110 protein-coding genes and 2 tRNA genes (2 of these 112 cut by a window edge) are annotated in these 109,204 nt (G+C 65.6%); 55 read left to right on the top strand and 57 right to left on the bottom strand.

Annotated features, from left to right (window positions below; genetic code table 11):
* The 8 genes from IB229_RS03395 to IB229_RS03360 form a co-directional block, all read right to left on the bottom strand.
* Nucleotides 1-199 carry the 5' portion of a CheR family methyltransferase gene (locus IB229_RS03395; RefSeq protein WP_192324956.1) on the bottom strand. It extends 611 nt beyond the left edge of the window, so 199 of the gene's 810 nt are visible here — the first part of the coding sequence; the start codon lies at nucleotides 197-199; the stop codon falls past the left edge of the window.
* On the bottom strand, nucleotides 199-708 hold the full coding sequence (locus IB229_RS03390; RefSeq protein WP_192324954.1) for a chemotaxis protein CheW: 510 nt from the start codon (nucleotides 706-708) through the stop codon (nucleotides 199-201). The genes IB229_RS03395 and IB229_RS03390 overlap by 1 nt, the downstream gene beginning before the upstream one ends.
* A 12-nt stretch (nucleotides 709-720) precedes the next feature.
* Nucleotides 721-2,367 (bottom strand): methyl-accepting chemotaxis protein, encoded by a 1,647-nt coding sequence (locus IB229_RS03385; RefSeq protein WP_192324952.1) that lies wholly within the window; start codon nucleotides 2,365-2,367, stop codon nucleotides 721-723.
* 11 nt (nucleotides 2,368-2,378) lie between these two features.
* On the bottom strand, nucleotides 2,379-4,586 hold the full coding sequence (locus IB229_RS03380; RefSeq protein ID WP_192324950.1) for a chemotaxis protein CheA: 2,208 nt from the start codon (nucleotides 4,584-4,586) through the stop codon (nucleotides 2,379-2,381).
* A 13-nt stretch (nucleotides 4,587-4,599) separates the two neighbouring features.
* The gene (locus IB229_RS03375) at nucleotides 4,600-4,926 is read right to left on the bottom strand and encodes a lipid asymmetry maintenance protein MlaB (RefSeq protein ID WP_192324948.1); all 327 of its coding nucleotides are present in this window, start codon (nucleotides 4,924-4,926) and stop codon (nucleotides 4,600-4,602) included.
* Nucleotide 4,927: 1 nt separating this feature from the next.
* Nucleotides 4,928-5,293 carry a response regulator gene (locus IB229_RS03370; protein ID WP_192324946.1) on the bottom strand — a complete coding sequence of 122 codons (366 nt, stop codon included), beginning with the start codon at nucleotides 5,291-5,293 and terminating at the stop codon, nucleotides 4,928-4,930.
* A 36-nt stretch (nucleotides 5,294-5,329) separates the two neighbouring features.
* A complete protein-coding gene (locus tag IB229_RS03365; protein ID WP_263864156.1) occupies nucleotides 5,330-6,067 on the bottom strand; it encodes a methyl-accepting chemotaxis protein in 738 nt (245 codons plus the stop codon).
* A 762-nt stretch (nucleotides 6,068-6,829) separates the two neighbouring features.
* Nucleotides 6,830-7,120: a hypothetical protein gene (locus IB229_RS03360; protein ID WP_192324944.1), complete on the bottom strand. Its 291-nt coding sequence runs from the start codon at nucleotides 7,118-7,120 to the stop codon at nucleotides 6,830-6,832.
* Between IB229_RS03360 and IB229_RS03355 the strand changes: the two genes are divergently transcribed.
* Nucleotides 7,119-7,535, top strand: coding sequence for a tetratricopeptide repeat protein (locus IB229_RS03355; RefSeq protein WP_192324941.1), 417 nt, complete (start codon nucleotides 7,119-7,121; stop codon nucleotides 7,533-7,535). The genes IB229_RS03360 and IB229_RS03355 overlap by 2 nt on opposite strands.
* A gap of 186 nt (nucleotides 7,536-7,721) precedes the next feature.
* The gene (gene rmuC / locus IB229_RS03350) at nucleotides 7,722-9,086 is read left to right on the top strand and encodes a DNA recombination protein RmuC (RefSeq protein ID WP_192329217.1); all 1,365 of its coding nucleotides are present in this window, start codon (nucleotides 7,722-7,724) and stop codon (nucleotides 9,084-9,086) included.
* Between the two features lie 158 nt (nucleotides 9,087-9,244).
* On the opposite strand, the gene IB229_RS03345 is transcribed toward rmuC, so the two are convergent.
* Together IB229_RS03345 and IB229_RS03340 are read right to left on the bottom strand one after the other, a co-directional pair.
* The gene (locus tag IB229_RS03345) at nucleotides 9,245-9,943 is read right to left on the bottom strand and encodes a pirin family protein (RefSeq protein ID WP_192324939.1); all 699 of its coding nucleotides are present in this window, start codon (nucleotides 9,941-9,943) and stop codon (nucleotides 9,245-9,247) included.
* Nucleotides 9,944-10,157: 214 nt separating this feature from the next.
* Nucleotides 10,158-13,628 (bottom strand): PAS domain-containing hybrid sensor histidine kinase/response regulator, encoded by a 3,471-nt coding sequence (locus IB229_RS03340; protein ID WP_192324937.1) that lies wholly within the window; start codon nucleotides 13,626-13,628, stop codon nucleotides 10,158-10,160.
* 237 nt (nucleotides 13,629-13,865) lie between these two features.
* Between IB229_RS03340 and IB229_RS03335 the strand changes: the two genes are divergently transcribed.
* The 5 genes from IB229_RS03335 (at nucleotide 13,866) to IB229_RS03315 (ending at nucleotide 18,391) form a co-directional block, all read left to right on the top strand.
* Nucleotides 13,866-14,435 (top strand): GNAT family N-acetyltransferase, encoded by a 570-nt coding sequence (locus tag IB229_RS03335; protein ID WP_192324935.1) that lies wholly within the window; start codon nucleotides 13,866-13,868, stop codon nucleotides 14,433-14,435.
* A 5-nt stretch (nucleotides 14,436-14,440) separates the two neighbouring features.
* The gene (locus IB229_RS03330) at nucleotides 14,441-15,268 is read left to right on the top strand and encodes an AraC family transcriptional regulator (RefSeq protein ID WP_192324933.1); all 828 of its coding nucleotides are present in this window, start codon (nucleotides 14,441-14,443) and stop codon (nucleotides 15,266-15,268) included.
* Nucleotides 15,269-15,341: 73 nt separating this feature from the next.
* Complete coding sequence (locus IB229_RS03325) at nucleotides 15,342-16,052, top strand: AzlC family ABC transporter permease (RefSeq protein WP_192324931.1); 711 nt, start codon at nucleotides 15,342-15,344, stop codon at nucleotides 16,050-16,052.
* Nucleotides 16,052-16,381, top strand: coding sequence for an AzlD domain-containing protein (locus IB229_RS03320; RefSeq protein WP_192324930.1), 330 nt, complete (start codon nucleotides 16,052-16,054; stop codon nucleotides 16,379-16,381). The genes IB229_RS03325 and IB229_RS03320 overlap by 1 nt, the downstream gene beginning before the upstream one ends.
* A gap of 135 nt (nucleotides 16,382-16,516) precedes the next feature.
* Nucleotides 16,517-18,391, top strand: a complete 1,875-nt coding sequence (locus IB229_RS03315) for an MFS transporter (protein WP_192324928.1) — start codon at nucleotides 16,517-16,519, stop codon at nucleotides 18,389-18,391.
* Nucleotides 18,392-18,459: 68 nt separating this feature from the next.
* Here the strand turns inward: IB229_RS03315 and sugE are convergent, their stop codons facing one another.
* Together sugE and rdgC are read right to left on the bottom strand one after the other, a co-directional pair.
* Nucleotides 18,460-18,774: a quaternary ammonium compound efflux SMR transporter SugE gene (sugE, locus tag IB229_RS03310; protein WP_192324925.1), complete on the bottom strand. Its 315-nt coding sequence runs from the start codon at nucleotides 18,772-18,774 to the stop codon at nucleotides 18,460-18,462.
* Between the two features lie 167 nt (nucleotides 18,775-18,941).
* Nucleotides 18,942-19,862 (bottom strand): recombination-associated protein RdgC, encoded by a 921-nt coding sequence (gene rdgC, locus IB229_RS03305; protein WP_192324923.1) that lies wholly within the window; start codon nucleotides 19,860-19,862, stop codon nucleotides 18,942-18,944.
* A gap of 204 nt (nucleotides 19,863-20,066) precedes the next feature.
* On the opposite strand from rdgC, the gene IB229_RS03300 reads away from it, so the two are divergent.
* The 7 genes from IB229_RS03300 (at nucleotide 20,067) to IB229_RS03270 (ending at nucleotide 23,248) form a co-directional block, all read left to right on the top strand.
* Nucleotides 20,067-20,142: transfer RNA gene (locus IB229_RS03300), tRNA-Val, on the top strand.
* Between the two features lie 20 nt (nucleotides 20,143-20,162).
* Nucleotides 20,163-20,239 (top strand) — tRNA-Asp (locus IB229_RS03295).
* Nucleotides 20,240-20,411: 172 nt separating this feature from the next.
* Nucleotides 20,412-21,122, top strand: a complete 711-nt coding sequence (locus IB229_RS03290; RefSeq protein ID WP_192324921.1) for an FKBP-type peptidyl-prolyl cis-trans isomerase — start codon at nucleotides 20,412-20,414, stop codon at nucleotides 21,120-21,122.
* Nucleotides 21,123-21,486: 364 nt separating this feature from the next.
* Nucleotides 21,487-21,930: a YkvA family protein gene (locus IB229_RS03285; RefSeq protein WP_192324919.1), complete on the top strand. Its 444-nt coding sequence runs from the start codon at nucleotides 21,487-21,489 to the stop codon at nucleotides 21,928-21,930.
* A gap of 162 nt (nucleotides 21,931-22,092) precedes the next feature.
* A complete protein-coding gene (locus IB229_RS03280; RefSeq protein ID WP_192324917.1) occupies nucleotides 22,093-22,416 on the top strand; it encodes a helix-turn-helix domain-containing protein in 324 nt (107 codons plus the stop codon).
* Nucleotides 22,413-22,778, top strand: coding sequence for a hypothetical protein (locus tag IB229_RS03275; protein ID WP_192324915.1), 366 nt, complete (start codon nucleotides 22,413-22,415; stop codon nucleotides 22,776-22,778). The genes IB229_RS03280 and IB229_RS03275 overlap by 4 nt, the downstream gene beginning before the upstream one ends.
* On the top strand, nucleotides 22,778-23,248 hold the full coding sequence (locus IB229_RS03270; RefSeq protein ID WP_192324913.1) for a tetratricopeptide repeat protein: 471 nt from the start codon (nucleotides 22,778-22,780) through the stop codon (nucleotides 23,246-23,248). Before IB229_RS03275 ends, IB229_RS03270 begins: the two co-directional genes overlap by 1 nt.
* On the opposite strand, the gene IB229_RS03265 is transcribed toward IB229_RS03270, so the two are convergent.
* Both IB229_RS03265 and IB229_RS03260 read right to left on the bottom strand, forming a co-directional pair.
* Nucleotides 23,240-24,988, bottom strand: coding sequence for a bifunctional diguanylate cyclase/phosphodiesterase (locus IB229_RS03265; protein ID WP_192324911.1), 1,749 nt, complete (start codon nucleotides 24,986-24,988; stop codon nucleotides 23,240-23,242). The genes IB229_RS03270 and IB229_RS03265 overlap by 9 nt on opposite strands.
* A gap of 96 nt (nucleotides 24,989-25,084) precedes the next feature.
* Nucleotides 25,085-27,160 (bottom strand): carboxy terminal-processing peptidase, encoded by a 2,076-nt coding sequence (locus IB229_RS03260; protein ID WP_192324909.1) that lies wholly within the window; start codon nucleotides 27,158-27,160, stop codon nucleotides 25,085-25,087.
* Nucleotides 27,161-27,292: 132 nt separating this feature from the next.
* Between IB229_RS03260 and IB229_RS03255 the strand changes: the two genes are divergently transcribed.
* Nucleotides 27,293-28,255: an NAD(P)H-quinone oxidoreductase gene (locus IB229_RS03255; RefSeq protein WP_192324907.1), complete on the top strand. Its 963-nt coding sequence runs from the start codon at nucleotides 27,293-27,295 to the stop codon at nucleotides 28,253-28,255.
* A gap of 31 nt (nucleotides 28,256-28,286) precedes the next feature.
* Here the strand turns inward: IB229_RS03255 and IB229_RS03250 are convergent, their stop codons facing one another.
* The 6 genes from IB229_RS03250 to minC all read right to left on the bottom strand — a co-directional run bounded on the left by IB229_RS03250 (nucleotide 28,287) and on the right by minC (nucleotide 33,019).
* Nucleotides 28,287-28,940 (bottom strand): HAD family hydrolase, encoded by a 654-nt coding sequence (locus IB229_RS03250; protein WP_192324905.1) that lies wholly within the window; start codon nucleotides 28,938-28,940, stop codon nucleotides 28,287-28,289.
* An 11-nt stretch (nucleotides 28,941-28,951) separates the two neighbouring features.
* A complete protein-coding gene (locus tag IB229_RS03245; protein ID WP_192324903.1) occupies nucleotides 28,952-30,241 on the bottom strand; it encodes a M18 family aminopeptidase in 1,290 nt (429 codons plus the stop codon).
* 152 nt (nucleotides 30,242-30,393) lie between these two features.
* Nucleotides 30,394-31,029 carry an RluA family pseudouridine synthase gene (locus IB229_RS03240; protein WP_192324901.1) on the bottom strand — a complete coding sequence of 212 codons (636 nt, stop codon included), beginning with the start codon at nucleotides 31,027-31,029 and terminating at the stop codon, nucleotides 30,394-30,396.
* 82 nt (nucleotides 31,030-31,111) lie between these two features.
* Nucleotides 31,112-31,366 carry a cell division topological specificity factor MinE gene (gene minE / locus IB229_RS03235; protein WP_021701941.1) on the bottom strand — a complete coding sequence of 85 codons (255 nt, stop codon included), beginning with the start codon at nucleotides 31,364-31,366 and terminating at the stop codon, nucleotides 31,112-31,114.
* Complete coding sequence (gene minD / locus IB229_RS03230) at nucleotides 31,363-32,178, bottom strand: septum site-determining protein MinD (protein WP_192324899.1); 816 nt, start codon at nucleotides 32,176-32,178, stop codon at nucleotides 31,363-31,365. The genes minE and minD overlap by 4 nt, the downstream gene beginning before the upstream one ends.
* A gap of 103 nt (nucleotides 32,179-32,281) precedes the next feature.
* Entirely contained in the window at nucleotides 32,282-33,019 is a 738-nt protein-coding gene (minC, locus tag IB229_RS03225; RefSeq protein ID WP_192324897.1) for a septum site-determining protein MinC, read from the bottom strand.
* Between the two features lie 111 nt (nucleotides 33,020-33,130).
* Between minC and IB229_RS03220 the strand changes: the two genes are divergently transcribed.
* Nucleotides 33,131-34,066, top strand: coding sequence for a lipid A biosynthesis lauroyl acyltransferase (locus IB229_RS03220; RefSeq protein WP_192324896.1), 936 nt, complete (start codon nucleotides 33,131-33,133; stop codon nucleotides 34,064-34,066).
* A 27-nt stretch (nucleotides 34,067-34,093) separates the two neighbouring features.
* Complete coding sequence (locus IB229_RS03215; RefSeq protein ID WP_192324894.1) at nucleotides 34,094-35,269, top strand: patatin-like phospholipase family protein; 1,176 nt, start codon at nucleotides 34,094-34,096, stop codon at nucleotides 35,267-35,269.
* Between the two features lies 1 nt (nucleotide 35,270).
* On the opposite strand, the gene IB229_RS03210 is transcribed toward IB229_RS03215, so the two are convergent.
* The 8 genes from IB229_RS03210 to IB229_RS03175 form a co-directional block, all read right to left on the bottom strand.
* The gene (locus tag IB229_RS03210; RefSeq protein WP_225578904.1) at nucleotides 35,271-35,597 is read right to left on the bottom strand and encodes a DUF3325 domain-containing protein; all 327 of its coding nucleotides are present in this window, start codon (nucleotides 35,595-35,597) and stop codon (nucleotides 35,271-35,273) included.
* Nucleotides 35,594-37,189: a PepSY-associated TM helix domain-containing protein gene (locus tag IB229_RS03205; RefSeq protein WP_192324892.1), complete on the bottom strand. Its 1,596-nt coding sequence runs from the start codon at nucleotides 37,187-37,189 to the stop codon at nucleotides 35,594-35,596. The genes IB229_RS03210 and IB229_RS03205 overlap by 4 nt, the downstream gene beginning before the upstream one ends.
* Nucleotides 37,186-37,485: a DUF3649 domain-containing protein gene (locus tag IB229_RS03200; protein WP_192324890.1), complete on the bottom strand. Its 300-nt coding sequence runs from the start codon at nucleotides 37,483-37,485 to the stop codon at nucleotides 37,186-37,188. Before IB229_RS03200 ends, IB229_RS03205 begins: the two co-directional genes overlap by 4 nt.
* Complete coding sequence (locus tag IB229_RS03195; protein ID WP_192324888.1) at nucleotides 37,482-38,102, bottom strand: DUF4198 domain-containing protein; 621 nt, start codon at nucleotides 38,100-38,102, stop codon at nucleotides 37,482-37,484. The genes IB229_RS03200 and IB229_RS03195 overlap by 4 nt, the downstream gene beginning before the upstream one ends.
* 146 nt (nucleotides 38,103-38,248) lie before the next feature.
* Nucleotides 38,249-39,097, bottom strand: a complete 849-nt coding sequence (locus tag IB229_RS03190; protein ID WP_192324886.1) for a pirin family protein — start codon at nucleotides 39,095-39,097, stop codon at nucleotides 38,249-38,251.
* Between the two features lie 171 nt (nucleotides 39,098-39,268).
* A complete protein-coding gene (locus IB229_RS03185) occupies nucleotides 39,269-40,021 on the bottom strand; it encodes a VacJ family lipoprotein (RefSeq protein ID WP_225579006.1) in 753 nt (250 codons plus the stop codon).
* A gap of 10 nt (nucleotides 40,022-40,031) precedes the next feature.
* Nucleotides 40,032-41,330: a serine/threonine protein kinase gene (locus tag IB229_RS03180; protein WP_192324882.1), complete on the bottom strand. Its 1,299-nt coding sequence runs from the start codon at nucleotides 41,328-41,330 to the stop codon at nucleotides 40,032-40,034.
* Nucleotides 41,331-41,411: 81 nt separating this feature from the next.
* A complete protein-coding gene (locus IB229_RS03175; protein ID WP_192324879.1) occupies nucleotides 41,412-41,987 on the bottom strand; it encodes a hypothetical protein in 576 nt (191 codons plus the stop codon).
* 84 nt (nucleotides 41,988-42,071) lie between these two features.
* Between IB229_RS03175 and IB229_RS03170 the strand changes: the two genes are divergently transcribed.
* Nucleotides 42,072-42,440: a hypothetical protein gene (locus IB229_RS03170; protein WP_192324877.1), complete on the top strand. Its 369-nt coding sequence runs from the start codon at nucleotides 42,072-42,074 to the stop codon at nucleotides 42,438-42,440.
* A 57-nt stretch (nucleotides 42,441-42,497) separates the two neighbouring features.
* On the opposite strand, the gene IB229_RS03165 is transcribed toward IB229_RS03170, so the two are convergent.
* Both IB229_RS03165 and IB229_RS03160 read right to left on the bottom strand, forming a co-directional pair.
* Nucleotides 42,498-44,051, bottom strand: a complete 1,554-nt coding sequence (locus IB229_RS03165; protein WP_192324875.1) for a beta (1-6) glucans synthase — start codon at nucleotides 44,049-44,051, stop codon at nucleotides 42,498-42,500.
* Between the two features lie 99 nt (nucleotides 44,052-44,150).
* Nucleotides 44,151-44,375 carry a DUF2061 domain-containing protein gene (locus IB229_RS03160; protein ID WP_192324873.1) on the bottom strand — a complete coding sequence of 75 codons (225 nt, stop codon included), beginning with the start codon at nucleotides 44,373-44,375 and terminating at the stop codon, nucleotides 44,151-44,153.
* A 309-nt stretch (nucleotides 44,376-44,684) separates the two neighbouring features.
* Here IB229_RS03160 and IB229_RS03155 point away from each other — a divergent pair, with 309 nt between their 5' ends.
* The 4 genes from IB229_RS03155 to IB229_RS03140 all read left to right on the top strand — a co-directional run bounded on the left by IB229_RS03155 (nucleotide 44,685) and on the right by IB229_RS03140 (nucleotide 47,643).
* Complete coding sequence (locus IB229_RS03155) at nucleotides 44,685-44,996, top strand: DUF485 domain-containing protein (RefSeq protein WP_192324871.1); 312 nt, start codon at nucleotides 44,685-44,687, stop codon at nucleotides 44,994-44,996.
* Nucleotides 44,993-46,648 (top strand): cation acetate symporter, encoded by a 1,656-nt coding sequence (locus IB229_RS03150; RefSeq protein WP_192324869.1) that lies wholly within the window; start codon nucleotides 44,993-44,995, stop codon nucleotides 46,646-46,648. The genes IB229_RS03155 and IB229_RS03150 overlap by 4 nt, the downstream gene beginning before the upstream one ends.
* 132 nt (nucleotides 46,649-46,780) lie before the next feature.
* A complete protein-coding gene (locus IB229_RS03145) occupies nucleotides 46,781-47,278 on the top strand; it encodes an STM3941 family protein (protein ID WP_192324867.1) in 498 nt (165 codons plus the stop codon).
* 11 nt (nucleotides 47,279-47,289) lie between these two features.
* Nucleotides 47,290-47,643, top strand: a complete 354-nt coding sequence (locus tag IB229_RS03140; RefSeq protein ID WP_192324865.1) for a VOC family protein — start codon at nucleotides 47,290-47,292, stop codon at nucleotides 47,641-47,643.
* A gap of 39 nt (nucleotides 47,644-47,682) precedes the next feature.
* On the opposite strand, the gene IB229_RS03135 is transcribed toward IB229_RS03140, so the two are convergent.
* The 4 genes from IB229_RS03135 to IB229_RS03120 all read right to left on the bottom strand — a co-directional run bounded on the left by IB229_RS03135 (nucleotide 47,683) and on the right by IB229_RS03120 (nucleotide 51,906).
* The gene (locus IB229_RS03135) at nucleotides 47,683-49,515 is read right to left on the bottom strand and encodes an ABC transporter ATP-binding protein (RefSeq protein WP_225578903.1); all 1,833 of its coding nucleotides are present in this window, start codon (nucleotides 49,513-49,515) and stop codon (nucleotides 47,683-47,685) included.
* A gap of 81 nt (nucleotides 49,516-49,596) precedes the next feature.
* A complete protein-coding gene (locus IB229_RS03130) occupies nucleotides 49,597-50,157 on the bottom strand; it encodes a peptidylprolyl isomerase (protein ID WP_192324863.1) in 561 nt (186 codons plus the stop codon).
* A complete protein-coding gene (locus IB229_RS03125) occupies nucleotides 50,151-50,966 on the bottom strand; it encodes an alpha/beta fold hydrolase (RefSeq protein ID WP_192324861.1) in 816 nt (271 codons plus the stop codon). Before IB229_RS03125 ends, IB229_RS03130 begins: the two co-directional genes overlap by 7 nt.
* A gap of 10 nt (nucleotides 50,967-50,976) precedes the next feature.
* Nucleotides 50,977-51,906, bottom strand: coding sequence for a LysR family transcriptional regulator (locus tag IB229_RS03120; RefSeq protein WP_192324859.1), 930 nt, complete (start codon nucleotides 51,904-51,906; stop codon nucleotides 50,977-50,979).
* Between the two features lie 50 nt (nucleotides 51,907-51,956).
* Between IB229_RS03120 and IB229_RS03115 the strand changes: the two genes are divergently transcribed.
* From IB229_RS03115 to rarD, 3 genes are all read left to right on the top strand, one after another.
* A complete protein-coding gene (locus IB229_RS03115) occupies nucleotides 51,957-52,271 on the top strand; it encodes a 3-phosphoglycerate kinase (protein ID WP_192324857.1) in 315 nt (104 codons plus the stop codon).
* 144 nt (nucleotides 52,272-52,415) lie between these two features.
* Entirely contained in the window at nucleotides 52,416-53,015 is a 600-nt protein-coding gene (locus IB229_RS03110) for an FMN-dependent NADH-azoreductase (RefSeq protein ID WP_192324855.1), read from the top strand.
* Nucleotides 53,016-53,463: 448 nt separating this feature from the next.
* On the top strand, nucleotides 53,464-54,369 hold the full coding sequence (rarD, locus tag IB229_RS03105; RefSeq protein ID WP_192324853.1) for an EamA family transporter RarD: 906 nt from the start codon (nucleotides 53,464-53,466) through the stop codon (nucleotides 54,367-54,369).
* On the opposite strand, the gene IB229_RS03100 is transcribed toward rarD, so the two are convergent.
* The 4 genes from IB229_RS03100 to IB229_RS03085 all read right to left on the bottom strand — a co-directional run bounded on the left by IB229_RS03100 (nucleotide 54,357) and on the right by IB229_RS03085 (nucleotide 59,568).
* Nucleotides 54,357-54,917, bottom strand: coding sequence for a dihydrofolate reductase family protein (locus tag IB229_RS03100; protein ID WP_192324851.1), 561 nt, complete (start codon nucleotides 54,915-54,917; stop codon nucleotides 54,357-54,359). The two genes, rarD and IB229_RS03100, sit on opposite strands and share 13 nt — an antisense overlap.
* Before the next feature lie 107 nt (nucleotides 54,918-55,024).
* Nucleotides 55,025-56,419: an efflux transporter outer membrane subunit gene (locus IB229_RS03095; RefSeq protein ID WP_318652074.1), complete on the bottom strand. Its 1,395-nt coding sequence runs from the start codon at nucleotides 56,417-56,419 to the stop codon at nucleotides 55,025-55,027.
* A gap of 4 nt (nucleotides 56,420-56,423) precedes the next feature.
* Nucleotides 56,424-58,370 carry a MacB family efflux pump subunit gene (locus IB229_RS03090; protein WP_192324849.1) on the bottom strand — a complete coding sequence of 649 codons (1,947 nt, stop codon included), beginning with the start codon at nucleotides 58,368-58,370 and terminating at the stop codon, nucleotides 56,424-56,426.
* Between the two features lies 1 nt (nucleotide 58,371).
* Nucleotides 58,372-59,568 (bottom strand): efflux RND transporter periplasmic adaptor subunit, encoded by a 1,197-nt coding sequence (locus tag IB229_RS03085; RefSeq protein ID WP_192324847.1) that lies wholly within the window; start codon nucleotides 59,566-59,568, stop codon nucleotides 58,372-58,374.
* A 206-nt stretch (nucleotides 59,569-59,774) separates the two neighbouring features.
* Here IB229_RS03085 and IB229_RS03080 point away from each other — a divergent pair, with 206 nt between their 5' ends.
* Nucleotides 59,775-60,395: a hypothetical protein gene (locus IB229_RS03080; protein ID WP_192324845.1), complete on the top strand. Its 621-nt coding sequence runs from the start codon at nucleotides 59,775-59,777 to the stop codon at nucleotides 60,393-60,395.
* A 252-nt stretch (nucleotides 60,396-60,647) separates the two neighbouring features.
* Here IB229_RS03080 and IB229_RS03075 read toward each other — a convergent pair whose 3' ends face one another.
* The gene (locus tag IB229_RS03075) at nucleotides 60,648-61,304 is read right to left on the bottom strand and encodes a 7-cyano-7-deazaguanine/7-aminomethyl-7-deazaguanine transporter (protein ID WP_192324843.1); all 657 of its coding nucleotides are present in this window, start codon (nucleotides 61,302-61,304) and stop codon (nucleotides 60,648-60,650) included.
* Between the two features lie 311 nt (nucleotides 61,305-61,615).
* On the opposite strand from IB229_RS03075, the gene IB229_RS03070 reads away from it, so the two are divergent.
* Nucleotides 61,616-62,989 (top strand): DEAD/DEAH box helicase, encoded by a 1,374-nt coding sequence (locus IB229_RS03070; protein WP_225578902.1) that lies wholly within the window; start codon nucleotides 61,616-61,618, stop codon nucleotides 62,987-62,989.
* Nucleotides 62,990-63,070: 81 nt separating this feature from the next.
* Here the strand turns inward: IB229_RS03070 and IB229_RS03065 are convergent, their stop codons facing one another.
* Nucleotides 63,071-64,048: a zinc-dependent alcohol dehydrogenase family protein gene (locus IB229_RS03065; RefSeq protein ID WP_192324839.1), complete on the bottom strand. Its 978-nt coding sequence runs from the start codon at nucleotides 64,046-64,048 to the stop codon at nucleotides 63,071-63,073.
* Nucleotides 64,049-64,195: 147 nt separating this feature from the next.
* Here IB229_RS03065 and IB229_RS03060 point away from each other — a divergent pair, with 147 nt between their 5' ends.
* Nucleotides 64,196-64,924 (top strand): substrate-binding periplasmic protein, encoded by a 729-nt coding sequence (locus IB229_RS03060; RefSeq protein ID WP_192324837.1) that lies wholly within the window; start codon nucleotides 64,196-64,198, stop codon nucleotides 64,922-64,924.
* 121 nt (nucleotides 64,925-65,045) lie between these two features.
* On the opposite strand, the gene IB229_RS03055 is transcribed toward IB229_RS03060, so the two are convergent.
* On the bottom strand, nucleotides 65,046-65,768 hold the full coding sequence (locus tag IB229_RS03055; protein ID WP_192324835.1) for an rRNA pseudouridine synthase: 723 nt from the start codon (nucleotides 65,766-65,768) through the stop codon (nucleotides 65,046-65,048).
* Between the two features lie 101 nt (nucleotides 65,769-65,869).
* Between IB229_RS03055 and IB229_RS03050 the strand changes: the two genes are divergently transcribed.
* Complete coding sequence (locus IB229_RS03050; RefSeq protein WP_192324833.1) at nucleotides 65,870-67,021, top strand: PQQ-dependent sugar dehydrogenase; 1,152 nt, start codon at nucleotides 65,870-65,872, stop codon at nucleotides 67,019-67,021.
* Between the two features lie 17 nt (nucleotides 67,022-67,038).
* Here IB229_RS03050 and IB229_RS03045 read toward each other — a convergent pair whose 3' ends face one another.
* On the bottom strand, nucleotides 67,039-69,240 hold the full coding sequence (locus IB229_RS03045; protein ID WP_318652073.1) for an LTA synthase family protein: 2,202 nt from the start codon (nucleotides 69,238-69,240) through the stop codon (nucleotides 67,039-67,041).
* Between the two features lie 248 nt (nucleotides 69,241-69,488).
* Here IB229_RS03045 and IB229_RS03040 point away from each other — a divergent pair, with 248 nt between their 5' ends.
* A complete protein-coding gene (locus IB229_RS03040; protein ID WP_192324829.1) occupies nucleotides 69,489-70,325 on the top strand; it encodes a S1 RNA-binding domain-containing protein in 837 nt (278 codons plus the stop codon).
* A gap of 176 nt (nucleotides 70,326-70,501) precedes the next feature.
* Here IB229_RS03040 and cmoB read toward each other — a convergent pair whose 3' ends face one another.
* Nucleotides 70,502-71,470, bottom strand: a complete 969-nt coding sequence (gene cmoB / locus IB229_RS03035) for a tRNA 5-methoxyuridine(34)/uridine 5-oxyacetic acid(34) synthase CmoB (protein ID WP_192324827.1) — start codon at nucleotides 71,468-71,470, stop codon at nucleotides 70,502-70,504.
* A complete protein-coding gene (gene cmoA / locus IB229_RS03030) occupies nucleotides 71,467-72,210 on the bottom strand; it encodes a carboxy-S-adenosyl-L-methionine synthase CmoA (protein WP_192324825.1) in 744 nt (247 codons plus the stop codon). Before cmoA ends, cmoB begins: the two co-directional genes overlap by 4 nt.
* A 174-nt stretch (nucleotides 72,211-72,384) precedes the next feature.
* Here cmoA and IB229_RS03025 point away from each other — a divergent pair, with 174 nt between their 5' ends.
* Entirely contained in the window at nucleotides 72,385-74,085 is a 1,701-nt protein-coding gene (locus IB229_RS03025; protein ID WP_192324823.1) for a diguanylate cyclase, read from the top strand.
* Here the strand turns inward: IB229_RS03025 and IB229_RS03020 are convergent.
* From IB229_RS03020 to lon, 3 genes are all read right to left on the bottom strand, one after another.
* On the bottom strand, nucleotides 74,040-74,738 hold the full coding sequence (locus IB229_RS03020; RefSeq protein WP_192324821.1) for a lysoplasmalogenase: 699 nt from the start codon (nucleotides 74,736-74,738) through the stop codon (nucleotides 74,040-74,042). The genes IB229_RS03025 and IB229_RS03020 overlap by 46 nt on opposite strands.
* Nucleotides 74,739-74,836: 98 nt before the next feature.
* Nucleotides 74,837-75,232 (bottom strand): protease inhibitor I42 family protein, encoded by a 396-nt coding sequence (locus IB229_RS03015; protein WP_192329209.1) that lies wholly within the window; start codon nucleotides 75,230-75,232, stop codon nucleotides 74,837-74,839.
* 126 nt (nucleotides 75,233-75,358) lie between these two features.
* Nucleotides 75,359-77,743, bottom strand: coding sequence for an endopeptidase La (gene lon, locus IB229_RS03010; protein WP_192324819.1), 2,385 nt, complete (start codon nucleotides 77,741-77,743; stop codon nucleotides 75,359-75,361).
* Between the two features lie 156 nt (nucleotides 77,744-77,899).
* Between lon and IB229_RS03005 the strand changes: the two genes are divergently transcribed.
* The gene (locus tag IB229_RS03005) at nucleotides 77,900-78,655 is read left to right on the top strand and encodes a helix-turn-helix domain-containing protein (RefSeq protein WP_192324817.1); all 756 of its coding nucleotides are present in this window, start codon (nucleotides 77,900-77,902) and stop codon (nucleotides 78,653-78,655) included.
* A 285-nt stretch (nucleotides 78,656-78,940) separates the two neighbouring features.
* On the opposite strand, the gene IB229_RS03000 is transcribed toward IB229_RS03005, so the two are convergent.
* The gene (locus tag IB229_RS03000) at nucleotides 78,941-79,795 is read right to left on the bottom strand and encodes a sulfurtransferase (RefSeq protein WP_192324815.1); all 855 of its coding nucleotides are present in this window, start codon (nucleotides 79,793-79,795) and stop codon (nucleotides 78,941-78,943) included.
* A 290-nt stretch (nucleotides 79,796-80,085) separates the two neighbouring features.
* On the bottom strand, nucleotides 80,086-81,147 hold the full coding sequence (locus tag IB229_RS02995; RefSeq protein WP_192324813.1) for an SMP-30/gluconolactonase/LRE family protein: 1,062 nt from the start codon (nucleotides 81,145-81,147) through the stop codon (nucleotides 80,086-80,088).
* 168 nt (nucleotides 81,148-81,315) lie between these two features.
* Here IB229_RS02995 and rnd point away from each other — a divergent pair, with 168 nt between their 5' ends.
* From rnd to IB229_RS02940, 11 genes are all read left to right on the top strand, one after another.
* Nucleotides 81,316-82,434 (top strand): ribonuclease D, encoded by a 1,119-nt coding sequence (gene rnd / locus IB229_RS02990; protein ID WP_192324811.1) that lies wholly within the window; start codon nucleotides 81,316-81,318, stop codon nucleotides 82,432-82,434.
* Between the two features lies 1 nt (nucleotide 82,435).
* Entirely contained in the window at nucleotides 82,436-82,729 is a 294-nt protein-coding gene (locus tag IB229_RS02985) for a YcgL domain-containing protein (protein ID WP_192324809.1), read from the top strand.
* Nucleotides 82,729-83,658 (top strand): D-2-hydroxyacid dehydrogenase, encoded by a 930-nt coding sequence (locus IB229_RS02980; protein WP_192324807.1) that lies wholly within the window; start codon nucleotides 82,729-82,731, stop codon nucleotides 83,656-83,658. The genes IB229_RS02985 and IB229_RS02980 overlap by 1 nt, the downstream gene beginning before the upstream one ends.
* 129 nt (nucleotides 83,659-83,787) lie before the next feature.
* Complete coding sequence (locus IB229_RS02975; RefSeq protein WP_192324805.1) at nucleotides 83,788-84,237, top strand: YcgN family cysteine cluster protein; 450 nt, start codon at nucleotides 83,788-83,790, stop codon at nucleotides 84,235-84,237.
* A gap of 56 nt (nucleotides 84,238-84,293) precedes the next feature.
* A complete protein-coding gene (locus tag IB229_RS02970) occupies nucleotides 84,294-85,517 on the top strand; it encodes a hypothetical protein (protein WP_192324803.1) in 1,224 nt (407 codons plus the stop codon).
* Between the two features lie 126 nt (nucleotides 85,518-85,643).
* Complete coding sequence (locus IB229_RS02965) at nucleotides 85,644-86,531, top strand: LysR substrate-binding domain-containing protein (RefSeq protein ID WP_192324801.1); 888 nt, start codon at nucleotides 85,644-85,646, stop codon at nucleotides 86,529-86,531.
* A gap of 97 nt (nucleotides 86,532-86,628) precedes the next feature.
* Nucleotides 86,629-87,753 carry an agmatine deiminase gene (aguA, locus tag IB229_RS02960; protein ID WP_192324799.1) on the top strand — a complete coding sequence of 375 codons (1,125 nt, stop codon included), beginning with the start codon at nucleotides 86,629-86,631 and terminating at the stop codon, nucleotides 87,751-87,753.
* Nucleotides 87,750-88,841: an extracellular solute-binding protein gene (locus IB229_RS02955; RefSeq protein WP_192324797.1), complete on the top strand. Its 1,092-nt coding sequence runs from the start codon at nucleotides 87,750-87,752 to the stop codon at nucleotides 88,839-88,841. Before aguA ends, IB229_RS02955 begins: the two co-directional genes overlap by 4 nt.
* A gap of 218 nt (nucleotides 88,842-89,059) precedes the next feature.
* Nucleotides 89,060-89,599, top strand: coding sequence for a sigma-70 family RNA polymerase sigma factor (locus tag IB229_RS02950; protein WP_192324795.1), 540 nt, complete (start codon nucleotides 89,060-89,062; stop codon nucleotides 89,597-89,599).
* 8 nt (nucleotides 89,600-89,607) lie between these two features.
* Nucleotides 89,608-90,570: a FecR family protein gene (locus IB229_RS02945; RefSeq protein ID WP_192324793.1), complete on the top strand. Its 963-nt coding sequence runs from the start codon at nucleotides 89,608-89,610 to the stop codon at nucleotides 90,568-90,570.
* A 174-nt stretch (nucleotides 90,571-90,744) separates the two neighbouring features.
* Nucleotides 90,745-93,225, top strand: coding sequence for a TonB-dependent receptor (locus IB229_RS02940; RefSeq protein WP_225578900.1), 2,481 nt, complete (start codon nucleotides 90,745-90,747; stop codon nucleotides 93,223-93,225).
* Between the two features lie 143 nt (nucleotides 93,226-93,368).
* On the opposite strand, the gene IB229_RS02935 is transcribed toward IB229_RS02940, so the two are convergent.
* Together IB229_RS02935 and IB229_RS02930 are read right to left on the bottom strand one after the other, a co-directional pair.
* The gene (locus tag IB229_RS02935; protein WP_192324789.1) at nucleotides 93,369-93,839 is read right to left on the bottom strand and encodes an RNA methyltransferase; all 471 of its coding nucleotides are present in this window, start codon (nucleotides 93,837-93,839) and stop codon (nucleotides 93,369-93,371) included.
* A 49-nt stretch (nucleotides 93,840-93,888) separates the two neighbouring features.
* Complete coding sequence (locus IB229_RS02930; RefSeq protein WP_192324787.1) at nucleotides 93,889-94,230, bottom strand: YajD family HNH nuclease; 342 nt, start codon at nucleotides 94,228-94,230, stop codon at nucleotides 93,889-93,891.
* A gap of 84 nt (nucleotides 94,231-94,314) precedes the next feature.
* Here IB229_RS02930 and IB229_RS02925 point away from each other — a divergent pair, with 84 nt between their 5' ends.
* Together IB229_RS02925 and IB229_RS02920 are read left to right on the top strand one after the other, a co-directional pair.
* The gene (locus tag IB229_RS02925) at nucleotides 94,315-94,626 is read left to right on the top strand and encodes a hypothetical protein (RefSeq protein ID WP_192324785.1); all 312 of its coding nucleotides are present in this window, start codon (nucleotides 94,315-94,317) and stop codon (nucleotides 94,624-94,626) included.
* 73 nt (nucleotides 94,627-94,699) lie between these two features.
* Nucleotides 94,700-95,167 carry a MarR family winged helix-turn-helix transcriptional regulator gene (locus IB229_RS02920; RefSeq protein WP_192324783.1) on the top strand — a complete coding sequence of 156 codons (468 nt, stop codon included), beginning with the start codon at nucleotides 94,700-94,702 and terminating at the stop codon, nucleotides 95,165-95,167.
* A gap of 12 nt (nucleotides 95,168-95,179) precedes the next feature.
* On the opposite strand, the gene IB229_RS02915 is transcribed toward IB229_RS02920, so the two are convergent.
* Together IB229_RS02915 and IB229_RS02910 are read right to left on the bottom strand one after the other, a co-directional pair.
* Nucleotides 95,180-95,611: a hypothetical protein gene (locus IB229_RS02915; RefSeq protein WP_192324781.1), complete on the bottom strand. Its 432-nt coding sequence runs from the start codon at nucleotides 95,609-95,611 to the stop codon at nucleotides 95,180-95,182.
* Nucleotides 95,612-95,639: 28 nt separating this feature from the next.
* The gene (locus tag IB229_RS02910) at nucleotides 95,640-97,691 is read right to left on the bottom strand and encodes a S9 family peptidase (protein ID WP_412547766.1); all 2,052 of its coding nucleotides are present in this window, start codon (nucleotides 97,689-97,691) and stop codon (nucleotides 95,640-95,642) included.
* Nucleotides 97,692-97,776: 85 nt separating this feature from the next.
* Here IB229_RS02910 and IB229_RS02905 point away from each other — a divergent pair, with 85 nt between their 5' ends.
* The 5 genes from IB229_RS02905 (at nucleotide 97,777) to IB229_RS02885 (ending at nucleotide 101,251) form a co-directional block, all read left to right on the top strand.
* Entirely contained in the window at nucleotides 97,777-98,253 is a 477-nt protein-coding gene (locus IB229_RS02905) for an MFS transporter (protein WP_192324777.1), read from the top strand.
* A 70-nt stretch (nucleotides 98,254-98,323) separates the two neighbouring features.
* Entirely contained in the window at nucleotides 98,324-98,770 is a 447-nt protein-coding gene (locus IB229_RS02900) for an HIT family protein (RefSeq protein WP_192324775.1), read from the top strand.
* A gap of 3 nt (nucleotides 98,771-98,773) precedes the next feature.
* Complete coding sequence (locus IB229_RS02895; protein WP_192324773.1) at nucleotides 98,774-99,553, top strand: class II glutamine amidotransferase; 780 nt, start codon at nucleotides 98,774-98,776, stop codon at nucleotides 99,551-99,553.
* A 3-nt stretch (nucleotides 99,554-99,556) separates the two neighbouring features.
* Nucleotides 99,557-100,090 (top strand): DUF2937 family protein, encoded by a 534-nt coding sequence (locus IB229_RS02890; RefSeq protein WP_192324771.1) that lies wholly within the window; start codon nucleotides 99,557-99,559, stop codon nucleotides 100,088-100,090.
* 99 nt (nucleotides 100,091-100,189) lie between these two features.
* Nucleotides 100,190-101,251 (top strand): DUF2167 domain-containing protein, encoded by a 1,062-nt coding sequence (locus IB229_RS02885; protein WP_192324769.1) that lies wholly within the window; start codon nucleotides 100,190-100,192, stop codon nucleotides 101,249-101,251.
* Between the two features lie 134 nt (nucleotides 101,252-101,385).
* Here IB229_RS02885 and IB229_RS02880 read toward each other — a convergent pair whose 3' ends face one another.
* Both IB229_RS02880 and IB229_RS02875 read right to left on the bottom strand, forming a co-directional pair.
* Nucleotides 101,386-102,564 (bottom strand): vWA domain-containing protein, encoded by a 1,179-nt coding sequence (locus IB229_RS02880; RefSeq protein WP_192324767.1) that lies wholly within the window; start codon nucleotides 102,562-102,564, stop codon nucleotides 101,386-101,388.
* A 161-nt stretch (nucleotides 102,565-102,725) separates the two neighbouring features.
* Nucleotides 102,726-103,571, bottom strand: a complete 846-nt coding sequence (locus tag IB229_RS02875) for an AAA family ATPase (RefSeq protein ID WP_192324765.1) — start codon at nucleotides 103,569-103,571, stop codon at nucleotides 102,726-102,728.
* 231 nt (nucleotides 103,572-103,802) lie between these two features.
* On the opposite strand from IB229_RS02875, the gene IB229_RS02870 reads away from it, so the two are divergent.
* The 3 genes from IB229_RS02870 (at nucleotide 103,803) to IB229_RS02860 (ending at nucleotide 105,095) form a co-directional block, all read left to right on the top strand.
* Nucleotides 103,803-104,201, top strand: coding sequence for a hypothetical protein (locus IB229_RS02870; protein WP_192324763.1), 399 nt, complete (start codon nucleotides 103,803-103,805; stop codon nucleotides 104,199-104,201).
* The gene (locus tag IB229_RS02865; RefSeq protein WP_192324761.1) at nucleotides 104,201-104,401 is read left to right on the top strand and encodes a helix-turn-helix transcriptional regulator; all 201 of its coding nucleotides are present in this window, start codon (nucleotides 104,201-104,203) and stop codon (nucleotides 104,399-104,401) included. The genes IB229_RS02870 and IB229_RS02865 overlap by 1 nt, the downstream gene beginning before the upstream one ends.
* Nucleotides 104,402-104,633: 232 nt before the next feature.
* Nucleotides 104,634-105,095, top strand: a complete 462-nt coding sequence (locus IB229_RS02860) for a hypothetical protein (RefSeq protein ID WP_192324759.1) — start codon at nucleotides 104,634-104,636, stop codon at nucleotides 105,093-105,095.
* Nucleotides 105,096-105,237: 142 nt separating this feature from the next.
* Here the strand turns inward: IB229_RS02860 and IB229_RS02855 are convergent, their stop codons facing one another.
* The gene (locus tag IB229_RS02855; RefSeq protein WP_192324757.1) at nucleotides 105,238-106,311 is read right to left on the bottom strand and encodes a DUF748 domain-containing protein; all 1,074 of its coding nucleotides are present in this window, start codon (nucleotides 106,309-106,311) and stop codon (nucleotides 105,238-105,240) included.
* 135 nt (nucleotides 106,312-106,446) lie between these two features.
* On the opposite strand from IB229_RS02855, the gene cysK reads away from it, so the two are divergent.
* Nucleotides 106,447-107,421: a cysteine synthase A gene (cysK, locus tag IB229_RS02850; RefSeq protein WP_192324755.1), complete on the top strand. Its 975-nt coding sequence runs from the start codon at nucleotides 106,447-106,449 to the stop codon at nucleotides 107,419-107,421.
* 91 nt (nucleotides 107,422-107,512) lie between these two features.
* Here the strand turns inward: cysK and IB229_RS02845 are convergent, their stop codons facing one another.
* Nucleotides 107,513-108,409, bottom strand: a complete 897-nt coding sequence (locus IB229_RS02845) for a DMT family transporter (RefSeq protein ID WP_318652101.1) — start codon at nucleotides 108,407-108,409, stop codon at nucleotides 107,513-107,515.
* A gap of 243 nt (nucleotides 108,410-108,652) precedes the next feature.
* On the opposite strand from IB229_RS02845, the gene IB229_RS02840 reads away from it, so the two are divergent.
* Nucleotides 108,653-109,204 carry the beginning of a CaiB/BaiF CoA transferase family protein gene (locus tag IB229_RS02840; protein WP_192324751.1) on the top strand. It continues 630 nt past the right edge of the window, so only the first 552 of its 1,182 coding nucleotides appear in the window; the start codon lies at nucleotides 108,653-108,655; the stop codon falls past the right edge of the window.

Below are 109,204 nucleotides of genomic sequence, written 5' to 3'. Positions count from 1 at the left end.
CCTTTTCCTCGGGGTCGTCGAGAATCTTCAGGTAGTCGCCGTAGCTGCTCAGCTGCAGGGCACGCAGGCGGCACATCAGGCGCCCGGCCATGAGCATGCGCTTCTGCTCGGCCATGCGGATGCCGGAGGCCTCCAGCATCATCCGCTGCAGGTGACGGAAATCGCCGTCGCTGAGTTTGGGCAGGCTCGCCGTGGGCATCAACCGGCCTGCTGGGCCAGGCTCAGCTGCCTGATGTCGTCCAGCGAAAGCACCCGACGCACGTCGAGGATGATGGTGAAGCCGCGCTCGTCACGCGCCATGCCGGCGATGAAGTCGGTGCGGATACCGGCGCCGAACGGCGGCGCCTGCTCGACGTTGCCGGCCTCGATATCGAGCACCGCGTCCACCGCGTCGACCACCAGGCCGATGCGCTGCTGCTCCTCATCTAGGTTGAGTTCGATGATGACGATGCAGGTGCGCTTGTTCGGCACGCTCAGCTCGAAACCGAAGCGCGCGGCGAGGTCGAGCACCGGCACCACGTTGCCACGCAGGTTGATCACCCCGTGGATGAACGGCGGCATCATCGGCACGGTGGTGATCTGGCCGTACTCGATGATCTCGCGGACCAGCTCGATGGGCAGCGCGTAGCGCGCCTGGCGCACGCGAAACGACAGGTGCTGGACGCTGGCCGGCGGGCTCGCCGGCACGATCGCCTGAAGGTTGTTCATGCTCGCGGCTCCTCAGTTGAAACTGACGAACTGGCCTTCGTCGGCCAGGGCCGGCGGTGCCTTGCGCTCGCTGCGGCGCAGTTCGCGCACGTTGCCGCCGCCCGCGCTGCGCTCCGGGCGCAGCGGCTTGTGCGCGGCCTGGAAGGCGTCGAGGCGGAAGAAACCGATCAGCTCCTGCAACTGGCTGGCCTGGGCGTTCATCTCTTCGGCGGTGGCCGCCAGCTCCTCGGAGGCCGAGGCGTTCTGCTGGGTGATCTGGTTCATCTGGCCCATGGCGATGTTGATCTGCGCGGCGCCGCTGGACTGCTCCTGCGAGGCGGCGGTGATTTCCTGCACCAGGTCGGAGGTCTTCTGGATGTTCGGCACGATCTCGTCGAGCAGCTTGCCGGCCTGTTCGGCCAGGCTCACGCTGTTGCTCGCCACGCCGCCGATTTCCTGCGCGGCCACCTGGCTGCGCTCGGCCAGTTTGCGCACTTCGGCGGCGACCACCGCGAAGCCCTTGCCGTGGTCACCGGCGCGCGCGGCTTCGATGGCGGCGTTGAGCGCCAGCAGGTTGGTCTGGTAGGCGATGTCGTCGATGATGCCGATCTTGTCGGCGATCTGTTTCATCGCCTGGACCATTTCGCGCACGGCCTGGCCACCCTCGACCGCGTCGTTGGCGGCCTTGCCGGCGATACCGTCGGTGACCTGGGCGCTGTCGGTGTTCTGCGCGATGGAGGCGGACATCTGCTCCACCGAGGCGGTGGTTTCCTCGACGCTGGCGGCCTGTTCGGTGGCGGCCTGGCTCAGCGACTGCGAGGTCGCGCTGACTTCCTCGGAGGCCGAGGACAGCGAGTCGGCGGCGCTGCGCACATCGGCCATCACGCTGCGCAGGCGTTCGCTCATGTTCTGCATGGCGGCCAGCAGCTTGCCGGTCTCGTCCTGGCTGTCGACGCTGATGCTGACGTTGAGGTCGCCCTCGGCCAGGCTGTTGGCGGCGGCCACGGCACGGTTCAGCGGACGCGAGATGCTGCGCGTGACCAGGATGCCGATGGCGAAGCCGAGCACGGCGGCGATCAGCACCAGCACGATCATCTGCAGGCGCGAATCGAGGTAGATGGTGGTGATGCCGTCGTTGGCTTCCTTGGCGCGCAGTTTCTTCTGCTCGACCAGGTTGCCGATGGTGGCGTCGGCGGCGTTGCCTTCGCTGCGCAGCTGCGGCATCAGCGCGGTGAACTCCGTTGCCTCGGCGAAGCGACCGGATGCGCGGTTGAGTTCGAGCATCTGCAGGGCGGTCTTTTCGTAGTCGCTCAGCTCGCGGGTGAGGGTTTCCAGCTGCGCCAGCGACTCGGGGCTGGTGAAGCTCGGGCGGGCCTTCTCCAGGCTGTCGTGCATGGCCTTGAGCGCGTCCTGCACTTGGTTGATGGTGTGCGCGCGTTCCTCGGGCGTGGTCGCCAGCAGGCTGCTGCGCAGGTGGCGCCCGGCATACACCAGGTTGATGTTGGCGTTCTGCATGTTCTCCAGCGCGGTCATCTCGCGCTCGTACATCTGGTCGGAGAGTTCGTTGACCTTGCCCAGGTTGACGATACCCAGGGCACCGACGGCGGCGGTCAACAGCACCACCAGGGTAAAGCCGGCGATCAGGCGTACGCCGATCTTCATGTTGCGGATGGATTGCATGGTGGTGTCTCCTACGAGCCCATCAGGTCGGGGCGCGGTTGGTTGGCGCGCGAGTCGGCCTCGGCGCTGTGTTGCAGGCGCCGGAACAGGCTGGCGATATCGAGGATCAGGGCGATCTGCCCGGAGCCGAGGATGGTGGAACCGCTGATGCCCTGCAGGTGCTGGAACAGCAGGCCGAGCGGCTTGATCACGGTTTGCAGCTCGCCGTGCAGGCTGTCGACGATCAGCCCGGCCTGCTGGCGGCCGAGGTTGACGACGATGACGTTGCGCCGCTTGCTGTGGCTGGCCGGCAGCTCGAAGTGCGCGGCCAGGTCGATGCACGGCAGCGGCTTGCCGCGCAGGTTGAGGTAGCCGTAGGCGCACTCGGCCATCTGCTCGGCGCTCAGCTCCAGGCATTCGGTGACCAGGTCCAGCGGCACCACGAAGTACTCGTCGCCGAGGCTGACGAGGAAGCCGTCGATGATCGCCAGGGTCAGCGGCAGGCGGATGCGGAAGGTGCTGCCCTGGCCGGGCATGGAGTCGATTTCGATGCTGCCGCGCAGGGCGTCGATGGCGCTGCGCACCACGTCCATGCCGACACCGCGACCGGACAGGTCGGACACCGCGTCGGCGGTGGAGAAGCCGGCGGCGAAGATCAGCATGTGCACGTCGGCGTCGCTGAGGTTGGCCTGGGCGTCGATCAGCCCGCGCTCTATGGCTTTCTCGCGGATGCGCGCGGTGTTCAGGCCGTTGCCGTCGTCGCTGACCTCGATGACGATCATCCCCGACTCGTGGAAGGCGTTGAGGCGCAGCTGGCCCTCGGCGCTCTTGCCGGCGGCGCGGCGCTGCTCGGCGGATTCGATGCCGTGGTCGATGGCGTTGCGCACCAGGTGGGTCAGCGGGTCGGCGAGCTTGTCGATCACCGACTTGTCCAGCTCGGTGTCGGCGCCGCGGATGTCCAGGCGGATGTTCTTGCCCAGCTGCTGGCTGACGTCACGCACCACGCGGTGGAAGCGGTTGAAGGTGTCGCCGATCTCGATCATGCGCAGCTTCAGCGCCGCTTCGCGGATCTGTTCGACGTGCTGGTTGACCGTCTGCGTGCTTTCCACGCAGTTGCCGTCGCCGTGCATCTGCGCGTGCAACTGGGCGCCGGCGGCGCTGATCACCAGCTCTCCGACCAGGTTGATCAGCTCGTCGAGCTTGTGCGCGGCGACGCGGATCTGGGTGTTTTCCTGGGCTTTGCGTTCGCGCGCGGTCTTCTGTTTGGCCAGCGCCGCGTCGACCACCTGCGGGGCGATCAGGCCTTCCTCGACCAGCACGGTGCCGAGTGCCGGCTTGTCCTGCTCGGCCTGCGCCTGCAGGGCCAGGCCCTGTTCCAGTTCGTGTTCGGTGAGCAGGCCGCTGGCAACCAGGATGCTGCCGATGCGCGCGTCGCGTTCGGGCAGGTCCTGGATCAGTTGCAGGTAGTCGCCCAGGGCGCTGTCTGGCGGCAGGATGCGCAGGGTGCAGAAGTCACGGATGAACTCGAAGACTTCCTCGATCTCGGCCTTGCTCGCGGCGCTGCACAGGGCGATTTCCAGGCCCAGGTAGCAGCTTTCCGGGTCGAGCTCGGTGAGCGTCGGCAGCTGGTCGTCGATCAGGTCGAGGTTGAGGATGTCGCCCAGGCGGCTCAGGTAGCGGACGAACGCCGCCGGGTCGAAGCCGTTGCGCAGCAGGTCGGCATGGAAGCGCAGGGAAATGTGCCAGGCACCCTCGGCGTCGCAACTGGCGCAGGCGGCCATGCGTCCGCGGTTGGCACAGGTCTCGGCGCTGACATCGAGCAGGGCGATGGTGCCCGGCGCGGCGCCGTGTTCGGCGAGGGCGGCGAGCAGTTCGTTCTGGTGCTGGGTGTCGACCGGCAGCTCGCCGCTGTCGACGTCGATCAGCGCGACCATCGAGGCCAGCTCGTCGAGGCAGCGCAGCATCACCGAGACCAGCGCCGGGTTCAGCGTGCGCTCGCCGTCGCGCACTGCCATCAGCAGGTTTTCCAGGTGATGGGTGAAGCTCACCAGGGGCGTCAGCGAGAACAGCCCGGCCGAGCCCTTGAGCGTATGCATGGCGCGGAACAGGCCGTTGATCGCGGCCTCGTCCTGGGGCTGCTGGTCGAGTTGCAGCAGGTATTCCTCGGCCTGCTTGGTCAGGTCGCCGGCTTCTTCGACGAAGCCCTGCAGCAGCTGGCTCCACTGTTCGCCATTGAGCATGGTGGCCTCCGGATCAGGCGTGCGCCGGCTCGGCGGCGGGCTGCAGGGCATTCAGGCGCAGCAGGTCCAACAGCTCGACCACTGCGGCACACGGGTTGTGCGTGACCAGGCTGATGCCGGCCTGCTGGAGGAACTTGCGCACCGACAGCAGCAGCTGCGCGCCCGCAGTGTCCAGTTCTTCCAGGGCACTGAGGTCCAGATGCCAGGTATTGACCGCGTTGTCCGCGGTGAGCAGGTCGATCAGTGCGCTGTGCGCCTCGCGCACTTCATAGATGGTCAGGCTGCCGGCGATGGTCATCTGCGCTGGCTGGGCGTTGCTGTCGTAGGTCAGGCTAAACATCTCAGCCCACCAACTTGTCGACGGCCGCCAGCAGTTGCTGGGGCTGGAAGGGTTTGACGATCCACGCCTTGGCGCCGGCTGCCTGGCCTTCGGCCTTCTTGCTCTGCTCGCTTTCGGTGGTGAGCATGACGATGGGCGTGAAGCGGTAGTCGTTGCGCGCCTTGATCTCCTTGACCAGGCCGATGCCGTCGAGGTTGGGCATGTTCACGTCGCTGATGATCAGGTTGATCTTCTGCCCGTTGAGCTTGCTCAGGGCGTCGCGACCGTCGACGGCCTCGATGACCTGGTGACCGGCACCGGTCAGGGTCATCTTCACCAGTTGGCGCATGGACAGCGAGTCGTCGACGATCAGGATGGTTTTGGCCATTGCTTGAAGCTCCGGGAAACGTGGAAAAAGGGCTGTCTAGAAAAAGGTGACTTCGCTGGCGGCCGGCGGCCGCCCGCGGGAGCTGGCGCGGCTGGTGCCTCGTTCCTCGTCGGTGGTGAACTGGCTGTGCAACTCGCTGAGCCAGCGCTGCGGCTGGGTGAGGATCGGGTCCTGCGCCTGCAGGGCGTGGCGCAGGCGGTCGAGGTCGAGCTGCAGGTGGTCGAGCATCTGGTCGGAGCGGTCCTGGAACTGCAGGCTGACGATGATTTCCTGGATGTCGCCCCGGGTCATGCGGGTGTCCTGCTGCAGCTCGCGCGAGGTGTCTTCCAGCTCGCTGAGGTTGCTGCTCAGGCCCTGCATGATTTCCCCGGCGACCTGGTCGAGGTAGCGCAGGTTGCTTTCCTCGCTGCTCGACAGCTCGCTGGCGGCGGTGACGGTAGAGCGGATCGCGCGGTTGATTTCGCCGACCTTTTCCACCATCCGCTGGCCGGTTTCCGCGGACAGGCTGGAGAGCTTGCGCACCTCGTCGGCGACCACCGAGAAGCCGCGGCCGTAGTCACCGGCGCGGGCCGCTTCGATCGCTGCGTTGAGGGCCAGCAGGTTGGTCTGGCTGGCGATGTCCTGCACGTGCTTGGACATGCTCTGCAGCTCGCTGGCGTAGGCGTCGAGGTGGCCGATGGTGCCGAGCAGTTCGCTCTTGCGCGCACTGGCGGTGTGGAAGGCGGTGGTCACTTCGTCCAGGCGCACCTGGGCCTGGCGCAGGCTGTTGCCCATGCCGTTGCCGCCGAGCACGCTTTCCGAGCGACCGAGGGTCTGCTCCAGGCGCTGGCTGAGGCCGGCGAAGCGCTCGAACAGCTGGCCGACGTTGCGCCCGAGCAGCTGACGCACCTGGCCGAGGTTCTCGTGCCAGGCCGGCAGCACGGCCTGCAGCAGCGGCTGGCAGTCGGTGGGTGCGGTTTCAACGGCCTGCGGCCTGCTGTCTTCGACGTGCGGCGCCACCGGACGCGGGCGCAGGAACAGCCCGGCCACGCCAGCAATAAAGACGCCGCCGGCACTCAGCCAGGGCATGCCCAGGGCGAGTCCGGCGACGCTGATGAGGATGCCCAGCCAGAGGGTGCAGTAAGCCAGCACGGTGTGGTTCCCGGTGTGGATTCAAGTGCGGCGAACGATAGGCAAGGGCGCGGTCGGACGAAATCGGGGGGACCCCTACGGGCGCCTTAGGGGGAATTCCGATGGTGGCTGCGCAGGGCGGAGCAGGGCGCCTGCGAACATATGCCGCAGGCGCGAGCGGGCGGATTTTTCCTTTCGATGCGACCAGCGGTCGAGTGCACGCAGGGAATCCGACAGTGCCTGCGGTGAATCGGCGCGCGGTTGCGTGTCGCAGCCGGCGTGCCCGCTTTCGACCGTTGCGACGCAGTGGCGAAATACTGGCCACCGGCTGAAAGCCAGGAGCCAGGCGGGGCGCCGCGTGCCGCCCTGAAACGGGGCGCTGGCAAGGCCGGCCGCGAGACTTGTGCACAATGGCGAAGCACCTTGTCAAGCTTCTGTCATAAACCGCCGTAACTGCTTGATTCTTCGTTGCCAATTTTCAATGCATTGAAAAATAAGGACTTTTTTTGTTGGTGAAAAAAGCACCAGTTTGACCTCAGGCCCCACACCATCACTCGTGAGCTTAGTTTTCATCAAGTTGTCCACGGAGTTATCCACAGCTTCTGTGGATTGTCCGGGCGCTCGTTCTAGAGCGAGTTCGCCAGCTTTTGGCAAGTCTTTACCGGAGAAAAAAAGAGAGTAGAGTGGCGCGCCTTCGCCGCCACCAGCCGTTCCCATGAAGTCTCGCGTTCTGCCTGCTCAGTCTCCCGCCGCCGATGGTGCCCGCCTGCCGATGCGCATGGCCCTGTGGTTGCTGGATCGCCCACGACTGGGCTGTAACGCCAGCGTCAAACGCCTCGCCGGGCGCATGCTCAAACAACCCGCCCGCCAGGGTGTGGTGGAAGCGCAGAGCCGCCTGGGGCAGATGCTCTGCCGCGACTGTGGCAACGCCCGTGACCGCCGCATCGGCCTCGAACTGCTGCGCCAGGCAGCCCGCTCGGGTGACATGCGCGCGCAGCTGGAGCTGGGCCGGGTCTACAGCCAGCCGCGCCAGCGCGAACCGCTGCAGGCGCGGCACTGGCTGGAACTGGCCGCCGCACAAGGCTCGCAAGACGCCGTCAGGCTGCTCGACACCCTGCATAAAAGCGCCTGATTCCACCCCGATGCGCTGGGTATACTGCCGGGCATTGCGTTCCTGACAGCGAGTTTGCCCGTGCCATTGCCTTTCGTTTTCGACCTTTCTTCCCTGTTGCTCGGCCTGTTGCTGGCGGCTGCACCGCTGGCGTTTCTGGCCTGGCAGCTGCAGCGCAAGCTGGCCGTGCAGAACGCCGAACGGCAACTGCTGGAGGAGCGCCTGAGCACCGCGCGCCTGGCCCAGGACGGTTTGTCCGCGCAGCTCGACGGTAGCCTCGATGAGCTGCGTGAACTGCAGCAGGACAGCGCCCGCCAGCAGGCCGAACTGGCCGCCGCGCGGCGCGAGAGCGAACTGCTCGCGGTCGAGCGCGAGACGGCCCGCGAGGCCGCCCAGCAGTGGGGGCGCGAACGCGAACAGAAGGAAAACGAGTTGCGCCGCCTGGAAGCCCAGGGCGCCGGCCTCAGTGCCGAGCTGCGCGAGCAGCAGGAAAACCACCAGCAGCGCCTGAGCGATCTGCAGAACGCCCGCGACGAGCTGCGCGCGCAATTCGCCGAACTGGCCGGCAAGATCTTCGACGAGCGCGAGCAGCGCTTCGCCGAAAGCAGCCAGCTGCGCCTCGGCCAGTTGCTCGACCCGCTGAAGGAGCGCATCCAGTCGTTCGAGAAACGCGTCGAGGAGAGCTACCAGAATGAGGCGCGCGAGCGCTTCTCCCTGGCCAAGGAGCTGGAGCGCCTGCAGCAGCTCAACCAGCGCCTGGGCGAGGAGGCGACCAACCTGACCCGCGCACTGAAAGGCCAGAAGACCCAGGGCAACTGGGGCGAGCTGGTGCTGGAGCGGGTGCTGGAGCATGCCGGGCTGGAGAAGGGCCGCGAATACGAAACCCAGGTCAGCCTCAAGGGTGCCGACGGCGAGCGCTTCCAGCCGGACGTGCTGATCCAGCTGCCGGGCGACAAGCAGGTGATCATCGACGCCAAGGTCAGCCTCACCGCCTACCAGCAATACGTCGCGGCCGACGACGAGGTGATCCGCCAGCAGGCACTGAAGCAGCACCTGCTGTCCCTGCGCAGCCACCTCAAGGGTTTGTCCGGCAAGGACTACAAGCGCCTGGACGGGTTGCACAGCCTGGATTTCGTGCTGCTCTTCGTGCCGATAGAGGCGGCGTTCGCCGCGGCCCTGCAGGCCGACCAGAACCTGTTCCAGGATGCCTTCGAGCAGAACGTGGTGATCGTCAGCCCGACCACGCTGCTGGCCACCCTGCGGGTGATCGACAGCCTGTGGCGGCAGGAGCGGCAGAGCCAGAACGCGCGCGACATCGCCGAGCGCGCCGGGCAGCTGTACGACAAGTTCGTCGCCTTCATCGGCGACCTGGACGAAGTGGGCAGCCGCCTCAAGCAGCTGGACAAGGCCTACGACGCGGCGCGCAACAAACTCTGCGAAGGCCGCGGCAACCTGATCAACCGGGTCGAGAACCTCAAACTGCTCGGCGCGCGGGCGAGCAAGAGCCTGCCTGCCGACCTGCTGGAGCGGGCCGCGGGTGTGCCGTTGCTGGATGAAGAAAGCAGCGATTAAGCGTTCGAGCTCAGCTATTCATAGGCAGCACCCAGCACGGATTCTGGTGCGGCTAGCGCACGCAGCGCGTAGCTGATTGGTAGGGTGCAACATGAGAGGTGTGGGTAGATGGCCGGTGTGCACGATGCACCCTGCGGTGCACCGTGCACATGCCTGCCTCAGGCGACGTCGACCAGGATCACTTCGCTGTCCTGCAGCGCAGTGATGCGCACCACCTCTTCCTGGGCGATGGCCACGCCATCGCGCTCGGCGGCATGCACGCCATTGACCTCGATCTCGCCCTTGGCGGCCACCAGGTAACCCTTGCGCGCACGGCCCAAGGGGTACTCGGCGCTTTGCCCGGCCTTCAGCGTCGCCGCGACCAGGCGCGCATCGGCGCGGATGGGCAGGGCGTCACCATCGTCCTCGTGGCCACTGGCGAGCACCACGAACTGCCCGGCACGTTCGCCCTTGGGAAACGGCTTGGCTCCCCAGGACGGCGCCTTGCCGTTCTGGTTGGGCATGATCCAGATCTGGAAGATCTTGGTGGTCACGTCCTCGAGGTTGTACTCGGAATGGGCGATGCCGGTGCCGGCGCTCATCACCTGGACGTCGCCCGCTTCGGTGCGGCCTTCGTTGCCCAGGTTGTCGCGATGGGTGATCGCGCCTTCACGGACGTAGGTGATGATTTCCATGTCGTGGTGCGGGTGCGGCGGGAAGCCGGAGTTGGCGGCGATCTCGTCATCGTTCCACACGCGCAACTGACCCCAGTTGTTGCGTTGGGCGTCGTGGTAGCTGGCGAAGGAAAAGTGGTGACGCGCATTCAGCCAGCCGTGATGGGCATGGCCAAGGGATGCGAACGGGCGGATATCGATCATGATCAGGCTCCTGTCAGTGCGCCGCAGCGCTGGGGTATGGCAGGCATGATCTATCGAATTGACTTCGATAAATAGCGCAAAAACTCCACTGTAATAATCGATTTTATGGATGTTTTTGCGTGGCTATCGCGGGGCGGGTGAACCTGCGAGCTGTTGCGGCCGGCTGCACCTGCGGGTTTCACCTGCTCCTACCCGTTCAGCCGCCACGATGGCCTCAATTAAGGCTCAGGTGCCGGCTCAGCAGGGCGCGCAATACGGCCGGCTTGACCGGCTTGGCGAGGAAGTCGAGGCCGGCGGCGTGTACCGCGGCGACCAGCTCCGGGCGCCCGTCGGCACTTATCACCACGCCCGGCAGGGGTTCGCCCATGCGCGTGCGCAGCCAGGCCATCAGCTCGGTGCCGGTGTCGCCTTCGTCGAGGTGGTAGTCGATCAGCGCCAGTTGCGGGCGTACGTCCTCGTCGAGCAGGTGCTCGCATTCCAGGCGGTTGCGCGCGGTCCACACCTGGCAGCCCCAGCGCGACAGCAGGCTGTGCATGCCGGTGAGGATGCTGTCCTCGTTGTCGATGCACAGCACGTGGGCGCCGCTGAGGGCATGGCCGTTGGTCTCGGCGACCAGGCGCGGTGCGGCCACGGCCGGCTGGCGCGCCAGTGGCACGCTGACGCTGAACACGCTGCCCTTGCCCGGCCAGGAGCGTACTTCCAGACGATGGCCGAGTACCCGGCAGAGGCCGTCGGCAATCGCCAGGCCCAGGCCCAGGCCTTTTTCGGCGCGGGTCTGATGGCTGTCCAGGCGCTTGAACTCTTCGAAGATCACCTTGCGCTTGTCCTCGGGAATGCCGGGGCCGCGGTCCCAGACTTCCAGGCGCAGGTGCTGGCCTTCACGGCGCACGCCGAGCAGCACGCGGCCCTTGGCGTAGCGGAAGGCGTTGGTGAGGAAGTTCTGCAGCACGCGGCGCAGTAGCTTAGGGTCGCTTTCGATGCGCAGCTTGCTCGAGCGCAGGTGGAAGTCGACGCGCTGCTCCAGGGCCAGCACCTTGAACTCGGCACCCAGGGTTTCGAAGAAGCTGCCCAGCGCAAAGCCGCTGAGGTCCGGGGTGATGCGGCCATTCTCCAGGCGCGAGATGTCGAGCAGGTCGGTGATCAGGTCTTCGGCCGAACGCAGCGAGCTGTCCAGGTGGCGCACCAGTTCCTGGGCTTCGCGCGGCAGCGCTTCCTGCTGGTGGGAGAGGGCGGCGGAGAACAGCCGCGCGGCGTTCAGTGGCTGCATCAGGTCGTGGCTGACGGCGGCGAGGAAGCGCGTCTTCGACTGGTTGGCGGCCTCCGAAGTGGCCTTGGCATCGCCCAGCGCCTGGTTCAGTTGCGACAGCTCGCGGGTGCGCTCGTCGACCCGCTGTTCCAGGCCTTCATTGGCATCCTTGAGCGCCTGCTCGGCTTCGCGGAACGCGGTGATGTCGGTGAAACTCATGACGAAGCCGCCGCCCGGCATGGGGTTGCCGATCAGCTCGATGACCCGGCCGTTGGGGAACAGCCGTTCGGAGGTGTGCTGCTTGCCTTGGCGCATCCAGTACAGGCGCTTGGCCACGTGGCCGTCGACATCGCCGGGGCCGCACAGGCCGCGTTCGGCGTTGTAGCGGATGATGTCGGCAATCGGCCGGCCGACGCCGATCAGTCCTTCGGGGTAGCCGAACAGTTCCAGGTAGCGGTGGTTCCAGGCCACCAGGCGCAGCGACTGGTCGACCACGCTGATGCCCTGGGTGATGTTCTCGATCGCGCCTTGCAGCAGGGCACGGTTGAACTGCAGCACCTCACTGGCTTCGTCGACGATGCGCACCACGTCCTCGACCTGCATGTCGCGGCCTTCGATGGCGGCGCGCACCACGGCGCGGGTCGACGAGGCGCCGAGCACACCGGCGAGCAGCCGCTCGGTGTGGGCGATCCACTCGTTGTCGGCGTTCTGGTCGGGGTTGAAGGGCTTGTCCTGCTGGTAGGAAAAGCGCACGAAACTCTGCCGTGCGCGTTCTTCGCCGACGAAGCGCGCCGCCAGCTCCATCAGGTCGGCGATCTGCACCGCCAGCGGGTTGCGGTTGCCCGGCGCGGCCATGAGTTCCTGGCCGATGAAGCGCCCGGCCTGCCAGTGCTCGGAGACGCGGGTGCGGGAGAACCAAGAGACCCAGGCGAACAGCAGGAAGTTGCCGAACAGCGACAGCAGCACGCCGCGGGTCAGCGGGTCGATCTCGATGCCGACCGGGTAATAGAGCAGCTCCGGCAGCAGCGGGAAGCTGTCCAGCGACCAGCGCAGACCACCGGCCACCAGTGGCAGCACCAGGGTGTAGAACCACAGTGCGCAGCCGGCGGCGAGGCCGGCGAACACGCCACGGCGGTTGGCCTGTTTCCACATCAGCGCACCGAACATCGCCGGTGCCAGTTGGCCGATGGCGGCGAACGACAGCTGGCCGATGGTCGCCAGGCTGGCGTTGGTGCCCAGCAGGCGGTAGCAGACGTAGGCCAGCAGCAGGATGGCGACGATGCTCACGCGGCGCGCGCTGAGCATCCAGTGGCGGAAGGCCTCGAACGGGCGCTCGGTGCTTTTGCGCCGCAGCAGCACCGGCAGCAGCATGTCGTTGGAGATCATCGTCGACAGCGCCACGGCCTCGACGATGACCATGCCGGTGGCCGCCGAGGCACCGCCGATGAAGGCCAGCAGGGCCAGCGTCGGATGCGCTTCGGCCAGCGGCAGGCTGATGACGAAGGAGTCAGGCTGCACGCCAGCAGGCAGCAACAGCTGGCCGGCGAGGGCGATGGGCACGACGAACAGTGCGGCCAGCAGCAGATAAACCGGGAACACCCAGCGCGCCTGGCGCAGGTCCTTGGGTTCGATGTTCTCCACCACGCTGACGTGGAACTGCCGCGGCAGGCAGACGATGGCGGCCATGGCCAGGCCGGTCTGCACCAGCATCGCCGGCCAGTTCACCGTTTCCGCCCAGAAATCCTTCAGCGCGGGCGCCTGCAGGGCCTGCTGGCGCAGGTCGCCGAAACCGTCGAACAGGCCCCAGGTGACGAACACGCCAACCGCGATGAACGCCAGCAGCTTGACCAGCGATTCGAAGGCGATGGCCAGCACCATGCCGCGGTGGTGCTCGGTGACATCCAGGTTGCGCGTGCCGAACAGAATGGTGAACAGCGCCAGCACCAGCGAGACGATCAGCGCGGTGTCCTGGGCGCGGGTGGCGCTGGGCGTGCTGCCGATCAGCAGGTTGACGCCGAGCACGATGCCCTTGAGCTGCAGGGCGATGTAGGGCAGCACGCCGACCAGGCAGATCAGCGCCACCACCACCGCCAGCGACTGCGACTTGCCGTAGCGCGCGGCGATGAAGTCGGCGATCGAGGTGATGTTTTCCTGCTTGCTGATCATCACCATCTTCTGCAGCACCCAGGGCGCGAACAGCAGCAGGAGGATCGGCCCGAGGTAGATCGGCAGGAACGACCAAAGCTGGCCGGCAGACTGGCCGACCGCGCCGAAGAACGTCCAGCTGGTGCAGTACACCGCCAGCGACAGGCTGTAGACCCAGGCACGCACGCGCGGCGACAGCGGCGCGCGGCGACGGTCGCCATAGAAGGCGATGGCGAACAGGATGGCCATGTAGACCAGGGCGACCAGGGCGATCAACCCGCTGGACAGCGACATGCAGACTCCGCAAAACGAGAAGCCGGGCAGCGCCCGGCAAAGCCGTACCGAACCAGGTTCGGTTGATGCTGTCAGTCTCGCATGTGGCAGGCCCGTCGTCAGGCAGACGATGGTCGCAATCGCCTTGAGCCGTGACAGGCGCCCTGTTAGGGTCTGTGGGCATTCGCCGTGGCGGTCGTGGCGATGCGTCAACAGACCTCGCCTCACCGACCGTGATCGTTGCACCGGAGTTACTTCATGTTCAAACCCCAACCCGTCGCGCTGCAGCAGGGCGCCTTGCGCCTTGACCCGCTGAGCGATGCCGATCTGCCGCCGCTGCTCGAACTGGCCGAGGCCAACCGTGAATCCCAGCAGTACATGAGCGGCACCACCCGCCCGGACTGGTACCGCAGTGCACTGGCCGACCATCGCGCGGAAACCGCTGTGGTCTTTGCCATCCGCCTGGCCGGCGAACTGGTCGGCACCACGCGCTTCTTCGATTTCAACGCCAGCCTGCCGGCGGCGGAAATCGGCTACACCTGGCTCGACAGCCGCCAGCACGGCAGCGGCCTGAACAGCATGATCAAGTACCTGTTGCTGCGGCATGCCTTCGAAGAGTGGCAACTGGTGCGCGTGCAGCTGAAGACCGCCACCAGCAACCTGCGCTCACAGGCGGCCATCGCCAAGCTCGGCGCGGTGCGCGAGGGCGAGCTGCGCAACCACCGGCGCCTGGCCGATGGCCGCCTCGACGGCACGGTGATGTTCAGCATCACCGACAGCGAGTGGCCCCAGGTCAAACAGCAGCTCGAAGCGCGTTTCGGCGCCTGAGTGTCATGCCGGCCCCGCGCGAGCAGACCCGTTTCTGGCAGGCCGACGCCCTCAGTGGCGTCGAGCTGCTGCACGCGCGCTATATAGAGCAGCGCTTCGCCCCGCATGTGCATGAAGGCTTCGTCTTCACCGTGATCGAACACGGCGCGCAGCGCTTTCGCCACCGCGGCAGCGACCACCTGGCGCCGGTCGGCAGCATGGTGCTGATCAACCCGGACGAACTGCACACCGGTTCCAAGGCGCACGAAGAGGGCTGGCGCTATCGCGCCTTCTACCCGGACAACGCGCGGGTCGGCGGTGTGCTCGATGAGCTCGGCCTGGGTAGCGGGGGTATGCCGTCGTTCGCCGTCAGCGTGCTGCAGGACCCGCAGCTGCACCGCGCCTTCGGCGACCTGCACCGCCTGCTCGATGGCGGTGCCAGTGCCCTGCAGCAGCAGACCGCCTGGCGCGAGGCGATCCTGCTGCTGTTCCAGCGCCACGCGCGCATTCCCTTGCCGGCCACGCCCGGGCGCGAGCCGCAGGCAGTGGCACGGGCCAAGGAGTTGCTCGGCAGCCAGCTGGCCGAGCCGCCGTCGCTGGAGCAGCTGGCGGCCGCGGTCGAGTTGTCGCCGTTCCACTTCGCCCGCGTGTTCCGCCGCGCCACCGGCCTGCCGCCGCATGCCTGGCTGCGCCAGCGACGTCTGGAGCAGGCGCGCGCGCTGCTCAAGAGCGGCTGCGCGCCGCTGGCGGTGGCCATGCAGCTGGGCTTCGCCGATCAGAGCCACCTGACCCGGCAGTTCAAGCAGACCTACGGCGTCGGCCCTGGCGAATACCGCAAGGCCTGCCTCGGCTGATCGGGCCCGAGAGCAATATCGTTCAAGACTCCATGCCTGCCAGCAGCTAGCCTTCGCGGTTCAAGGAGGCGCCATGTCCCGTCAACACGAATTCCTGCAGGCCGTACGCGACATGCTGCCGATGCTGCTCGGTGCCATGCCGTTCGGCATCATCTTCGGCAGCCTGGCCGGTGCGGCCGGGCTCACGCCCTGGCAAACCATCGGCATGTCGCTGCTGGTGTTCGCCGGCTCGGCGCAGTTCATCGCCATCAGCCTGCTCGGCGGCGGCGCGACCCTGGCCGTGGTGCTGCTCACCACCTTCGTCGTCAACTTGCGGCACGCGCTGTACAGCGCCAGCCTGCAGCCCTTCGTGCGCCACCTGCCCAAACGCTGGCGCATGCCGCTGGCGTTCTGGTTGACCGACGAGGCCTTCGCCGTGGTTCAGCCCCGCTACGCCGAGCTGGACGAGTCGCCGTACAAGCACTGGTACTTCTTCGGTGCGGCGCTGGCGATGTACGTCAACTGGCAGTTGTGCACATTGATCGGCCTGGTGTTCGGCCAGACCGTACCGAACATCGCCGCCTGGGGCCTGGACTTCGCCATGCTGGCGACCTTCATCGGCATCGTCGTACCGATGCTGCGCAATCGCCCGCAGGTGGCGGCGGCGCTGGTCGCTGCAGCGGTAGCGCTGGCCTGCCACGCCTTGCCCTACAAGCTCGGGCTGATGGCGGCGGCGTTCAGTGGCATCGTCGTCGGCGTGCTGCTGGAGCGGCGCCTGGGCCTGGTCGTCGAGGAGGTCGCGTGATGGAAAACTGGTGGCTGATTCTCGGCATGCTGGCGATCACCTTTTCGATCCGTTACAGCCTGTTCGCCTTTCCCGACCTGCGCTTCCCGCCGCTGGTACGCCAGGGTTTGCATTACGTGCCGACCGCGGTGCTCACCGCCATCGTCGTGCCCGGCATGCTCCTGCCTGACGGCCAGCACTTCGCCCTCGCGCTGGACAACGCCTACCTGCTGGCAGGGCTGGCGGCCATCGCCATCGCGGCGCTCACCCGTCACCTGCTGGCGACCATCGGTGGCGGCCTGCTGGTGTTCTTCGTGATGCGCTGGGCGTTCGGTCAACTGCCGCTGTAGGAGCGTTGCCGGCTATCGTGCCTGGCGCGCACGCCGGGCTCGCGGGCGCACTGTGGCTTTTGCCGGCGTCTTGCGATCCAATGCGTTAGCGGCCACGATCCGGCCACTTCACCGCTGCCTCCAGGTACATGGACGATGACCCAACACTCGCAATTCGCCTTGCTGCGCACCCGGCGCTTCCTGCCGTTTTTCATCACGCAGCTGCTCGGCGCCTTTAACGACAACGTGTTCAAGCAGGGCCTGATCCTCGTCGTGCTGTTCGGCCTGGCGCTGAACGCGGAGCAGGGCAACCTGATGGTGAACTTCTGCCACATGCTGTTCATCCTGCCGTTCTTCCTGTTCTCGGCCCTCGGCGGCCAGTTCGGCGAGAAGTTCGCCAAGGACGCGCTGATCCGCGCGATCAAACTGGCGGAAATCGTGATCATGCTGGTCGGTGCCGCCGGCTTCTATCTCGACAGCCTGCCGCTGCTGCTGCTCGCCCTGTTCGGCATGGGCACCCACTCGGCGCTCTTTGGCCCGGTGAAGTATTCGATCCTGCCGGCGACCCTGCGTGAAGACGAGCTGGTCGGTGGCAACGCGTTGGTGGAGATGGGCACCTTCCTCGCCATCCTCGCCGGCACCATCGGTGCCGGGCTGATCATGTCCGGCAGCCATTCCGCCGGTCTGGTGTCGACGGTCATCGTGCTGGTCGCCGTGCTCGGTTATCTGGCCAGCCGCAACATCCCCCGCGCCCGCGCGGCGATGCCGGAACTGGCGCTGGACTGGAACATCTTCCGCCAGACCTGGGCCACCGTGCGCCTCGGCCTGGGTCAGCGCCCGGCGGTGTCGCGTTCACTGCTCGGCAATTCGTGGTTCTGGTTCCTCGGCTCGATCTACCTGGCGCAGATCCCGGCCTTCGCCAAGGAGCTGCTGCACGGCGACAAGAGCGTGATCACCCTGATCCTCACCGTGTTCTCGGTGGGCATCGCCCTCGGCTCGGTGCTCTGCGAGCGCCTGTCCGGGCGCAAGGTAGAGATCGGCCTGGTGCCGTTCGGCTCCATTGGCATGACCGTGTTCGGCATCCTGCTCTGGTGGCACAGCGGCGATTTCCCGGCAGCGGCCGAGCCCTACACCTGGCTGACTCTGCTCGGTCAGGGCCAGGCCTGGTGGCTGCTGCTCGATATCTTCGGCATCGGCGTGTTCGGCGGCCTGTACATCGTACCGCTGTACGCGCTGATCCAGTCGCGCACGGTGGAGAACGAGCGCGCGCGGGTGATCGCCGCCAACAACATTCTCAACGCGCTGTTCATGGTGGTCTCGGCACTGGTGGCGATGCTGCTGTTGAACGTCGCCGGGATTTCGATCCCCGAGCTGTTCCTGGTGGTTTCGCTGATGAACATCGCGGTGAACACCTACATCTTCAAGATCGTCCCCGAATTCACCATGCGCTTCCTCATCTGGCTGCTCGGCCACACGCTGTACCGGGTGCGCCACGAGGGGCTGGAGGCGATCCCCGACGAGGGCGCCGCCGTGCTGGTGTGCAACCACGTGTCGTTCGTCGACGCGTTGTTGATCGGCGGGGCCGTGCGCCGGCCGATCCGTTTCGTCATGTACTACAAGATCTACCGACTGCCGGTGCTCAACTTCATCTTCCGCACCGCCGGCACCGTGCCGATTGCCGGACGCAGCGAGGACCCGGAAGTGTTCGAGCAGGCCTTCGCGCGCATCGCCCGGTACCTGGCGGACGGCGAAGTGGTGTGCATCTTCCCCGAGGGCAAACTGACCACCAGCGGCGAGATCGACGAGTTCAAAGCCGGCGTGGAGCGCATCCTCAGCGCCAACCCGGTGCCGGTGATCCCCATGGCGCTGCAGGGCCTGTGGGGCAGTTTCTTCAGCCGCGACCCGCACAAGGGGCTATTCCGGCGCTTCTGGTCGCGCATCACCCTCGTGGTCGGCCAGCCGTTGCCGGCGGATACCGGCCGGCTGGTGCTGCAGGAGCAGGTCAGCCTGCTGCGGGGCGACGTGCGCTAAGTGTTGCCGGAACAGAAAAGCCCGCCGATTGGCGGGCTTTTTATTTCCGGCGGCTTGGTAGCGAACGCTCAATGGCTGAGCTTGAGGCCGAGCAGCCCGGTGACGATCAGGCCGACGCTGAGCAGGCGCACCAGCGCCATGGATTCGCCGAACAGGATGATCCCGGCGATCACCGTGCCCACTGCACCGACACCAGTCCAGATCGCGTAGGCGGTGCCCAGTGGCAGCTCCTTCATCGCCAGGCCGAGCAGGCCCAGGCTGATGACCATGGCGCCAACGGTAAGCAGGGTAGGGATGGGGCGAGTGAAGCCGTCGGTGTATTTCAGGCCGACGGCCCAGCCGACTTCGAACAGGCCGGCGAGAAACAGAATGAGCCAGGACATGGTGACCTCCAGGTAACCGCAATGCAGGCGGGCCGTCCCGGGGTGATCACTCTAGGCAGAGTGGCAAGGTCGTCCTTGCCTGAGCGATATTCTTCACAGCGACTGGCCCGAGGCAACTCGATGGGACGAGCGCGCTCGGGCAAGTATTGCCGAAGTTGTCCGAAAGGTCAGATGGCCTGCGGAATATCTTCGCCGCCGAGCGCCTCGAACAGTGCCGGCAGAAAGTCGCTGAAGGTCAGCATCATCAGCATGAAGCTGGCATCGAGCTGGCCGAGGGCGTCTTCACCGCCATCCTGAGCGGCCTGGTCCTGCAGCAGGTCCTCGAAGCGCAGGCGCTTGACCACTAGCTTGTCGTCGAGCATGAACGACAGCTTGTCCTGCCAGGCCAGCGACAGCTGGGTGACCAGCTTGCCGGTGGACAGGTGCAGCTGGATTTCCTCGCTGGTCAGGTCCTGACGCTTGCAGCGCACCACGCCACCGTCTTCGGCGGTGTCGCGCAGCTCGCATTCGTCGAGCACGAAGAAGTCGGCCGCGGCTTTCTGCGACTTGACCCAGTCGGTCATGGTCGCGGTCGGCGCCATCTTCACGGTCAGTGGGCGCACCGGCAGCGAGCCGAGCACTTCGCGCAGGGTCGACAGCAGGTCCTCGGCACGCTTGGCGCTGGCCGAGTCGACCAGAATCAGGCCGAGTTTCGGCGCGATGGCGGCGAAGGTGGCAGAGCGACGCACGAAGGCGCGCGGCAGGAAGGCCTGGACGATTTCATCCTTGAGCTGGTCGCGCTCCTTCTTGTAGACCTTGCGCATCTGCTCGGCTTCGATCTCGTCGACCTTTTCCTTCAGGGCATCGCGTACCACGCTGCCGGGCAGAATGCGTTCTTCCTTGCGTGCGGCCACCAGCAGGAAGTCTCCGCTGACGTGAACCAAGGGCGCGTCGGCGCCTTTGCCGAAGGGTGGAATGAAGCCGTAAGTGGTCAGTTCCTGGCTGGCGCAGGAACGAGCCAGTTTGGTGGCGAGTGCCGTCTCAAGTGCCTCGGCATCGAAGGGCAGATCCTGGGTGAGGCGGTAGACGAGCAGGTTGCGGAACCACATGGGGGCTGACTCTCCAATTGCGCAAAGCGCGCATTATTCTCCGCCGGGGCGGATTGTCCAAGCCGCAGTCGAGCCTCTTGCGAGTGAAAATGACGAACAGCCCCCGTTCTCCTAAGCCTTTGGAACTGCTGGAAAATTCTTTTTGAAAAAGAGCTTGCCAAGGTTTGGATCGCTCTCTAGAATGCGCCCCACTTCGAGAGTGAAGGGTGATTAGCTCAGCCGGGAGAGCATCTGCCTTACAAGCAGAGGGTCGGCGGTTCGATCCCGTCATCACCCACCATCTCGCTCACGAGGTTACGCGCAGCGGTAGTTCAGTCGGTTAGAATACCGGCCTGTCACGCCGGGGGTCGCGGGTTCGAGTCCCGTCCGCTGCGCCATTTTTTCCTCGCTTCGCCCCTCCTGTGACACTTCGCTTCATTCGCCAAAAATCCTTTGCCAACCTGAACTTATCGATGTCGCTCGGCTCCTATGCCGTAGCCATTGATCGACGCGGCCTGCTAAGCTCGCGCTTTCACCGATAGCCTCAGGGCGCACCAACAAGGATCAAGCATGAAACAACATCGTTTAGCCGCGGCGGTTGCCCTGGTAGGCCTGGTACTGGCCGGTTGTGATTCGCCAAGCAAAGAAGTGGAACTGAAGACCCCTGAGCAGAAGGCGTCCTACGGCATCGGTCTGAACATGGGCAAGAGCCTGGCGCAGCAAGGTATCGAGGGCATGGACCCGAAAGCCATGGCACAGGGCATCGAAGATGCACTGGGCAAGAAAGAGCAGCGCCTGAAGGATGAAGAGCTGGTAGAAGCCTTCGGTTTCCTGCAGAAGCGTGCCGAAGAGCGCATGCTCGCCGTGAGTGAAGAGTCGGCCAAGGCTGGCAAGAAATTCCTCGAAGAGAACGGCAAGAAAGAAGGCGTGACCACCACCGCTTCCGGCCTGCAGTACGAAGTTCTGAAAAAAGCCGAAGGTGCTCAGCCCAAGGCCACTGACGTGGTGACCGTTCACTACGAAGGCAAACTCACCGATGGCAGCGTGTTCGACAGCTCCGTCGAGCGTGGCAGCCCGATCGACCTGCCGGTCAACGGCGTGATCCCGGGTTGGGTCGAAGGCCTGCAGCTGATGCACGTTGGCGAGAAGTACAAGCTGTACATTCCGAGCGAGCTGGCTTATGGCGATCAGAGCCCGAGCCCGGCGATTCCGGCCAATTCGGTTCTGGTTTTCGAGCTTGAACTGCTGGCCATCAAGGACCCGGCTGCTGCCCAGCAGTAAGTCTGGCTCCACACGCAACGCCCCGCCTTGTCGGGGCGTTGTCGTTTCTGCGCCTTTGGTATGAACAGGCTGGTGACCCGAGGGTCTGTTTTAAGGTGAAGTCAAGCGCGAGTGTTACGGTTATGCACATTGCGCGAGTTACTCTCATCAAGCGCACCGTTACGCCGTAGCTGAGCAATGCTTACAATGTAACTTGTTGATTTGTAATGAATTAACGCACTGAGCAAAAAGTGCCCTATCTGTAGCGAGGGCCCATGGTGCGGGCGTTTGCCAGCATCATTCAGAATCTGTGCACAAGGTTATCCACAGCTTCGGTGGATAACCACGGCAAGCCCAGCAGGCATGCGGGTTACGGAGAATCGATATGAATATCCCCCGGAATTTGCGGCGTTACCTGCGCCCGGCGCAACTGCTTTTGGCCCGTGGTCGACTGCCAGGTTTGCTCTTGGCGGTATCGCGAAAAGGCAGTGGCGGCGGCTTGCAACTCGGTCGGCTGAAAGGTGCTCTGCAACTGCTGCAGGGGCTGTGCCTGGCCTGGTGGCGTGGCGAGTATCGTGCGGTCAGCAAGCAGGCTCTGCTCAGTGTCGTGGCTGGGTTGCTGTACTTCCTCAGTCCGCTCGATGCGGTGCCCGACTGGCTGTTGGGTGTCGGTTTTCTCGATGACCTGGCGGTGCTGGCCTGGGTGGTGCGTACTTGGCGTGGCGAGCTGGATGCATACCAGGCCTGGCGTGCGCAACGGACGCCCGGTGAGCTGGCGGTGATCGAACGCCTGCCGAGCGCGGACGAGCCTTCCGCGCAGCATAAGTAGACGCACGTTTCCAGGAAGTTGTGGCAGTGCACTCTGCATACAGCTGGCTCTTGTAACGCAAGGGCGCTATGGGTCACCCTCTGCCTATCGCCCGGTTGTTAAGATGACGACCGGTCAGGAGAGCGTCGGCGCGACGACGCTGCTGCCCCATGGAGAGTTGCAATGAGTGTGCAAGTGATTTCCCGCGACGGCGAAGCCGAATACGCCGTGCTGCCCTGGGCCGAGTACCAGGCGCTGCTGCAGGCTGCCGGACGCAATGCACCGGCCAAGGTCCCGGCGACTGACGAAGCCGGCGGCCCACCCTTCACCGAACTGGTCAATCTGCGCGAGGCGCAGGGGCTGTCGCAGGCCGATCTGGCGCGATCGGTCGGTATCAGTCCGCACTATCTGGGTCTGATCGAGAGTGGCGAGCGCGAGCCTGATGGCGCGATCCGCCGCTCGCTGGCCCGGGTGCTCGGTGTCAGTGGCTGGGAGCACTACTCTTGAGCGTGCGCATCCATCGGCAACACTGGCAGGCATTGCTCGTCGAGCTGGAGGATGCGCGCCGCCAGCGTCATCTGCTCACCTACCGCGCCCTGGTTGAACGCCTGCAGCTGCCCGCGCCAGCGATGCAGACGCTGACCGCTGCTCTGGAACACCTGGCCGCACTCGACGCCCGCGCGGACCGGCCACTGCGCAGCGCGCTGGTGATCAGCCAGGGCGCCAGTCGCTTGCCGCGCCCTGGCTTCTTCGAATGCGTGGTACGCCTCGGGCGTTTCGCCGGCCCGTGCGACGGTATCGCCGCCGCTTCCTGGCATGCATCGGAAGTGGCGCGGGTTTTCGAATTCACCTATCCCGAGGAAGCCTGATGTTCTGGCGGCTGCGTGCGCGCATCGGCTACCTGCTGGCACGTCAATTGTTCCAGTGGCGTTGGCTGGTGCAACAGCCGCGAGCCTGGGACTGGATGCAGGGGCAGTTCGCGCGCATGGCGGCGCAGGGCGATGTCGTCGCACAGAGCTTCTACGGTCACCTGTTGCTGTTCCGCGGGCAGGGGCTGGGCGCGCGGGAGGAGGGCTTGCGTCTGCTGCGTCTGGCTGCTCAGGCCGGCGACGGCAAGGCGGCTTATCAGGTCGGCCTGAGCGCGCTCAGCGGCGATACCCGTCACACCCCCGATGGCGCCGAGGCTGCCCGCTGGTGGGTGATGGCCGCCAGCGCCAGCCATCCGCTGGCCGCGCATCGCCTGGCTGTGCTCTACCGCGAAGGCGGGCCAGGCCTTGCTGCCGATGCCAGCCTGGCGGCGCAGTACGAGCGCCGCGCCAGCGAGCTCGGCCTAGGCTGACAGATTTTCCAGCACGTGCAGGCTGTAGCCGGGCACCGCCTTGGCACGGCGCTTGGCTTCCGAGGCGAGTTCCGCCAGCTGACTGGCGTCCATGCTCGCGCCGTCGCTGGCTTGCAGCTGCACCACGCCGACCGATAACGACAGCAGCGGAAACTCCTCGCGGCGACCCTTGCGGTTGTGCGCGATGAAGCAGCCGGCCTGCAGGTGTTCCTCGCGGTAGAAGCGCCGGCATTGGCCCTGAAAGTCTTCGAGCAGTTGCTGGATGCGGGTACGCCAGTCTTCCGAGCCCAGTACCAGCATGAAGTCATCGCCGCCGATATGGCCGACGAAGTCGCGGCTGGGGTCGACGCGTTCGTTCAGGCACTGTGCCAGGCACAACAGCACCTCGTCACCACGGGCGTAGCCGTAGAGGTCGTTGAAGGGCTTGAAACTGTCGATGTCGACGTAGCACACCGCGGCCTCACGGCCTTGCTGCAGGAGGCGGGTCAGGCACTGCTGGATCGGCACGTTGCCGGGCAGCAGGGTCAGCGGGTTGGCGTAGCGGGCCTGCTGGATCTTCAGTTCGGTAATCAGCTTGAGCACGTCGATCACCCGGCCAACGCCGCGGTAGCTGCCGCCCTCGGTGATGATGAAGTCTTCCTCGATGCGTTGCCGGGCGCGACTGGTGAGCAGGCGGCTGACCTGCTGCAGCGACTGGCTGATGTCGACGGCGAGAAAGTCGCTGCTCATCAGGCGGCTGATCGGCTTGCGCGCGAACAGGTCGGTGGCGAAGGGTTTCAGCAGCGCATCGGAGAGGGCGTTGCGGTGGACGATGCCAACCGGCTGGTCCTGCTCATCGAGAATCGCCAGCGAGTTGAGGTTGGCCTGCGCGCGGAAGGCTTCCAGCACCTGCGCCGTGGCCATGTCGTGGCGTACCGCCAGCTGCTTGTTGAGCAGGGCTTCGAGGTCGCTGCTCTCCTCGTGCAGGCCATTGGCGTTGTTGCCCAGGGGCAATTCCCGTGCGTCGCGACTGGGCTGTTCGGCGGGGCGGCCGAGCAGGTAGCCCTGAACCAGGTCGACGCCCATCTCGCAGAGCACCGCGAGCTCTTCCTTGAGTTCGATGCCCTCGGCGATGACCTGGGCGCGCGAGGCCTTGGCCATCTTCAGGATGGAGTCGACGAACTCGCGCTTCACCGCATCCTGGTGGATGCCGTCGATGAAGTGACGGTCGATCTTCACGTAGTCCGGGCGCAGCTCCGACCACAGGCGCAGGCTCGAATAGCCGGCGCCGAGGTCGTCGAGGGCGATGGAGAAGCCCATGGCGCGGTAGTGGTGCAGGGCGGTGTCGAGCAGGCTGAAGTCCTCGATGGCGGCCTGTTCGGTCAGCTCGATCACCACCTGGTCCGGGGTGATGCCGAACTCCTGCAGCAGCTTGAGGGTGCGCCCCGGCTGGTGCGTGGGTTCGAGCATGGATTCGGGGGAGACGTTGAGGAACAGCTTGCCATCGAGCTTGAGATCACGAAAACGTCGGCAGGCGCTGCGTCGGCTGATCAGTTCCAATTCGCTCAGGCGGCCACTGTTGCGTGCCACGCTGAACAGCGCGATGGGGGAGTGCAGGGGGCTGTTGGAGGGGCCGCGGGTGAGGGCTTCGTAGCCGAGAATGCGTCGCTCCGAGAGGGCGACGATGGGTTGGAAAAGGGTATGCAAGTCGCCGTGAGCGAGGATGTGTTCCAGCGCGCTCAACTGCTCGGTGACGGTCATTGTGGGCTCTCGACTGGCCGGAAAAACGAAAGGGCCGGTATCGCTACCGGCCCTTCATTTCACGACAGAACGATGACGCTTTGATGACCGCGCCGATTAGTGCTTGGCCACCTGCGCGTTCAGGCCGAGGTAGTCGAGCAGGATCAAACCGCTCTCGGTCAGGTAGGCATCGTCTTCGGGTTTGGTCTTCTCCGGCTCGACGGGGAGGGCGTCTTCGTCCTCTTCCTTGAGTTCCTTGAGCGGCTCCTCGCCCTTGGCGGTGCGCTTGGCATTTTCCAGGGCCAGCTGACGGGCTTCGATATCGGCCCGCTGGGCGCGACGTTTCTGCTCGTTGAGGCTGATGCTGGTTTCCTTCATCAGCTCCTGACCGAGCGCCAGGCGCTCACGGGTGAAGACGAAGTCCGGGTTGTTGATGGTGCGCGCATCGTGGCGTGACTTCAGTTCGGCCAGGAACGGCTTGAACGGATCGACCTCGGGTTTGATCGCTGCGCGGATGCTGTCCCATGGCATGGCCTCGGGCAGTGCGCTTTCGCCGATTTCCTTGGTGTCGACGATGTTCGGGTAGGCGATGTCCGGCAGCACGCCTTGGTGCTGGGTGCTCTGCCCGGAGACGCGGTAGAACTTGGCCAGGGTCAGCTTGAGCTCACCGTGATTGAGTTCCTGGATGGTCTGTACGGTGCCCTTGCCGAAGGTCTGGCCACCAACGATCAGCGCGCGGTGGTAGTCCTGCATGGCGCCGGCGAAGATCTCCGAGGCCGAGGCGGACAGGCGATCGACCAGTACGGTCATCGGCCCGGTGTAGAACGCGCCCGGCTCTTCGTCGGCCAGCACGTCGACACGGCCATCGCTGTTGCGTACCAGCACGGTCGGGCCCTGGTCGATGAACAGGCCGGTCAGTTCGGTGGCTTCCTGCAGGGAGCCGCCGCCATTGTCACGCAGGTCGAGGACGATGCCCTCGACGTTCTCGGCCTGCAGTTCGGTGAGCAGGCGTTTGACATCGCGGGTGGTGCTCTTGTAGTTCGGGTCGCCGGCGCGGAAGGCTTTGAAGTCGAGGTAGAAGGCCGGCACCTTGATCACGCCGAGCTTGTATTCCTGGCCGTCGTGCTTGAGCTTGAGTACCGATTTCTGCGCGGCCTGCTCTTCCAGCTTGACCGCTTCACGGGTGATGTTGACCACCTTGCTGGTCTGGTCGCTCGGCGCGTTGCTGGCTGGGATGACCTCCAGGCGTACCTTGGAACCTTTCGGTCCGCGGATCAGCTTGACCACTTCTTCCAGGCGCCAGCCAATGACGTCGACCATGTCCTTGTCGCCCTGGGCGACGCCGATGATCTTGTCCGCCGGGGCGACCTGCTTGCTCTTCTCGGCAGGGCCGGCCGGGACCAGGCGCACGACCTTGACGTACTCGTTGTCCGACTGCAGCACGGCGCCGATGCCTTCCAGCGACAGGCTCATGTTGATGTCGAAGTTCTCCGCGTTGTCCGGGGAGAGGTAGTTGGTGTGCGGGTCGTAGGTCTGCGCGAAGGCGTTGATATAAGCCTGGAACACGTCCTCGCCGCTGGTCTGTTGCAGGCGGCTGAGCTGGTTCTTGTAGCGTTTGGTCAGCAGCTCCTGAATCGCCTTGGTTTCCTTGCCGGCCAGTTTCAGGCGCAACACCTCATCCTTGACGCGCTTGCGCCAGAGGTCGTCGAGTTCGGCGGTGTTCTTCGCCCACGGGGCTTTCTCGCGGTCGACCAGCAGGCTTTCGTCGACGCTGAAGTCGAGTGCGTCGACATTCTTCAGCAGGCCGAGGGCGTAGTTCAGGCGCTCCTGGGCGCGTACCAGCTGGCGCTTGTACATGATGAAGCCGGGCTCGAGGTCGCCGCTCTTGAGCAGGTCGTCGAACTTCTTCGCCCAGCGGTCGAATTCGGTGATGTCGTCGGCAGTGAAATAGCTGCGCGCCGGGTCGAGCATCTTCAGGTAGCCGTCGTACACCTTCAGCGAGCGGGCGTCATCAAGCGGCGGCTTGTTGTAATGGTGGCGCTTGAGCAACTCCACCACGTTCAGGCTGGCAATCACCTGCTCGCGATCAGGTTGCAGGTAATCCCAGTTTTCCGGAGCGGTCTTGGCGTGTGCCGTGAAGGCCTGGAAGCTCAGAACGAGGGCGAGGGCGGTGCTAGGGAGAAAACGCTGCATGCTGATTCGACGCGATGGCAAGTGATAACGCATATTAGGCCGTCATGTAGGGCGCCCGGTTCCGTTCGAGCCAGGCGGCATATGCAAAAAGCCCGGCTCTAGGCCGGGGGGCTTATTCACTATGGAGGCAGCATGAAGGCATTGCAAGGCGTCGAAGGGCAGGTGGAATGGTGCGAACGACCACGCGTCGCCTGCGATGTAGGGCAGATTCGTGTGCGGGTCGCCGCTGCCGGCCTGAATCGTGCCGATCTGCTGCAGCGGGCCGGCCTTTATCCGCCGCCCGCCGGGACCACGGACATCCTTGGCCTGGAGTGTTCGGGGGTGGTCAGTGAAGTTGGTGCGGGTAGCGCCTGGAAGGTCGGTGATCGCGTCTGCTGCCTGTTGGCGGGCGGCGGCATGGCCGAGGAAGTGGTGGTCGATGCGCGCCATGCGCTGCCGATTCCCGAGGGCCTGAGCATGGCCGAAGCGGCAGCGCTGCCTGAGGTGTATGCCACCGCCTGGCTCAATTTGTTCGAGCTGGCCGCCCTCAAGGCGGGCGAAAAAGTGCTGCTGCACGCAGGTGCCAGCGGCGTGGGTTCGGCGGCGATCCAGCTGTGCAAGGCGTTCGGCAATCCCTGCTGGGTCAGCGTCGGATCGGCCGAGCGCCTGGCGTATTGCGAAGCGCTAGGGGCTCAGGGCGGGGCGATCCGCGATGTCGACTTGCCGAGCCTGCGTGATTTCGCGCCGTTCGACGTGATCCTCGACCCCGTCGGCGGCGCCTACGCCGAACTCAACCTGGAGTTGCTGGGCAGCGATGGCCGCTGGGTAAACATCGGCCTGATGGGCGGCACCAAGGCCCAGCTGAACCTGGCGCAGCTGCTCGGCAAGCGCATCAAGCTGATCGGTTCGACCCTGCGCAGCCGCGACGAACAGTTCAAGGCGGAGTTGCTCAGCGAGCTGAACCACCACGTCTGGCCGCTGTTCGGCGAGGGCCGTTTGAAGCCGCAGCTAGAGCAGACCTTCGCGGTCAAGGACGTCGAGGCGGCATTCGCGGCGCTGGCGAGCAATCAGGTGTCGGGCAAGGTCGTGTTGGTGATCGACGACAGCCTGGTCTGATCGGCTTGGGTGACGTGCGCTGAGCCTTCGCTCAGCGCCAGGTAAGCACCGGCCAGCCCGCGCGCTCGGCCTGTTCCAGCAGCGCCGCGCCGGGGTTGACCGCGTGAGGCCGGTCGACCCGTTCCAGCAGCGGCAGATCCTGCGGCGAGTGGGTATAGAGGGAGGCGTCAGCCAGCGACAGGCCTTGTTCCGCCAGCCATGCCTGCACCCGCTGCAGCTTGCCTTCACCGTAGGTGGGAACGCCTTCGGTGTTGCCCGAATAGAAACCGTGCTGCTCTTGCAGGTCGATGCCCAATACATCGGCCAGGCCCAGGCGGTCGGCGATGGCCGCGATCAGGAAGGTCGGTATGGCGGCCGCCAGCAGCACGCGATCCCCCGCGCTGCGGTGGTCGGCAATACTGCGCATGGCGTCGTTGTGCAGCAGCGGCTCGATCACGTCTTCGACGAAGGGTTCGAGGACGAAATCGACTTCCTCGGCCGTACGCCCCACCAGCGCCGAGAGGCTGAAGCTCAGGTAGTCGGCCATGCTCAGCTCGCCCTGCTCGTAGCGGGCGAGCAGTTCGCCGTCGCGCTGCAGGAAGGAGTCGCGGTCGACCCAGGCGAGGTCGGCCAGGTAGGCCGCCCACAGGCTGGAGCAGGTGCCTTCGAGCAGGGTGTTGTCGAGGTCGAAGATCGCCACGGCCATGTGCGTGCTCCTCAGCCCAGTTCGGCGCTGTTGTAGAAGGCGCCGAGCACCTTGACCAGGTGCGCCAGGTCATGACTGCCGGCCAGCTCGCGGATCGAGTGCATGGCAAAGGTCGGCAGGCCGATATCCACGGTGCGCACGCCCAGCTGGCTGGCGGTGATCGGGCCGATGGTCGAGCCGCAGCCCATGTCGCTGCGCACCACGAAACTCTGCACCGGCACCTCCTCGGCCAGGCACAGGTGGCGGAAGAAGCCGGCGGTCTCGCTGTTGGTGGCGTAGCGCTGGTTGCTGTTGACCTTGATCACTGGGCCGGCATTGAGCTTGGGGCCGTGGTTGGCGTCGTGTTTGTCGGCGTAGTTGGGGTGCACGCCGTGGGCGTTGTCGGCAGAGACCAGCAAGGATTTCTGGATGGTGCGCACGAAGGCATCGCCCTCGGGCAGCAGGCGTTGCAGCACCTGTTCGAGGAATGGACCGTCGGCGCCACAGGCTGAGCAGGAGCCGATTTCCTCGTGATCGGTGCAGACCAGCACGCAGGTTTCCTCACCATCGGCGGCGAGCAGGGCTTGCAGGCCGGCGTAGCAGGAAAGCAGGTTGTCCAGGCGCGCTCCGGCGATGAAGTCGCCGTTGAGGCCGATCACCGCGGCGTTCTGCGTGTCGTAGAAGCTGAGTTCGTAGTCGAGCACCGCATCGGCGTTCAGTTCGTGCTCGAGCGCCAACTGGTCGGCGAGCAGGGCGCGGAAGTCGGCGCGTTCCTCGCCGGCAACCTGGGCGAGGATCGGTGGCAGCTCGTGCTGGGCGTTGATTGCCCAGCCCTGGTTGGCCTCGCGATTGAGGTGGATGGCCAGGTTGGGGATCACCGCGATCGGCAGCTGGAAGTCGATCAGGCGGCTTTCCACCTTGCCGTCACGGCGAAAGGTGACGCGCCCGGCCAGCGACAGGTCGCGGTCGAACCAGGGCGCCAACAGCGCGCCGCCGTAGACTTCCACGCCGAGCTGGAAGAAGCCCTGGCGCTGCAGCTCGGGCTGCGGCTTGACGCGCAGGCACGGGCTGTCGGTGTGCGCACCGACCAGGCGCAGGCCGCCATCGAGCGGCGCACGTCGGCCGAGCTGGAAGGCGATGATCGAAGAGTCATTACGGGTGACGTAGTAACGGCCACCGGGTTCGGTGGCCCAGCTGTCACGTTCGTCGAGGGGGCGGAAACCGGCACTCTGTAGGCGCTGGGCCAGGGTGCGGGTGGCATGGAACGGGGTGGGGGAGGACTTGAGGAACTCGATCAGGCCCTGATTCAGCTCTGCGCGCATAACGGACTCCGGACAGCGATGGCCGGAGTTTATCGCACTGGCTTGGCCGCAGTCTGCCGGCTTTGCGCAGGAGTGCGCGCTGCTCGTGAGCCGGCTGCATAAAAAGCATCGTGAGCAGACCGCTGGGCGTTTGCCACGTTTCTACGCGGCAGTCAGAACGGCGCGGGGCACTCGAAGCGCAGGCGCTCGCCAGTTTGCGGGTGGGTCAGGCTGAGCATGCTGGCGTGCAGGCACAGGCGCGGCCAGGCGGCCATAGCCTGTTCATGAGCGTACAGGCCGTCGCCGAGCAGCGGATGACCGATCGATAGCATGTGCACGCGCAACTGGTGCGAGCGGCCGGTGATCGGCGTCAGCTCGACGCGCGCCCAGTCGCCGCAGCGCTCCAGCACCTTCCAGAAGGTCAGGGCGTGCTTGCCCTGTTCATGGTCGACCACGTGGCGCGGCTTGGTTGGCGGGTCGTAGCGCAGCGGCAGGTCGATACTGCCGCTGTCCGGTTCTGGCTGGCCCCAGCACAGCGCGGTGTAGGCTTTTTCGGTTTCGCGGTCGTGGAACTGGCGGGACAGTTCGCGGTGGCTGTCGGCGTCGCGGGCGAGGACGATGATGCCCGAGGTTTCCCAGTCCAGACGGTGGACGATGCGCGCTTCCGGGTAGCCGTTCTCCTGCAGGCGCGTCACCAGGCAATCGCGGTTGTCTTCCGCGCGGCCGGGCACCGAAAGCAGCAGGGTGGGCTTGTTGATCACCAGCAGGGCAGCGTCCTGGTGGAGAATTTCGACGTTCGACAGCGGCATGACTTTTCCACAAATGACAACGGCGGCCTGGGCCGCCGTTTTTCCCTCACCCCAACCCTCTCCCGGTAGGAGAGGGTGTATTTCACCGGTCGGGCAGGGTGATATTGAGTTCCAGGATCGAGCAGCTGCCCTGGTTTTCCAGTGCGACCTGCACCTGATCCTGTTCGATGTTGACGTACTTGCGGATCACTTCGACCAGTTCTTTCTGCAGGGCCGGCAGGTAATCTGGCTGGCTGCGCTGGCCGCGCTCGTGGGCGACGATGATCGACAGGCGCTCCTTGGCGATCGACGCCGGGGTTTCCTTCTTGCGCTCGCGGAAGAAGTCGAAAATGTTCATTCGCGACCCCCGAAGATGCGTTGCAGGAAGCCTTGCTTCTTCACGTCGAGGAAGCGGTGCGGTACCTCCTTGCCGAGCAGGCGGTCAACCGCGTCGCCATAGGCCTGGCCTGCGTCGCTCTGGTCGTCGAGGATCACCGGTACGCCCTGGTTGGAGGCTTTCAGCACGGCCTGGGATTCCGGGATCACGCCGAGCAGGTTGATGGCGAGGATTTCCTCGACGTCTTCCACGCCGAGCATTTCGCCCTTGGTCACGCGCTCGGGGTTGTAGCGGGTCAGCAGCAGGCGTTCCTTGATCGGCTCTTCGCCGTTCTCGGCGCGGCGCGATTTGCTTGCCAGCAGGCCGAGCATGCGGTCGGAGTCGCGCACCGAGGAGACTTCCGGGTTGGTCACGACGATGGCTTCGTCGGCGAAGTACATGGCCAGGTGGGCACCGGTTTCGATACCGGCCGGCGAGTCGCAGATGACGAATTCGAAGTTCTTCGACAGCTCGTCGATGACCTTGCCGACACCCTCTTTGGTCAGGGCGTCCTTGTCACGGGTCTGGCTGGCGGCCAGCACGTAGAGGTTCTCCAGGCGTTTGTCCTTGATCAGGGCCTGGGTCAGGGTCGCTTCGCCGTTGATGACGTTGACGAAGTCGTACACCACGCGGCGCTCGCAGCCCATGATCAGGTCGAGGTTACGCAGGCCGACGTCGAAGTCGACGATTACGGTTTTGTGGCCGCGCAGGGCGAGGCCGGTACCGATGGCAGCACTGGTGGTGGTTTTGCCCACGCCGCCCTTGCCGGAAGTGACTACGAGAATCTTGGCCAAGGTGATACACCCCAAAAAATATGAAAAAACGGGCAACCACGAAGCCGGTACGCCTGGCTTCCGGATGCCCTTTTGGTCCTTTTAAATTGGTCCGCAGTATCCGTTAAAGGCGGGTGATGTTCAACACGTCACCCGTCAGGCTGACCTGTACTGCCTGGCCCCAGAGTGGGTCGCGGCGCAGGTCTTCGGCGGTCTTGTACTGGCCCGCCACAGAAAGCATTTCAGCGCCCATCTGCTGGCAGAAGATGCGTGCCTTGACGTCGCCCTTGACGCCGGCGAGCGCGCGGCCGCGCATCGGGCCGTACACATGGATATTGCCGTCGGCGAGAAGTTCCGCCCCGGCACTGACCGGCGACAGAACGATCAGGTCGCCGCCCTGGGCATAGATCTGTTGGCCGCCGCGCACTGGCGTGGTGACGATGCGGCTGGGCTTGGCCACCGGTTCGGCAGGTGCGGCCGGTTTTTCCTTCTTGCGCGCTTCCACCGGTTCGACCAGGCGTTCGCGGGCGCCGGAGGGCGGCAGCACGGGGATGTCCAGGACGTTGGCCGAGGCGATGTCCTCGGCGCGGTTGGCGCGAATCGCCAGGGTACGCAGGCCGTGGCTGCGGCACAGCTCCATCAGTTTGCCCAGGTCGAGGCTGCCTTCGCCTTCGGGCAGTTTGTCCAGGGCCAGGACCAGCGGGATGTTCTGAAAGAAGTTCGGTGCCTGCTGGACCTTGATGGCGAGCTGGCGGTCCAGGCGTTCGAGATCGTTGTGGGCCAGTTCCAGCACGGTGATGGCAAGCATGCTGCCTTTGAGCTGGAACACGGGATCTTGGTCGAGGAGGTCGGCTTGGCTCATGGTCTTTACGTGCGCTGTGATGGCGACGACTTATAACGATTAGCCCGCACGGCCGCAAGCCGCGGGGAGTCCTGTAGAATGCCCGGCCTTGTCGTTTGCCCGGGATCGTTCATGGATCGTCCGCGTTTTCGTGTGTATTTCCTGCATCCGCGCTTCTGGCCCCTGTGGCTGGGCCTGGCGCTGCTGTGGCTGATCGCGCAGTTGCCGTACCGAGTGCTGCTGGTGCTGGGGCGCGGCGTCGGGGCGGTGATGTATCGCCTGGCGGGTGGGCGCCGGCGCATTGCCGCGCGCAACCTGCAGCTGTGTTTCCCGCAGCTCGATGACGCCGCCCGTACCCGCCTGCTGAAAGAAAACTTCGCCTCCAACGGCATCGCCCTGTTCGAAACGGCGATGGCCTGGTGGTGGCCGCGTGTGCGCCTGGCCAAGCTTGCCCATATCGTGGGACTGGAGCACCTGCAGGCGGTGCAGGCGCAGGGCCAGGGCGTGATCCTCATGGCGCTGCACTTCACCACGCTGGAGATCGGCGCCGCGCTGCTTGGGCAGCGGCAGACCATCGACGGCATGTATCGCGAGCACAAGAACCCGCTGTTCGACTTCATCCAGCGCAGCGGCCGCGAGCGGCATAACCGCGACGCCACGGCCATCGAGCGCGATGACATCCGCGCCATGCTCAAGGTGCTGCGTGCTGGCCGTGCCATCTGGTACGCCCCGGATCAGGACTACGGCCCCAAGCAGAGCATCTTCGTGCCGTTGTTCGGCGTCAGCGCGGCTACCGTGACGGCCACCACCAAGTTCGCTCGCCTGGGCAAGGCGCGGGTGGTGCCGTTCACTCAGGAGCGTCTGGCCGATGGTTCGGGCTATCGTTTGACCCTGTACCCGGCGCTGGAAAACTTCCCCGGCGACAGCGAAGAGGCTGACTGCCTGCGCATCAACCGCTGGATCGAGCAGGCGGTGAGCCAGCATCCGGAGCAGTACCTGTGGGCGCACCGGCGCTTCAAGACGCGTCCGCCGGGCGAGCCGAAGCTGTACAAGAAGCGCGCGCGCTAGGTTCCATCACTTCAACGAGACCTGCCCATGAATCACGCCGTCGATCCTGCCAAGCCCGTCACCGGGTTGATCCTTTCCGGAGGGGGCGCACGGGCGGCGTATCAGGTGGGTGTGCTGGGGGCGATCGCCGACCTGCTCGGCGATTCCAGCGACAACCCCTTTCCGGTCATCGTCGGCACCTCGGCCGGGGCGATCAACGCCGTCGGCCTGGCTTGTGGCGCGCTGCATTTCAGCGAGGCGGCGCGGCGCCTGAGCGAGGTCTGGAAGAGTTTCCACTGTGGCGAGATCTACCGCAGCGACTGGCCGGGCGTATTGCGCCAGGCCGGGCGTTTCTTCGGCCACAGCATGCTCGGCCTCGGTGGTGACCTGCCGGTGGCGCTGCTCGACAGCACGCCGCTGCGCGAGCTGCTCGGCCGTCAGCTGGACTTCTCCGGTATCGCCGCGGCGGTGCGCATGCGCCAGCTGCGCGCGGTGGCGGTATCGGCGTTTGGCTACGAATCGGGCCAGGCGGTGACCTTCTACCAAGGCCGCGCGACCATCGACCCCTGGTTCCGCCATCGCCGCGTCGGCGTACCCACGCGTTTGAGCCTCGATCATCTGCTGGCCAGTGCCTCGATCCCGCTGATCTTCCCGCCGGTGAAGATCAACCGCGAGTATTTCGGCGACGGTGCAGTGCGCCAGTCGGCGCCGATCAGCCCGGCGCTGCACCTGGGCGCGAACCGGGTACTGGTCGTCGGCGTCAGCGGCAACCCGCAGGGCGCCGAGGCCAGCCGCGCAGTGCCGCGGCCGAACAGCGGCAAGCCGCCGACCCTGGCGCAGATCAGCGGGCACATGCTCAACAGCACCTTCATCGACAGCTTGGAAGGTGACATCGAGCAGTTACAGCGCCTCAACCACATGAGTCGGCTGATTCCTGCGGAGTTGCATGCGAAAGGGTTGGGCCTGAAGCCGGTGGAGGTGCTGGTGATTTCGCCGAGCCAGCCGCTGGACCAGATCGCCGCGCGGCATCGCCACGAGATGCCGCGCTCGATGCGCTTCTTCCTGCGCGGGCCGGGTGCGACCCGGGCCAGCGGCGCCGGGGTGCTCAGCTACCTGCTGTTCGAGCCGGGCTACTGCAACGAGCTGATCGAGTTGGGTTACCAGGATGCGATGGCGCAGAAAGAAGGCCTGTGCCGTTTCCTCGCCCTGACCACGCCGGCCTGAGTCAGGCCACGCCGAGCCAGAGCAGGCAGGTCAGCGGCGCGGCGCTGGCCAGGTGCAGGGTCAGTCGCGGCCGGTAGGGCAGCAGCAACACCAGGGCCAGTGCCGCGGCGCTGAGCAGGCCGCACCAGATCACGCTGCCGAATGCCGCGCCGCGCCCCTGGATGCACAGCGCCAGGCTCAGCCCAAGCAGGCTCCAACCACTGATGCGCAGGGTGACGGGCAAGCCGTTCGGCGGCGTGCCACCGATGATTTCCGCGTAGTGTTTGTTCATCGCCAGGCACAGGCAGCACAGCCCGGCATAGGTCAGGCTCAGTGCCAGCGGCATCATGCGGCGCTCTCCGTTTCCGCGAGGCATTCCGGCGCCGACGCGCTGCCCTTGGCGACCGGTGCGGCCTTGGCCGGCTTGGCCACACGAGCGGCTTTCTGTTGCGGCTGATGGCGCGCGACCTTCCAGCTCAGCCAGGCCAATGTTGCGCCCAGAGCCAGGCTTGTCAGCTCGACACCGGTTACCAGCCACTCGCTGTAGGCGAGGCTGCGCGGCCACTGCGCGTGGACGGTGAACAGGTCCAGCAGCGGCAGGGCGGCGAACAACAGCGCTGCCAGCCCCAGTTGTTCGACCCAGGCGCGCTTGTGCGAGCGCACGAGAGGATGCAGCAGGGCCAGGCCCCAGGTCGCGAAGAAGGCATGAATTTCCCACTCGCCGCGCTGCGCCAGGTCGACCGGCAGCAGGCGATTGGCCCAGAGGAAACTGGCCATGGCGATCGGCAGCCCGGCGACCGCGCCGACGTTGAGGATCTGCACCAGACGCAGGCCGAAATCGATCTCGCCCTTGGCCTGCGCCGTACGCTTGACCACCCACAGCACCAGGCCGCTGGCGATCATGAAACTGCCGGCCAGGCCGCTGAGGAAATACAGCCAGCGCAGCAGCGGTTCGGCGTAGTGGCCCAGGTGCAGGCCGACCAGCATGCGACTGGCCTGGGCGATCGGCTTCAACTCGCCCTGGCGCTGCAGCAGGTTGCCGTTGATATCGAACAGCAGGCGCGGGCCGGTGCCGGAGATGCTGTGGCGGCGATCTGGCGTCAGCTCGATGCGCGCGTTGGCGTCTCCCGGATTGAACAGCGTCAGGTTCTCCGCCGGGATGCCATTCCACTGCTCGCGCGCCTTGTCGAGAAACGGCGTGAGGCTGGGCACGGGGGCGGCCACGCCGCTGCGCTCCAGGGGCGCGGCACGTGGGAACAGTTCGTTGAAGAAGGCCTGGCTGTCGTCGCCGTACTGCGCCTGGATGCCCCAGGGCATGTACAGGTAAACGAAGATCACCAGCCCGGTGAAGGTGATCATCAGGTAGAAGGGCAGGGCCATCACCGCCGACACGTTGTGCCCGTCGAGCCAGGAACGCTGGCCCTTGCGTGGGCGCAGGGTGAAGAAATCCTTGAAGATCTTCTTGTGGGTGATGATGCCGCTGATCAGCGCCACGAACATGAACATGGTGGCGACGCCGACCAGATAGCGGGCGGTGAGCACGTCGATGTGCCAGAGCTGGAAATGAAAGCGGTAGAAGAAGTTGCCGCCCTGGGTGTCCAGCTTGGGCAGGACTGCACCGCTGGCCGGGTCGAGCGCGGCGCTGGAGAAACGCCGCTCACCGCCGGGCCAGAACGCCTCGAGCACCGGGGTGCGTTCGTTGGGCAGGGCAAAGGTCCACTGCGCGACATTCGGCGCCTGGCGCTGCAGTTCGGCGACAGCCTTGTCCAGGTCCAGCGGGCCGCGTTCGAGCTGATGGCGCTCGGGGTGCATCCAGTGGTTGATCTCATCCTGGAAGTAACTGGCGGTGCCAGTGAGGAAGATGGCGAACAGCAGCCAGCCGAGCACCAGCCCGCTCCAGGTGTGCAGCCAGGCCTGGGACTGGCGGAAACCTTCCTTCATGCCGCGCCTCCCGATTTGGCCAGCCAGGCTACCGCTGCCAGCGCCAGGGCGGGCAGCAGCACGCCGGCCCAGGCGCGCAGGGCCGAGCGTGCGGCGAATACCCAGATCACCGCCGCGCAATAGACGATGAAACCGAGCACGCCGCCAGCGATGGCCGCTTCCGACTTGTCCAGCGGCAGGGTCAGTGCCAGGCATACGCAGAACGCCGCCGCCAAGCCATAGCCGCCGAAAACAGCGGCGAGGGCGCGCGAGGCCACTGCCAGGCGGTAGCGGCGCGAGAGTGTCGCTGTCTTCATTTGCTCACGGTGAAGGTGGTGGTGCTGACATAGCGGGTCTTCGCGTAAGCCTGCTCGCCGACCTTGCCGGCGCCATCGACAGCGTGCGACACCTCGATCACGTACTGGCCGGCCCACGGCAGCGGCACCTGGATCTGGCCGTTGGCGTCGGTGTGCAGGGTCTTGCTCCACTTCGGCGGGCCGAATACCACGACTTCGGTTTCCGCCAACGGCTTGCCGGCGAAGTGCAGGGTGAAACGGTCGCTGCCGGCAGCGCTGGGCACCAGTTCCAGCTCGGCAACGCCCTGGGTTTCGCTGCGCCCGGCCTTGGCTGAGAAGAGGATGCGCGTGTCGTTGCGCACGAAGGTCTGCTGCAGGCGCACGTCGGCATCGCCCTGGCTGGCGTAGGCGAAGTGATTGTCCTGGGTGGTGGCGGGCAGGGTCTTGCCGGCCTGGGTCACGCTGGCGCTGGCGAGGATCTTCAGCGGGCCCTGCTGGGTTTCGCGCACGTCGTCGGCCCATTCGCCGAAGTAAGCCTGGGTGCTGCCGTCCTGGCCACGCTCCAGCCAGGCGAAGTGGGCATGGGCGATGTTGGTGAAAGACAGCAGGCCGATGGCCACGAAGTGCTTGATCAACATGATGGGCGTCCTTGTTCGTGAGCGAATAAAAGGGCGCCAATAGTAATCATTCTTGATTGTGCGTGCCGAGAAAATTTCTCATCCGTACGGCGAAACCGCGCAGGGCCGGCGCGGTACGCCAGCCCTGCGATTGCGCCCTGTCTGGTTCAGGCGGTGAGGCGACCGTCGCGGAAATCGCGCAGGGCCTCCTCGATCTCCTCGCGGGTGTTCATCACGAAGGGGCCGTACTGGACGATGTTCTCCTCCAGCGGCGTACCGGCGATCAACAGCACGCGAGCGCCCTGTGCGCTGACCAGCTCGATGGCGCCCTGTTGCGACAGGCGCACCAGGCGGCGCTTGCCGATCGGCTGGCCGTTGACGTGCACCTCGCCCTCATAGACGTAGAGCAGCACGCGCTGGCCGTCCGCCAGGCGCGGGGCGACGCGGCTGCCAGCCGGCAGTTCGAAGTCGAACAGCTGCGGTGCGGTCTGCGGCCGTTGCACGGCACCGTCCCGCTGCACGTCGCCGTCGTCGTAGCGCCCGGCGATCACCTTCACCGATACGCCCGCCGCGGTGCGCAACCGGGGGATTTCCTGCGGGGCGTAGTCGCGGTAGCCAGCCTCACCGAGCTTGGCCTGGCTGGGCAGGTTGAGCCACAGCTGGAAGCCACGCATCAGGCCTTCTTCCTGCTCCGGCATCTCGCTGTGGATGATCCCGCGTGCAGCGGTCATCCATTGCACGCCGCCGCTCTCCAGCAGGCCGACGTTGCCCAGGTGATCCTCGTGGCGCATGCGCCCTTCGAGCATGTAGGTAATGGTTTCGAAGCCACGGTGCGGGTGCGGCGGGAAGCCGGCGATGTACTCGTCGGGGTTTTCCGAGCCGAACTCATCGAGCATCAGGAACGGGTCGAAGCGCTCGACACCGGCGCCACCGAACACGCGGGTCAGGCTGACGCCGGCGCCGTCGGACGTGGCGTGGCCGATGTGCTGGGAAACGATCTGGCGAAACTGGGTCATGGAACACCTCCGGTTCGGGAATGTGTCCATCCTATGCCTGTCGATTGGATTGATGGTTGCGAATTTCGCGGGATATCTATCGAGCGTGTCGATAGGTATGGGGTGGTGGTGCGGGACTAGCCTACCCAGGAGGGAACCGCGCAGGCAGTTGCCCGCGCGGTGTACAGGGTGTCACTCGGCGATCTGCAGCTTGCGCGCCTCGCGGTAGACGTAGCGCACCTTCTCGTACTCGAACGGCGTGTTCAGCTGGCCGTAGCGGAAGTTGGTGGTGTCGCGGGCGTTGATTGCGCGCAGCAGCATGATCTCCGGGTGGTCGCTGCTCAGCTCCGCCATGTTCAGGTAGTTGAGCTGGTTCTCCGCGACGAAGTCGACCACGCGCCCGCCGGTGTCGCGCAGGTTGGAGGGGCCGAGCAGCGGCAGCATCACGTACGGGCCGTCCGGCACGCCGTAGAAGCCCAGGGTCTGGCCGAAGTCCTCACCCTGCTTGGGCAGGCCGATGCGCGTCGCCGGGTCCCACAGGCCGACGATGCCGACGGTGGTGTTGACCAGCAGGCGGCCGGTGGTCTGCAGCGAGCGCTTGCCCTTGAACTGCAGCAGGCTGTTGAGCAGGTTGGGTACATCGCCCAGGTTGCTGAAGAAGTTGCTCACGCCGGTGCGCACGAAACGCGGGGTGACGTAGCGGTAGCCATTGACCACCGGCATCAGCACCCATTCGTCCGCGCGGTAGTTGAAGTGGTAGACGCGGCGGTTCCACGGTTCCCACGGGTCGTAGACGTTGAGGGCGTCGAGGCTGGCGCGCTCGAATTCGCGCTGGTCCAGGCTCGGGTTGAACTTCAGCTGATCCAGCGGGTTGGTGTAGCCATCCGCGTCGGCAGCCGGCTCGGCGTGGGCAACGGCGCTCAACAGCGCCAGGGCGAACGGCAGATAGGTCGTCTTAGCCACGGAAGAACTCCAGCATGGCGTCGCTGTTGACGCGGTAGTTGAGGTTGCCGCAATGCCCGCCGTGCGGGTACAGGGTCAGGCGTTCGCCGAAGGTACGGCGCAGGAAACCAATGTCGCCAGGGCCGAGGATCAGGTCGTCGGCGTTGTGCATCACGGCGATCTTGTCGCTTTCCTTGAGGTACGCCTCCAGCGCGTAGAGGCTCACCGCGTCGACCAGCTGGGCCAGGCTGCCGCCGTTGAAACGTTTGCGCCAGTGAGGGATCAGTTGCTCGGCCATGTAGCAGTCGAAGTCGCACTGCAGGGCGCGCTTGAAGAACGGCTCCAGGCGTGTGCTCTCGCTGATCGAGAGCTGCGGTGGGGTGATCAGGCCGCGGCGGTTGATCAGGTCCGAGGTGAAGGCGATGTCGGCGGACGAGAAGCGGAAGCTGCTGCCGATGAGCATGGCGATCTGCTCGTTGCTCAGCTGCTGGCGCGATTGCTGGAAGTCGTAGAGCAGCGCGTCATTGAGGTCGATGTAGCCCTTCTGCTGGAAGTAGCGGGTCAGCTTGCTCAGCACCAGCTCGAAGTAGGTGGTGTTGCCGTTGATGCCCTTGACCTCGGTCTGCACCAGGCGGTCGAGATTGCTCACCGAGGTGTACAGGTTGACCGGCGGGTTGAGCAGCAGCACGCGCTTGAAGTTGAAGCTGCGCTTGGTCTCGTCGAGCTGGCTGACGAATGCCGCCTGCAGGCCGCCGAGGCTGTAGCCGGTGAGGTAGAAGTCGGTGACCGGCAGTTTCGGGTGCTGCGCGCGCACCGCCTGCATGACCCGGTAGAGGTCTTCGGCATCCTCGCTGGAGATGCCCGGGGTGGCGGCGCGCGAGGCGGCGCTCATGAAGTCGTAGCTGGTTGGCGAGGACAGCTGCACGACGTGGTAGCCGGCGCCGTAGAACACCCGCTTGAGTTCCTCGGTCTTGCTGCTGGCGTAGTTGGCGCCGGTACCGGCGATGATGAAGATCAGCGGCGCCGGGCCTTTCTGCTGCGCCATGCGGTAGCGCAGCTTGGTTACCGGCCAGAAGTTTTCCGGCAGTTCGAACTCGCGCTCGGGGCGCAGCTTCAGCGAATAGTCGGCCTGGTCGATGTCCTCGTCGAGCGGCACCTGCGCACGGAGCTCGGGCGGGGTGGTGGAAATGGTGGCTTCGAATGGGTTGGTCAGCGGGTAGCCATAGGTGGCGACATCGATGTCGGCCGCCAGAAGCGGCGGCACCGGGAACAGGCCGGCAAGCAGCACGGCAAGAGCGAGCAAGCGGGGCATGGGTCAAATCCCTTTGCGATGAGTAGCTGGAGTGAATACCGCGGCTATGACAAGTGCAAGTGTAAAGAAGTGCCGGCTGATTCAGTCGACACGCTCCAGCTGTTCCAGCCAGATCAGCTCGCAGGCACCTTCGCCGGTGTCCTCACGGCTCAGCGAGCTCAGCCAGTCGAAGCCGTCGTCGCCCTGTACCCGCACCAGCTGGCCGCGCAGGCGGATGTTCTGCCCGGCACGCACCGCCGCCAGGGCCCTGGCCGCCGCGTCGTTGCCCGGGATGAAGTGCATGTTGGCGCTATGGGTTTCGATGGCTTCGCGGGAGATCGGTTCGTCGTCCACCTGCCAGTGATACCAGCGGTTGCTCTGGCTGATGCTGAAGCGCTGCAGTACCTGCGGGTCGGCCATCGGCCCCCAGCCCAGGGCCAAGTCGGTGGGCGAGACTTCGGCGCCGCGGTCGAGGCGGTAATCCTCGCGGCCGAGTACCCGTGCTTCGACATGGAACGGCTGCAGCGGCGTGATGGTGTGCGCGCCGAGGCGAAAGGCACCAGCGGGCAACGCCTGTTCATGGACCGGCGCAACGGGCTCGGCTGGGCGCAGGCAGACCCAGCCGAGCCAGAGCAGGGCCAGGACGGTGAGGATGAAAACGCGGCGGCGCAAGGGCATGACGTGGATTCTGGCGGCCTCGACTTGCATAAAAGTGCTGGCGGATTAAGCTGATCGCCGTTTTTGACCCTCGGAGTGCCCTGTATGTCGCGCCATTTTCCGCTGCTTGCGTTGCTGCTGATCCTGCCGTTGTGGCTGGCGGCCAGCTATGGCGTGCGTTTCGCCCTGATGGAAGACACCCAGTGGGTTGGTCTCTGCGTCGATGAAGCCGCGCGCTGGGAGTGCCAGATGCGTGCCTCCCTCGGCCTGCTGATCCACTTCCGGGTGATTGCCTATACGGCCCTGGCCCTGGCGGTCATCGCCTTCGTCGCACCGGGGCGTATCGGTCGTGGCCTGGCGGTGCTGGCAGTGCTCTTCGGCCTGCCGGCCCTGGTGCTGTACAGCGCCAGCCTGGCGGTGTTCGCCGTGGTCATCGCCGCGCTGCGCCTGGTGCGAGCCACGCCTGCGACCTGATCGACAGGGCATGAAAAAGGGACGCCGCGGCGTCCCTTTTTCGTTTCGGCGGCTGGCTCAGCCGCGGCGCAGGCGCACGCTGCGCCACAGCGCCAGTACCAGCAGCGCGCTGGTCACGGCCCAGCCAATGGCCTGGCCGTTGAACAGGCCTTCCTGGTACAGCTGCGGCGCGATGCCAGCACCGATGATCACGGCGAGCAGGCCGATTTCGCGGCGCGGGCCGGCAACCGGGCGCAGCAGGTAGACCAGCGCCGGCAACAGCAGGGCCATGCTCGGGAAGCCGCGGTAGCGAGCGTCGAACACCAGGCCGAGCATCAGTACCGCGCCGGCGAAGCCGCTGGCCGCCAGCCACCAGCCGCCACGGGCGTCGAGCCAGGCGAAGGCCCGCGCGCGCCAGCCGGCGCGGCTGGACAGGGCCAGGCTGGCATGCGCCAGGACGATCAGGTTGAGCAGCAGCAACGCGGCGGTCCACAGCCATTCGCCGAGGAAACGGCTGGAGACGCTGGCCAGTTCCAGCCAACCGGCGATGCAGGCGCCGCCGAGGGCGGCGGTGAGTGGCAGCAGCAGGGCGGCGCGGGTCGATGCGGGGCGCCCGCCGATGACCAACGCGGCGAACAGCAGTACGCCACTCAGGCCAAGCCACAGCGGCCATTGCGGCAGGTTGGACACCGGCCCGGCGAGGATGCCCTTGTCCTGGCGATCAGCATCGAACAGCCCCCAGTAGCCGCCGACCGCGCCTTCGCTGACGCGCTTCCACGGCTGGTCGAAGGCTTCGATCAGGTTGTAGTGCCAGCCGTTTTCCTCGGCCATGCGCACGAAACCACGGATGAACAGTGCTTCGTTGACGCGGCTTGGCACGGCGGTTTCACGCTGACGACCTTCGCTGGGCCAGCCGGTCTCGCCGATCATGATGTCCTTGGGCGCGAACGCGTTGCCGAAGGTCTGGCGCACCTCGGCGACCTTGCCCAGCGCCTGCTCGATGCCGCTCGGGTCATCTTCCCAGTAGGGCAGCAGGTGGATGGTGACGAAGTCCACCGCCGGGGCGACTTCCGGATGCTTGAGCCAGAACTCCCAGACATCGGCGTAGGTCACCGGCTGGGCGACCTTGGCGTTGACCTCGTTGATCAGCTCGGCCAGGCGCTTGCCGGTGAGCTCCTTGCGCAGCAGCACCTCGTTGCCGACGATCACCGCGGTGACCACATCGGGGTAGGCATTGGCGGTCTTGATCAGCGCGTCGATCTCGATCTGCGTATCGACCGGGTTGCCGTTGACCCAGGCACCGATCATCACCTTGAGGCCGTGCTTGCGCGCCAGGTCCGGCAGCGCTTCGAGGCCGGTCATGGAATAGGTGCGCACGCACTCGAAGCGCTTGGCCAGTTGGGTGAAATCGGTGTCGATCTGCGTGGCGCTGATCTGCAGGGGCTGGTCGAAGGGCGACTGGTCCTTGCCGAACGGCGTGTACGAAGCGCACTGGAGCTTGTGTGTGGGCGTTGCGGCATCCGGCAGCACCACCGGCCGGCCGATGCCGTACCAAAGGGCGACGAGGGCGGCGCAAGCGAGCAGCAGGGCGAACAGGTAGGGCAGGGCGGGAAAACGCGAGCTCTGGGTCATGGGTGCTAGGCGTGCGTGGCGGCAAAGCTCGGCATCTTAGCGGATCGCGACACCGTGCGGACAGCGTCCGCGCTGGCTTGCAATGCTTTGTACAGGTTCTCAGGCGTGATGATGCAACCAGGCGTGTGCGGGAATTGCCTCGGCGCCTTCGCGCGGCTGCTCGAAACGCTTCCAGACCTTCTCGTGAACGTAGAAACCAACCGAGTTGCACAGCGGTTCCACCACGGCCACCAGGCCGCCGACGGTGAGGCTGCCGGTGAGGGCGTAGGCGACGCTGAAGGCGATGCAGAAGTGCATGGCGGTAAAGGTGACGGTCTTGGGCATGATCGGCCTCCAATGAGAATTGTTATTCGTTGGAGTGGAGCCTAGGCGTGCCCGTCGGCGCGGTGAAATGGCCATTGCCGATGGTGCTTATAGTTTTTGCTTATTTTTTCGCTCGGCCTCGATAGAACGTGTCGCCGCAAGGCGCGCGCGGGGGTACCGGGCAGAGCCTACCCGCTACCCTGGCGGCCGCGCGGGCTAAGACTTTGGTCGTGAATGGCCGGGTGCTACGACTAAGGTCGTCTGTCGGCCGTCGTTGGGCAAACTAGAGTGAACTCACCAGCAACCCCCATGCTGCGGAGGACAACAACAATGAACGACAGCATCTACCGGCGGATCGAAAAAAATCCGCAATTCCAGGAGTTGGTCGCCAAGCGCGAACGCTTCGCCTGGATCCTATCAGCCATCATGCTCGGCCTGTACGTGGCTTTCATCCTGCTCATCGCCTTCGAGCCGCAAGTGCTCGGCACGCGCATCAGCCCCGACTCGCCGATCACCTGGGGTATCCCCATGGGCCTCGGTCTGATCTTTTCCGCCTTCATCCTCACCGGGATCTACGTCAAGCGCGCCAACGGCGAATTCGACGCCCTGAACAAGGCCATTCTCGACGAGGTGCAGAAATGATTGCGCGTATTCTCACCGCCATCGGCCTGATGGCAGCCTCTTCGCTGACCTGGGCGGACGCCCTGACCGGGGACGTGCAGCGCCAGCCGCTGAACACCGCGGCCATCGTCATGTTCCTCGCCTTCGTCGGCGCCACGCTGTACATCACCTACTGGGCGTCGAAGCGCAACACCTCGACGTCCGACTTCTACACCGCTGGCGGCAGCATCACCGGTTTCCAGAACGGTCTGGCGATTGCCGGTGACTACATGTCGGCAGCCTCCTTCCTGGGTATTTCCGCCCTGGTGTTCACCTCTGGCTACGACGGCCTGATCTACTCGATCGGCTTCCTCGTCGGCTGGCCGATCATTCTGTTCCTGATCGCCGAACGCCTGCGCAACCTGGGTAAATACACCTTCGCCGACGTGGCCTCGTACCGTCTCGGTCAGACCCAGATTCGCACCCTGTCCGCCTGCGGTTCGCTGGTGGTGGTGGCGTTCTACCTGATCGCGCAGATGGTTGGCGCGGGCAAGCTGATCGAACTGCTGTTCGGCCTCAACTACCACGTCGCTGTGGTCCTGGTCGGTATCCTGATGGTGCTCTACGTGCTGTTCGGCGGCATGCTGGCGACCACCTGGGTACAGATCATCAAGGCGGTCCTGCTGCTGTCCGGTGCCTCGTTCATGGCGCTGATGGTGATGAAGCACGTCGATTTCAACTTCGCGCGCCTGTTCACCGAAGCCATCGCCGTACACCCGAAAGGCGAGGCGATCATGAGCCCCGGCGGCCTGGTGAAGGACCCGATCTCGGCGATTTCCCTCGGCCTGGCGCTGATGTTCGGTACCGCTGGCCTGCCGCATATCCTCATGCGCTTCTTCACTGTTAGCGATGCCAAGGAAGCGCGTAAGTCGGTGTTCTACGCCACTGGCTTCATCGGTTACTTCTACATCCTGACCTTCATCATCGGCTTCGGCGCGATCCTGCTGGTCAGCACCAACCCGGCCTTCAAGGACGCTTCCGGCGCACTGCTGGGCGGCAACAACATGGCAGCGGTGCACCTGGCCGATGCGGTAGGCGGCAGCTGGTTCCTCGGCTTCATCTCGGCCGTGGCCTTCGCCACCATCCTCGCGGTGGTATCGGGCCTGACCCTGGCCGGTGCCTCGGCGGTGTCCCACGACCTGTACGCCAGCGTGTTCCGCAAGGGCCGCGTCAACGAGAAGGATGAACTGCGCGTATCGAAGATCACCACCGTAGCCCTCGGTATCCTAGCCATCGTGCTCGGTATCGCCTTCGAGAAGCAGAACATCGCGTTCATGGTCGGCCTGGCCTTCTCCATCGCGGCAAGCTGCAACTTCCCGGTGCTGATCCTTTCCATGTACTGGAAGAAGCTGACCACCCGTGGCGCCATGATCGGCGGCTGGCTGGGTCTGATCACCGCAGTGGCACTGATGGTGCTCGGCCCAACCATCTGGGTACAGATCCTCGGCCACGCCGAAGCAATCTACCCCTACGAGTACCCGGCACTGTTCTCGATCCTGGTGGCCTTCATCGGTATCTGGTTCTTCTCGATCACTGACAGCTCGGCTGCTGCAACAGAAGAGCGTGCACTCTTCGACTCGCAGTTCGTCCGCTCGCAGACCGGTCTGGGTTCCAGCGGCGCCGTAGCGCACTGATCGACCAATTCTCCGCGTGTTTTTCGGGCAGCCTTCGGGCTGCCCTTTTTTATGCCCGGTGAGTGTGCACCGCACTGCACGCCACGGGCTTTTGCGGGACAATGCCGGCCTCTCTGCCTGGAGCCCTCGGCGATGACCGCAGCCCTGACCTTCGATCAGCTCGACCTGCCGCGCACCCTGCGGCCCAGCCGCTGGAAAACCGTGCTGTTTCTGCTGGTGTGTCTGGCGTTCGTCGCAGTGGGCGTGATGATGATTGGCGACGGCCGTGCGGTGGGGTATTTCTGCGCGATCGTCTTCGGCCTCGGCGCGGCGGTATTCGCCGTGCAGCTGCACCCGCGTGCCGCGTACCTGCGCCTGGAGCGCGACGGCTTCACCTTCTGCAGTCTGTTCCGTGCCCATCAGGTGCGCTGGGCGCACGTCGAAGGCTTTGCCCTGATCCGCGTCGGGCCCAACCGCATGATCGGCTGGAACTTCCGTGCCGGGCACGTTCCCAAAGGAAGAGCGGTGGGCTATTCCAGCGCGTTGTCCGGTTACCAGGCGGCGCTGCCCGATACCTATGGCATGCGCGGCGAGGAGCTGGTCTGGCTGCTCAACGCCCTGGTTACCCTGCAACGCACCACGGACGAATGAAGGAACGCGTCATGCCCGAAGACCGCAAGATCGACTACCTCGAATTGCCTGCGCGCGACCTGCAGGCAGCCATGACCTTCTACCGCGACGCGTTCGACTGGCAGTTTGTCGAGTACGGCGCCGACTACTGCGCATTCAACGACGGGCGCCTGGATGGCGGTTTCTACCGCAGCGAACTGAGCGCCTCGACGGCCAATGGTGCGGTGCTGGTGGTGCTCTACGCCGATGATCTGGAAGCCGCCGCCGAGCGGGTGCGCACCCACGGCGGGCAGATCCTCCGTGAGATCTTCAAGTTTCCCGGCGGCCGCCGCTTCCAGTTCGCCGACCCCAATGGCAACGAACTGGCGGTCTGGTCCGATCATTGAGACCTGCGCGTCGTCGTTCAGACGACGCGCAGCGGGACCCTAGTCGACCCCGACGAAACCGCCGGTCTGGTGCGCCCAGAGGCGCGCATACAGGCCGCCGTGGGCGATCAGTTCGGCGTGGGTGCCGCTCTCGACGATGCGGCCCTGGTCGATCACCACCAGACGGTCCATGCGCGCGATGGTCGACAGGCGGTGGGCGATGGCGATCACCGTCTTGCCCTGCATCAGCACATCGAGGCTTTCCTGGATCGCCGCTTCGACTTCCGAGTCCAGCGCCGAGGTGGCCTCGTCGAGAATCAGGATCGGTGCGTCCTTGAGCAGGACGCGGGCGATGGCGATGCGCTGGCGCTGGCCGCCGGAGAGTTTCACCCCACGCTCGCCGACCAGGGCGTCGAGGCCGCGATTGCCGCTGCTGTCGACCAGCGCCTCGACGAATTCGTCGGCGCGGGCCTGGCGGATCGCCCGTTGCACGTCGTCGGCGCTGGCGTCGGGCTTGCCATACAGCAGGTTGTCGCGGATCGAACGGTGCAGCAGGGCGGTGTCCTGGGTGACCACGCCGATCTGCTCGCGCAGGCTTTCCTGGGCGATTTCGGCGATGTCCTGGCCGTCGACGCGAATCTGCCCGCCCTGCAGGTCATAGAGGCGCAGCAGCAGGTTGACCAGCGTCGACTTGCCCGCGCCGGACGGGCCGACCAAGCCGATCTTCTCGCCCGGTCTGATCTGCAGGTCGAAGCCGGCGATGACGTCCTTGCCGCTGGCGTAGTGGAAGTGCACGTCGTTGAAATCCACGCCGCCCCGGCTGATCTGCAGCGGCTTGGCGCCGTCACGGTCGAGCACGTGGCGCGGCTGGACGATGGTGCGCATGCCGTCCTGCACGGTGCCGACGTTCTCGAAGATGCCGTTGACCACCCACATGATCCAACCGGCCATGCTGTTGATGCGGATCACCAGGCCGGTGGCCAGGGCAATGCCGCCGACGCTGAGCAGGCCGGTGCTCCACAGCCACAGCGCCAGGCCGCAGGTGCCGACGATCAGCAGGCCGGAGAGGCTGGTCACGGTGAAGTCCATCACGGTGATCAGGCGACCCTGGGCGCGGGCCTTCTCGACCACTTCGAGCATCGCTTCGCGGGCGTAGCTTTCTTCGTGGCTGGAGTGGGCGAACAGCTTGAGGATGGCGACGTTGCTGTAACCGTCGACGATCCGCCCGCTGAGTTTCGAGCGCGCCGCCGAGGCCGCGGCCGAGCGTTGCTTGACCCTTGGCACGAAGTAGCTGAGGGCGGCGATGTAGCCGGTGATCCACAGCAGCAGCGGCACGGTCAGGCGCCAGTCCGCCTCGGCGAACAGGTACACCGCGCTGACGGTGTAGACCACCACGTGCCACAGCGCGTCGACCACCTGCATGGCCGAGCCGCTGAGCGCCGGGCCGGTCTGCATGATGCGGCTGGCGATGCGCCCGGCGAAGTCACTGTGGAAGAAGTTGAGGCTCTGCTTGAGCACGTAGCGGTGGTTCTGCCAGCGGATCAGGTTGCTCAAGCCCGGGCCGATGGTCTGCCCGGTGAGCATGTGGTGGATGCCCACGGCAATGGGCCGCAGGATCAGCACCACCAGCAGCATCCACAACAGTTCGTCGCGGTGCAGGCTGAAGAATTCGGTGTTCGGCGTGGCGCCGGCAAGGTCGACGAGGCGACCGATGAAGCTGAACAGGGCGACGTCGATCAGCGCGGTGATCAGCCCCAGCGCCAGCACGGTCAGCAATACCGGCCAGACCTGGCGCAGGTAGTGCACGTAGAAGCGCGTCAGGCCTTCCGGTGGCGCGGCGTCAGGGGCGGGTTTGGCCGGGTCGACCAGGTTCTCGAAGAAACGAAACAGCATCTGCAGACCTGCGGTAGAGCGCGGCACCGGCGCGGCGGTGCGGGGGAGCGCCCGGCCTCGCGCACGAGGCCGGGACGGGGATTACAGCTTCGTGGCGGAGATGATCAGCACCGGCTGACGCGGGACGTTCTGGTGCATGCCGCGGTTGCCGGTCTGCACCTGGGCGATCTTGTCGACCACATCCATGCCGCGCACCACCTTGCCGAACACCGCGTAGCCGAAGTCGCGGCCGCTGTGATCGAGGAAGGCGTTGTCGGCGTGGTTGATGAAGAACTGGCTGGTTGCCGAGTTGACGTCGCTGGTGCGCGCCATGGCCAGGGTACCGCGCACGTTGTGCAGGCCGTTGTCGGCTTCATTGCGAATCGGCTTCTGGGTTTCCTTTTCCTTCATGTCGGCAGTGAAGCCGCCACCCTGGACCATGAAACCGGGGATCACGCGGTGGAACTGGGTGCCGTTGTAGAAGCCTTCCTCGACGTAGCCGAGGAAGTTGCGCGTGCTCACGGGGGCGCGGTCTTCGGCCAGCTCGATCTCGATTTCGCCCAGGCTGGTGGTCAGCAGGACGTGCGGGTTGGCGACGGGGGCGGCGAACAGATGGGCACTGAACAGCACACCACAGGCGGCGAAGGCGAGTTTTTTCAGCATGGTTGTTCCTTGTTGGGGGTGGGTGAGGCAATGGAGTCGATGAAGTCGAGGAGCAGGGCGTTGAAGCGTTCGGGCTGGTCCATGGGCGTGGCGTGGCGCGAGCGTTCGATCACCACCAGGCGCGCGTTGGGCAGCAGGTCGACATAGGCCTGTTTCTGCGCCACCGGGGTGTAATCGCGGTCGGCCGTGACGACCAGGGTAGGACAGGTGATGGCCGCCAGGCGTTCCCGCACGCTCCAGCCGATGATCGCGTCGAGGCTGGCCAGGTAGGCGCGTTTGTCGTTCTGCGGCCAGCGCTGTTCGATCTTGGCGCGCAGCTCGGCCTGCTCCGGGCGCGGGAACATGTTGCGGCCCAGGCCCTTGCCGATGGTGTGCAGGCTGACCAGGCGGGCCAGGGTCCAGCGCTTGGCCACCTGCCAGCGTTCGCCCAGGCTCCGCGCGATCACTTCCGGGCCGCTGTTGACGATGGTCAGGCTCTTCAGCAGCTCGGGGCGGTCGACGCCGAGCTGGAAGCCGATCATGCCGCCCATGGAAATGCCGACCAGGTGCACCGGGCCCAGGCCCAGGTGCTCGATCAGCGCGCCCACGTCGGCGGCGAAGGCCTGCATGCTGTAGGCCTCGCGCGGTTTGCCGGAGAGGCCGTGGCCGCGCACGTCGAGGGCCACCACGCGGTGTGCGGCGCGGAGAGCCGGGGTCTGGTATTCCCAGTCGCGGACGCTCGAACCGAGGCCGTGGACCAGCACCACCGGCTCACCCTGGCCGACGTCCTCGTAGTGCAGCCGGCAACCGGCGTGTTCGAAGTAGGGCATGGACAGGCTCTCAGAGGGGCGCCGAAGGCGGCGCGGCGAACGGTGCATCCAGCGGCGCGCCGTCGAAATTGCGGATCAGCTCGATGAGGATCTGCGTGGCTGGGCCGAGCACCTTGTCCTTGTTGGAGTAGAGGTAGAAGCGCGGCATGCGCGCACCGCCCTGTTCCAGCGGCAGCGGCTTGAGCAGGCCTTCCTGCAGTTCACGGCTGATCAGGTGCCGCGGCAGCCAGGCGAAGCCCAGGCCGCTGCTGACGAAGGTGCGCGCGGTGGGCAGGCTGCCGACCGTCCAGCGCTGTTCGGCGCCCAGCCAGCCGGCATCGCGCGGCTGCACCCGGCCGCTGTCGCGGGTCACCACCTGCATCTGGCCTTCGAGGTCCTGGAAGGTCACCTCACGCTGCAGGCGATGCAGCGGGTGTTCCGGGTGGGCCACGGCGAGGAATTCCACCTCGCTGAGTTCGATGGGCAGGTAACCGGTGATGTTGAGGGCGCTGATGGCCAGGTCCGCGGAGCCTTCCTTGAGCACTTCCTCGACCCCGGACAGCACTTCCTCGCGCAGGCGCACGCGGCAGCCACGGCTCTGCGGCATGAAGGCGGAGAGGGCGCGAACGATGTTGGCGGTCGGGTAGGCGGCGTCGACCACCAGGCGCACCTCCGCCTCCCAGCCCTGTTCCATGTGGTGGGCGAGGTCTTCCAGCTGGCTGGCCTGTTTGACCAGTTGCCGCGAGCGGCGCAACAGCACGTCGCCGGCTTCGGTGAGCACGGCCTTGCGTCCGTCGATGCGCAGCAACGGCACGCCGAGCTGCTCCTGCATGCGCGCCACGGTGTAGCTGACCGAGGACTGCGAACGGTGCAGCACCTCGGCCGCCTGGGCGAAGCCGCCATGGTCGACGACAGCCTGCAGCGTGCGCCATTGATCGAGGGTGACACGGGGCGCTTTCATCGTCGCTTCCTCTTCTCTACTCTTGGCACCTCCTCAAGGAGACTGCCGTAATGAATAAATTCTGCCTGGCGCTGGTCGCATTGTTGCCGCTGACCGCCGCTGCCTACCCGATCGAAGTCGACAAGTCGCTCAATGGCGCCGAAGTATCGGTGACCACCTCGGACGTCGACAGCGATATCGGCTCGGTGATGCTCTACAACTACGGGCAGAGCACCGCCGCCTGCACCACCGTGTTCCGCAACGGGCCGGAGGCGCCGCGCACGCGCAAGGTGGAACTGGCACCGGGCAAGACCAGCAACCAGACGGTCAAGTTCGCCCGCAACATCATCAAGCTGCGTATCGACCTGACTTGTCGCCTGAAGTGATACCGAGGTTGGCAGCCTAGTGCGAGGCTGCCAACAAATCAACTTAATCGATTATTTGAAGCGGTTTTTTGCGCTTTTTAATCGATAGTCCAAGCCATAACCTAACTCCATCGACGCACAACACCCCCGATGGAGGAAAAGCTCATGTCTCAGGTTCTGGTTATCGAAAGCAGCGCACGCACCGAAGGTTCCGTTTCCCGTCAGCTCACCGCCGACTTCATCGCCAAGTGGCAGGCGGCCAACCCGCAGGATCAGGTCAAGGTCCGCGACCTCGCCGTCGAGCAGGTGCCGCACCTGGACATCGACCTGCTGAGTGGCTGGATGAAGCCCGCCGAGCAGCAGAACGCGGTGGAGAAAGCCGCCGCCGCCCGCTCCAACCTGCTCACCGACGAGCTGGTTGCCGCTGACGTGCTGGTCCTCGCCGCACCGATGTACAACTTCGCCATTCCCAGCACGCTGAAGGCCTGGCTCGACCACGTGCTGCGTGCCGGCGTGACCTTCAAGTACACCGACACCGGCCCTCAAGGCCTGCTCACCGGCAAGCGTGCCTACGTACTGACTGCCCGTGGTGGCATCTACGCCGGTGGCGCCCTCGATCATCAGGAACCCTACCTGCGTCAGGCCTTGGCCTTCGTCGGTATCCATGACGTCACCTTCATCCACGCCGAAGGCCTGAACATGGGCCCCGAGTTCCTGGAAAAAGGCTTGGCCGAAGCGCGCGAGCAGCTGACCAAGGTCGCCTGATCCACCGATTTCTCCTGGGTCGCTCGACCCCCTTGCCGGTCCGCCTGGGTGCTCCTCCCGGCGGGCCGTTTTTTATGTCTGCAAAAACGGTAGCGCTGGCAGGACCCGCAGGGTAGGACGCGCTCCAGCGACCTACCAGGCGAGCTATCGGTTGGGTAGGCAGCGTGCCGTCCCGGCGCCGGTATTAGCACCTGCGTGGATACGACGTGCACGGCGACTCGATGATCGTTCCCATGCTCCGCGTGGGAATGACGCTGCAGACGCTCTGCGTCTGTGGGACGCGGAGCATCCGTGGATCGGTTCCCACGCCGGAGCGTGGGAACCATCGACTATTGAAGCTCTCCCGCGCCTACGACTGCTGTACCGCACGCTCTATGTGCAACTGTGTTTGATATATTGAACGCGGCGTGTTGCTATATGCCACATTCAATGGTGTGGTGAGGTAACCGTGCATCTTTCGGGGCGTGGTGTGGTGCTGTCGGTCAGCGCCTCGGTGCTGTTCGTGCTGATCCCCGGCTACGTACGCGAGCTGGCGCCGCTCGACGGTTTGCAGGTGTTCGCCCAGCGCGTGCTGTGGTCGATCCCGGCGGTGTTGCTGCTGGTCGCACTGGCGCGGCAGTGGTGTGTGCTCGGCGCCGCGTTCGCCCGTTTGCGCCGTGAGCCGTTGCTGGTGCTGGCCCTGGTGTTGGCCGCCCTGCTGATGGGCGTGCAGTGGCTGCTGTTCGTCTGGGCGCCGCTGGAAGGGCGCATGCTCGAAGTTTCCCTCGGCTACTTCCTCCTGCCATTGGCGATGGTGCTGGTCGGGCGGCTGTTCTATGGCGAACGCCTGCGCCCGCTGCAGCGCTTTGCGGTGTTCTGCGCTTTGCTCGGCGTGGCCCACGAGTTGTGGCTGACCCAGGCGTTTTCCTGGGTCACGCTGGTGGCCGCGCTGGGCTACCCGCCGTATTTCATGCTGCGGCGCTGGATGAAGCTGGACGCCCTGTCCGGGTTCGTCCTGGAGATGCTGGTGCTGGCGCCGCTGGCCATCTGGCTTATCCACCGCTACGGCATCAACGATGTGTTCGGCCAGGCGCCGCAGTTGTGGTGGCTGCTGCCGGGGCTCGGCCTGCTCAGTGCGCTGGCGTTCGGCGCGATGATGGCGGCGGCGCGGCTGTTGCCGCTGGGCCTGTTCGGCATCCTCAGCTACGTCGAGCCGGTGCTGCTGTTCGGCCTGGCCGTGGTGTTTCTCGGCGAAGTCTTCGACATGCGCCAGCTGTGGACCTACGGGCCGATCTGGCTGGCGGTGCTACTGACCGGCTGGGACAGTGCGCGCTTGCTGCGCAAGCAGGCGCGGCAGCGGCTTCATTCTTCCTGAAGTTCGTCCTGCGTGGTTTCCGGCAGCACGTGGTAGTGCAGCTGGACCACGCCGCTGGCGAAGCTGCGTTGCTCGTGCAGCTTGAGTGAACGCTCCAGGCCGGTGGCGAACAGCGGCACGCCGGCGCCGAGCAGGTACGGCACCACGCTGACCACCAGCTCGTCGATCAGCCCGGCGGCGAAGCAGTTGCCGGCCAGTGCACCGCCGCCGACCAGCCAGACGCGCTGGCATTCACGCTCCTGCAGTTCCTCCAGCGCATCGGTGGGCGTGCAGTGGCGCGCCAGCACGGTGTTCGGGGCGAGGTCCATGGGGCGGCGGGTCAGCACCACGCAGGGTTTGCCCGGATAGGGCCACTGGCTGGCGAGGGCGCGCACGCCGTCATAGGTGCTGCGGCCCATCAGCAGGCCGTCGATGCTGTCGTAGAAGGCGCCGTAGCCGTGGTCTTCGCCGGACTGCTGGACCGCGTCGAGCCAGTCGACACCACCATCCGGGCGGGCGATATAGCCGTCGAGGCTGGCGGCCACGTAGTAGATCAGTGTGGGTTTCATCGAGATGCCCTGAACGCGGTCGGTGACCGCTCGGGGTTTTGAACGGTGCGCTACGTCTAAGTTTCCCGACCCGCCACGGCATGCGCCGGGCGGTCGTGACTACGTGTTCAGCCCTGGGGAAGCGCCGGGGTCTGCGCGTCGCCGCCGAGCGCCTGGCTCAGGGTGATGTAGTTGAGCAGCTGGTTCAGGCGGTTCTCCGCGCGGGTGATCTCGGCGGCGCGGCGGGTTTCCTGGGCGGCGAGCCAGGACTGCAGGGTTTCAGCCCCGGACTGGTAGCGGATGCGGTAAATGCGCTCGGCTTCCTGCGCCGCTTCCAGGGCGCGGTTGCGCATGCCTTCCTGCTCTGCGTAGTGGCGCCGCCCGGCGAGGTTGTTTTCGACATCGGCCAGGGCCTCGTAGAGGGTCTGGCGGAAGCTGGTCACGGCCAGTTGGTAGTCGGTCTTCGACACATCGATGTCGAGCTGCATCTGCCGGTATTGCAGGAAGGGCAGGGTGAGGCCGGCGCCGAGGGCGCCAACCGGGTTCTGCAGCAGGCTGCCGAGGGCGGTACTGGAGTAGCCGAGAGTGCCGGTCAGGCTGAGGTCCGGGTAGTAGCTGGCGCGGGTGGCGTCGACGCTCTTCAAGCTGCTGCGCAGGCGCAGCTCGGCGGCGCGCAGGTCCGGGCGACGGGCCAGCAGCGAGGCCGGCAGGCCGGCGCCGACTGCCGGCAGCTGGGTCTGCGCCAGGCTCTGCGGTTCCTCCATCAGCACCGGTGCGACGCCGTCGAACAGCACCGCCAGGGCATTGCGCTGCACCACGCGCTGCTGGCGCAGGTCGACCTCGGCGGCGAGCTGGCTTTCCAGGCTCTGCCGCGCCTCGGCCAGTTCCAGCGAGGAAGCCTGGCCGGCGTTGTACTGCACCTGCACCAGCTCCAGGGTTTGCCGCGCGTAGTCGACGCTGGCGGCGCTGGCGGCGAGGCGCTCGTTAAGGTAGGCGATCTGCCAATACAGGGTGGCGACGGTACCGATCAGCGACAGGCGCGTGGCGGCGTAGTCCTGCTCGCTGGCCAGAGCTTCCAGCTCGGCGGCATCGGTGGCGCTGCCGAGGCGGTTCCACAGGTCCGCTTCCCAGCTCACCGAGCCGGTCAGCGCATAGCCGTGCGTGGTGCTGCCCCCGCCGCCGAGGTCGCGGTTGCGGCTGGCATTGAAGCTGGCGCCGGGCTGCGGCCATTGCGCTTCACGGGCCAGGCCGGCCTGCAGGCGGGCGCGACGGATATTGAGCAGGGCACTGCCGAGGTCGTTGTTCTTCTCCAGGGCCTGTTCCACCAGGCGGTCGAGCTGGGCATCGCCGAAGGCCTTCCACCAGTCGGCGTGGTCGCCGGCCTGGGTTTCGGCAATCTGTTGCCAGTTGTCGGGCACGTTCAGCGCCGGTTGCTGGTAGGGCGTGCTGATCAGCGCGCCGCAGCCGCTCAGGGCGAGTGCCAGCGCCAGCAGCGACAGGGTTTTAACGGGAAATCGGGTCACGGTTCTATTCTCGCGAAAGGGCGTCGACAGGGTCCAGGCGCGCGGCGTTGCGCGCCGGCAGGTAGCCGAACACCAGGCCGATGACGGTGGAGCAGAGGAAGGCGGCGATGATCGAGCCGGCCGAGAACACCAGGCTGAAATCACTGGTGAAACGGCTGAACGCTGCGCCGAAGGCCAGTGCCGAGAGCACGCCGAGGGTGCCGCCGATCAGGCATACCAGCACCGCCTCGATAAGGAACTGACGGAGGATGTCGCTCTGCCGCGCGCCGACCGCCATGCGTACGCCGATCTCGCGGGTCCGCTCGGTGACCGACACCAGCATGATGTTCATCACCCCGATGCCGCCGACCAGCAGCGAGATCAGGGCGATGGCCGAGATCAGCAGGGTCATGGTCTGGCTGGTCTTCTCGATGGTCTGGCGGATGGTGTCGGTGTTCATCACGAAGAAGTCCTGCACCCCGTGACGGCGCTTGAGCAGGCGGATGATGCCCTGCTCGGCAGCGTCGCTGGACACACTGTCGTCCACGCGCACGGTGATGCTCTCCAGGTACGCCTGGCCGAGCATGCGGTTCATCACGGCGGTGTAGGGAAGGTACACACGCAGCTGGTCGCTGCCGCCGAAGTTGCTCTGGATCGGCTCGAGCACGCCGATGATGCGCACCGGCACGTTGCCCAGCAGGATCACCTCGCCGAGCGCCTGCTTGCCGGCGAACAGCTTCTTGTAGCTGTTGTCGTCGATCACCGCACTCTGGGCCGACTCGCGCACCGCCTTGGCGTCGAAGGCGCGCCCCTGGGCGAAGGTGTAGCCCTTGGCGCGGAAGAACTGCTCGCCCACGCCGCTCATCGACACGGTCAGCGCCTGGTCGCGGTAGCGCAGGGTGCCGGAGTTGGACACCGACGGCGTGACGCTGTCGACGAAGGTCTGCCCGGCCAGCGCCTCGGCATCGGCCGGCACCAGGGTCTGGATGCGCGCCGAGCGGCGGTCGCCGAAGCCGCTGCCGGGGAAGATGTCGATGGTGTTGGTGCCGATGGCGCTGATGTTCTGCAGGATCTGCTGCTGCGATCCCTGGCCCAATGCGACCACCGAGACCACCGAGGCGATGCCGATGATGATGCCGAGCATGGTCAGGAAGGTGCGCAGCTTGTGCGCGAGCATCGCCAGCAGGGCCATGCGAAAGGCCTCGCGAAACTGGCCGAAGCCGGCTTTCAGCGCACCCGCCTCGCGGGCTGGCGCCGGCTCCTGCAGGGCGCGCACGCTCTCGTCGCCGCCGCGCAGGCGGCGGTCGGCGATGATGCAGCCGTCGCTGATTTCGATCAGGCGGTCGGCGGTTTCCGCGACCTTCATGTCGTGGGTGACGATGATTACCGTGTGCCCGGCAGCGTGCAGCTCGCGCAACAGCTTGAGCATCTCTTCGCCGCTGTGGCTGTCCAGCGCGCCGGTGGGCTCGTCGGCGAGGATTACCTGGCCGCCGTTCATCAGCGCGCGGGCGATGGACACCCGCTGCTGCTGGCCACCGGAAAGCTGGCTGGGCTTGTGCCCCAGGCGCTCGCCCAGGCCCAGGCGCTGCAACAGGGCCGCAGCGCGCTGGTGGCGGCTGGCGGCGTCCTTGCCGGCGTAGATGGCGGGGATTTCCACGTTGCCCACGGCGTCCAGATCACCGAGCAGGTGGTAGCGCTGGAAGATGAAACCGAAGTATTCGCGGCGCAGCTCGGCCAGTTCGTCGGCATTCAGTTGGCCGGTCTCGCGGCCGGCGATCCGATAGGTGCCGGCGCTGGGTCGGTCGAGGCAGCCGAGCACGTTCATCAGGGTCGACTTGCCGGAGCCCGAAGCGCCGATGATGGCGACCATCTCGCCCTGTTCGATGCTCAGGTCGACATCCTTGAGCACGGCGATGGTTTGTTCCCCAGCGGGGAATTCGCGGCGCAGGCCGCGCAGTTCGAGGAGTGCCATGTCAGAGCCTCATCGGCCCGCGCATGCGCATCGTCGTGGTCGAACCGGCGGCGGCATCGCCGAGCACCACCTGGTCGCCGACCTGCAGGCCGTCGAGCACCTGGGCGTTGATCGAATCTTCCAGGCCGGTACGGATCTGCCGTTCCTCGACCTTGCCGCTTTTGCCGAGCACCTGCACGGTGTAGCTGCCGTCACGGTTGGCACTGCCGAGGGCGGAGACCGGGATGCTCGGCGCATCCTTGACGCTGTCGAGGACGATGTTGACCTCGGTGGTCATGGAGATGCGCAGCTTGCCGTCCGGGTTGGGCACGTCGAACACGCCGATGTAGTACACGGCGGTGTCGGTCGAGGTGGTGGACGAGGAACTGCTGGTGCTGCTGTCGCTGGTGTTGATCGAGTCGGGCGCCGGTTCGACCATGCGCAGGCTGGCCTGGTAGCGCTTGCCCGGTTCGCCGAGGATGGTGAAGTACACCGGCAGGCCGGCCTTCACCCGCACCACGTCGGCTTCGGAAATCTCCGCGCGCACGGTCATCTGGTCGAGCTGGGCGACCTTGACGATGGTCGGCGCCGATTGCGCCGAGTTCACCGTCTGGCCCTCCTTGACCACCACGCCGACCACGGTGCCGTCGATGGGCGCGGTGATCTGCGTGTAGCCGAGGTCGACCTCGGCGGTGGACACCTGAATCTGCGCCTGCTGGATCTGCGCGTCGAGGGCGGCGACCTGGGCCTTGGCGGTGTCCAGGTCGGCCTCGGCGGTTTCGTAGTCTTCGCGGGAACTGGCGTTCTGCGCCAGCATCGACTTCTGCCGGGTGAAGGCCAGTTGCACCTTCTTCAGCGTTGCCGCCTGCACCGCGCGTTGTGCCTTGACGTTGGCCAGCGATGCCTTGGCATTGGCCAGGTCGTTCTGCTGGGTCATCGAGTCGATCTCGGCGATCGGCTCGCCCTGCTTGACCTGGTCGCCGAAGTCGACATGCAGCTTGGTGATCTGCCCGGACACCTGGGCACCGACGCTGACCTGCTTGTAGGCCTCCAGCGTGCCGGTGGCGATCACCGTCTGTTCGATGTTGGCGGTGCGCACTTCGGCGGTCAGCAGACCGCTGGTGGTCGGGGCGGGCAGCAGCCAGGTCTTCAGGGCATAGCCGCCGAGGATGACGGCGGCGAGGGCGGGGATCAGGTAGCGCGGGCGGATTCTGGGCATCGGCGTGTTCAGGACAGTTTCAGATGCCAGCCACTATAGGGATCGCCCCGCAAGGGCAGGGTCAGCGCACTGTCAAGAATGGGTAAATACCGCCATCGCTGGAGAAAAATGCACGGGGGTGTGCAGGGTTTTCCGCGCTCGTCCGTCTTATTAGGAAACCCCCGATTTTTTCCTGGGGTTTCCCTGAAGTTCTACAAGGAGTTTGCATGTTCGTTTCTACTGCACGTCGCGCCCTGGTGTTGGGCCTTGCGGTGTGTGCCGCGCCGCTGGCGCAGGCCGATTACCTGTGGGTCGAGCGCGTTGCCGGGCAGCCGGCCAAGGCGCACCTGAGCGCCTTCCAGCCGGGTGAACACCTGCCCGTGGCGGCGCTGCTGGAGCCGCAGGCACAGCTCGCCGATGGCAAGAACGAGGCGCTGACCCGTGAAGCCGACGGCTTTGCCGTTGTCAGCGCGCAGCCAGGCGACCTGCGCCTGAGCGCCAAGCTGCCGGACGGGCAAAACCTGACCCTCTACGCGGCCAAGGAAGGGCGCAGCGAAACCAAGGCCAAGGCCGACCTGGAGCTGGTGCCGACCACCGCTGGCGGCAACGTCTTCCAGCTGCACTGGAAGGGCACCGTGGTATCCGCCTCGCAGGTCAACGTCTACACCTCGGCGCAGTGGTCGCGCGTGCTCAAGCCAGCGGCCGATGGCAGCGTCGTTCTGGATACGCCATTCCCCGGTCGCTACGTGCTGGAAGTGGCGGCGCAGATCAACGGCTCGGCCACCGTCGATGGCAAGAAGTACGACAGCGTGACCCACGTGGCCACGGTGTCGTTCGAGGTGAAGTAAGGCAGGTTCACTGATCGTTCCCACGCTCCGCGTGGCAACGCCGTTGGCGGCGCTCTGCGCCACGCTTGTGTGGAGTGGGCGCCCCGCGGACGCGGAGCGTCCAGGGATGCATGCCCACGCAGGCGCGTGGGAACGATCAAATGCGTAGGGTGGAAAACCGCGAAGCGTTTTCCGCGGGCTGCCTATCCACGGCAGCCATCACCTGTCCCCGTTTGGGTGGAAGAAAACAGCGTCTTCCACCCAAGGTTTTTCTCAGGCTTGCGCGGTGTTGTCCCGCCCGGCGAGCACCCGCAGGATGGCGTTGAGCAGCACACCGTACAGCGGCACGAACAGCAGCAGGCTGACGACCAGTTTCACCCCGTAGTCCACCGTGGCAATTTCCACCCAGTGCTCGGCCATGAACGGGTCGCTGCTGTGCCAGAAGGCCACGGAGAAGAACACGAAGGTGTCCACCAGGCTGCCGAAGACGGTCGAGCAGGTCGGCGCGATCCACCACTGGCGCAGGCGGCGCAGGCGGTCGAACACCTGGATGTCGAGAATTTGCCCGACCACGTAAGCGAGGAAGCTGGCGACCGAGATACGCAGGACGATCTCGTTGAATTCGCCCAGCGCGGCGAAGCCGTGGAACGCGCCTTCCTGAAATAGCACCGAAACCACATAGGACGCCAACAGCGCCGGCAGCATGACGCGGGCGATGACCAGGCGCGCATTGCGCTTGCCGAGCAGGCGCACGGTCAGGTCGGTGGCGAGGAAGATGAACGGGAAACTGAACGCGCCCCAGGTGGTATGCAGGCCGAACAGGGTGATCGGCAGCTGCACCAGGTAGTTGCTGGCGATGATGATGAGAATGTGGAACGCGATCAGAACGGCCAGCGCCATACGCTGGCGCGGCTCGGGGAGCAGAAGCATGGCAGCACCTTTTTGATGGATGGGGTTAGGGAACCCATGGCGTCCGGGATTGGACGACGGCGCGCATTCTACCGGCGCGGCGTGCTGCTTGAGTAGCGCGCCTCGTCGTGAAAGCGGGTGTGATGAGGTGGAAACGGCGGTGGTGCGGTTGCTGCAAATGGAGGTGTTTAGCTGGGCCATAGTGGATGAACTGGGCGTCATCATCCCTACGAAACGGCTGGGCATACAGACAATGCCGAGCCGTCACACAGCCCGTTGTATGTGGCCTCGGCGCCATCGCTCGGGCTTTTAGCCGGCAGAACCGGTACCCTATGCAGCTGTTTGTCGATTTTTCCGAGGTATCGCCCGTGTTCTCCCAATTCGCCCTGCATGAACGCCTGCTCAAGGCCGTGACCGAGCTCAACTTCACCGAGCCGACCCCGGTACAGCTGGCGGCTATTCCGCCGGCGCTGGAAGGGCGTGACCTGCGGGTGACGGCGCAGACCGGCAGTGGCAAGACCGCGGCGTTCGTGCTGCCGCTGCTCAACCGCCTGATCGGCGATGCCACGCCGCGCGTGACCATTCGCGCGCTGATCCTGCTGCCGACCCGAGAGCTGGCGCAGCAGACCATCAAGGAAGTCGAGCGCTTCTCCCAGTTCACCTTCATCAAGTCCGGCATGATCACTGGCGGCGAGGACTTCAAGGTCCAGGCGGCCATGCTGCGCAAGGTGCCGGACATCCTCATCGGCACGCCGGGGCGCATGCTCGAGCACCTGAATGCCGGCACCCTCAAGCTCAACGATGTGGAAGTGCTGATCCTCGACGAAGCCGACCGCATGCTCGACATGGGCTTCTCCGAAGACGTGCAACGCCTGGGCAAGGAGTGCAGCAACCGTCAGCAGACCATGCTGTTCTCCGCCACCAGCGGCGGCAACGGCCTGCGCGAGATGGTCGCCAGCGTGCTGCGCGAGCCGGTGCACCTCAAGCTCAACAGCGTCAGCGAGCTCAACGAAGGTACCCGTCAGCAGATCATCACGGCCGACCACAACTACCACAAGGAACAGCTGGTCGAGTGGCTGCTGGCCAACGAGACCTACCAGAAGGCGATCATCTTCACCAACACCCGCGTCCAGGCCGACCGCCTGTGGGGCAAGCTGGTGGCGGCCGAGCACAAGGTATTCGTGCTGCACGGCGAGAAGGACCAGAAGGACCGCAAACTGGCCATCGACCGCCTCAAGCAGGGCGGTGCCAAGGTTCTGGTCGCCACTGACGTGGCGGCGCGTGGCCTGGATGTGGACGGCCTGGACCTGGTGATCAACTTCGACATGCCGCGCTCGGGCGATGACTACGTGCACCGCATCGGCCGCACCGGGCGTGCTGGCAGCGACGGCCTGGCCATTTCGCTGATCACCCACAGCGACTGGAGCCTGATGTCGAGTATCGAGCGCTACCTCAAGCAGCGTTTCGAGCGTCGCAATATCAAGGAGCTGAAAGGTATCTACCAGGGGCCGAAGAACCTCAAGGCTTCCGGCAAGGCGGTTGGCCCGAAGAAGAAAAAGGTCGACAAGAAAGACGCCAAGAAGACCGGCGCCAAGGCCGCTGCACCGAAGCGCAAGCCGAGTGCCCGGCCGAACAACGCGCCGTCTGCGGTGGTCAGCCAGGATGGCCTGGCGCCGCTCAAGCGTAAGAAGCCGGCTGCCGAGTAAGCCTCGGCGAATGGCACAACGGGTGGCGTGGGCCACCCGCGAGGTTCAACAAGGGGCGCCGCGAGGCGCCCTTTGTGTTTCTCAGGGCACCAGAACGATCTTGCCGTCACGCTCGCCACCGGCTGCAGCGGCTACGGCGTCCTTGATCTGCTCGATGCTGTACGTCGCGCCGATGCGTGCTTTCAGCTTGCCGGCGGCGATCAGCTGGATCAGCTCGCCGAATACACGGAACTGGTCGGCCTGGCTCGCAGTACGGAACCACTTGGCCAGCCAGAAGCCGCGCATGGTCACGTCGCGGAAGACGAACGCGCTCGGGGTGATCTGGCACGGCTCGCCGCTCATGCGCCCGTAGTTGACGATCACGCCGCCATCGCTCAGGCAGTTGGCCAGGTGTTCGCTGCCGGTGCCGGCGACTGCGTCGATGGCCAGCATGATCGGTGCGCCACCGGTGGCTTCACGCACGCGCTTGTGCAGGTCGGGGCCGTCCACCAGCACCACGTCGCCACCTTCGGCGCGCACGGGTTCGGCAGCTGCCTCGCGGCGTACCACGTTGACGGTCTTGAAGCCGCGAATCTTCGCCAGCTGGATCAGGTAGCTGCCAACACCGGAGTTGGCGGCGTTCTGGATCACCCAGTCGCCCGGCTTGAGGTCGACGAACTCGCTGAGCAGCAGCGAAGCGGTCGGCGGGTTGACGGTGAGCATGGCCAGCTGTTGCGGGTCGGCGTCTGGCAGCGGAATCAGCTTGTCGACATCGGCGATCAGGTGGGTCACCCAGGTGCCGGAGCCGACCGGCAGCAGCACGTTCTGGCCAACCTTGAGCTTGCTCACGCCTTCGCCCAGTTCCTCGACGCGGCCCACGCCTTCGTTGCCGCCGATGGCAGGCAGGGGCGGCAGCATGCCGTACTCGCCGGTGAGGGTGAGCACGTCGGAGGGGTTGATCGGTGCGGCCAGCACCTTGATCAGCACCTGGCCGGCCTGCAGGGCGGGCAGGGTCAGTTCGACCGCTTCGATGACGTCCTGTGGCACCGGGCCACGGCGTTGATATTCGGCTTTGAGCATGAGGTTCTCCTGGTTCTGACGCGAGGCAGTGATCGCTGAGTCTAGCCCGCTGGCGTCGCCGGCGGATGAATCGGGCGGCATATGCGCGGGTTATGGCACGCCGACGCGCTGCCGGCTTATGCTGCGCGCAGAGCGAAGGGGAAGTGCATGCGGGTTAACGTCTGGCTGGGTCTGTTTGCCGTGCTGGCTGCGACGGGGGTGTCGGCGGATGCGTTGCGTATCGGCTTCGGCACGCACAAACCGCCCTATGTGTTCGAGAACGAGCAGCGCGGCCTGGAATACGACATCGTCGCTGCCGCGGCACGCGAGGCGGGATTCACGCTCGAGCCGCACTATGCGCCGATGGAGCGCCTGCACCTGCTGCTGCGCCGCGGCGAGCTGGACGCCATCGCCACCACCAATTCCCAGAGCGGCATCGACGCCTATTACTCGGCGCCCTACATCGAGTACCACAACGCCGCCGTGGCGCTGGCCTCGCGCGGTTATCGCATTACCCGCGTGGCCGATCTGCAGCGCCATTCGGTAAGTACCTTCCAGCGCGCGCGTTTTCTCCTCGGCAAGGAGTTCCAGGCCATGGCCGACCGCAACCCGCGCTACCGCGAGGAGGCGCTGCAGATCAACCGCAACCGTCTGCTCTACAGCCGGCGTGTCGAGGTGGTGGTGGGGGATCCGCGCATCCTGCGCTACTTCAATGCCCAGGTGGCGGAGCAGGTCGATGTGCGCCAGCCGCTGACCTGGTACATGGTCCTGCCGCCCACGCCCTACAGCGTCGGCTTCAGCCTCGACGAACAGCGTCAGGGTTTTGACCGCGGTCTGGAGAAGGTCCGCGCCAGCGGCGAATACCTGAAGATCGAGCAGCACTACGCCGATTACTGAGGGCGGATGCGGCACCGTAGGGTGCGCTGTATGAAGAGGCGCACCCTGCGGTTGGTGGAGCGGGCGGGGAAGGTTGTCGTCGTAGCAAGGGCCTGGCGCGCACGACGCTCGATGCGGTGGCTCAGAACTTCTCGTTAGGCCCCAGGTAGCGCCACTGGCCGACCGGCAGCTTGGCCAGCCCGGTGCGGCCGATGCGCAGGCGGCGCATGCCCAGCACCTGCAGGCCGACGCTCTCGCACATGAAGCGCAACTGCCCCGGCTGCACCGCCTTGATGGCGAAGCGCAGGCGGTTCTCGCTCTGCCAGCTGACTTTGCACGGTGGCAGCGTTACGCCCTTGTAGCTCAAGCCGAACGACAGGCGCTTGAGGCCGTTGTCGGCAAGGGTGCCGCTGGTTTCCACGGTGTATTCGTGTTCCAGGGTGTTGCCGTCTGCGGTCAGCTTGCGCACCACGCTCGGGCTCTGGCTATACACCAGCAGGCCGCTGGCGTCGGTCTCCAGCGGCGTAATCAGGTTGAGGCGGTTGAGGTGGCGTTGCAGCGGGCGGATGCCGCTGGCGTCGTCGGCGCTGTGATTGGCCATGGTCAGCAGTTGCTGCACCGAGTTGGCCCCCAGGCCGCAGCCCAGGCCCTCGGGTTTGTTGATCAGGATGGTCACCGGCGGCAGGGTTTCCGCCACTGCGCCCGGCAGCAGGACGACCTGCTGGTCCTGCACCTTGAACTGCGGCTCCTCGACCACCTGGCCGTCCACGGTGACCCAGCCGTTCTCGATGTACAGCTCGGCGTCGCGGCGCGAACAGGCCAGCAGTTGAATCAGGCGTTTGGACAGGCGTTCGGGTTCGCTCATGGAGGCAGTGTCACAAAATGAAATGAACCGCGATTGTACGCGTCCCCATCGTCGAGCGGGATTGCGTTAAAACAGGGCTGCCATTCTGTCTGGAGAAAATCATGTCGAAGATGCTGATGCGCGCCGGGCTGTGCAGCCTGCTCCTGGGTTTGCCTGCGTTGGCCCTGGGCGAGGACAACAGCGAGCTAGGCCCGCTGCAGGTCAAGGAGGTCGTCGGTGGGTTGAAGTACCCCTGGGGTCTGGCCTTCCTGCCCGATGGCCAGGGCAGCCTGATCACCGAACGCCCCGGCCAGCTGCGCTGGTTGAACGCCGAGAATCAGCTGTCGCCGCCGCTGACCGGCGTGCCGGCGGTGTTCGCGAAGAGCCAGGGTGGCTTGCTGGATGTCGCCCTGTCGCCGACCTTTTCCACTGATCGCCTGGTGTACCTGAGCTACGCCGAGGCGGATGCCGAGGGCGACAAGGCTGGCACGGCCGTAGGGCGCGGCAAGTTGACCGCTGACATGCGCGGCCTTGAAAGCTTTGAGGTGATCTTCCGCCAGCAGCCGAAGCTGTCCACCGGTAACCACTTCGGCTCGCGCCTGGTGTTTGACCGTGACGGCTACTTGTTCATCACCCTGGGTGAAAACAACCAGCGGCCCACGGCGCAGGAGTTGGGCAAGTTGCAGGGCAAGCTGGTGCGCATCCATCCGGACGGGCGCATTCCCGACGACAACCCCTTCGTCGGTCAGTCGGGGGCGCGTGGCGAGATCTGGTCCTATGGTCACCGCAACGCCCAGGGCGCGGCCATCGACCCGCGCAGCGGCACGCTGTGGCTGCACGAGCACGGCCCGCGCGGTGGCGACGAGATCAACATTCCCCAGGCGGGCAAGAACTATGGCTGGCCGTTGGCGACGCATGGCATCAACTACAGCCTGTTGCCGATCCCCGAAGCCGAGGGGCAGCTGGTCGACGGCACCGAGCCGCCGCATCACGTGTGGGTGAAATCACCGGGCATCAGTGGCATGGCCTTCTACACCGCCGAGCGCTTTCCGGCCTGGCAGCACAGCCTGTTCATCGGCGCGCTGGCGCATCAGGCCTTGCTGCGCCTGGAGCTGAAGGACGGCAAGGTGGTGCACGAGGAACGCCTGCTGGAAGGGCATGACTGGCGCATTCGCGATGTCCGCCAAGGCCCGGATGGCTACCTCTACGTGCTGACGGATGACGATGACGGAAAGCTGCTGCGCATCGGCCTGGACAGCAAAACGGCGCCCTAGGCGCCGTTTCTTCCTGCTTAGTGGGGAAGGGCTTCCAGCGGCTCTTCCACGTTCTGTGCGGCGATCAGCTCCGGCGGGATCGGCTCGGTCACCACGCTGAAGTCGCTGATGCGGATCGCCCCGCGGCCTTCGCCGGTGAGGTGGAAGGAGAACGCCTTGCGGGTTTCCGGGTTGTCGAAGTCGAAGCTCAGCTCGATGCTCTTGCCGCGCTGCAGCAGCGGCAGCTCGGGGATGTCGAGGGCGACGTTGCGGTCGAACTCCTTGGTTTTCAATTGCAGCCGCGCGCCGTTGCGATCCAGGCCCATGCCCTCGATCTTCACGGTCACGCGGGTGCGTGTGCCCTTGGGCATTTCCAGGTACTGCGCGCCGATCAGGTTGTCGGCCCAGTCATCGCGGGCGTTGGCCTGCAGGTCGATGCGCTGGCGGTTGGCGAACTGGTAGTGCAGGCCGATCTGCCCACCACTGATCGACTGGTCGAGCAGCTCGGCGCGCTGGCTGACCAGGCGGGCCTGCTTGCCACTGACGCGACCCAGGTAGCGCGCGCTGTCGGCGATGAAACCGGGGCTGGCGTAGCGCCGGCAGACCTGCTGGAAGTTGCATTCGGTGAAGGTCTCGCCATCGTGCTGGCGCAGCATGCCGTTGGTGTACGACATGATCTCGCGGTGCGTGGTGTAGTCGCGGAACAGCGAACGCCCGGCGATGTTGTCCGGCACCGGCAGGGCGAAGTAGTCGAGCACCGAGGTGGTCAGGTCGATATGGCCGTAGACGCCGTTCTTCAGCTTGGGCAGCGTCGTCTGCTCCGGCGCCAGCACCAGGTTGAAGCCCCAGGCGGAGGCCAGGCGCACCTGTTCCAGGCCGTGGGATTCATCGGACGTGATGATGACCAGGGTGTCCTTGAGCACGCCCTGCTTTTCCAGGCCGTCGAGGAAGTCGGCGACGGCGTCGTCGAGGTAGCCGATGGCCGCCTGCTTGGCGCCCGGGTAGCGGGCCAGGTATTCCTGAGGCGCGGAGTAGGGCTGGTGGGTGCCGACGGTGAGCAGGGTGAGCATCCATGGCTGTTTCTGCTGACGCAGCTGCTTGACGTATTTCAGTGCGCCTTCGAAGTAGGCCTTGTCGTCCATGCCCCAGGGGAATTCCAGGTACGGCTTGTTCTTGAACCACTCGCGGCCGTGGGTCTGCTGGAAGCCCATGTGCGGCATGATCTGGTCCTTGGCCATGAAGCGCAGCCCGGCGCCCTGCAGGAAATGCGTGCTGAAGCCCTGCGAGCGCATCTGCGCCGGCAGACACTGCTCGTTGCGCGTGGCGTTGTTGAGCAGTTCGACGCCCTTGGGCGTGCCGGAGTCGAGCTTGTCGTAGTCGCCACAGAGCATGGCGTACAGGCCGCGGATGGTCTGGTGGCCATGCAGCACGTAGTCCGGTGTGCTCATGCTGCGCTCGGCCCATCGGCTCAGGCGCGGCATCAGGTCTTCGGTGTAGCTGCTGTTGATCGCCGCACGGTTTTCGGCGATGTAGGCCCCGGGAATACCTTCCAGGGTCACGATCAGTACGTTGCGCGCCTTGCCGGCGTGGGTCAGCAGCGGCGTGCCGCCGAGGTCCAGGCGGGTCAGTTCGGCAATGTCCGGCGGGCTGTCGGGGACGTCGCCGTCCAGCCAGTCTTCGGCACGCAGCTGCGCGCTGTTGACGCTTTCCACCAACAGCTTGTGCGGCAGGTTGAACTGCTTCCACTGGTCGGCTTCGTTGGGGTTGTAGTACTGGTCGGCCGCGTGGCCGAGCAGCAGCACGGCAGGCAGCGCATAGGCGTAGCGCGACAGGGCCGGCCAGCGGCGCCGGCCGGTGAGCACGCAGGCGACGCCGAGGCCGATCAGGGCGATGGCCAGCCAGGGATTGCCGATGCCGGCGCCCTGGGTGGAATGGCTGAGAAACTGTGGGTCGGTCAGGTATTTCAGGTCACCCGGTTCCGGCATGCGCCCGACCGCCGCGACCAGTTCCGCGCTGCCCAGCAGCATCACGCCCCAGGCCAGCATCAGCAGCACCGCGAGAATCGGCCGGCGATAGCTCAGCAGCAGCAGCAGGCTGCCGATGGCCAGGTCGGACACGTAGCCACCCGGGTACGACCAGCCGAGCCAGAAGCGGCTGACCAGTGGTAGCAGGATGAAGAGGGTGCCGAGGGCAATCAGCGACGCGGCAGGGGACAGCAGCCAGCGACTAGGTGTGCGCACAGGAACTCCTGAGACAGGGCAGTGAGAATCCATGGTGTTAAGACAGATGCCGCAGGTCTTAGTTGCCGCACGCCATGATTCTGAAACATGCCTGTGTTATGCGCTAGTGGCGAATCAATGGCCGATGGCCGGGAATGACCGCTGGAGACCTCTGAGCGACGACTGGTCGGTATCGCCTGCAGCCAGCGTTTGCAGCGTGTTGCGCCATCACGGGGTAGAATGCCGGCCTCGCAAACAAGGTGGTGAACATGGCGCTGATCGGTCGTTACAACTCATTGCAGGTGGTCAAACAGACCGATTTCGGCCTCTACCTCGACGGCGAGGCCGATGGCGAGATCCTCCTGCCCAACCGCTATGTGCCGAAGAACGAGCCGAGCGAGATCGGCGACTGGCTCAACGTGTTCGTCTACCTGGACAGCGAGGACCGCCTGATCGCCACCACCGAGCGGCCCAAGGCCCAGGTCGGCGGCTTCGCCAGCCTCAAGGTGGCGGAGATCAATTCCATCGGCCTGTTCCTCGACTGGGGCCTGCCCAAGGACCTGCTCCTGCCGCACTCGGAAGAGAAACGTCCGCTGCAGGTCGGCGACTACTGCGTGGTGCACGTCTACCTCGACAAGCGCAGCAAACGCATCACTGCCACCGCGCGGCTCGACCGTTACCTGGACAACACGCCGCCGCGCTACAAGGTTGGCGACGCGGTGGACCTGCTGGTGGCGGAGAAGACCGACATGGGCTTCAAGGCCATCATCAACAACCAGCACTGGGGCCTGATCCACAAGAACGAGGTGTTCAAGTTCCTGCGCAGTGGCATGCAGGAAAAGGGCTACATCAAGGAACTGCGCGCCGACGGCAAGATCAGCCTGAGCCTGCAGCCGGTCGGCCAGGAGGCCGCGAGCAGCCTCAGCGAGCAGATCCTCGCTCGCCTGGGCGCCGAAGGCGGCAGCCTGGCGCTGAGCGACAAGAGCCCGCCCGAGGTGATCAGCAAGGCCTTCGGCGTCAGCAAGGGCAATTTCAAGAAGGCCATCGGCGGCCTGTTCAAGCAGGGCCTGATCGTCATCCACGACGACCGTATCGAGCTGGTCTGAGGGGTTAGTCAAGGGGAAGAGCTGCGGCGGTTTTTCGACCGGCAGGGGCGCGGATGGATCGTTCCCATGCTCCGCGTGGGAACGCCGTTGCAGATGCGCTGGGTCTGTGGGACGCGGAGCGTCCCCTGATCGGTACCCACGCTGGAGCGTGGGTACCATCGGAAGATCAATCCGGGCTACGGCTTGCGCGCCACCAGCACCGCGCGCATTGGCGCGGGCAGGCCTTCCACCGTGCGGCTGTGGTCGGCGGGGTCGAGGAAGTCGGGCAGCGACTGGAAGCGCATCCACTCGGTGGCGCGCTGTTCCTCGACGCTGGTGGTGGAGACGTCCACGCACTGCACGTCGACGAAACCGGCGCGGCGCAGCCACAGCTCCAGCGCCGGCACCGAGGGCAGGAACCAGACGTTGCGCATCATCGCGTAGCGGTCCTCGGGCACCAGCACCTGCTGGGCGTCGCCCTCGACCACCAGGGTTTCCAGCACCAGTTCGCCGTTCTTGCGCAGGCAGTCCTTGAGATCGAGCAGGTGGTCGACCGGCGAGCGGCGGTGATAGAGCACCCCCATGGAAAACACCGTGTCGAAGCCTTCCAGTTTGGCCGGCAACTCTTCCAGGGCCAGCGGCAGGTGCCAGGCCGGCAGGTCCGGCAAATAGCGTTTGACCGCGAGGAACTGGTTGAGGAACAGCCAGTTGGGGTCGACGCCGACCACGCTGCCGGCTCCGGCGCCGAGCATACGCCACAGGTAGTAGCCGTTGCCGCAGCCGACATCGAGGATGCGCTTGTTCTTCAGGTCCAGGTGCGGCGAGACACGCGACCACTTCCAGTCCGAGCGCCATTCGGTGTCGATGTGCACGCCGAACAGGTCGAACGGACCCTTGCGCCAGGGAATCAGCCCCTGCAGCGCGGTTTTCAGCTGCGCGCGGGTGGCGTCGTCGCAGGGACCGTCCAGGCGCAGGGCATTCTTCAGCTCCTGCTGTTCGGCGGTCAGCGCCGGCAGCGCCTGCACCGCGGCATACCAGCGCTGCAGGTCGCCGTGACCGATGGCCAGCTTGGCGTCGATCTGCGCGGGCAGGTCGGCGGCCCAGTCCTGCAGCGGGCTGCCGGCGACGGCCTGTTGCAAGGCGTCGAGGTCGAGGGCGGCGATCATGGCAGGGCGATCAGCGAAGCGAAGTTGAGGCACTGGAACCACGGCACCACCTGGCTGAAGCCAGCGGCGAGCAGGCGTTCGCGGTGCTGTTCCAGGCTGTCGGGTTTCATCACGTTTTCCAGGGCGCTGCGTTTCTGCGCGATTTCCAGCTCGCTGTAGCCGTTGGCGCGCTTGAAGGCGACATGCAGGTCGGTGAGCAGGGTGTGCTGCTGTTCGTCCTCGAAGCGCAGTTTCTCCGAGAGGATCAGCGCGCCCCCCGGCAGCAGGGCCTGGCGGATGCGGCCGAGCAGCGCCAGGCGCTGTTCCGGGGCGATGAACTGCAGGGTGAAGTTCAGCGCCACCAGCGAGGCGGGCTGGAACTCGAGGGCGAGGATGTCGCCTTCCTGCACGTCGACCGGCAGCAGCTCCTGGAACATCGAGTCCTGGCCGTGCAGGTACTCGCGGCAGCGCTCGACCATGGCGCTGGAGTTGTCCACCGCGATCACCCGGCAGCCATCGGTCTTCACGTGCCGGCGCAGGGCCTGGGTCACTGCACCGAGCGAACTGCCGAGGTCGTACAGCACCGAGTTGGGCTGGGCGAACTGCGCGGCGAGCACGCCGATGTTCTCGACGATGGTCGGGTAGCCGGGCACCGAGCGCTTGATCATGTCCGGGAACACGCGCACCACGTCCTCGTTGAAGGCGAAATCCTGCAGCTCGGCGTGCGGTTGGGCGAAGATTCGGTCGGGTTGCTGGCTCACGGCGGGTCCGGGGTGGTGACGAAAAGGCCGGCATTTTAGCCAAGTGCCGGCCCGGGCCCAACCACCATCAGTTCAACTGGTCGGAAATCAACCGCGAGGATGTGCGCCAGGCAGCGCGCAGCCGTGCCGAACTGCGATTAAGCTTGAGGCGAACCCGCAAACGGATGGGACCCCATGCAGGCAGACACCCGGCTCAAGTTCGGTTTCGTGCTGGCTATCGCCATGCTTAGCCTCAACGTGCTGTTGCCCCTGCTGAGCAATCAGTGGGTCAAGCAGGCGCGCCTCGACTACGAGCACCAGGAGCGCCTCAGCGGTCAGGCCTCGCGGCTGCTGTCGGCGATCAAGGACGGCGAAACCGGCCAGCGTGGCTTCGTCATCACCGGCCGCGACGATTTTCTCTCGCCGCTCTACCAGGGCTACGGCGAGGTCGACCGACTGCTGGCCGAGCTGCGCGCCGAGGCCTTGCTTGACGCGGAGCTGGCGCTGGCCCTGGAGAAGCTGCAACCGCTGATCGCTGAGCAGCGCAGCTACTTCAACCAGGTGATACGCGACCGTCGGCAGAGCGGCATGCAGAGCGCCGCCGAGCGCATCAGCCAGGGCAAGGGCAAGCAGATGATGGACACCATGCGTGACCACATGGCCGACCTGCAATCGACGCTGCAGCGCCGCCAGGCCACGCTGGAGCAGCAGGGCCAGTGGCTGGAGCGCCTGGGCTTGGTGTTGCTGATCCTGATCGGGCTGCTCGACCTGATCGTCATCGGCCTGCTGTTCCACTTCACCTTCCGCACCCTGCACGAGGGGCGGGTCAGCCGGCAGAACCTCAGCGACCTCAGCGACCAGCTGTCCACCGGCGTGCAGCGCCTGGAGCTGCGCAATCGCGAGATTTCCCTGCTCAGCCGCATGGCCGGGGCGTTGCACTCGGTCAACGAGTTCGACGAGTGCTACGGCATCGTCGGTCGTTTCGCCCAGCAGCTGTTCCCGGACAACACCGGCTGCCTGGCGCTGTATCACCCCTCGCGCGATGTGCTCGACCCGGTGGCGCGCTGGGGCGACTGGCCGCAGTCGCTGGAGTTGTTCGAGCCGCATGCCTGCTGGGCGATTCGCCGTGGCCAGAGCCATCAGGTACTGGACATCGAGCGTGACCTGCTGTGCCCGCACCTGCTCGGCAGCACCGTGATCGAACACGGCTACCTCTGCGTGCCGCTGATGGCGCAGGGTGAGCCGCTCGGCGTGCTCAGCCTCAATGGCGCGCCACGGGCCGACCTGGAGCTGGCCGAGGCGTTCGCCGAGCAGGTGTCACTGGGCGTGGCCAACCTGTCGCTGCGCGACAGCCTGCGCCAGCAGTCGCTGATGGATGCACTGACCGGCCTGCACAACCGCCGTTTCCTCGACGAGACCCTGCGTCGCGAGTTGATGCGCGCGGCGCGCAAGCAGGCGCCGATTGCCGTGGTGCTGCTCGATGTAGATCACTTCAAGCGCTTCAACGACACCTTCGGCCACGAAGCCGGCGACCTGGTGCTGCGGCACCTGGCCATCGAGATGAAGCGCAGCGTGCGCGCCAGCGACCTGGCTTGCCGTTATGGCGGCGAGGAGTTTGCCCTGGTGATGCCGGAGATCAGCCGCGAGGACGCCATCGAGCGCTGCGAAAGCCTGCGCCTGGCGGTCAGCCGCCTGCAGGTGCGCTACGGTGGCGAACCGCTCGGGCCGATCAGCATTTCCCTCGGCCTGGCCTGGTTCCCGGATGATGGCGACCAGGCCGACGCCCTGTTGCACGCCGCGGATGTGGCCCTCTATCGGGCCAAGAATGCCGGGCGCAACCGCCTGTGCATTTACCGTAGCGAGGCGGGCGACTCCACCGCGCTACCAGCGAACTGAGGCATGCGCGCCGCGCTCGTGAGGTAGATGACCGAGGCGGCGATGCCCCACTGGCCGAGCCAGTAGGTGGACAGGATGGCGATGCGCGCGCCCTCGAACGGCTGCACGAAGCGGTTGATGCCGATCAGGCTGTCCGACAGCACGAACAGCACCGCGCCACCAGCGGCCAGCCAGGCCGACTGGCGCGCGATGCCGGTCGTACCCAAGCGTGCCAGGGCGCGCCAGAGCATGCAGCCGATGGCCAGGCTGTAGCAGGCCACGGGGATCAGCAGCGCGCCCAGCCCGGCATTCGCCAGCAGGCCGAACATGCAACCGGCCACCACCACGGCCGCTAGCAGTGGCATGGGAGCCAGGCGCCGCGTGCTGCCTATATAAGCCACGAGGTACGCCAGGTGGGCGACGAGAAATGCGCCGAGGCCGAAGACGAACAGGTCCTGCGGCCACTCCAGCAGCAGGTCGCCGAGTAGCGAGAACAGCAGGCCGATACTGATCCAGCGGCGGTAGGCGGACACGGACGCCTGGCGTAGCCAGAGCAGCAGGGCAATGACCGGCAGCGGTTTGCCAATCAGGCCGAGCCAGGCGGGGCCGTCGAGACGGGAGTAGATGAGCAGGGCGATGCCGGTGGCGGCGAGCAGGGCGAGGAAAGTGCGCATGATGGGCTCTCTTGTTTTCGCCCATTATTGCCGCCGCGCGCGGCATCGGTTCGGACAGCGGGCGCCAGCGGCCAGGGCCGATGGCGACAAGCGCAGGGTCAGCGCACGTTGATCGCGCAGTCGATGGTCTTTTCCGGGGCTACGTCGGTTTCCCACGGACGCTGGTAGCTCATGCGCAGGCGCGCTTCGCCAGCCTGGTAGACCTGGTAGCGCCACAGCGATTGCCCGGCGCTGCCGACCAGGCCAGCGTCCTCCGGGGTGCTGTAGACCTCCGGGCCGAGGCTGCGCAACACGCCCGGTGCGGCGTCTAGCACGGTCCAGCGAAATCCGGTGGTGGGGTTGCTTGGCAGGCTGACGGTGAAGGTCTGGCCCGTGTGCAGCTGCACCGGGCAATCACCCAGCTGTTTTTCCTGCACGGTCACGCTGGTGGGCTGCTGCGCGCAACCGGCGAACAGGGCGATGGCCGCAGGCAGCAACAGGCGCGGGGCGGTGATCATGGTCGACTCCTTGAACTGACGAATGCCGGCAGCATAGCCGCAGGCGCCACGCCGCGACACCGTGCGCGGCAGACACGCCGCGCACAACGGCGCAGAGCGCCGCTGCGGGCAGCATCGGCACACTCAGCCGAACAGCACCTTGGCTACATCGGCGAAGCGCTTGGCGAAGTGCACGGTGAGGCCTTCCTTGAGGTACTCCGGCAGCTCGGTGAAGTCGCCGCGGTTGGCCTCCGGCAGCACCAGTTCGTGGATCTTCTGCCGGCGTGCGGCGATGACCTTCTCGCGTACCCCGCCGATGGGCATCACCTGCCCGGTCAGCGACAGCTCGCCAGTCATCGCCACGCCTTTCTTCGGCGCCTGGCTGCGCGCCAGGGAGAGCAGGGCGCTGGCCATGGTCACCCCGGCACTGGGGCCGTCCTTGGGCGTGGCGCCGTCCGGCACGTGCAGGTGGACGAAGGCTTGGTCGAAGAAGCTCGGGTCGCCTTTGAAGGTCTTCAGGTTGGAGCTGATGTAGCTGTAGGCGATCTCCGCCGACTCCTTCATCACCTCGCCGAGCTGGCCAGTGAGCTTGAAGCCGCGGTTCAGCGTGTGGATGCGCGTGGCCTCGATCGGCAGGGTGGCGCCGCCCATGCTGGTCCAGGCCAGGCCGGTGATCACGCCGACGCCGGAGAGCACCTGCTCGGTGCGGAAGTGCGGCATGCCCAGGTAGCTTTCCAGGTCCTTGGGCGCGATCTTGACCTTCGCCTGCGGGTCGTCCAGCAGCTTGACCACCACCTTGCGCACCAGCTTGCCCAGCTGCTTCTCCAGCTGACGCACGCCGGCCTCGCGGGCGTAACCCTCGATCACCAGGCGCAGCGCGGCATCGCTGATGCTCAGGCGGTTCTTCGGTACACCGGCCTTTTCCAGCTGCTTGGGCCACAGGTGGCGCTTGGCGATGGCGAGTTTTTCCTCGGTGATGTAGCCGGACAGGCGGATCACTTCCATGCGGTCGAGCAGCGGGCCGGGGATCGAGTCCAGGGTGTTGGCGGTGCAGACGAACAGCACCTTGGACAGGTCCAGGCGCAGGTCCAGGTAGTGATCGAGGAATTCGACATTCTGCTCCGGGTCGAGGGTTTCCAGCAGGGCCGAGGCTGGGTCGCCCTGGAAGCTGCTGCCCATCTTGTCGATCTCGTCGAGCATGATCACCGGGTTCATCACCTCGACTTCCTTCAGCGCCTGCACCAGCTTGCCGGGCATGGCGCCAATGTAGGTGCGGCGGTGGCCCTTGATCTCCGCCTCGTCGCGCATGCCGCCGACGCTGAAACGGTAGAACGGTCGGCCGAGGGATTCGGCGATGGACTTGCCGATGCTGGTCTTGCCCACGCCGGGCGGGCCGACCAGCAGCACGATGGAACCGGCGATTTCGCCCTTGAAGGCACCGACGGCGAGGAATTCGAGGATGCGGCTCTTCACATCGTCGAGGCCGGCGTGCTGCGCGTCGAGCACGGTGCGGGCGTGCTTGAGGTCGAGCTTGTCGTCGCCCAGGGTGCCCCACGGCACGCTGCTGGCCCAGTCGAGGTAGTTGCGGGTGACGGCGTATTCCGGCGAGCCGGTTTCCAGAATCGACAGCTTGGTCAGCTCCTCGTCGATGCGCTTCTGCGCCTGTGGCGGCAGCGTGCGGCCCTGCAGGCGTGCGCGGAACTCGTCGGCGTCGGCACTGCGGTCGTCTTTGGTAATGCCCAGTTCCTGCTGGATGATCTTCAGCTGTTCCTTGAGGAAGAACTCGCGCTGGTGCTCGCCGATCTTGCGGTTGACCTCCTCGGACAGCTCGTTCTGCAGGCGCGCGACTTCGACTTCCTTGCGCAGCAGCGGCAGGACCTTCTCCATGCGCTGCAGGATCGGCACGGTGTCCAGTACGCCCTGCAGCTCGCCGGGGGCGGCGGTGGTCAGGGCGGCGGCGAAGTCGGTCAACGGCGAGGGCTGGTTGGGGCTGAAGCGGTTGAGGTAGTTCTTCAGCTCCTCGCTGTACAGCGGGTTGAGCGGCAGCAGTTCCTTGATCGCGTTGATCAGCGCCATGCCGTAGGCCTTGACCTCGTCGCGGCTGTCATCGGCGTTCTGCGGGTATTCGACTTCGGCCAGGTAGGGCGGGCGATGGCGTTTCAGCCAGCCGCGGATCTTCACCCGCTGCAGGCCCTGGGCGACGAACTGCAGCTTGCCGTCGACGCGGCTGGCCTGGTGGATCTTCACCAGGGTGCCATGCAGCGGCAGACTGTCGGTGTCGAAGTGGCGCGGATCGGTCACCGGCTGGTCGACGTAGAACAGCGCCATGCTGTGGTGCTCGGTGTTGCTCACCAGCTCCAGGGTTTCCGCCCAGTGCTCCTCGCTGACGATCACCGGCAGCACCTGCGCCGGGAAGAACGGCCGGTTGTGGATCGGGATCACGTACAGCTTGTCCGGCAGGTTCTGCCCGGGCAGGGCGAGGCGGGTCGCCTGCGCCTCGATGAATTCAGCGGTGTTGTCGTCGCTCATGGGGCACCTTGGCTCTATTCGTATTCCTTTAATGGGACGGCCGGGGGGCGATTTCAATCCTGGATTTTTTTCCGCAGGTTGCCGCCACCGGGCGGCGCTTGCTGGGAATGCCCGGGCGATTGCAGTAAAGTGCGCAAAATTTGATCAGAGCCGACCATGCTCAAAGCCCGCCTCGCGCGTCTCGATAACCAGGCCCACGAACACGCCCACGACTACCACCAGTTGGTCATGTCGCTGGCCGGGCGCGCCGAATTCGAGGTCAACGGCAGTGGCGGCGAAGTCTGCCGCATGCGCGCCTGCCTGGTGCCGGGCGATGCCGAACACCAGTTCGCCGGGGTTGGCGACAACCGCATGCTGATCCTCGATCTCGACGAGCAGGACACCTCGCCGGATGACCTGCGCCTGCTTGCCCAACTGTTCGAGAACCCGCGCTACCCGGCGCTGGATGCCGATTTCCAGAACCTGCTGGCCTACGCCGGTGCCGAGCTGGCGCGCTATGGCAGCGACCCGCACCTGGCCCGTGCCCTCGGTGGCGTGCTGCTGCGTGCCCTGCACCTGCGCCTGTTCGGCGAGCAGGCCCAGGCCAGCAGTGGCGCGCTGGATATCGAACGACTGGACCGCTACATCGCCGAGCACCTGGCGCGGCGCATCACGGTGATCGAGCTGGCGCAGGTTGCCTGCCTCAGCCCGAGTCATTTCCACGCGCAGTTCAAGGACAGCGTCGGCTACACCCCGCACCAGTACCTGCTCAAGACCCGCCTCGACCGCGCCGCGCGCCTGCTGCGCGAAAGCCCGCTGCCGCTGGTGCGCATTGCCGAGGAATGCGGCTTCTCCAGCCAGAGCGCACTGACCACCGCCATGCGCCGCTACCTGGGCCTGACACCCAAGCGCCTGCGCGGGCTACAGGGCTGACATTCGACCCGCAGGGTGCGCCGCGCGCACTGCTCGGAAGTCTCGAATTTTCGAAATGCGACAGGCTGGCTCGGAGCGGCGCGATCTGACTCTTGCCGTGTGCGTTCACGAAAAGCCGGTGTGCACGGCTCACCCTACGGAGCGCGAGCCCATTCGTGTATCGAGAGCCGCGGTGTGTAGGGTGGATGACGCTCTTTTCATCCACCGAGACCACGCACGGTGGATCGGTGGCGAGTGACTCACCCTACGAAAAACATGTGATGTGGCGCTGGCTGCCGCGGATGCTCAGTCGCCTGTCGCTACCGGCCGGCTCGGGTCGGTGATCCACTCGCTCCACGAGCCGGCGTACAGCGGCGCCAGCGGGTAGCCGGCGAGGCTCAGGGCGAACAGGTTGTGGCAGGCGGTGACGCCCGAGCCGCAGTAGGCCACCAGCTGTTCCGCCGGTTTGCCATCGAGCAGCCCGGCGAAGCGTTGGCGCAGCTGGTCGGCGGGCAGGAAGCGGCCATCGCTGTCGAGGTTGTCGGTGAACACCGCGCAGCGAGCGCCCGGGATGTGCCCGGCGACCGGGTCGAGCGGTTCCACCTCACCGCGAAAGCGCGGCAGGGCGCGGGCGTCGAGCAGGCTCAGGGTTGGTTCGTCCAGGCGCTGCTGCAGCTGCTCGGCACTGAGCAGCAGGCTGGTGTCCGGGGTGCCGCTGAAGGTACCGGCCGGCGCCTTCGGTACCTCGGCGCTCAGCGGCAGGCCCGCGTTCTTCCAGGCTTTGAGGCCACCGTCGAGCAGGTACACGCCGCTGCGCTTGCCCAGCCATGCCAGCAGCCACCAGGCGCGGGCGGCGAAGGCACCGGGGCCGTCATCGTAGAGCACCACGTCGGCGTCGGCATTCAGCCCCCAGGCACGCAGTTTGGCGACCAGCGTCTGCGCATCGGGCAGCGGATGGCGGCCGGTGACGCCCTTGTGCACCGGGGCGGAAAGGTCCTGCTCAAGGTCGGCGAACTGCGCACCGGGGATGTGCTCGCTGGCGTAGCTGCGGGCGCCGTAGTCGGGCGCATCGAGGGCGAAGCGGCAATCGAGGACGACCAGGCCGGGTTGGCCGAGGCGGGCATGCAGTTGTTCGGGCGTGAGCAGTTGGGCGAGGGACATGGCAGCTCCTGGGTCGATTCCTGACTAGGGGCATCATAAGAACACCGGCGCGGCCTGTCGTGTACTGCGAGAAACGGTGTTCCTGTTTGGAGCGTGCTTATTTCCGCAAAAACACGGTCGCAAGAACCCAGCACGGTGCTGTCGTAGGGTGCGCCGTGCGCACCGCAGCCCCGAGGTTTGCCCTGGTGCGCATGGCGCACCCTACGGTGACGCGTCGTGCGCTCGGGCATTGCCGGCACTGAAGCATGAAAAAGCCCGCCAATCGGCGGGCTTTTTCATGTGCAGAAGGCTCAGTGCAGTTTCAGCGTGCCGATGCGGTCGTTGTCCAGGCTGCCGAAGTACAGCATGTCTCCGACCGGTTTGACCGAGGTGACCATGCGCAGGTGCGTGCCGCTGGTGTCGTGCAGGCTGCGCACGATCGTGCCCTGTTCGTCGAGGGCGATGGCGAAGCCGTAGCTCTTGGCCTTCGGCCACAGCGCGCGTGGCAGCTTGGCCATCTGCGCCTTGAGCCACGGCTGGTTCTGCAGGAAGTCGGCATCGGCCTTGCGCGGTGTCGGCATGGCGACCCAGAAGGTGCCGGCACGGTCGCCCTGCAGGTTGTCCGGCAGGCCGGGCAGGTTGTCGATGAACAGGTCGTGGGTCCCGGCCTTGTCGCCCTTGAGCCAGTAGCGGGTGATGCGGTAGCGGTAGGTTTCGTTGACCAGCACGAAGTCTTCGTTCTGCGACAGCGCCACGCCGTTGGCGAAGTACAGGTCCTTGAGCAGGGTCTCGGTCTGTCCGCTGGCCGGGTCGTAGCGCAGCAGGCGGCCATGCGGGCGGCCTTCGAGCAGGTCGAGCAGGTAGTCCGGCTGCTGGAACTTGCTCGATGCATCGCTGAAGTAGATGCGCCCGTCGCTGGCGATATCGAGGTCGTCGGTGAAGGCGAACGGCACGCCGTCGGCGCTGGTGGTGAGCACCGTGATCTGCCCTTGCGGGTCGATGCGCAGCAGGCCCTTGTAGGCATCGGCGACGATCAGGTTGCCCTGGGCGTCGAAGTCCATGCCCAGCGGACGGCCGCCGGTGTTGGCGAAGGTGCTGACCTGGTCATCCTTGTCGATGCGCACGATGCGCCCGTCATGCAGGCCGGCGTAAACCAGCCCCTGGCTGTCGACGGCGGTGTCTTCCGGGCCGTGGATCTGCCCTTTGCCGATCAGCTCGGCCTTCATCAGGGTGTCGTTGGGTTCCAGCACGCCGGTGAACAGCGGCGCTTCGCCGGGTTGCCAGGCGAGCGGGTCGATGGGGCTGGGGGGGAGCGCCAGGTAGCCGGCGACGCAGGCGATCACCAGGGCCAGCAGGCCGAGAAGCTTCTTCATTGTTGTTCTTCCCTGTGAGTGAGGTGGCCGGCAGTGTAGCGCGTTGGATTTGGCCACAGTGCAGGCCGCTCGTTGGCAAATGATTCGACATAAATGCCCGGCGGACATCAGGCGCCCGGCCCGCGCCGTGGGCATATATACTGCGCGGCATTGCCCAAGGAGCACCGCGTGGCTATCGATATTCAATGGATTCTCGACGACGCCAGCCTGGCCCGTCATTGCGCCGATTGGCGGCAGTTGCCGTTCGTCGCCCTCGATACCGAGTTCATGCGGGTCGACACCTTCTATCCGATTGCCGGTTTGCTGCAGGTTGGCGATGGCGAGCGGGCGTTCCTCGTCGACCCCCTTGAGATCAGTGACTGGTCGCCTTTCGCTGCGCTGCTCAGCGACCCGGCGGTGGTCAAGGTGCTGCATTCCTGCAGCGAAGACCTGGAAGTATTTCTGCGCCTGACCGGCAGTCTGCCGCTGCCGCTGTTCGACACGCAGCTGGCGGCCGGCTACCTCAACCTCGGCTTCTCCATGGGCTATTCGCGTCTGGTGCAGGAGGTGCTCGGCATCGAGCTGCCCAAGGGCGAAACCCGCTCCGACTGGCTGCAGCGCCCGCTGTCGCCGACGCAGATCAGCTACGCCGCCGAGGATGCCCAGCACCTGGCCGTGGTCTATCGCGAGCTGCAGCCCAAGCTGTCGGCAGACAAGCTGGCCTGGGTGCTGGAAGACGGCGCCGAGCTGGTGGCCAACCTGCGCCGCGAGGTCGACCCGCAGCAGATCTACCGCGACGCCAAACTGGCCTGGAAGCTGTCGCGCCAGCAGTTGGCAGTGATGCGCGCGCTGTGTACCTGGCGCGAGAGCCAGGCGCGGGCGCGCAACCAGCCGCGCAACCGGATCATCCGCGAGGCCTCGTTGTGGCCGCTGGCGAAAACCCAGCCGGACAACCTCGTCGCCCTGGCGCGCATTGAGGACATGCACCCGAAAACCGTGCGTCAGGATGGCGAAACCCTGCTCGAACTGATCCGCGAAGCGGCCGCATTGCCGCCGGAGCAATGGCCTGAGGCGTTGCCGCAGCCTTTGCCACTGGAGTCCACCACACTGCTGAAGAAGTTGCGCGCGGTGGGCCAGCGTGAGTCTGAACGGCTGCAGATTGCCCCCGAACTGATGCTGCGCAAGAAATCCCTCGAAGCTCTGCTCAAGACCGGCTACCCGGACGGCCCCTATCAACTGCCCGATAGCCTCAAAGGCTGGCGCCGCGCGCTGATGGGCGATGACCTGCTGGCAGCCCTGGAAGACTGACATGAAGAAGATCTGCTCCATTTACCGCAGCCCACGCAAGAACGAGATGTACCTCTATGTGCTCAAGAGCGACGAGCTCAAGCGCGTGCCGGAGGCACTGCTGGCCGCGTTCGGCCCGCCGCAGCTGGCCTTCAGCCTGGTGCTGACACCGGAGAAACCGCTGGCCCGCGAGGACATCCACAAGGTGCTGGAGAACCTCGAGACCCAGGGTTATCACCTGCAGATGCCGCCGCCCGAAGACGACTACATCGAGCACCTGCCCGAAGAACTGCTGCGCCGCAACGACCCGGTCTGATGCGCATCCTCCTCGCCGACCGCGACCCCGAAGACTACGCCGGCCTGTTGCAAGCGGCCCTGCCACAGGCTGAGCTGGTCGTGGCGGGGGAGCGCGCAAGCCTGAACCAGGCAGAAGGCTGTACGGTCTGGCTGGGCCAGCCGGATCTGCTCGCCGCGCTGCTGCGCACGGGTGCCCGGCCGCAGTGGCTGCAGTCGACCTGGGCCGGGATCACGCCGCTGCTGGCCAGCGACCTGCCGCGCGATTACCGCCTCAGCCGCGCCGTGGGCATCTTCGGTCAGGTGATGGCCGAATACGTGCTCACCTACCTGCTGGCCCAGCGCCGGCGCCTGCTCGGGCGTCTCGCCACCCAGGTCGAGCAGCACTGGGACGCGCAGCTGCCGAGCAGCCTGCGCGGTGTGCGGGTACTGGTGGTCGGGGCCGGCGACATTGGCACGCAGATGGCCGAATTCCTCGCCCCGTTCGGCGTGCAGCTGCGCGGTATCGCCCGTCAGCCGCGGCCCATCGCGCCGTTCGCCGAGGTGCATGGCCTGGACGCGCTGGCCGAGCAGGCCGCCTGGGCCGACTGCCTGATCAACCTGTTGCCGGATACCCCGGCCACCCGCGATGTCTATGACGCGGCGCTGTTCGCGCAGATGCCCGCCGAAGCGCTGTTCATCAACATCGGCCGCGGCGTGGCGGTGGTTGACGAGGACCTGCTGGCGACCCTGCGCCGTGGCCACCTGGCCGGTGCGGTGATCGATGTTTGCCGGCAAGAGCCGCTGCCGGCTGGCCACGGTTTCTGGGATGCACCGCGGTTGCTGTTGACCGGGCACAGCTCGGCCCCCACCGACCCGCAGTTGCTCACGCGTTTGTTCCTCGACAACCTGCAACGTTGGCAAGCCGGCGAGGTGCTGCGTGGCGAGGTGGATTTCGCCCGCGGCTACTAAGCTCCTCCGAGGTTTCGCCGTGCGCTGCGTTGGCGGTGCCTCCCCTCAGCCAGACCATCAGTCGCCGCTGCTTGGCCCCTGCTGCCGCAGGGGCTAGACTGCCGCCCTTTTTCGCGTTGTATCGTCGCCATGGCCGCCAAAGTCGAACCCTTCTGGAAACGCAAGACCCTCGCCCAGCTCGACCAGGACGAGTGGGAGTCGCTGTGCGACGGCTGCGGCCTGTGCTGCCTGCAGAAGCTCGAGGACGAGGACGATGGCAGCGTCTACTACACGCGCATCGCCTGCAAACTGCTCGACCTGAAAACCTGCCAGTGCAGCGACTACGCCAACCGCCGCGCGCAGGTGCCCGACTGCATCCAGCTCACCCCGGCGCAGGCCGATCAGTTCCAATGGTTGCCGCCGACCTGTGGCTATCGCCTGGTCAGCGAGGGCAAGGAGCTGCCGCTCTGGCATCATCTGGTCTGTGGCGACCGCGAGGCGGTGCACCACGAACGTATTTCCCAGTCCGGACGCATGCTCAGCGAGAACGCTGTGGCCGAGGATGACTGGGAGGACTACCTGATCTTTCGCGCGGGTTGAGCGAATCGCGCAGTCGTCGGTCCAAGGCCGATACCGTCATGCATGGAGCCCACGCAATGTCTGCTCGTCACAAACTGCTGTCTTCCGTTGTCCTGCTGTGCCTGAGCAGCCCGCTGTGGGCGGCGAAGAAGGTCGACCTGGACTACCACGTGCGCTTTCTGCCGGAGAGCGATCAGGCCGAAGTGACCCTGACCCTGGAGAAGGGCGAGGTGGTGCGCAGCCTGACCTTCGACCTGGGCGACAAGGGCTACTACAGCGACTTCACCAGCAATGGCAGCTGGCAGAGCAGCTCGCCGCAGAGCGGTACCTGGAAGCCGGGCAAGGGCGAGGCGACGCTCAGCTACAAGGTGCGCATCAGCCATCCGCGCAAGGCCGGCGACTTCGATGCGCGGATGACGCCGACCTGGGCACTGCTGCGCGGCGATGACCTGGTGCCCAGCGCGCACCTGGACCAGGTCGACAAGGTCGAGCTGATCTCGCGCCTGCAGTTCGAGCTGCCCAAGGGCTGGAAGAGCGTGGAAACCGGCTGGCCGCGCATCGGCGAGAACCGCTTCCGCATCGACAACCCCTCGCGCCTGTTCGACCGCCCGACCGGCTGGATCGTCGCCGGCAAAGTCGGCAGCCGCCGCGCCGAACTGGGCAATACCAACGTCACCGTGGCTGCGCCAGTCGGCGAAGGCATGCGGCGCATGGACATCATCACCATGCTCACCTTTGTCTGGCCGGAAGTGCAGGCGGTGTTCCCGCGTGATCCGGCCAAGCTGTTGATCGTCGGCGCCGGCGACCCGATGTGGCGCGGCGGCCTGTCCGCACCCAACTCGCTGTTCATGCACAGCGAGCGGCCGCTGGTCAGCGAGAACGGTACCAGCTCCCTGGTGCACGAGCTGGTTCACGTGTTCAGCCGCATCCGCGACACCGACCGCAGCGACTGGATCAGCGAGGGCCTGGCCGAGTACTACGCCATCGAACTGGTGCGCCGCGCCGGTGGCATGAGCGAGGACCGTTACCAGTCGGTGCGCAAGAAGCTGATCGGCTGGAGCAAGAAGGTCGAGACATTGCGCACCGAAGAGTCCAAGGGACCGATCACCGCGCGCGCCGTATTGCTGCTGCAGGAGCTGGACCGCGAGATCCGCAACGGCACGCAGAACCAGCGTTCGCTGGACGACGTCACCCGTGGCCTGATGCGCCTGGACAAGGTCAGCACCAAGGACTTCATCGAGATCAGCGAGAACGTGCTGGGCGGCCCTTCCGACGTGCTGGATAGCAAACTGCTGCGCTGATTGCCTCGCGTGCGATGGTCGCCCTGACTACCGCACCGATCCTCCCGCTGCCGCCGCACTGGCCGCCGCACTGGACGTGGCGGCGCACCTGGGCAACGATGCCGGCTTTGCCCGGATGCCCCGACCATGCGCCGCCTGCCGTCCCTGACTGCCTTGCGTACCTTCGAATCCGCCGCGCGCCATGCGCATTTCGGCCGAGCTGCGGCCGAGCTATGCGTCACCGACAGCGCCGTCAGCCACCAGATCCGCCAGCTCGAAGAGCAGCTCGGCACCAGCCTGTTCCAGCGCGACGGCCGCCAGGTGCGCCCCACGCCGCAAGCCAGGCGCCTGTTGCGCAGCCTGCAGCAGGCCTTCGAGCTGATCGGCGAGGCCTGCGACGAGCTGCGCGACCCTGGCTCGCAAGCGCAACTGCGCATCGCGGTGACTGCCGAGCTGGCGCAGAAGTGGCTGGTCGGGCGCCTGGCGGATTTTTCCGAGCGCTACCCGCAGATCACCCTGCATCTCTACGAGCAGCCGCTGGAGGCAACCCAGCCTGGAGAGGAGATCGATCTGGCGATCACCTACGGCACCGGTCCGGCGGATGCCAGCGCCTACTTCGTACGGCCCTTGCCGACCCTGCTGTTCTTCCCGGTATGCAGCCCCGGCCTGTTCAACCAGCTGCCGCTCAAGCACCCGCGCGACCTGGCGCGTCACTGCCTGCTGCACGACGACCAGGACGGCAAGACCTGGACCGCCTGGCTGACCACCCACGCCGGCGATATCCAGCCGCAGCGTCATCTCTACCTCGGCCATGCCGGGCTGACCATGGAAGCCGCGGCAAGAGGGCAGGGCGTGGCCATCGGCGACAACCTGACCAGCGCCGAGGACCTGGCCAGCGGCCGTCTGGTACGGCCGTTCGCCGCTAGTGTGGCCTCGCTCGGGCAATACGCGCTGGTCTGCGAACGCCTGCGTCTGGACAAGCCAGCGGTGGCGCAGTTCGTCGAATGGCTCACTGATCAGTTGGTCGATGTCTGAATTTAATTCAAGGGTTCCGCGATAATGGTCATTGGTCGCGGGCGCTCTACCACGGGTACTGTCGGGCTATTCCTCAGCCACCGACGAGTATTCTGCAATGGCCCGTTCCCTGACCTCCCTGCCCAAAGCCGATGGCTTCCGCCTGCCCGGTGAATTCGAACCCAAGGCGCGCTGCTGGCTCGGCTGGCCGGAGCGCACCGACGTGTGGCGCAACGGTGCCAAGCCGGCACAGAAAGTCTGGGTGGAGATCGTCAGCGCCATCGCCAGCAGCGAGCCGGTGACCGTGTGCGCTTCAGCCAGCCAGTACGCCAACGCCCGTCGCCAACTGCCGGCCCATGTGCGTGTGGTGGAGATGACCTGCAACGACACCTGGTTCCGCGACAGCGGCCCGGCCTTCCTGGTCAATGACGACAGCGGCGAAGTGCGCGGCGTCGACTTCGAGTTCAACGCCTACGGCGGCCTCGACGGCGGCCTCTACTACCCGTGGGACAAGGACGACCAGATCGCGCAGAAGATCCTCGAGATCGAAGGCTACGACCGCTACCGCGCGCCCTTCATCGCCGAAATGGGTGGCATCCAGAGCGATGGCCAGCGCACGTTGCTGACCACCGAACAGTGCCTGCTCAACCGCAACCGCAACGCTCACCTGGGCAAGGACGAGGTAACCCGCCGGCTGCAGGATTACCTCGGCGCCGAGCAGGTGATCTGGCTGCCGCGTGGCTGCAAGTTCGACGAAACCGACGGCCATATCGACGACCTGGCCTGCTTCGTCCGCCCTGGCGTAGTGGTGCAGCAATGGACCGATGACCGCGACGATCCGCAGTGGGAAATCTACCAGGAGGCCTACGACATCCTGCGCAGCACCCGCGACGCCCAGGGCCGCGAGCTGCAAGTGCACAAGCTGCCGCAGCCGCGCGTGCTGGAGTGGACCGCGGAGGAGGCCGAGGGCCTGGATCAGGACGACGCCACCCACACGCGCCAGGCCGGCACGCAGATCTGCGCGTCCTACATCAACTACTACGCCGGCAATTCGGCCATCGTCCTGCCGCTGTTCGACGACCCGAATGATCGCGTCGCCCAGGCCACCCTGGCCGAGCTGTTCCCCAAGCACCGCATCCTCGGCATCGACAACTCGCGGGAAATCCTCCTCGGTGGCGGCAACGTCGCCTGCATCACCATGCCCCAGTACGCCGCGCCCAAACGCGCCCAGGAGGTTTCATGAAACTGCATGCCGGTCTGTTGGCCATGAGCCTGGTCGCGAGCGCACACGCGCTGGCAGCCGAGGCGCCGAAGCAGGTCAACCTGTACATATGGGGCGAGTACCTGGCGCCGGACACCCTGAGCAGCTTCGAGCAGAAGACCGGGATCAAGGTGGTGGTCGATCATTTCGACTCGCTGGAAACCGTCGAGACCAAGTTGCTCACCGGACGCAGCGGCTACGATCTGGTGCTCACCGCCGGCCAGCACCTGCAGCGGGCAATTGGCAGCGGCGCGCTGCAACCGCTGGACAAGGCCGCGCTGCCGCATTTCGCCGGCCTTGATGGTGAGTTCACCGGGCACATGGCGGCCTTCGATCCGGGCAATCGTTACGCCGGTCTGTATGTCTGGGGCACCACCGGTTTTGGTTATCAGGAGCAGGCCATCGCCAAGCGCATGGCCGATGCGCCGACCGACAGCTGGGCGATGCTGCTCGATCCGGCAGTGGTAGCGAAATTCGCCGACTGCGGGGTGAGCTACCTCAACGACCCCAACGAGGTGTTCGCCGCGGCGTTCCGCTACTTGGGCCTGGACATCAACCAGCAGAGCCTCGACGACCTCAAGCTCGCCGAAGCGCACCTGGCCAAGGTGCGGCCGTCGATTCGTTACTTCGACAACGACCGCAACATCACCGACCTGGCCAATGGTGACGCCTGCCTGGCGATGTCGTGGAACGGCAACGTGTCGATCGCCGCCGGCCAGGCGCAGCAGGCCGGCAAGCCGTACAGCCTGCACTACAGCATCCCGCGCGAGGGCACGCTGATCTGGTTCGATGCGATGGTGATCCCCAAGGACGCGCCGCACCCCGAGGCCGGGCTGGCGCTGATGGACCATCTGATGATGCCCGCGGTAATCGGCGCCATCAGCAACACCATCTACTACGCCAACGCGGTGCCGGCGGCCAATGCCACGGTCGATCCGGCGATCCTCGCCGACCCCGGCACCTATCCGCCGGCCGAGGTGCGCGCGCAGCTGTACACCAAGAACGACAACAGCCAGGCCTTCAACCGTGCGCTGACACGCGCGTTCAGCCGGCTCAAATCGGGCTTGTAGGGCGGCTTTGCGACGGTGCTCGTCCTGGGCACCGTGCGCATCGTCGGCACTGTCGGCCTACTGGCACCTTGACCAGCACGTAGTGGTTGAGATCTAATGATAGTTATTCTCATTTGGTCTCCGTCGATTCGTCGCCTCTCGCTGCGTCGTCCGGTTGCCTGTTGTCGGGGGCGGTGTGGCGGTAGCAACGAACAGTGCGACAGTCTGGCGTCATCGTCATGGATGAGCAGCTGCGCGGCTCGGTCTCCGGGGCGTACCGTGCATTTCGTGCCGAGCTGCTGAAGTTCCTTGGCAAGCGCCTGGGCAGCTCCGCCGATGCAGCGGACCTGGCCCAGGATGCCTTCACCCAATGGCTGGACTGGCGCGATCGCGAACAGGTCCAGCAGCCCCGCGCCTTTCTCTTCCAGATTGCCCGCAATCTGCTACGTGACCACTGGCGTCGCCAGCAATCCCGGCCCCAGGCCAGCGAAGACGTCGATTCGGCGCAGACCCTGCATGCCATGGCCGATGAACAGGGAGCGAGCCCCTTGGAGCACGTTGAACAGCAACAGCGCTTGCATCTGCTGGCCCGCGCCCTTGATGATCTGTCGCCGCGCCGCCGCGAGGCTTTTGTCCTGCATAAGTTCGACGGCCTGTCCCAGGTCGAAGTGGCGCAGCGCATGGGCATTTCCCTGAGCATGGTGGAAAAGCACATCGCCAGCGCCCTGCTGCACTGCAAGCGGCGCGTGGAAGGGCAAGCCGTGGCTGACGAAACATGAGCGAGAGCATGCGCAAGGATTCCCCGATTTCCATCGACGAACAGGCCGCCACCTGGTTCAGCCGTCACTCCAGCGGGCAGCTGTCCGCTGAGCAGCGCATCGAGCTGGAGCGCTGGCTGGCAGCGGACCGCGCCCATGCGCGGGCTTTCGCCGACATGGAGCTGATCTGGGCGGATTTCGACCGCGTACAGCGTCCCGCCCTGCAGCCTGCTCCGGTGGTTCCTCTGCGCCCACGCACGCGCTGGCAGCCGCGCCGCGCACTGGCCGCATCGGTGGGGCTGCTGGCGGTGCTGGCAACCTGGCAAGGCTGGTTCAGCTCCAGCCCGAGCCAGGAAATGAGCCTGCTCAGCGCGCCGGGCGAACAGCGTCAGGTGGTGCTGGAGGATGGCTCGCGCATTGACCTCAACGTCGATACCCGGCTGCAGGTGCGCCTCTACGAGGACCGACGTGAGGTCGAGTTGCAGGCGGGTGAGGCGTTCTTCGCCGTGGCGCCGGATGCGGCGCGGCCCTTCGATGTGATCGCCGGAGAGGGCAGTGTGCGCGTGCTGGGCACGCGTTTCAGCGTGCGGCGCAGCAGCGAACACCTGGCGGTGGCAGTGGAAAGCGGCAAGGTGGCGGTACGCCCGCAGGTTGGCGATGAGCGCCGCGCCATGCTGGAGGCCGGCGACGGCGTCGATTTCGACTACCGCAGCGGGACACTGCGCACGATGCGCCTCGGCCCCGAGGAAATCGCCAGCTGGCGCCGCGGCCAGCTGATTTTCCGTGACCGGCCGCTGGTGCAGTTGCTCGACGAGCTGTCGCGCTACCGCAAGGCGCCGGTCGGCCTGGCCGATGCCAGCCTCGCCGAGCGCCGGGTTTCCGGCAGCTTGAACATCGCCCGCCCGGATGCCTTCCTGGCGGCGCTGCCGCAGTTGTTGCCGGTGCGCGTCGAGCACCTGGCCGACGGCACAGCCCTGGTTCACCCCCGCTAGCGTTTTCACGGTTCACGTTGCAGGGCGTAGCGAGCGCTCTGCTTCGAGGTTTTCGCGTCGTCACAAGCTGGATGAAAATATTTTTCATTTGCATATGCGGGTTTTTCCGAGCGCTGCGTCTTCCTGATGTCCGCCTCATGCCATGGCGGTTTTGCAGTACTTGGGGAGATTTGGATGAATACCCGCACCACCCGTTTCGCGCTGCGCCAGTTGTGTGCCGGCACTGCCCTGGCCACTCTGCTGCTCAGCGGCAACGTCCTGGCCCAGGAATACCGGTTCGATCTGCCGGCCCAGCCGATGGCCAGCGCGCTCACCGCCCTGGCCCAGCAGAGCCAGCTGCAGATCCTCTTCGACGAATCGCAACTGCGTGACCTGCGCGCCCCGGCGCTTTCCGGGCAATACAGTGCGCGCGATGCGCTTGATCGACTGTTGGCCAACTCCGGCCTGGAGCTGGTCGAAGCGGGCGACGGCTTCGTGATTCGCCGCCGTGTCGCCGCCGATAGCGACAGCGACAACGTCATGACCCTCGGCAGCACCAATATCATGGGCAGCGTGATCGACAGCAGCACGGTCGGGCGCTCGGTACTGAGCCAGGAAGACATCGACCGCAAGCAGGCGGACAACATCGCCGAGCTGCTGGATACCCTGCCAGGTGTCAGCTCCAGTGGCTCGCCACGTCCGGGCGGCCAGACCCTGAACATCTGGGGTATGGGTGACGTGGAAGACGTGAAGGTCATCCTCGATGGCGCTCCCAAGGGATTCGAGAAGTACCGCCAGGGGTCGGTGTTCATCGAACCCGAGCTGATCAAGAACGTCGAGGTCGACAAGGGGCCGCACAACACCCTGTACGGTAATGGAGGCTTCGGTGGCGTGATCAAGGTCGACACCAAGGACCCCGCCGACCTGCTGCGTGACGGCAAGAATGTCGGTGCGTTTCTCAAGTACGGCTACCACACCAACGATCGCCAGGAAATCTACAGCGGCGCGGTATTCGGCCAGACCGAGGACAAGATGCTCGACGGCCTGCTGTTCCTCAACGGGCGTGACGGCGACAACATCAAACGCCCCGATGGCACCCGTTTCGTGTACTCGTCCAACAGCCTCGACGGCTTCCTGTTCAAGAGCAATCTGCGCTTGAGCGACGAGCACGTATTCACCCTGTCGGCCATGCAGTCCAACAGCAATGCCTGGGAACCCTTCGCCGCCAAGCGTGACGACATGGCGGCACCGACGGCTGCCGAAATTGCCCGTTATGGGTTGGACGGTGCCTGGAAGCGCAAGCTGGTCTACCGCGATCAGGATGACGAGAACTACTCGCTGAAATGGAATTACGCACCGCTGGATAACCCGTTGATCAACATGACGGCCAGCTATGCCTATTCCAAGACCGATCAGCACGACAAGCGCCCGCAGAATGCGAGTGCGGGCTTCGCCTCTTCTCTGGGCAATGAGAGCTGGGTGGACTATACCGACCGCCTGGCCGAGCTGAGCAACGAGAGCCGCTTTTCCACTGGCGTTCTCGATCACGCCGTGACCGTCGGCGTGCAGTGGCATGGCCATGACCGTGACACGCTGATGCTGGACCTCAGCAAGACCCGCGATGCGACCTACAACTACGGGCTCATGCAGCCGTACTACATGCCGTCTGGCGAGCAGGAAACCCGCAGCGGTTACATTCAGGATGCGATCACCATCGGTTCGGTGACCATCACGCCGGCCTTGCGCTATGACCAGATATACAGCCGTGGCGAGCCCAGCCAGGCTTCGCGTTACAACAACCCGGATCCGGCAGTGGGGCACGATTACAGCAGCGTGACCTACAGTGGTTGGTCGCCACGCCTGGGCATCTTCTGGACGGCCACCGACAACCTGGCGTTCTTCGCTGACTACAGCAAGACCTGGCGTGCGCCGCTGATCGACGAGCTGTACGAGGTTCAGAGTGCGCTGAGCAGCGTGCCGGGTACCAGCCGCAACCTGGACCCCGAGCGGATCACGGGTTGGCGTCTGGGTAGCATCGTCAACCTCGACAAGCTGGTGGTGGATAGCGACAACCTGCAGATCCGCACCACGCTGTTCCGCAACCGGGGCAAGGACGAGATCTTCAAGCGCACGGGCGTTTACTGCGCAGAAAGCGTCACAGGCGGCAACGGCGCATGCCAAGGCCCCTTGGCCAACAACCGCAACCTGCCCGGCTACACCATCGAGGGTGTGGAGATCGAATCCTTCTACGACAGCTCACGGATTTTCGGCAGCCTGTCGATTTCCTATATCCGCGGTAAGCGCGATGCTTCGCCGCGTAACCCCTGGGGTGAGGAAACCTGGCTCTCGGATATTCCGCCACGCAAGGCCGTTGCGACCCTGGGCGTGAAGGTGCCGGAGATCGATATGGCAATGGGCTGGACCGGCAACTTCGTGCGTAAGCAGGACCGTTCCCCGGTGGATGACGACCCGCTGGCTTCGGGCTGGAGCCTGCCGGAAACCCAGGGCTATGCCCTGCATGGCGTGTTCGCCAGCTGGCAACCCACTCAGCTCAAGGGCTTCGAGGCGCGTCTGGCGGTGGATAACCTGTTCAATCGCGAGTACTTCCCGTACCTGGGCGAGTCGGTGTCCGGGGTAGGGCGCAATATCAAGTTCAGCGTTTCGCAGCTGTTCTGAAGCGATAGGCGCTGGTGCTCGTCAGTTGGCGGCGGCGGGGGAAGTCGTTGGCCGCGCTTGGCTGCAACTGACCGCGCCATTGTCTGCTCAGGCGCTGGCCAGGATTGGCAATGCTGCTGGCCGGATACCGACCAGAAATCGACTCAGAACTGCGGGCCGGAGCGGGTGTTGTTGCCCTTGGCCAGGCGGTCGTAGAGCACCACGTTGACCGTGGCGGCGAGGTTCATGCAGCCCTGGGTGGGGATGTAGACCACCTCGTCGCCGCACCAGTCGCGGATTTCCTGGTTCAGCGTGCCGTCTTCGGGGCCGAAGATGTACAGCGCGCGGTCCGGGTGGGTATAGCTCGGCAGTGGCCGTGCGTCGTCGACCAGCTCCACGGCCACCGGCGTGCAGCCCAGCGGCAGGATCTTGCGCAGGTCGTCGATGTTGATCAGCGGAATGTCCTGGTGGACCTTCTTGGTGTCGGTGACGAAATCCTTGGCGCGGTCGTAGCGGGTGCCGGTGTAGAACACCGAACTGACGCTGTAACAACCGGCCGCGCGCATGATCGAGCCGACGTTTTCCGGCGACTTCGGGTTGAACAGGCCGATGCAGGCGTATCTCTTGTTGGCCACGGTCGAGCTCGCAAAAAAGACGCGATTATACGGAGCCGGCCGCCAGCCCCTAGTCCTTTTTCAGCAGGCTGGCGAGGTCGCCGAAGGCCTTGTAGGTCGACTTGGCGGCCTGCGGGCTGGCAGTCGAGCCTTCGGCGAAGTACTGCTGGTCGGTGTAGCGCGAGTGTTCGTTGTCGTGACAGAACAGGCACAGCAGCTCCCAGTTGGAGCCATCGGCTGGGTTGTTGTCGTGGTTGTGGTCGCGGTGGTGCACCGTCAGCTCGCTCAGGCGCTTGCCGGAGAACTCGCGGGCGCAGCGGCCGCAGACGTGCGGGTACATCTTCAGGGCTTTCTGCCGGTAACCTTCCTCGGCCTGGGCGGACAGGTAGTGGCGGTTGTTGCTGGTGCTCATTGCAGGACCTGTGGTCGGGTGGCGAACGCTTTGGTTCAGGCGTTGCCAGAATAGAACGAAAGCCCTGCCGAGAGGAGTCCCCCGATGCGCTCATACCCCGTTGCCCTGGTGCTGCTCGCGCTCCTCATCCAGCCAGCGCTGGCGGCAGATTTTCCCGGTCGGCCGACACCGGCGCCGGGTTCGCCCGGAACCGCCACGCCACAACCCTATGGCCAGCCGACGGTACGCCCGCTTGGGGCACCGGATCGGCCACCGCTGCTCAATGATCAGCGCGGGTTGCCACCGCGCCTGCAGGAACGAGTGCCCATCGGCACGCCGGATCGCCCGATTCCGGCACTGGAGCGCGAGCATGAGGAACGCCAGCGCGGCCAGTCGCTGGGTGACGAGGCGCGCTGAGCACCGTCGGCCCTTGCTCCGTCGGCGCGATTGCGACAGGCTTGCCTCCGTTCATTTCGCAGTGGGGCCGTCCATGGTCATCGACAGGAAAATCAATGCCGCCTCGGTGCGGATGCAGCGCCTCGATCCGCTGGACCTGTCCCTAGAGCTGCTGCACTTCGGTTTTCGCGGCCTTACCGTGGATGCCGACCGCTACCTGGAAACCCTCGGCCTGTCCCGCGTGCATCACCGCACGCTGTATGTGATTGCCCGAGCCGAGCAGATCAACGTCGGCGAACTGGCCGCCACGCTGGGGGTGAGCAAGCAGGCGCTGCACCGGCCGCTGACCCACCTGTTCGAGCGCGAACTGGTCTGCTACACGCGCCAACCCGAACGGCACCGCTTCAAGCTGCTGGCGTTGACCGATGCCGGGCAGGCGGTCGAGCGCCAGGCCACCGACCTGGAGCGCGCGGTGATCGATCAGGCACTGAAGCAGGTCGACCCTGCCGGCCAGGCGGCCTGGCACACGGTGATGCAGGCGCTGGCCGAGCGCCTCAACTGAGTCCGCGGCTTTTCAGGCGACGGGATGCGGCTTGAGCGGTCGCAGCATCAGTAGCGGCACGGCGATGGACATCGCCGCTGCCGCATTCAGATACGCGTGGGCCAGCAGGTCGAAGTAGGCCGAGATCGCGCTGTCGAGTACACACCAGAGCAGCAGCGCGGCGAACAGGCCGGGCTTGATCAGCCGATGACCCCGGGTGCGATAGAGGTACACCAGCAGGCTGAACAGCAGGCCCCAGCTGGCGACCGTGGGGCCGAACAGGCCGACCATGGTGCGCAGCAGGCGCTGGAACTCGACACCTGGCGGCTGCGCCGAGACGCTGGCGTAGAGGTACTGGAAGTACGGATCGAGCAGCGTGCTGTGGGCGGCGAAGGCCAGGGCGACGCCGAGTGCGACGTGACCCAGGCCGATCAGCAGCAGCCAGCGGTAGAGCAGGTTTTGCATTGCGGTCCCTCGCTATCGGTATGGAGGTTCAGGCCGCGACAGCCAGCACCTTGAGCAGAAATGCGTACTCCAGCGCTACGTCCTTGAGTGCCTGGTAGCGCCCGCTCATGCCGCCATGGCCGGCACCGAGGTCGGTCTTGAGCAGCAGTAGGTTGCTGTCTGTACGGGTGGCGCGCAGCTTGGCCACCCACTTGGCCGCTTCCCAGTACTGCACGCGGCTGTCGTTGTAGCCGGCCACCGCGAGGATCGCCGGGTAGGCCTGGGCGCTGACGTTCTCGTACGGGGCGTAGGCCTTGATCCGTGCGTACACCTCCGGCTGATTCGGGTCGCCCCATTCGTCGTATTCGGTGACGGTCAACGGCAGGTCGGGGTTCTGCATGGTGTTGAGCACGTCGACGAAAGGCACTTCGGCGATGGCCGCGGCGAACAGTTCGGGGCGCTGGTTGAGGACCGCGCCGATCAGCAGGCCACCGGCACTGCCGCCGCTGATGGCGAGCTGCGACGCATGGGTCAGGCCGGCGTCGATCAGGTGTTCGGCGCAGGCGATGAAGTCACCGAAGCTGTTCTGCTTGTGCGCCAGCTTGCCAGCGCGGTACCAGGCTTCACCCAGTTCGCCGCCGCCGCGCACATGGGCGATGGCGAAGACGAAGCCGCGCTCGAGCAGGCTCAGGCGGGCATGGGAGAACCAGGGGTCGAGGCTTTCGCCGTAGGCGCCGTAGCCGTAGAGATACAGCGGCGCGGGTTGCCCGGCGGCGAGCACGTCACGGCGTGCGACCAGGCTGATCGGCACCTGCGTGCCATCGGCGGCGGTTGCCCACAGGCGCCGGCTTTCATAGGCATCGGCATCGAACGGGCCTTCCACCGGGGTCTGCTTGAGCACCTGCTGCGCGCCGTCGGCAAGGTTAAGCTGGCGCACCTGGGCGGGACGGTTGAGCGCCTCGTAGCGCAGGCGGATCACCGGACTGACGAACTCCAGGCTGTCCTGCACGTACAGGCTGTAGGCGGCGTCCGGCAGCTGCACGGGGTAGGGCGCCGCGCCGTGCGGGTACACCTGGATGATCGGCAGGCCGCCCTCACGCAGGCTGAGGACGAAGGCGCCGGCGTTCAGGGTCAGGTCTTCGAGCATGCGCTGCGGGTCGTGCTCGATCAGCGGCTGCCACTGCGCCCGCGTCGGCGTGCCGGCCGCCGCCGGGCTGGTGAACAGGGCGAAGTTGATGCCGCTCTGGTTGCTGCGGATGAACCAGTGCCAGGCCTCGCCGAGCTTGCCGTGGTCGACGTAGTACTCGTGATCCTCCTCGCGCGGCTCGACGCACTGGAAGGCTGCGGTCGGCGTATCGGCGTCGAGCACCCAGTTCTCGCTGGTGGTCTTGCTGCCCAGCAGGAGGATCAGCTGGCGCTCGGAGCTGGCGCGGTAGCAGCTGAGGAAGAAGCGCCCGTCGGGTTCCTCGAACACCAGGGCCGCGTCGGATTCGCCGAGGCGATGGCGGTGCAGCTGGTGCGGCCGGTGGGTGTCGTCGAGGGTGGTGAAAAACAGGGTATGGCTGTCGTTGGCCCAGGTCAGGTTGCCGTCGCAGTCATCGAAGGGCAGTTCGCGCAGCGTGCCGTCGCTGAGGTTCTTGACGAACAGGCGGTAGATCTCGTCGCCGGAGGTATCCAGGCTGTAGCCGAGCAGGCTGTGGTCCGGGCTGATGCTGAAGGCGCCCAGCGACAGGTAGCCGTCGCCGGCCAAGGCATTGGGATCGAGCAGCAGTTGCTCGGCGTGTTCGTCGACCTGCAGCGAACCGTCCGCCGGTAGCGGGCAGCGGTAGTGGCGCGGGTATTCGTCACCGGCGGTGGTGCGCTGGTAGTACAACCACGGGCCCCAGGGGCTGGGCAGGGACAGATCGGTCTCGCGGATGCGCCCCTTGATCTCCTCGAACAGGGCCTCGCGCAGGTCGGCCTGATCGGCCAGCTGGCTGTCCAGGTAGGCGTTCTCAGCCTTGAGGTAGTCGAGGACTTCCTCGCTGTCGCGCTGCTCCAGCCAGTGGTAGGGGTCTGCAGCGGCGTCACGGCGGGCAATCGGGGCGTTGGACATGGGCATCTCGTCAGGGGCGACGGCAGGGGCGCCGGGCCGAGGAAAAGCCGCTATCATAAGCGCCCATTTGCCGGCCTCGCCATGAACTCGCATGACTGAACAAGACTATCTGCTCGCCTGGGCTGCCTACGCCGTTGCTGCACTCGGCTGCCTGCTGGTGTTCTGCCGGATGACTGGCTGGATGTGGCGCGGCCTGCGCGAGCCGCTACGGGTGATCGTGGCGGTGCTGCTGTTCTCGCCGACCATCGTCGACCCGGCCAAGGACCTGTTCGCCCCGGCCATCGCCGTGACCGCGCTGGATATCCTGTTCAAGGTCGGCAACAACGCCTGGCGTGCGGTCGCCGACCTGGCGTTGTACGGCCTGGTCGCCCTCGGCCTGTGGCTGGCCTTCGCTGCACTGCGCTGGCCAATCGAGCGCTGGTGGCAGGGCCGTCGCGGCGAGCCGCAGGCGGTGGTGGAAAACGAGCCGACCATGCGCGAGATGATGGCCCGCGACGACCGCTTCGCCGCCGATACCCGCCAGGATGCCAACGGCGATCGCCGCCTGCGCATCGAGCCCCGCCTGTAATCAGGTCCTAAGCGCTGTTGCAGACGCCCGCCTATGCGTTCAGCATGACGAGCAGACCCAAGGAGTGCTCATGAGCTGCGTGTTCTGCTCGATTGCCGCCGGCCAGGCGCCGGCGCACAAACTCTATGAAGACGAACATTTTCTGGTGCTGCTGGATATCTTCCCGCTGCGCCCTGCGCATGTACTGATCGTCAGCCGTGAACACGCGCCCTGGCTTGGCGAGCTGTCCGCCGCGCCGCGTGATGCCCTGCTGGCGCTGGCCGCCCGCGTGGCGGACGTGCTGTATGGGGCTGGCCTGGGCGTGCAGGGCATCAACCTGCTGATCAACGATGGCCCGGTGGCCAATCAGCATGTGCCGCACCTGCATCTGCACCTGATACCGCGTCGGCGCGGCGACCTGTTCGCCCTGTGCTGGCGCATCCTGACCCGCTTCCTGCCGGTCGGTCGCGCGCGTATCGACGCGCGCCTGGCCGACGAGGCGCAGCGGTTGCGCAATGCCTTGCAACGAGAGTCCTGAGTCATGTGCGAATTGCTCGGCATGAGCGCCAACGTCCCCACCGACATCGTCTTCAGCTTCACCGGGCTGATGCAGCGTGGCGGCGGCACCGGTCCGCATCGTGACGGCTGGGGCATCGCTTTCTATGAAGGGCGCGGCCTGCGCCTGTTCCAGGACCCGGCCGCCAGTGTCGAGTCCGAGGTGGCGCGCCTGGTGCAGCGCTATCCGATCAAGAGCGAGGTGGTGATCGGCCATATCCGTCAGGCCAATGTAGGCAAGGTGGCGCTGGCCAATACTCATCCCTTCGTGCGCGAGCTGTGGGGGCGCAACTGGTGCTTCGCCCACAACGGCCAACTGGCCGACTTCAGCCCGAAGCAGACCTTCTACCGCCCGGTCGGTGATACCGACAGCGAGGCGGCGTTCTGCGAGCTGCTCAACCGGGTGCGCGCGGCGTTCCCCGAACCGGTACCGGCCGAAGTGCTGCTGCCGGTGCTGATTCAGGCGGCGCAGGGCTTTCGTCGCCTCGGCGTGTTCAACTGCCTGCTCAGCGATGGCGACTGGCTGTTCACCTTCTGCTCGACCAAGCTGGCACACATCACCCGCCGTGCGCCGTTCGGCCCCGCGCGTCTGCGCGATGCCGAGGTGGTGGTCGATTTTCACGCGGAGACCACGCCCAACGACGTGGTGACGGTGATCGCCACCGAACCGCTGACCGATAACGAACGCTGGACGCTGTTCCAGCCAGGCGAATGGAGCCTGTGGCGGCGCGGCGAGCGCATCGCTCACGGGCAATTGGGGGAGTAGGGCATGTTCAGAAGTTATCTGCGTCTGGCGCTGTTCGCCGTGGGGCTGCTGGTCGGCGTGCAGATTCCCGGGTTCATCGACGACTACGGCAAGCGCGTGGAGGCACATCGCCTGGAGTCGGAAGAAAGCCTGCGTGGCTTCCGCGAGACCGCGCAGCGCTTCTTCAATGGCGACCTCGCGGCACTGGTCGCGCACTACCGCGCCAGCACCGATGACGTGATGCGCAGCGATGCCGACAGCGTCGCCCACCTGGTCAACCGTAATCTGTTGCTCGAAGGCGAGTGGCTGGCCATGCAGGGCCCCTGGTATGCGCAGATCTGGCACCTGACGACCGAAGCCGACCCGGCGCTGCTGGAAGAAACCAAGGCCGCCTACAGCTACCAGGTGATGCTCGCGCCCGAAGCCATTGCCTGGGGCCTGGGCTGCGGCCTGCTGCTGGCCTGGCTGATCGAGCTGGTGGTGCTCGCTGCCGGCTGGACCCTGGGTTTCGGCCGTAAGCACAAGATCATCCAGCAGGAACAGCGCCACTGGCGCTGAGTGGGATGTGTATCAAAAAGTTGCGATAGCTCGCCAAGCCGGCGAGCGCTGCATGCTAGGGTGACGACTCCTCCCCACACCCGTCGTCATGGAGTTCTTATGTCGATCAAGGAATTGATCCTGGCCACCCTGCTGGCCGCCAGCATCCCGCTCGCCCACGCCACCACGCCCGCTGTCGAAACCGAAGCCGCTGGCGAAACCGCCGAGGCTGCCGTATTCGATGAAGCCGATGCGGCCGAAGGCGAAGAGGGCGAGCCCTTCGACGAGGAAGCCTTCCTCGCCAGCCTGACCTTCGAGAAAGGCAAGGTGGTGCTCGGTGACAACCTCGCCACGCTGAACCTGCCGCCGCAGTTCGTTTTCCTCAATGGCGAAGACGCCGAGCGCCTGCTGGTCGAAGCCTGGGGCAACCCGCCAGATGCCGAGCTGCCGCTGGGCATGGTGCTGCCGGCCGGCATCTCGCCGCTGGCCGCCGAGTCCTGGGCCGTCACCGTCGAGTACGAGGGCAGCGGCTACGTGTCCGACGAGGACGCCGCCGACATCGACTATGGCGACATGCTCAAGGACCTGCAGGAAGAAGCCGCCGCCGACAACAAGTGGCGCGCCGAGAATGGTTACGAGACCGTGCAGCTGGTGGGCTGGGCCGATCAGCCGCACTACGACGCCAACGGCAAGAAGCTGCACTGGGCCAAGGAGCTGACCTTCGGCGAGAGCGACGAGAACACGCTCAACTACAACATCCGTGTGCTGGGTCGCAAAGGCGTGCTGGTGCTGAACTTCATCGCCAACATGGGCCAGCTGGAAGAGATCAAGCAAGCCGTGCCGACCGTGCTGGCGATGACCGAATTCAACCAGGGCAACCGCTACGCCGAATTCGATCCGGACATCGACGAGGTTGCTGCCTACGGTATCGGCGCGCTGATCGCCGGCAAGCTGGCAGCCAAGGCAGGCCTGTTCGCCACCCTGCTGATCCTGCTGAAGAAGTTCTGGATTTTGCCGGTGCTGCTGTTCGGCTGGCTGGGCAAGCGCCTGTTCGGCAAGAAGGACGTGCCTTCCGCTACGCCGGCTCCGGTTGTGGTCGAGCCCGAGGCGAGCGTTACCCCGGTCACGCCTCCTGCCAGCACAGTGCTGGACCTGAACAAGCCGGACACCGAGAGGCCCTGATCCGAATCTGTAGGATGCGCCGCGCGCACCGATTGCCAATGCGCGGTATGGCCCGGCGATGCGCATGGCGCACCCCGCAGTCGTAAAGAAAAAGGCCCCGATCGGGGCCTTTTTTGTTTGCGCCGGAGTGGCCGCTACTTCGAGAGAAAGCGCATGCCTTCTTCCAGGCCGCGCAGGGTCAGCGGGTGCATCTGGTCGTTGATCAGCTCGCGCATGATGTTGGTCGAGGCGGTGTAGCCCCAGGCATCCTTGGGGTAGGGGTTGATCCAGATGAGCTTCTTGTACTTCTCCATGAAGCGCTTGATCCACACGTAACCGGCTTCCTCGTTCCAGTGCTCGACGCTGCCGCCGGCCTGGGTGATTTCGTAGGGCGCCATGGCGGCGTCGCCGACGAAGATGATCTTCCAGTCCGGGCCGTACTTGTGCAGCAGGTCGAGGGTGGAGAAGCGTTCGCTGGTGCGGCGCAGGTTGTTCTTCCACACGCTCTCGTAGACGCAGTTGTGGAAGTAGAAATATTCCAGGTGCTTGAACTCGGTCTTGCATGCCGAGAACAGTTCCTCGCAGACCTTGATGTGCGCGTCCATCGAACCGCCGATGTCGAACAGCAACAGCAGCTTCACCGTGTTGCGCCGTTCCGGGCGCATCTGGATGTTGAGCAGGCCGCCGTCTTTCGCGGTGTGGTCGATGGTGCCGCCGAGGTCGAACTCTTCCGCCGCGCCTTCACGGGCGAACTTGCGCAGGCGGCGCAGGGCCACCTTGATATTGCGCGTGCCCAGTTCGACCTGGTCATCGAGGTTCTTGTACTCGCGCTGGTCCCACACCTTGACCGCCTTGCCCTGGCGCTTGCCGGCATCGCCGACGCGCACGCCTTCCGGGTTGTAGCCGCCGGAGCCGAACGGGCTGGTGCCGCCGGTGCCGATCCACTTGTTGCCGCCGGCGTGGCGTTCCTTCTGCTCTTCGAGGCGTTTCTTGAACTCCTCGATGAGTTTCTCCAGGCCGCCGAGCGACTGGATCTGCGCGCGCTCTTCGTCGGTCAGGTGCTTCTCGAATTCCTTGCGCAGCCAGTCTTCGGGAATCATCGCCTCGAGAAAATCGTCGAGACGCTCCAGGCCCTTGAAGTAGGCGGCGAAGGCGCGGTCGAACTTGTCGAAGTGGCGCTCGTCCTTGACCATCACCGTGCGGGCGAGGAAGTAGAACTCGTCCATGTCGGCGAAGATCACGTGCTGCTTGAGCGCGTTGATCAGGTCGAGCAGCTCGCGGACCGAGACCGGCACCTTGGCGGCGCGCATTTCATTGAACAGGTTGAGCAGCATGGTGTGCCCTCATTTGTGGCTCGCTTGCCCCGCGCGGTGCGAGGGGCGAGCGAGCTAGAGCCAGGCAAGGCGAGAGCGGGCGAGGAAGCGGAGTTTACTCGTGTAAATGAGCATTCCGAGCCCGCTCTCAACGCGGTCTGGCCGACGCGCAGCCGGCCCGTTTATCGCGACGCGCGGCGGCTCATGAAGGCCAGGCGCTCGAGCAGCTGCACGTCCTGCTCGTTCTTCACCAGAGCGCCCGCCAGCGGTGGGATGGCCTTGGTCGGATCGCGCTCACGCAGCACGGCTTCGCCGATGTTGTCGGCCATCAGCAGCTTGAGCCAGTCGACCAGTTCGCTGGTGGACGGCTTCTTCTTCAGGCCCGGCACCTTGCGCACATCGAAGAACACGTCCAGCGCCTCGGCCACCAGCTCGTTGCTGATGTTCGGGTAGTGCACGTCGACGATCTTCTTCAGCGTCTCGCGATCGGGGAAGGCGATGTAGTGGAAGAAGCAGCGGCGCAGGAAGGCGTCCGGCAGTTCCTTCTCGTTGTTCGAGGTGATGATGATGATCGGGCGCTGCTTGGCCTTGATGGTCTCGTCGGTCTCGTAAACGTAGAACTCCATCTTGTCGAGTTCTTGCAGCAGGTCGTTGGGGAACTCGATGTCGGCCTTGTCGATCTCGTCGATCAGCAGGATCACCCGCTCCTCGGACTCGAAGGCCTCCCACAGCTTGCCTTTCTTGATGTAGTTGCGCACGTCGTGGACCTTGTCCGAGTCCAGCTGCGAGTCGCGCAGGCGGCTGACCGCATCGTACTCGTACAGGCCCTGGTGAGCCTTGGTGGTGGACTTGATGTGCCAGGTGATCAGCCGGGCGCCGAAGGCCGCGGACAGTTGCTCGGCGAGCATGGTCTTGCCGGTGCCCGGTTCGCCCTTGACCAGCAGCGGACGCTGCAGGGTGATGGAGGCATTCACGGCGAGCTTGAGGTCGTCGGTGGCGACGTAGGACTGGGTGCCTTCGAACTTCATCTGGTAATCCTCGAACGGTAACGCTCGCAGCGAAACCGGGTGGTTCGGGTAATGACGGAAGCCGCGACTATAACGCGCACGGCGGTGGACTGTGAACGCAGACGCGCCATTCAGTCACTGAATGGCGGGTCACGCGGTAAACGGTTGCAAACCTGTTCGAATGACAAGCGTGCTTTACATGGTTGTCGAGGCGGTGTTAAGTTTGCTTGACATCACATCTGGAGCCTTTCCATGACCAGCGCCAAGGATATCCGTCGCCATTACGTCATCACCTGCACCGCACTGAACGCGGCCTATGCCTTGCTCGTGGTGCTGATCAGCTGGGTGCTCGACCTGCAGCAGATGCCTTACGCACTGCGTGTGCTGGCGGCGTTGTCGCCGGCGATTCCGCTGGCCGGGGTGATCTATGCCTTCGACCGCTACCTGCGCCGCGAGCCCGACGAATTCGCCCGCTTCGTGCTCTCGCGGGCCGCCACCCTGGCTGGCGGCCTGGTGATCTGCCTGCTCAGCACCTGGGGCTTTCTCGAGTACTACGCCGGTGTGCCGCGCTTCCCGCTGCTGATGGTCTTCCCGGCATTCTGGGCGGCGTTCGCCCTGACCTCGATGTACACCCTGCGCAGTTACGCCTGATGAACAACCGCTTGCGTGAACTGCGTGCCGAGCGTGGCTGGAGCCAGGCCGATCTGGCGCACCATTTGGAAGTGTCGCGACAGAGCGTCAACGCCATCGAGACGGGGAAATTCGACCCCAGCCTGCCGCTGGCCTTTCGCATCGCCCGGCTGTTCGACCTGCCCATCGAGGCAATCTTCAGCGAGGAGCCGCAGAGCTGAGCGGCGCGCCGCTCTGAGCGAATGCAGCGAGGCAGAGCCCGCGCCTATGCCGAAGCTGAGACAGCGGTCAGCTAATTACGGCTTCCCGCCTTGTAGACTACGGGCTGGTCTGCGGCAGAAGTGCGCCGTCTTGGCGCTGCTGGCACTGCTCCTACCCAACGACCTGATAACGGTGGCCCATGGACTGAAATGTCCACCTAGCTGCGTATCTCTACCCTTTGGATAGTAGAAAATGAAAAAGATCATTCTGATTGCCCTGAGCGGCATCGTACTCAGCGGTTGCGTTACACCTGGCGTGAAAAATGAACAGGCCAAGGCCGCATTGCCCACGGACACTCGCGAGTGTGCGCAGAACTTCACCTTTGATGGCAGCTTCTGGGCGGGCCGTACATTCAAGAGCCACGCAACGGCTCAGGGTGTCTCGCAGGCCACGGGTATACAGCGTGCCGCGCGCTACCTGACCAGCAACGGCTGGACCATCACCAGCACCGACAAGGACCTTGGCATCATCAGTGCCTCGCAGACCGTCAGTTACGGCCAGGGCAAGACCGTGCCGTTCAACGTGACGATGGAGCCGCAGGGCAACGCGCTGCGTGTGACCACCACCTACGTCCTGTCCGGTGGTGTCACCTCCCCGGCAGAGGCCGTGCGTGACGAGTTCTGCAACGTCATCGGCGCTGTAGCGGGTCAGTAAGACCGCGCCGCTCAACAGCCCGGGGTCGTACCGGGCTGTTGAGCGAGCCCACGCCGCCACCTGTCTGCTTCACGGCGTAGATCACGGCCACTGGCTCGTGACCACTCTCCTCGCGCGATGCCATGCACTGAATGACCGGGCATCAATGTTCTGGCGGGGCGTTCTCATAGCGCGCATTGAACGCCTGGACGAAGCCGTTGCGCAGAATGGCGATAAACGCCTGGAACGGGCTGACATCCTGATCCCTGACGCTACCCGATAGCTCCACGCGGGTGGCGAACTGGTTCTTCTGCTGGTTCTTCAGCACCGTTTCGCTGCCGCCGACCAGCGCCTCCCAGATCGAGCGGAACAGGCTCTTGTCCTCGGCCTGCACGTCCTGTTGCCAGTTGAATACGTCGACGTCGCGCAACAGCGGCTTGATGTAGCCATCGAGCTGACCATCCTCGGCGTTGACCTCGACCACCAGATCGCCATTGCCGGCATTGAAGTCGAACTTGCCGTAAGCGGCGGAGAAGTCATTGAGTCGGCGTAGCTCGATGTCGGTGGCACGTACGCGGAACTCGAAGCTCTCGAAATTCTCGAACGGGTCGAACACGGCCGTGGCCTCCAGTGGCGCATGGTCGAGCAACAGGGCCTTGCCTTCGAAGTTGGCCACGCGCTCGCCGCTGACATCGGCGACGTTGGTCAGGTTGTAGAGGCTGGCGTTGACCTGCGTGGCCTGGATGTCCACCGGCGGCTGCGAGGTGTAGTTGTGGAAGGCCACCTTGCCGTCGACCACGCGCACTTCATCGAGGGTGATCGGCAACAGCTTCTCGAGCTGCTCGCGCCAGTCCACGCCGGCACCGGTCTGGGTGCTTTCCTCGTCGGTGCCGCCGTCGACGAAGTTCAGTTCGGGGCGTTCGAACAGCACGCGCGCGACCACGCCGTGGTCGTACCACAGCGAGTGCCAGCTCACCGCCAGGTCGATGCTCGGTGCCAGCAGCAGCGGCACGGGCACGTCACCGTCGGTCTTGACGATCTCCAGGCCGTTGATCCGGTAGGCGCCGCGCCACCAGGCCAGGTCGACATCCACCACATGGCCGCGGTAGTCGCCCATGTCCGCCAGCTTGGTGTTGAGGTAGTCGCGAATCACGTAGGGCAGGGCCAGGTGCAGCACCAGCACGAGGGCGAGCAGACCGAGCACGATCCACAGGGGCAGGCTGTATCGACGTTTCATCAGGGCGTCCGTTTATCTGCGCGTCTTGTTGATGGACTGCCAAGCGCTGCGCAGAGTTCGACCCGCGTGTGGCTGGACGAGCCCGGCCGTGCGGCATAGGCTGACGGCCTCGCGAATCGACAAGGACACCGCATCATGAGCCGCATCTTTGCAGACAATGCGCAATCCATCGGCAACACGCCGCTGGTGCAGATCAATCGCCTGGGCCCCAAGGGTGTGACAATCCTGGCCAAGACCGAAGGGCGCAACCCGGGCTATTCGGTGAAGTGCCGGATCGGCGCCAACATGATCTGGGATGCAGAGGCGCGTGGTGTGCTCAAACCGGGCATGACCCTGGTCGAGCCGACCTCCGGCAACACCGGCATCGGTCTGGCCTTTGTCGCCGCGGCGCGCGGCTACAAGCTGCTGCTGACCATGCCGGCCTCGATGAGCCTGGAGCGGCGCAAGGTGCTCAAGGCCCTGGGCGCCGAACTGGTGCTGACTGAGCCGGCCAAGGGCATGAAGGGCGCCATCGAGAAGGCCGCCGAGATCGCCAGCTCCGACCCGGCCAAGTACTTCCAGCCGCAGCAGTTCGACAACCCGGCCAACCCGGCGATCCACGAGAAGACCACCGGCCCGGAAATCTGGAACGACACCGATGGCGCGGTCGATGTGCTGGTTGCCGGTGTCGGCACCGGCGGCACCATCACCGGGGTGTCGCGCTACATCAAGCATACCCGGCACAAGCCGATTCTCTCGGTGGCGGTGGAGCCGATTGGCTCGCCGGTAATCAGCCAGACCCTGGCCGGCGATGAGGTCAAGCCGAGCCCGCACAAGATCCAGGGCATTGGCGCGGGCTTCGTGCCGAAGAACCTCGACCTGTCCATCGTCGACCGCGTCGAACTGGTCAGTGACGACGAAGCCAAGGCCATGGCCCTGCGCCTGATGCAGGAGGAGGGGATTCTCTGCGGGATTTCCTGTGGCGCCGCGATGGCGGCCGCCGTGCGCCTGGCCGAGCAGCCGGAGATGCAGGGCAAGACCATCGTGGTGATCCTGCCGGATTCGGGCGAGCGCTACCTGTCGAGCATGCTGTTCAGCGACCTGTTTACCGAGCAGGAACTGCAGCCGTAAGGGTTTCCAGCTCAACGAAAAAGCCGCCCTCGGGCGGCTTTTTCATGGGCGTTCAGCCAGGTTTCAGCTCCCTCTGGGAGGCGCGCTCAGCCTAGGTCTTGGCCTGCGCCGCACTCGGCTGCAACACCAGCCACAGCGCCACTGCAATCAGCACGCCGCCGTAGAGGTAGGCCCAGGACAGCGGCTCGTCGAGCAGCAACACGCCCCAGAGCACGCCGAACGGCGGGATGAGGAAGGTCACGGTCATCGACTTGACCGGGCCGATGTCGGCGATCAGGCGGAAATACAGGATGTAGGCAAAGGCGGTGCAGAGCAGGCCCAGGCCGGCCAGCGCCAGCCAGACACTCGGCTCGCCCCAGGGGGCCAGCGACTGCTGGGGCAGGTTCCAGAGCAGAAATGGCAACAGGCACAAGGTGGCGCCGAGCTGGCTGGCGAAAGCCAGCAGGCGGCTGTCCAGGCCACCTTGCTGGGTAATCCAGCGCCGGGTAAGGAAACCGGCCAGGCCATAGCAGCTGGTGGCGACCAGGCACGCCGCGGCGCCCCAGAGCAGTTCGGCATCGAAGGCCATCGGCCCGGTGCGCGTCAGCACGCCGACTCCGGCCAGGCCGATCAGCACGCCGCCAGCCTTGGCGGGGGTGATCGGCTCATGGAAGAACAGTGTGCCGATCAGCACGCCCATCAGCGGCGTGGTGGCGTTGAACACCGCCGAGTAGCCGGCCGGCAGGTGTTGCGCGGCCAGCGAGTACATGGCGAACGGAATGCCCGAGCTGAATACGCCGAGCAGCAGGGCCTTGCCCAGCTTGCCGCGGAAATTCCAGCCACCGCGCAGCACGGCGATGATCAGTACCAGTCCCAGAGTAGCCAGCAGCACCCGGCCGAAGGCGGTCGGCAGCGCACCGACTTGCGGTACCAGCATGCGGGTGAAGAGGAAGCTGGCGCCCCAGATGGCAGCGAGGGCAAGCAGGCGGGTGTAGTCGGCGGCGCGCACAGTAGGCTCCTTTTCGGCAGGGCAGATACTACGCCGCCCGTGCGCCGGCGCAATCCACAGTTGGCGGGCAAAACGACGGAGCAGTTGCCAGCCCTCTGGAATGTGCTCGGGCAGGTGGCCGATTGGGTCAATGGTGCCGAGCGCTTGGGTCATTGAGCGTGATCGGCGCCGCCACCTACCCTGCAGGTAGTTTCCTGCGCGGCGTTGCGCGCGCACGTGCTCACTTTCGATTCTGGAGTCGCCATGCCTGGCCCGCTGTCTTCGCTGAAAGTCCTCGATTTCTCCACCCTGTTGCCGGGGCCTTTCGCCTCGCTGCTGCTGGCCGACATGGGCGCTGACGTGTTGCGCGTGGAGTCGCCGACGCGTGCCGATCTGGTGCGCGTGCTGCCGCCGTTCGACGGTGACTGTTCGACCAGCCACGCCTACCTCAACCGCAACAAGCGCTCGCTGGCGCTGGACCTCAAGCAGGCCGGTGCGCTGGCTGTGGTGCATCGCCTGGTCGAGGAGTACGACATCCTCCTCGAGCAGTTTCGCCCGGGAGTGATGGACAAGCTGGGCCTGGGCTACGAGGCGTTGAAGGCGATCAATCCGCGGCTGATCTACGTGTCGATTACCGGCTACGGGCAGACCGGCCCGTATCGCGACCGTGCCGGCCACGACCTCAACTACCTGGCCATCAGCGGCCTTGCCAGCTACACCGGGCGCCGCGAGAGCGGGCCGTTGCCGTTGGGCATGCAGGTGGCGGACATCGCCGGCGGCTCGCTGCATGGCGTGATCGGCCTGCTTGCCGCCGTG

Source organism: Pseudomonas sp. PDM14, assembly GCF_014851905.1.
In the GTDB taxonomy this organism is placed as follows: Bacteria; Pseudomonadota; Gammaproteobacteria; order Pseudomonadales; family Pseudomonadaceae; genus Aquipseudomonas.
Note: the sequence above shows the minus strand (reverse complement) of the source record. Positions and strands in the feature narration are given on the sequence as shown.

Bases quoted from the DNA above. Each gene is read 5' to 3' on its own strand.
- IB229_RS03390 (WP_192324954.1), bottom strand. From the start codon at position 708: ATGAACAACCTTCAGGCGATCGTGCCGGCGAGCCCGCCGGCCAGCGTC.
- IB229_RS03385 (WP_192324952.1), bottom strand. From the start codon at position 2,367: ATGCAATCCATCCGCAACATGAAGATCGGCGTACGCCTGATCGCCGGC.
- IB229_RS03380 (WP_192324950.1), bottom strand. From the start codon at position 4,586: ATGCTCAATGGCGAACAGTGGAGCCAGCTGCTGCAGGGCTTCGTCGAA.
- IB229_RS03375 (WP_192324948.1), bottom strand. From the start codon at position 4,926: ATGTTTAGCCTGACCTACGACAGCAACGCCCAGCCAGCGCAGATGACC.
- IB229_RS03370 (WP_192324946.1), bottom strand. From the start codon at position 5,293: ATGGCCAAAACCATCCTGATCGTCGACGACTCGCTGTCCATGCGCCAA.
- IB229_RS03365 (WP_263864156.1), bottom strand. From the start codon at position 6,067: ATGGGCAACAGCCTGCGCCAGGCCCAGGTGCGCCTGGACGAAGTGACC.
- IB229_RS03355 (WP_192324941.1), top strand. From the start codon at position 7,119: ATGAAGTCTCGCGTTCTGCCTGCTCAGTCTCCCGCCGCCGATGGTGCC.
- IB229_RS03360 (WP_192324944.1), bottom strand. From the start codon at position 7,120: ATGGGAACGGCTGGTGGCGGCGAAGGCGCGCCACTCTACTCTCTTTTT.
- IB229_RS03345 (WP_192324939.1), bottom strand. From the start codon at position 9,943: ATGATCGATATCCGCCCGTTCGCATCCCTTGGCCATGCCCATCACGGC.
- IB229_RS03340 (WP_192324937.1), bottom strand. From the start codon at position 13,628: ATGTCGCTGTCCAGCGGGTTGATCGCCCTGGTCGCCCTGGTCTACATG.
- IB229_RS03335 (WP_192324935.1), top strand. From the start codon at position 13,866: ATGTTCAAACCCCAACCCGTCGCGCTGCAGCAGGGCGCCTTGCGCCTT.
- IB229_RS03330 (WP_192324933.1), top strand. From the start codon at position 14,441: ATGCCGGCCCCGCGCGAGCAGACCCGTTTCTGGCAGGCCGACGCCCTC.
- IB229_RS03325 (WP_192324931.1), top strand. From the start codon at position 15,342: ATGTCCCGTCAACACGAATTCCTGCAGGCCGTACGCGACATGCTGCCG.
- IB229_RS03320 (WP_192324930.1), top strand. From the start codon at position 16,052: ATGGAAAACTGGTGGCTGATTCTCGGCATGCTGGCGATCACCTTTTCG.
- IB229_RS03315 (WP_192324928.1), top strand. From the start codon at position 16,517: ATGACCCAACACTCGCAATTCGCCTTGCTGCGCACCCGGCGCTTCCTG.
- sugE (WP_192324925.1), bottom strand. From the start codon at position 18,774: ATGTCCTGGCTCATTCTGTTTCTCGCCGGCCTGTTCGAAGTCGGCTGG.
- rdgC (WP_192324923.1), bottom strand. From the start codon at position 19,862: ATGTGGTTCCGCAACCTGCTCGTCTACCGCCTCACCCAGGATCTGCCC.
- IB229_RS03290 (WP_192324921.1), top strand. From the start codon at position 20,412: ATGAAACAACATCGTTTAGCCGCGGCGGTTGCCCTGGTAGGCCTGGTA.
- IB229_RS03285 (WP_192324919.1), top strand. From the start codon at position 21,487: ATGAATATCCCCCGGAATTTGCGGCGTTACCTGCGCCCGGCGCAACTG.
- IB229_RS03280 (WP_192324917.1), top strand. From the start codon at position 22,093: ATGAGTGTGCAAGTGATTTCCCGCGACGGCGAAGCCGAATACGCCGTG.
- IB229_RS03270 (WP_192324913.1), top strand. From the start codon at position 22,778: ATGTTCTGGCGGCTGCGTGCGCGCATCGGCTACCTGCTGGCACGTCAA.
- IB229_RS03265 (WP_192324911.1), bottom strand. From the start codon at position 24,988: ATGACCGTCACCGAGCAGTTGAGCGCGCTGGAACACATCCTCGCTCAC.
- IB229_RS03260 (WP_192324909.1), bottom strand. From the start codon at position 27,160: ATGCAGCGTTTTCTCCCTAGCACCGCCCTCGCCCTCGTTCTGAGCTTC.
- IB229_RS03255 (WP_192324907.1), top strand. From the start codon at position 27,293: ATGAAGGCATTGCAAGGCGTCGAAGGGCAGGTGGAATGGTGCGAACGA.
- IB229_RS03250 (WP_192324905.1), bottom strand. From the start codon at position 28,940: ATGGCCGTGGCGATCTTCGACCTCGACAACACCCTGCTCGAAGGCACC.
- IB229_RS03245 (WP_192324903.1), bottom strand. From the start codon at position 30,241: ATGCGCGCAGAGCTGAATCAGGGCCTGATCGAGTTCCTCAAGTCCTCC.
- IB229_RS03240 (WP_192324901.1), bottom strand. From the start codon at position 31,029: ATGCCGCTGTCGAACGTCGAAATTCTCCACCAGGACGCTGCCCTGCTG.
- minE (WP_021701941.1), bottom strand. From the start codon at position 31,366: ATGAACATTTTCGACTTCTTCCGCGAGCGCAAGAAGGAAACCCCGGCG.
- minC (WP_192324897.1), bottom strand. From the start codon at position 33,019: ATGAGCCAAGCCGACCTCCTCGACCAAGATCCCGTGTTCCAGCTCAAA.
- IB229_RS03220 (WP_192324896.1), top strand. From the start codon at position 33,131: ATGGATCGTCCGCGTTTTCGTGTGTATTTCCTGCATCCGCGCTTCTGG.
- IB229_RS03215 (WP_192324894.1), top strand. From the start codon at position 34,094: ATGAATCACGCCGTCGATCCTGCCAAGCCCGTCACCGGGTTGATCCTT.
- IB229_RS03210 (WP_225578904.1), bottom strand. From the start codon at position 35,597: ATGATGCCGCTGGCACTGAGCCTGACCTATGCCGGGCTGTGCTGCCTG.
- IB229_RS03205 (WP_192324892.1), bottom strand. From the start codon at position 37,189: ATGAAGGAAGGTTTCCGCCAGTCCCAGGCCTGGCTGCACACCTGGAGC.
- IB229_RS03200 (WP_192324890.1), bottom strand. From the start codon at position 37,485: ATGAAGACAGCGACACTCTCGCGCCGCTACCGCCTGGCAGTGGCCTCG.
- IB229_RS03195 (WP_192324888.1), bottom strand. From the start codon at position 38,102: ATGTTGATCAAGCACTTCGTGGCCATCGGCCTGCTGTCTTTCACCAAC.
- IB229_RS03190 (WP_192324886.1), bottom strand. From the start codon at position 39,097: ATGACCCAGTTTCGCCAGATCGTTTCCCAGCACATCGGCCACGCCACG.
- IB229_RS03180 (WP_192324882.1), bottom strand. From the start codon at position 41,330: ATGCCCCGCTTGCTCGCTCTTGCCGTGCTGCTTGCCGGCCTGTTCCCG.
- IB229_RS03175 (WP_192324879.1), bottom strand. From the start codon at position 41,987: ATGCCCTTGCGCCGCCGCGTTTTCATCCTCACCGTCCTGGCCCTGCTC.
- IB229_RS03170 (WP_192324877.1), top strand. From the start codon at position 42,072: ATGTCGCGCCATTTTCCGCTGCTTGCGTTGCTGCTGATCCTGCCGTTG.
- IB229_RS03165 (WP_192324875.1), bottom strand. From the start codon at position 44,051: ATGACCCAGAGCTCGCGTTTTCCCGCCCTGCCCTACCTGTTCGCCCTG.
- IB229_RS03160 (WP_192324873.1), bottom strand. From the start codon at position 44,375: ATGCCCAAGACCGTCACCTTTACCGCCATGCACTTCTGCATCGCCTTC.
- IB229_RS03155 (WP_192324871.1), top strand. From the start codon at position 44,685: ATGAACGACAGCATCTACCGGCGGATCGAAAAAAATCCGCAATTCCAG.
- IB229_RS03150 (WP_192324869.1), top strand. From the start codon at position 44,993: ATGATTGCGCGTATTCTCACCGCCATCGGCCTGATGGCAGCCTCTTCG.
- IB229_RS03145 (WP_192324867.1), top strand. From the start codon at position 46,781: ATGACCGCAGCCCTGACCTTCGATCAGCTCGACCTGCCGCGCACCCTG.
- IB229_RS03140 (WP_192324865.1), top strand. From the start codon at position 47,290: ATGCCCGAAGACCGCAAGATCGACTACCTCGAATTGCCTGCGCGCGAC.
- IB229_RS03135 (WP_225578903.1), bottom strand. From the start codon at position 49,515: ATGCTGTTTCGTTTCTTCGAGAACCTGGTCGACCCGGCCAAACCCGCC.
- IB229_RS03130 (WP_192324863.1), bottom strand. From the start codon at position 50,157: ATGCTGAAAAAACTCGCCTTCGCCGCCTGTGGTGTGCTGTTCAGTGCC.
- IB229_RS03125 (WP_192324861.1), bottom strand. From the start codon at position 50,966: ATGCCCTACTTCGAACACGCCGGTTGCCGGCTGCACTACGAGGACGTC.
- IB229_RS03120 (WP_192324859.1), bottom strand. From the start codon at position 51,906: ATGAAAGCGCCCCGTGTCACCCTCGATCAATGGCGCACGCTGCAGGCT.
- IB229_RS03115 (WP_192324857.1), top strand. From the start codon at position 51,957: ATGAATAAATTCTGCCTGGCGCTGGTCGCATTGTTGCCGCTGACCGCC.
- IB229_RS03110 (WP_192324855.1), top strand. From the start codon at position 52,416: ATGTCTCAGGTTCTGGTTATCGAAAGCAGCGCACGCACCGAAGGTTCC.
- IB229_RS03100 (WP_192324851.1), bottom strand. From the start codon at position 54,917: ATGAAACCCACACTGATCTACTACGTGGCCGCCAGCCTCGACGGCTAT.
- IB229_RS03090 (WP_192324849.1), bottom strand. From the start codon at position 58,370: ATGGCACTCCTCGAACTGCGCGGCCTGCGCCGCGAATTCCCCGCTGGG.
- IB229_RS03085 (WP_192324847.1), bottom strand. From the start codon at position 59,568: ATGCCCAGAATCCGCCCGCGCTACCTGATCCCCGCCCTCGCCGCCGTC.
- IB229_RS03080 (WP_192324845.1), top strand. From the start codon at position 59,775: ATGTTCGTTTCTACTGCACGTCGCGCCCTGGTGTTGGGCCTTGCGGTG.
- IB229_RS03075 (WP_192324843.1), bottom strand. From the start codon at position 61,304: ATGCTTCTGCTCCCCGAGCCGCGCCAGCGTATGGCGCTGGCCGTTCTG.
- IB229_RS03070 (WP_225578902.1), top strand. From the start codon at position 61,616: ATGCAGCTGTTTGTCGATTTTTCCGAGGTATCGCCCGTGTTCTCCCAA.
- IB229_RS03065 (WP_192324839.1), bottom strand. From the start codon at position 64,048: ATGCTCAAAGCCGAATATCAACGCCGTGGCCCGGTGCCACAGGACGTC.
- IB229_RS03060 (WP_192324837.1), top strand. From the start codon at position 64,196: ATGCGGGTTAACGTCTGGCTGGGTCTGTTTGCCGTGCTGGCTGCGACG.
- IB229_RS03055 (WP_192324835.1), bottom strand. From the start codon at position 65,768: ATGAGCGAACCCGAACGCCTGTCCAAACGCCTGATTCAACTGCTGGCC.
- IB229_RS03050 (WP_192324833.1), top strand. From the start codon at position 65,870: ATGTCGAAGATGCTGATGCGCGCCGGGCTGTGCAGCCTGCTCCTGGGT.
- IB229_RS03040 (WP_192324829.1), top strand. From the start codon at position 69,489: ATGGCGCTGATCGGTCGTTACAACTCATTGCAGGTGGTCAAACAGACC.
- cmoB (WP_192324827.1), bottom strand. From the start codon at position 71,470: ATGATCGCCGCCCTCGACCTCGACGCCTTGCAACAGGCCGTCGCCGGC.
- IB229_RS03025 (WP_192324823.1), top strand. From the start codon at position 72,385: ATGCAGGCAGACACCCGGCTCAAGTTCGGTTTCGTGCTGGCTATCGCC.
- IB229_RS03020 (WP_192324821.1), bottom strand. From the start codon at position 74,738: ATGCGCACTTTCCTCGCCCTGCTCGCCGCCACCGGCATCGCCCTGCTC.
- lon (WP_192324819.1), bottom strand. From the start codon at position 77,743: ATGAGCGACGACAACACCGCTGAATTCATCGAGGCGCAGGCGACCCGC.
- IB229_RS03005 (WP_192324817.1), top strand. From the start codon at position 77,900: ATGCTCAAAGCCCGCCTCGCGCGTCTCGATAACCAGGCCCACGAACAC.
- IB229_RS03000 (WP_192324815.1), bottom strand. From the start codon at position 79,795: ATGTCCCTCGCCCAACTGCTCACGCCCGAACAACTGCATGCCCGCCTC.
- IB229_RS02995 (WP_192324813.1), bottom strand. From the start codon at position 81,147: ATGAAGAAGCTTCTCGGCCTGCTGGCCCTGGTGATCGCCTGCGTCGCC.
- IB229_RS02985 (WP_192324809.1), top strand. From the start codon at position 82,436: ATGAAGAAGATCTGCTCCATTTACCGCAGCCCACGCAAGAACGAGATG.
- IB229_RS02980 (WP_192324807.1), top strand. From the start codon at position 82,729: ATGCGCATCCTCCTCGCCGACCGCGACCCCGAAGACTACGCCGGCCTG.
- IB229_RS02975 (WP_192324805.1), top strand. From the start codon at position 83,788: ATGGCCGCCAAAGTCGAACCCTTCTGGAAACGCAAGACCCTCGCCCAG.
- IB229_RS02970 (WP_192324803.1), top strand. From the start codon at position 84,294: ATGTCTGCTCGTCACAAACTGCTGTCTTCCGTTGTCCTGCTGTGCCTG.
- IB229_RS02965 (WP_192324801.1), top strand. From the start codon at position 85,644: ATGCGCCGCCTGCCGTCCCTGACTGCCTTGCGTACCTTCGAATCCGCC.
- aguA (WP_192324799.1), top strand. From the start codon at position 86,629: ATGGCCCGTTCCCTGACCTCCCTGCCCAAAGCCGATGGCTTCCGCCTG.
- IB229_RS02955 (WP_192324797.1), top strand. From the start codon at position 87,750: ATGAAACTGCATGCCGGTCTGTTGGCCATGAGCCTGGTCGCGAGCGCA.
- IB229_RS02950 (WP_192324795.1), top strand. From the start codon at position 89,060: ATGGATGAGCAGCTGCGCGGCTCGGTCTCCGGGGCGTACCGTGCATTT.
- IB229_RS02945 (WP_192324793.1), top strand. From the start codon at position 89,608: ATGCGCAAGGATTCCCCGATTTCCATCGACGAACAGGCCGCCACCTGG.
- IB229_RS02940 (WP_225578900.1), top strand. From the start codon at position 90,745: ATGAATACCCGCACCACCCGTTTCGCGCTGCGCCAGTTGTGTGCCGGC.
- IB229_RS02930 (WP_192324787.1), bottom strand. From the start codon at position 94,230: ATGAGCACCAGCAACAACCGCCACTACCTGTCCGCCCAGGCCGAGGAA.
- IB229_RS02925 (WP_192324785.1), top strand. From the start codon at position 94,315: ATGCGCTCATACCCCGTTGCCCTGGTGCTGCTCGCGCTCCTCATCCAG.
- IB229_RS02920 (WP_192324783.1), top strand. From the start codon at position 94,700: ATGGTCATCGACAGGAAAATCAATGCCGCCTCGGTGCGGATGCAGCGC.
- IB229_RS02915 (WP_192324781.1), bottom strand. From the start codon at position 95,611: ATGCAAAACCTGCTCTACCGCTGGCTGCTGCTGATCGGCCTGGGTCAC.
- IB229_RS02910 (WP_412547766.1), bottom strand. From the start codon at position 97,691: ATGCCCATGTCCAACGCCCCGATTGCCCGCCGTGACGCCGCTGCAGAC.
- IB229_RS02905 (WP_192324777.1), top strand. From the start codon at position 97,777: ATGACTGAACAAGACTATCTGCTCGCCTGGGCTGCCTACGCCGTTGCT.
- IB229_RS02900 (WP_192324775.1), top strand. From the start codon at position 98,324: ATGAGCTGCGTGTTCTGCTCGATTGCCGCCGGCCAGGCGCCGGCGCAC.
- IB229_RS02895 (WP_192324773.1), top strand. From the start codon at position 98,774: ATGTGCGAATTGCTCGGCATGAGCGCCAACGTCCCCACCGACATCGTC.
- IB229_RS02890 (WP_192324771.1), top strand. From the start codon at position 99,557: ATGTTCAGAAGTTATCTGCGTCTGGCGCTGTTCGCCGTGGGGCTGCTG.
- IB229_RS02885 (WP_192324769.1), top strand. From the start codon at position 100,190: ATGTCGATCAAGGAATTGATCCTGGCCACCCTGCTGGCCGCCAGCATC.
- IB229_RS02880 (WP_192324767.1), bottom strand. From the start codon at position 102,564: ATGCTGCTCAACCTGTTCAATGAAATGCGCGCCGCCAAGGTGCCGGTC.
- IB229_RS02875 (WP_192324765.1), bottom strand. From the start codon at position 103,571: ATGAAGTTCGAAGGCACCCAGTCCTACGTCGCCACCGACGACCTCAAG.
- IB229_RS02870 (WP_192324763.1), top strand. From the start codon at position 103,803: ATGACCAGCGCCAAGGATATCCGTCGCCATTACGTCATCACCTGCACC.
- IB229_RS02865 (WP_192324761.1), top strand. From the start codon at position 104,201: ATGAACAACCGCTTGCGTGAACTGCGTGCCGAGCGTGGCTGGAGCCAG.
- IB229_RS02860 (WP_192324759.1), top strand. From the start codon at position 104,634: ATGAAAAAGATCATTCTGATTGCCCTGAGCGGCATCGTACTCAGCGGT.
- IB229_RS02855 (WP_192324757.1), bottom strand. From the start codon at position 106,311: ATGAAACGTCGATACAGCCTGCCCCTGTGGATCGTGCTCGGTCTGCTC.
- cysK (WP_192324755.1), top strand. From the start codon at position 106,447: ATGAGCCGCATCTTTGCAGACAATGCGCAATCCATCGGCAACACGCCG.